Annotated in this window: 108 protein-coding genes and 1 pseudogene (1 of these 109 running past the window's edge); 57 read left to right on the plus strand and 52 right to left on the minus strand. The window is 60.6% G+C overall.

Translation table 11 applies throughout. From position 1 onward, the window contains the following. The 3 genes from JH25_RS09410 to JH25_RS09405 all read right to left on the minus strand — a co-directional run. Positions 1-2,400: DUF6531 domain-containing protein (locus JH25_RS09410; protein ID WP_032879264.1), on the minus strand; the 2,400-nt coding region annotated here is incomplete at its 3' end. Positions 2,401-2,535: 135 nt separating this feature from the next. After that, positions 2,536-2,916 carry a MerR family transcriptional regulator gene (locus tag JH25_RS0127265; protein ID WP_081883320.1) on the minus strand — a complete coding sequence of 127 codons (381 nt, stop codon included), beginning with the start codon at positions 2,914-2,916 and terminating at the stop codon, positions 2,536-2,538. After that, positions 2,855-3,499, minus strand: a complete 645-nt coding sequence (locus JH25_RS09405; RefSeq protein ID WP_032879267.1) for an NAD(P)H-dependent oxidoreductase — start codon at positions 3,497-3,499, stop codon at positions 2,855-2,857. The genes JH25_RS0127265 and JH25_RS09405 overlap by 62 nt, the downstream gene beginning before the upstream one ends. A 183-nt stretch (positions 3,500-3,682) precedes the next feature. On the opposite strand from JH25_RS09405, the gene JH25_RS09400 reads away from it, so the two are divergent. Then, a complete protein-coding gene (locus JH25_RS09400) occupies positions 3,683-4,714 on the plus strand; it encodes a PDDEXK nuclease domain-containing protein (RefSeq protein ID WP_032879268.1) in 1,032 nt (343 codons plus the stop codon). 60 nt (positions 4,715-4,774) lie between these two features. Here the strand turns inward: JH25_RS09400 and ycaC are convergent, their stop codons facing one another. Continuing rightward, positions 4,775-5,407, minus strand: a complete 633-nt coding sequence (gene ycaC / locus JH25_RS09395; RefSeq protein WP_032879270.1) for an isochorismate family cysteine hydrolase YcaC — start codon at positions 5,405-5,407, stop codon at positions 4,775-4,777. A 506-nt stretch (positions 5,408-5,913) separates the two neighbouring features. Here ycaC and JH25_RS09390 point away from each other — a divergent pair. Then, entirely contained in the window at positions 5,914-6,150 is a 237-nt protein-coding gene (locus tag JH25_RS09390; protein ID WP_032879272.1) for a hypothetical protein, read from the plus strand. Positions 6,151-6,449: 299 nt separating this feature from the next. Here JH25_RS09390 and JH25_RS09385 read toward each other — a convergent pair whose 3' ends face one another. From JH25_RS09385 to exaC, 9 genes are all read right to left on the minus strand, one after another. Beyond that, positions 6,450-7,223, minus strand: a complete 774-nt coding sequence (locus JH25_RS09385) for a LexA family transcriptional regulator (protein WP_032879273.1) — start codon at positions 7,221-7,223, stop codon at positions 6,450-6,452. Between the two features lie 213 nt (positions 7,224-7,436). Then, complete coding sequence (ppa, locus tag JH25_RS09380) at positions 7,437-7,964, minus strand: inorganic diphosphatase (RefSeq protein ID WP_005791810.1); 528 nt, start codon at positions 7,962-7,964, stop codon at positions 7,437-7,439. A 109-nt stretch (positions 7,965-8,073) separates the two neighbouring features. After that, positions 8,074-8,889 carry a zinc-dependent peptidase gene (locus JH25_RS09375; RefSeq protein WP_005791808.1) on the minus strand — a complete coding sequence of 272 codons (816 nt, stop codon included), beginning with the start codon at positions 8,887-8,889 and terminating at the stop codon, positions 8,074-8,076. 6 nt (positions 8,890-8,895) lie between these two features. Continuing rightward, positions 8,896-9,552: a DedA family protein gene (locus tag JH25_RS09370; RefSeq protein ID WP_003194521.1), complete on the minus strand. Its 657-nt coding sequence runs from the start codon at positions 9,550-9,552 to the stop codon at positions 8,896-8,898. Between the two features lie 307 nt (positions 9,553-9,859). Then, the gene (locus tag JH25_RS09365; protein WP_005791806.1) at positions 9,860-10,318 is read right to left on the minus strand and encodes a GNAT family N-acetyltransferase; all 459 of its coding nucleotides are present in this window, start codon (positions 10,316-10,318) and stop codon (positions 9,860-9,862) included. 89 nt (positions 10,319-10,407) lie between these two features. Continuing rightward, positions 10,408-11,244 (minus strand): ethanolamine ammonia-lyase subunit EutC, encoded by an 837-nt coding sequence (eutC, locus tag JH25_RS09360; RefSeq protein WP_032879275.1) that lies wholly within the window; start codon positions 11,242-11,244, stop codon positions 10,408-10,410. Continuing rightward, positions 11,241-12,635: an ethanolamine ammonia-lyase subunit EutB gene (locus JH25_RS09355; protein ID WP_032879276.1), complete on the minus strand. Its 1,395-nt coding sequence runs from the start codon at positions 12,633-12,635 to the stop codon at positions 11,241-11,243. Before JH25_RS09355 ends, eutC begins: the two co-directional genes overlap by 4 nt. A gap of 52 nt (positions 12,636-12,687) precedes the next feature. Next, positions 12,688-14,121, minus strand: a complete 1,434-nt coding sequence (gene eat / locus JH25_RS09350; protein ID WP_032879278.1) for an ethanolamine permease — start codon at positions 14,119-14,121, stop codon at positions 12,688-12,690. A gap of 207 nt (positions 14,122-14,328) precedes the next feature. Further along, positions 14,329-15,849: an acetaldehyde dehydrogenase ExaC gene (gene exaC, locus JH25_RS09345; RefSeq protein ID WP_005791797.1), complete on the minus strand. Its 1,521-nt coding sequence runs from the start codon at positions 15,847-15,849 to the stop codon at positions 14,329-14,331. 271 nt (positions 15,850-16,120) lie between these two features. On the opposite strand from exaC, the gene JH25_RS09340 reads away from it, so the two are divergent. The 5 genes from JH25_RS09340 to JH25_RS09325 all read left to right on the plus strand — a co-directional run bounded on the left by JH25_RS09340 (position 16,121) and on the right by JH25_RS09325 (position 21,743). Continuing rightward, entirely contained in the window at positions 16,121-18,031 is a 1,911-nt protein-coding gene (locus JH25_RS09340) for a sigma-54-dependent Fis family transcriptional regulator (RefSeq protein WP_032879280.1), read from the plus strand. 651 nt (positions 18,032-18,682) lie between these two features. Then, complete coding sequence (locus tag JH25_RS29090; RefSeq protein ID WP_228309020.1) at positions 18,683-19,381, plus strand: hypothetical protein; 699 nt, start codon at positions 18,683-18,685, stop codon at positions 19,379-19,381. Positions 19,382-19,490: 109 nt separating this feature from the next. Beyond that, positions 19,491-20,840: a UDP-N-acetylmuramate:L-alanyl-gamma-D-glutamyl-meso-diaminopimelate ligase gene (gene mpl / locus JH25_RS09335; protein WP_032879281.1), complete on the plus strand. Its 1,350-nt coding sequence runs from the start codon at positions 19,491-19,493 to the stop codon at positions 20,838-20,840. Beyond that, on the plus strand, positions 20,837-21,466 hold the full coding sequence (gene ubiX / locus JH25_RS09330; RefSeq protein ID WP_005791790.1) for a flavin prenyltransferase UbiX: 630 nt from the start codon (positions 20,837-20,839) through the stop codon (positions 21,464-21,466). The genes mpl and ubiX overlap by 4 nt, the downstream gene beginning before the upstream one ends. Next, the gene (locus JH25_RS09325; RefSeq protein WP_032879282.1) at positions 21,459-21,743 is read left to right on the plus strand and encodes a YceK/YidQ family lipoprotein; all 285 of its coding nucleotides are present in this window, start codon (positions 21,459-21,461) and stop codon (positions 21,741-21,743) included. Before ubiX ends, JH25_RS09325 begins: the two co-directional genes overlap by 8 nt. Positions 21,744-21,803: 60 nt before the next feature. On the opposite strand, the gene JH25_RS09320 is transcribed toward JH25_RS09325, so the two are convergent. The 3 genes from JH25_RS09320 to JH25_RS09310 all read right to left on the minus strand — a co-directional run bounded on the left by JH25_RS09320 (position 21,804) and on the right by JH25_RS09310 (position 24,754). After that, entirely contained in the window at positions 21,804-22,445 is a 642-nt protein-coding gene (locus JH25_RS09320) for an oxidoreductase (protein WP_032879283.1), read from the minus strand. Between the two features lie 29 nt (positions 22,446-22,474). Beyond that, positions 22,475-24,193, minus strand: a complete 1,719-nt coding sequence (locus JH25_RS09315) for a C13 family peptidase (protein ID WP_032879284.1) — start codon at positions 24,191-24,193, stop codon at positions 22,475-22,477. Positions 24,194-24,298: 105 nt separating this feature from the next. Further along, positions 24,299-24,754 (minus strand): MaoC family dehydratase, encoded by a 456-nt coding sequence (locus tag JH25_RS09310; protein WP_005791783.1) that lies wholly within the window; start codon positions 24,752-24,754, stop codon positions 24,299-24,301. Between the two features lie 185 nt (positions 24,755-24,939). On the opposite strand from JH25_RS09310, the gene JH25_RS09305 reads away from it, so the two are divergent. From JH25_RS09305 to JH25_RS09290, 4 genes are all read left to right on the plus strand, one after another. Next, positions 24,940-25,293, plus strand: a complete 354-nt coding sequence (locus tag JH25_RS09305; RefSeq protein WP_005791782.1) for a CidA/LrgA family protein — start codon at positions 24,940-24,942, stop codon at positions 25,291-25,293. Further along, positions 25,290-26,006: an LrgB family protein gene (locus JH25_RS09300; RefSeq protein ID WP_005791780.1), complete on the plus strand. Its 717-nt coding sequence runs from the start codon at positions 25,290-25,292 to the stop codon at positions 26,004-26,006. The genes JH25_RS09305 and JH25_RS09300 overlap by 4 nt, the downstream gene beginning before the upstream one ends. Before the next feature lie 22 nt (positions 26,007-26,028). Beyond that, a complete protein-coding gene (locus tag JH25_RS09295) occupies positions 26,029-26,619 on the plus strand; it encodes an LON peptidase substrate-binding domain-containing protein (RefSeq protein WP_032879285.1) in 591 nt (196 codons plus the stop codon). A gap of 100 nt (positions 26,620-26,719) precedes the next feature. Continuing rightward, positions 26,720-26,935, plus strand: a complete 216-nt coding sequence (locus JH25_RS09290; protein WP_032881203.1) for a hypothetical protein — start codon at positions 26,720-26,722, stop codon at positions 26,933-26,935. On the opposite strand, the gene JH25_RS09285 is transcribed toward JH25_RS09290, so the two are convergent. Further along, positions 26,929-28,245 carry a bifunctional DedA family/phosphatase PAP2 family protein gene (locus JH25_RS09285; protein WP_032879286.1) on the minus strand — a complete coding sequence of 439 codons (1,317 nt, stop codon included), beginning with the start codon at positions 28,243-28,245 and terminating at the stop codon, positions 26,929-26,931. The two genes, JH25_RS09290 and JH25_RS09285, sit on opposite strands and share 7 nt — an antisense overlap. Positions 28,246-28,386: 141 nt before the next feature. Next, positions 28,387-29,070, minus strand: coding sequence for a DNA-3-methyladenine glycosylase (locus tag JH25_RS09280; protein WP_032879288.1), 684 nt, complete (start codon positions 29,068-29,070; stop codon positions 28,387-28,389). Between the two features lie 174 nt (positions 29,071-29,244). Here JH25_RS09280 and JH25_RS09275 point away from each other — a divergent pair, with 174 nt between their 5' ends. The 13 genes from JH25_RS09275 to JH25_RS09215 all read left to right on the plus strand — a co-directional run bounded on the left by JH25_RS09275 (position 29,245) and on the right by JH25_RS09215 (position 41,726). After that, the gene (locus JH25_RS09275; RefSeq protein ID WP_005791769.1) at positions 29,245-30,510 is read left to right on the plus strand and encodes a glutamate-5-semialdehyde dehydrogenase; all 1,266 of its coding nucleotides are present in this window, start codon (positions 29,245-29,247) and stop codon (positions 30,508-30,510) included. Further along, positions 30,510-31,154 carry a nicotinate-nucleotide adenylyltransferase gene (gene nadD / locus JH25_RS09270; RefSeq protein ID WP_032879289.1) on the plus strand — a complete coding sequence of 215 codons (645 nt, stop codon included), beginning with the start codon at positions 30,510-30,512 and terminating at the stop codon, positions 31,152-31,154. Before JH25_RS09275 ends, nadD begins: the two co-directional genes overlap by 1 nt. Positions 31,155-31,220: 66 nt before the next feature. Further along, positions 31,221-31,715 carry a ribosome silencing factor gene (rsfS, locus tag JH25_RS09265; RefSeq protein WP_003176298.1) on the plus strand — a complete coding sequence of 165 codons (495 nt, stop codon included), beginning with the start codon at positions 31,221-31,223 and terminating at the stop codon, positions 31,713-31,715. 9 nt (positions 31,716-31,724) lie between these two features. Continuing rightward, positions 31,725-32,192 carry a 23S rRNA (pseudouridine(1915)-N(3))-methyltransferase RlmH gene (rlmH, locus tag JH25_RS09260; protein ID WP_003176297.1) on the plus strand — a complete coding sequence of 156 codons (468 nt, stop codon included), beginning with the start codon at positions 31,725-31,727 and terminating at the stop codon, positions 32,190-32,192. 15 nt (positions 32,193-32,207) lie between these two features. Then, positions 32,208-34,106 (plus strand): penicillin-binding protein 2, encoded by a 1,899-nt coding sequence (mrdA, locus tag JH25_RS09255; protein ID WP_032879291.1) that lies wholly within the window; start codon positions 32,208-32,210, stop codon positions 34,104-34,106. A gap of 31 nt (positions 34,107-34,137) precedes the next feature. After that, complete coding sequence (gene rodA, locus JH25_RS09250) at positions 34,138-35,241, plus strand: rod shape-determining protein RodA (RefSeq protein WP_050549432.1); 1,104 nt, start codon at positions 34,138-34,140, stop codon at positions 35,239-35,241. Positions 35,242-35,258: 17 nt separating this feature from the next. Further along, complete coding sequence (gene mltB, locus JH25_RS09245; RefSeq protein ID WP_005791758.1) at positions 35,259-36,269, plus strand: lytic murein transglycosylase B; 1,011 nt, start codon at positions 35,259-35,261, stop codon at positions 36,267-36,269. Continuing rightward, positions 36,269-37,273: a septal ring lytic transglycosylase RlpA family protein gene (locus JH25_RS09240; RefSeq protein WP_014720084.1), complete on the plus strand. Its 1,005-nt coding sequence runs from the start codon at positions 36,269-36,271 to the stop codon at positions 37,271-37,273. The genes mltB and JH25_RS09240 overlap by 1 nt, the downstream gene beginning before the upstream one ends. Before the next feature lie 180 nt (positions 37,274-37,453). After that, positions 37,454-38,611 carry a D-alanyl-D-alanine carboxypeptidase family protein gene (locus tag JH25_RS09235; RefSeq protein ID WP_005791754.1) on the plus strand — a complete coding sequence of 386 codons (1,158 nt, stop codon included), beginning with the start codon at positions 37,454-37,456 and terminating at the stop codon, positions 38,609-38,611. A gap of 85 nt (positions 38,612-38,696) precedes the next feature. After that, positions 38,697-38,978, plus strand: a complete 282-nt coding sequence (locus JH25_RS09230) for a DUF493 domain-containing protein (RefSeq protein ID WP_005791752.1) — start codon at positions 38,697-38,699, stop codon at positions 38,976-38,978. After that, complete coding sequence (lipB, locus tag JH25_RS09225; protein ID WP_032879294.1) at positions 38,978-39,625, plus strand: lipoyl(octanoyl) transferase LipB; 648 nt, start codon at positions 38,978-38,980, stop codon at positions 39,623-39,625. Before JH25_RS09230 ends, lipB begins: the two co-directional genes overlap by 1 nt. 25 nt (positions 39,626-39,650) lie before the next feature. Beyond that, the gene (gene lipA, locus JH25_RS09220; RefSeq protein WP_164699560.1) at positions 39,651-40,652 is read left to right on the plus strand and encodes a lipoyl synthase; all 1,002 of its coding nucleotides are present in this window, start codon (positions 39,651-39,653) and stop codon (positions 40,650-40,652) included. A 153-nt stretch (positions 40,653-40,805) separates the two neighbouring features. After that, a complete protein-coding gene (locus tag JH25_RS09215) occupies positions 40,806-41,726 on the plus strand; it encodes a S66 peptidase family protein (RefSeq protein WP_032879299.1) in 921 nt (306 codons plus the stop codon). A 115-nt stretch (positions 41,727-41,841) separates the two neighbouring features. On the opposite strand, the gene JH25_RS09210 is transcribed toward JH25_RS09215, so the two are convergent. The 5 genes from JH25_RS09210 to leuS form a co-directional block, all read right to left on the minus strand. Next, positions 41,842-43,167: a lytic murein transglycosylase gene (locus tag JH25_RS09210; protein ID WP_032879301.1), complete on the minus strand. Its 1,326-nt coding sequence runs from the start codon at positions 43,165-43,167 to the stop codon at positions 41,842-41,844. Between the two features lie 62 nt (positions 43,168-43,229). Next, on the minus strand, positions 43,230-43,394 hold the full coding sequence (arfA, locus tag JH25_RS09205; RefSeq protein WP_003176285.1) for an alternative ribosome rescue factor ArfA: 165 nt from the start codon (positions 43,392-43,394) through the stop codon (positions 43,230-43,232). A gap of 213 nt (positions 43,395-43,607) precedes the next feature. Next, positions 43,608-44,645 carry a DNA polymerase III subunit delta gene (gene holA, locus JH25_RS09200; protein ID WP_005791737.1) on the minus strand — a complete coding sequence of 346 codons (1,038 nt, stop codon included), beginning with the start codon at positions 44,643-44,645 and terminating at the stop codon, positions 43,608-43,610. Between the two features lie 39 nt (positions 44,646-44,684). Then, positions 44,685-45,290, minus strand: coding sequence for an LPS-assembly lipoprotein LptE (locus JH25_RS09195; RefSeq protein WP_032879303.1), 606 nt, complete (start codon positions 45,288-45,290; stop codon positions 44,685-44,687). Between the two features lie 89 nt (positions 45,291-45,379). Further along, the gene (gene leuS, locus JH25_RS09190) at positions 45,380-47,986 is read right to left on the minus strand and encodes a leucine--tRNA ligase (protein WP_005791732.1); all 2,607 of its coding nucleotides are present in this window, start codon (positions 47,984-47,986) and stop codon (positions 45,380-45,382) included. A gap of 261 nt (positions 47,987-48,247) precedes the next feature. On the opposite strand from leuS, the gene JH25_RS29095 reads away from it, so the two are divergent. Together JH25_RS29095 and JH25_RS09180 are read left to right on the plus strand one after the other, a co-directional pair. Further along, positions 48,248-48,565, plus strand: coding sequence for a hypothetical protein (locus JH25_RS29095; RefSeq protein WP_005791730.1), 318 nt, complete (start codon positions 48,248-48,250; stop codon positions 48,563-48,565). A gap of 97 nt (positions 48,566-48,662) precedes the next feature. Further along, positions 48,663-49,424, plus strand: coding sequence for a YdcF family protein (locus JH25_RS09180; protein WP_005791728.1), 762 nt, complete (start codon positions 48,663-48,665; stop codon positions 49,422-49,424). A 111-nt stretch (positions 49,425-49,535) separates the two neighbouring features. Here the strand turns inward: JH25_RS09180 and lnt are convergent, their stop codons facing one another. The 5 genes from lnt to miaB all read right to left on the minus strand — a co-directional run bounded on the left by lnt (position 49,536) and on the right by miaB (position 55,229). Further along, positions 49,536-51,059, minus strand: a complete 1,524-nt coding sequence (gene lnt, locus JH25_RS09175; RefSeq protein ID WP_032881204.1) for an apolipoprotein N-acyltransferase — start codon at positions 51,057-51,059, stop codon at positions 49,536-49,538. 273 nt (positions 51,060-51,332) lie between these two features. Further along, positions 51,333-52,172, minus strand: a complete 840-nt coding sequence (locus JH25_RS09170; protein ID WP_005791724.1) for an HlyC/CorC family transporter — start codon at positions 52,170-52,172, stop codon at positions 51,333-51,335. Positions 52,173-52,214: 42 nt separating this feature from the next. Beyond that, positions 52,215-52,673 carry an rRNA maturation RNase YbeY gene (gene ybeY / locus JH25_RS09165; protein ID WP_005791722.1) on the minus strand — a complete coding sequence of 153 codons (459 nt, stop codon included), beginning with the start codon at positions 52,671-52,673 and terminating at the stop codon, positions 52,215-52,217. Further along, a complete protein-coding gene (locus JH25_RS09160) occupies positions 52,666-53,670 on the minus strand; it encodes a PhoH family protein (protein WP_005791720.1) in 1,005 nt (334 codons plus the stop codon). Before JH25_RS09160 ends, ybeY begins: the two co-directional genes overlap by 8 nt. A gap of 230 nt (positions 53,671-53,900) precedes the next feature. Continuing rightward, positions 53,901-55,229, minus strand: coding sequence for a tRNA (N6-isopentenyl adenosine(37)-C2)-methylthiotransferase MiaB (gene miaB / locus JH25_RS09155; protein WP_032879305.1), 1,329 nt, complete (start codon positions 55,227-55,229; stop codon positions 53,901-53,903). Positions 55,230-55,359: 130 nt separating this feature from the next. Between miaB and JH25_RS09150 the strand changes: the two genes are divergently transcribed. The 6 genes from JH25_RS09150 (at position 55,360) to JH25_RS09125 (ending at position 61,337) form a co-directional block, all read left to right on the plus strand. Continuing rightward, positions 55,360-55,686, plus strand: a complete 327-nt coding sequence (locus JH25_RS09150) for a DUF1820 family protein (RefSeq protein WP_003194436.1) — start codon at positions 55,360-55,362, stop codon at positions 55,684-55,686. 223 nt (positions 55,687-55,909) lie between these two features. Beyond that, positions 55,910-57,964: an oxidoreductase gene (locus JH25_RS09145; protein WP_032879307.1), complete on the plus strand. Its 2,055-nt coding sequence runs from the start codon at positions 55,910-55,912 to the stop codon at positions 57,962-57,964. Positions 57,965-58,002: 38 nt separating this feature from the next. After that, entirely contained in the window at positions 58,003-58,761 is a 759-nt protein-coding gene (locus tag JH25_RS09140; protein ID WP_032879309.1) for a transporter substrate-binding domain-containing protein, read from the plus strand. Positions 58,762-58,791: 30 nt separating this feature from the next. Continuing rightward, positions 58,792-59,508 (plus strand): ABC transporter permease, encoded by a 717-nt coding sequence (locus tag JH25_RS09135; protein WP_032879311.1) that lies wholly within the window; start codon positions 58,792-58,794, stop codon positions 59,506-59,508. Then, positions 59,505-60,215 carry an ABC transporter permease gene (locus JH25_RS09130; RefSeq protein ID WP_032879313.1) on the plus strand — a complete coding sequence of 237 codons (711 nt, stop codon included), beginning with the start codon at positions 59,505-59,507 and terminating at the stop codon, positions 60,213-60,215. Before JH25_RS09135 ends, JH25_RS09130 begins: the two co-directional genes overlap by 4 nt. 9 nt (positions 60,216-60,224) lie before the next feature. After that, on the plus strand, positions 60,225-61,337 hold the full coding sequence (locus tag JH25_RS09125) for a succinylglutamate desuccinylase/aspartoacylase family protein (RefSeq protein ID WP_032879315.1): 1,113 nt from the start codon (positions 60,225-60,227) through the stop codon (positions 61,335-61,337). On the opposite strand, the gene JH25_RS09120 is transcribed toward JH25_RS09125, so the two are convergent. The 4 genes from JH25_RS09120 to JH25_RS09105 form a co-directional block, all read right to left on the minus strand. Further along, the gene (locus tag JH25_RS09120; protein ID WP_005791705.1) at positions 61,338-61,892 is read right to left on the minus strand and encodes a tetratricopeptide repeat protein; all 555 of its coding nucleotides are present in this window, start codon (positions 61,890-61,892) and stop codon (positions 61,338-61,340) included. A gap of 226 nt (positions 61,893-62,118) precedes the next feature. After that, on the minus strand, positions 62,119-63,402 hold the full coding sequence (hemL, locus tag JH25_RS09115) for a glutamate-1-semialdehyde 2,1-aminomutase (protein WP_005791703.1): 1,284 nt from the start codon (positions 63,400-63,402) through the stop codon (positions 62,119-62,121). A gap of 19 nt (positions 63,403-63,421) precedes the next feature. Next, entirely contained in the window at positions 63,422-64,045 is a 624-nt protein-coding gene (thiE, locus tag JH25_RS09110; RefSeq protein ID WP_032879317.1) for a thiamine phosphate synthase, read from the minus strand. Positions 64,046-64,077: 32 nt separating this feature from the next. Then, entirely contained in the window at positions 64,078-64,875 is a 798-nt protein-coding gene (locus JH25_RS09105; RefSeq protein WP_032881205.1) for a hydroxymethylpyrimidine/phosphomethylpyrimidine kinase, read from the minus strand. A gap of 275 nt (positions 64,876-65,150) precedes the next feature. Here JH25_RS09105 and JH25_RS09100 point away from each other — a divergent pair, with 275 nt between their 5' ends. The 4 genes from JH25_RS09100 (at position 65,151) to JH25_RS09085 (ending at position 71,529) form a co-directional block, all read left to right on the plus strand. After that, the gene (locus JH25_RS09100) at positions 65,151-67,550 is read left to right on the plus strand and encodes a hybrid sensor histidine kinase/response regulator (protein ID WP_032879320.1); all 2,400 of its coding nucleotides are present in this window, start codon (positions 65,151-65,153) and stop codon (positions 67,548-67,550) included. A gap of 68 nt (positions 67,551-67,618) precedes the next feature. Then, positions 67,619-69,277, plus strand: a complete 1,659-nt coding sequence (locus tag JH25_RS09095; RefSeq protein WP_032879322.1) for an acyl-CoA dehydrogenase family protein — start codon at positions 67,619-67,621, stop codon at positions 69,275-69,277. 75 nt (positions 69,278-69,352) lie between these two features. Beyond that, entirely contained in the window at positions 69,353-70,825 is a 1,473-nt protein-coding gene (amn, locus tag JH25_RS09090; protein WP_164699529.1) for an AMP nucleosidase, read from the plus strand. A gap of 71 nt (positions 70,826-70,896) precedes the next feature. Continuing rightward, a complete protein-coding gene (locus JH25_RS09085) occupies positions 70,897-71,529 on the plus strand; it encodes a pseudouridine synthase (RefSeq protein WP_005791693.1) in 633 nt (210 codons plus the stop codon). Here JH25_RS09085 and JH25_RS09080 read toward each other — a convergent pair. Both JH25_RS09080 and JH25_RS09075 read right to left on the minus strand, forming a co-directional pair. Continuing rightward, complete coding sequence (locus JH25_RS09080) at positions 71,524-71,733, minus strand: DUF2788 domain-containing protein (protein ID WP_025999909.1); 210 nt, start codon at positions 71,731-71,733, stop codon at positions 71,524-71,526. The two genes, JH25_RS09085 and JH25_RS09080, sit on opposite strands and share 6 nt — an antisense overlap. 193 nt (positions 71,734-71,926) lie before the next feature. Continuing rightward, positions 71,927-72,406, minus strand: coding sequence for an Lrp/AsnC family transcriptional regulator (locus tag JH25_RS09075; RefSeq protein WP_003194418.1), 480 nt, complete (start codon positions 72,404-72,406; stop codon positions 71,927-71,929). 416 nt (positions 72,407-72,822) lie between these two features. Between JH25_RS09075 and JH25_RS09070 the strand changes: the two genes are divergently transcribed. After that, on the plus strand, positions 72,823-73,779 hold the full coding sequence (locus tag JH25_RS09070; protein WP_032879324.1) for a DUF6515 family protein: 957 nt from the start codon (positions 72,823-72,825) through the stop codon (positions 73,777-73,779). On the opposite strand, the gene JH25_RS09065 is transcribed toward JH25_RS09070, so the two are convergent. Further along, the gene (locus JH25_RS09065; RefSeq protein WP_032879326.1) at positions 73,776-74,669 is read right to left on the minus strand and encodes a cation diffusion facilitator family transporter; all 894 of its coding nucleotides are present in this window, start codon (positions 74,667-74,669) and stop codon (positions 73,776-73,778) included. The two genes, JH25_RS09070 and JH25_RS09065, sit on opposite strands and share 4 nt — an antisense overlap. Before the next feature lie 9 nt (positions 74,670-74,678). Continuing rightward, positions 74,679-75,098 (minus strand): hypothetical protein, encoded by a 420-nt coding sequence (locus JH25_RS09060; protein ID WP_005791686.1) that lies wholly within the window; start codon positions 75,096-75,098, stop codon positions 74,679-74,681. 590 nt (positions 75,099-75,688) lie between these two features. Here JH25_RS09060 and hrpB point away from each other — a divergent pair. From hrpB to JH25_RS29405, 4 genes and pseudogenes are all read left to right on the plus strand, one after another. Then, positions 75,689-78,199 (plus strand): ATP-dependent helicase HrpB, encoded by a 2,511-nt coding sequence (gene hrpB / locus JH25_RS09055; protein ID WP_032879328.1) that lies wholly within the window; start codon positions 75,689-75,691, stop codon positions 78,197-78,199. A gap of 128 nt (positions 78,200-78,327) precedes the next feature. Next, positions 78,328-78,900, plus strand: coding sequence for a hypothetical protein (locus tag JH25_RS09050; protein ID WP_005791681.1), 573 nt, complete (start codon positions 78,328-78,330; stop codon positions 78,898-78,900). 13 nt (positions 78,901-78,913) lie between these two features. Continuing rightward, positions 78,914-79,339 (plus strand): hypothetical protein, encoded by a 426-nt coding sequence (locus JH25_RS09045; RefSeq protein ID WP_032879330.1) that lies wholly within the window; start codon positions 78,914-78,916, stop codon positions 79,337-79,339. A 262-nt stretch (positions 79,340-79,601) separates the two neighbouring features. Then, positions 79,602-79,670, plus strand: a pseudogene (locus tag JH25_RS29405) (hypothetical protein); the annotation flags it as partial. 84 nt (positions 79,671-79,754) lie between these two features. Here JH25_RS29405 and JH25_RS09040 read toward each other — a convergent pair. The 4 genes from JH25_RS09040 to JH25_RS09025 all read right to left on the minus strand — a co-directional run bounded on the left by JH25_RS09040 (position 79,755) and on the right by JH25_RS09025 (position 85,388). Continuing rightward, positions 79,755-80,711, minus strand: coding sequence for a TauD/TfdA family dioxygenase (locus JH25_RS09040; RefSeq protein WP_032879332.1), 957 nt, complete (start codon positions 80,709-80,711; stop codon positions 79,755-79,757). A gap of 31 nt (positions 80,712-80,742) precedes the next feature. Beyond that, positions 80,743-81,480, minus strand: coding sequence for a TSUP family transporter (locus tag JH25_RS09035; protein ID WP_032879334.1), 738 nt, complete (start codon positions 81,478-81,480; stop codon positions 80,743-80,745). A 329-nt stretch (positions 81,481-81,809) separates the two neighbouring features. Further along, entirely contained in the window at positions 81,810-84,266 is a 2,457-nt protein-coding gene (locus JH25_RS09030; protein ID WP_032881206.1) for a membrane-bound PQQ-dependent dehydrogenase, glucose/quinate/shikimate family, read from the minus strand. A gap of 219 nt (positions 84,267-84,485) precedes the next feature. Beyond that, a complete protein-coding gene (locus JH25_RS09025; RefSeq protein ID WP_005791674.1) occupies positions 84,486-85,388 on the minus strand; it encodes a GntR family transcriptional regulator in 903 nt (300 codons plus the stop codon). A gap of 189 nt (positions 85,389-85,577) precedes the next feature. Between JH25_RS09025 and JH25_RS09020 the strand changes: the two genes are divergently transcribed. Further along, positions 85,578-86,345, plus strand: coding sequence for a hydroxypyruvate isomerase family protein (locus JH25_RS09020; RefSeq protein ID WP_032879335.1), 768 nt, complete (start codon positions 85,578-85,580; stop codon positions 86,343-86,345). 3 nt (positions 86,346-86,348) lie between these two features. Here JH25_RS09020 and JH25_RS09015 read toward each other — a convergent pair whose 3' ends face one another. Both JH25_RS09015 and JH25_RS09010 read right to left on the minus strand, forming a co-directional pair. Then, the gene (locus JH25_RS09015; protein WP_032879337.1) at positions 86,349-87,437 is read right to left on the minus strand and encodes an endonuclease/exonuclease/phosphatase family protein; all 1,089 of its coding nucleotides are present in this window, start codon (positions 87,435-87,437) and stop codon (positions 86,349-86,351) included. Between the two features lie 41 nt (positions 87,438-87,478). Beyond that, a complete protein-coding gene (locus JH25_RS09010) occupies positions 87,479-88,138 on the minus strand; it encodes a YciC family protein (protein WP_005791669.1) in 660 nt (219 codons plus the stop codon). 183 nt (positions 88,139-88,321) lie between these two features. Here JH25_RS09010 and JH25_RS09005 point away from each other — a divergent pair, with 183 nt between their 5' ends. The 3 genes from JH25_RS09005 to JH25_RS08995 all read left to right on the plus strand — a co-directional run bounded on the left by JH25_RS09005 (position 88,322) and on the right by JH25_RS08995 (position 90,284). Continuing rightward, positions 88,322-89,044 (plus strand): DUF2076 domain-containing protein, encoded by a 723-nt coding sequence (locus tag JH25_RS09005; RefSeq protein WP_032879339.1) that lies wholly within the window; start codon positions 88,322-88,324, stop codon positions 89,042-89,044. A gap of 120 nt (positions 89,045-89,164) precedes the next feature. Next, positions 89,165-89,641 carry a LabA-like NYN domain-containing protein gene (locus tag JH25_RS09000; RefSeq protein WP_005791666.1) on the plus strand — a complete coding sequence of 159 codons (477 nt, stop codon included), beginning with the start codon at positions 89,165-89,167 and terminating at the stop codon, positions 89,639-89,641. 31 nt (positions 89,642-89,672) lie between these two features. Then, positions 89,673-90,284: a 3'-5' exonuclease gene (locus JH25_RS08995; RefSeq protein ID WP_032879341.1), complete on the plus strand. Its 612-nt coding sequence runs from the start codon at positions 89,673-89,675 to the stop codon at positions 90,282-90,284. A 140-nt stretch (positions 90,285-90,424) separates the two neighbouring features. On the opposite strand, the gene JH25_RS08990 is transcribed toward JH25_RS08995, so the two are convergent. Together JH25_RS08990 and JH25_RS08985 are read right to left on the minus strand one after the other, a co-directional pair. Further along, entirely contained in the window at positions 90,425-90,736 is a 312-nt protein-coding gene (locus JH25_RS08990; RefSeq protein ID WP_032879343.1) for a DUF3077 domain-containing protein, read from the minus strand. A gap of 417 nt (positions 90,737-91,153) precedes the next feature. After that, positions 91,154-91,615 (minus strand): Lrp/AsnC family transcriptional regulator, encoded by a 462-nt coding sequence (locus JH25_RS08985; RefSeq protein ID WP_005791661.1) that lies wholly within the window; start codon positions 91,613-91,615, stop codon positions 91,154-91,156. 160 nt (positions 91,616-91,775) lie between these two features. Between JH25_RS08985 and yedA the strand changes: the two genes are divergently transcribed. Next, a complete protein-coding gene (gene yedA, locus JH25_RS08980) occupies positions 91,776-92,672 on the plus strand; it encodes a drug/metabolite exporter YedA (protein WP_032879345.1) in 897 nt (298 codons plus the stop codon). A 48-nt stretch (positions 92,673-92,720) separates the two neighbouring features. Further along, positions 92,721-94,055: a DEAD/DEAH box helicase gene (locus JH25_RS08975; RefSeq protein WP_032879347.1), complete on the plus strand. Its 1,335-nt coding sequence runs from the start codon at positions 92,721-92,723 to the stop codon at positions 94,053-94,055. 120 nt (positions 94,056-94,175) lie between these two features. Here the strand turns inward: JH25_RS08975 and JH25_RS08970 are convergent, their stop codons facing one another. Together JH25_RS08970 and JH25_RS08965 are read right to left on the minus strand one after the other, a co-directional pair. Continuing rightward, positions 94,176-95,402, minus strand: coding sequence for a TIGR03862 family flavoprotein (locus tag JH25_RS08970; RefSeq protein ID WP_032879349.1), 1,227 nt, complete (start codon positions 95,400-95,402; stop codon positions 94,176-94,178). Positions 95,403-95,573: 171 nt separating this feature from the next. After that, positions 95,574-96,494: a histone deacetylase family protein gene (locus JH25_RS08965; protein ID WP_005791657.1), complete on the minus strand. Its 921-nt coding sequence runs from the start codon at positions 96,492-96,494 to the stop codon at positions 95,574-95,576. Positions 96,495-96,570: 76 nt separating this feature from the next. Between JH25_RS08965 and JH25_RS08960 the strand changes: the two genes are divergently transcribed. Genes JH25_RS08960 through JH25_RS08950 form a run of 3 tightly spaced genes read left to right on the plus strand, consistent with a single transcriptional unit; the run spans position 96,571 to position 98,632 of the window. Further along, entirely contained in the window at positions 96,571-97,140 is a 570-nt protein-coding gene (locus JH25_RS08960; RefSeq protein ID WP_032879351.1) for a GNAT family N-acetyltransferase, read from the plus strand. Positions 97,141-97,178: 38 nt separating this feature from the next. Beyond that, positions 97,179-98,048 (plus strand): acyl-CoA thioesterase II, encoded by an 870-nt coding sequence (gene tesB, locus JH25_RS08955; protein WP_005791655.1) that lies wholly within the window; start codon positions 97,179-97,181, stop codon positions 98,046-98,048. Further along, positions 98,045-98,632, plus strand: a complete 588-nt coding sequence (locus JH25_RS08950; RefSeq protein ID WP_032879354.1) for an HAD family hydrolase — start codon at positions 98,045-98,047, stop codon at positions 98,630-98,632. The genes tesB and JH25_RS08950 overlap by 4 nt, the downstream gene beginning before the upstream one ends. Before the next feature lie 38 nt (positions 98,633-98,670). Here the strand turns inward: JH25_RS08950 and JH25_RS08945 are convergent, their stop codons facing one another. Genes JH25_RS08945 through JH25_RS08935 form a run of 3 tightly spaced genes read right to left on the minus strand, consistent with a single transcriptional unit; the run spans position 98,671 to position 100,989 of the window. Beyond that, positions 98,671-99,645, minus strand: a complete 975-nt coding sequence (locus tag JH25_RS08945) for a hypothetical protein (protein WP_032879355.1) — start codon at positions 99,643-99,645, stop codon at positions 98,671-98,673. Then, the gene (gene ypfJ, locus JH25_RS08940) at positions 99,646-100,533 is read right to left on the minus strand and encodes a KPN_02809 family neutral zinc metallopeptidase (RefSeq protein ID WP_032879358.1); all 888 of its coding nucleotides are present in this window, start codon (positions 100,531-100,533) and stop codon (positions 99,646-99,648) included. A 45-nt stretch (positions 100,534-100,578) separates the two neighbouring features. After that, positions 100,579-100,989: a membrane lipoprotein lipid attachment site-containing protein gene (locus JH25_RS08935; protein ID WP_032879360.1), complete on the minus strand. Its 411-nt coding sequence runs from the start codon at positions 100,987-100,989 to the stop codon at positions 100,579-100,581. 184 nt (positions 100,990-101,173) lie between these two features. On the opposite strand from JH25_RS08935, the gene JH25_RS08930 reads away from it, so the two are divergent. After that, the gene (locus JH25_RS08930) at positions 101,174-102,052 is read left to right on the plus strand and encodes a DMT family transporter (protein WP_005791650.1); all 879 of its coding nucleotides are present in this window, start codon (positions 101,174-101,176) and stop codon (positions 102,050-102,052) included. A 1-nt stretch (position 102,053) separates the two neighbouring features. On the opposite strand, the gene JH25_RS08925 is transcribed toward JH25_RS08930, so the two are convergent. Continuing rightward, entirely contained in the window at positions 102,054-103,388 is a 1,335-nt protein-coding gene (locus JH25_RS08925) for an MFS transporter (protein WP_032879362.1), read from the minus strand. Between the two features lie 226 nt (positions 103,389-103,614). Between JH25_RS08925 and quiC the strand changes: the two genes are divergently transcribed. Then, a complete protein-coding gene (gene quiC, locus JH25_RS08920) occupies positions 103,615-105,516 on the plus strand; it encodes a 3-dehydroshikimate dehydratase QuiC (protein ID WP_032879364.1) in 1,902 nt (633 codons plus the stop codon). A gap of 75 nt (positions 105,517-105,591) precedes the next feature. After that, on the plus strand, positions 105,592-106,257 hold the full coding sequence (locus tag JH25_RS08915) for a TetR/AcrR family transcriptional regulator (protein WP_032879366.1): 666 nt from the start codon (positions 105,592-105,594) through the stop codon (positions 106,255-106,257). An 80-nt stretch (positions 106,258-106,337) separates the two neighbouring features. Here the strand turns inward: JH25_RS08915 and JH25_RS08910 are convergent, their stop codons facing one another. Both JH25_RS08910 and aroQ read right to left on the minus strand, forming a co-directional pair. Next, on the minus strand, positions 106,338-107,186 hold the full coding sequence (locus JH25_RS08910) for a shikimate dehydrogenase (RefSeq protein WP_032879368.1): 849 nt from the start codon (positions 107,184-107,186) through the stop codon (positions 106,338-106,340). Continuing rightward, the gene (gene aroQ / locus JH25_RS08905) at positions 107,186-107,632 is read right to left on the minus strand and encodes a type II 3-dehydroquinate dehydratase (protein WP_005791645.1); all 447 of its coding nucleotides are present in this window, start codon (positions 107,630-107,632) and stop codon (positions 107,186-107,188) included. Before aroQ ends, JH25_RS08910 begins: the two co-directional genes overlap by 1 nt. 205 nt (positions 107,633-107,837) lie before the next feature. Here aroQ and JH25_RS08900 point away from each other — a divergent pair, with 205 nt between their 5' ends. The 4 genes from JH25_RS08900 to JH25_RS08885 all read left to right on the plus strand — a co-directional run. After that, positions 107,838-108,359, plus strand: a complete 522-nt coding sequence (locus JH25_RS08900) for an RNA polymerase sigma factor (protein WP_032879370.1) — start codon at positions 107,838-107,840, stop codon at positions 108,357-108,359. Positions 108,360-108,422: 63 nt separating this feature from the next. After that, on the plus strand, positions 108,423-109,421 hold the full coding sequence (locus JH25_RS08895; protein WP_032879372.1) for a FecR family protein: 999 nt from the start codon (positions 108,423-108,425) through the stop codon (positions 109,419-109,421). 222 nt (positions 109,422-109,643) lie between these two features. Next, positions 109,644-112,301 (plus strand): TonB-dependent receptor, encoded by a 2,658-nt coding sequence (locus JH25_RS08890; protein WP_032879374.1) that lies wholly within the window; start codon positions 109,644-109,646, stop codon positions 112,299-112,301. 81 nt (positions 112,302-112,382) lie between these two features. Further along, a protein-coding gene (locus JH25_RS08885) for a heme acquisition protein HasA (RefSeq protein ID WP_032879376.1) crosses the window boundary here: on the plus strand, positions 112,383-112,896 show its 5' portion. 107 nt of this gene lie beyond the right edge of the window; the window shows 514 of its 621 coding nt (coding positions 1-514); the start codon lies at positions 112,383-112,385; its stop codon lies beyond the right edge, outside the window.

A 112,896-nucleotide genomic window follows, 5' to 3' on the forward strand; every position in this document is an offset into this window, starting at 1 on the left:
CCCACGCTCATTCCACACCAGCCGATGGCAACTGTGATCCGGGTACCAAACTCCGGTCAGTTGCCCGTGTTTGTTGTAGCTGTAATCGGTAACCTCGCCGTCAGGATCGATACTACGCGTAACATCGCCTTGCTCATTACGCTCGTATTTCCAGACAGCCTCGCCGCGCCTTACAACCCGTACGAAGCCGTTGTCATGTTCGTAGGAGGTCGGCTCATCATCCCCGGGAAACAACGCCACCAAGCGTCCGGCTTCGTCGTACTGATACGCCGTCACCGCGCCCAGCGGATCCTGCTCGACGGTCAGCCGCCCCTTGGCATCGTAGGATTTGAAATGCTGCGCGCCGTCCGGATCGATGCGCTGCACCAACCGCGCCCGGTCGTCGTGGACATAGACTTCCTGGCTGCCATCGGCGTTATGCGCGGTGACACGGCCGTCATCGCCCCAGGCATAGCGCGTGTCCATCTGCGAAAAGCTCGCCCAGTGCCGTACGCAACGCGCCGCCTTGCCGGAGCCTTCCCACTCCCAAAAGAAACTCGCCCCACCGGCCAGTTGCCGCTCAAGAATGACGTGCTGATCGTCGTACCGATAACGCTCGCTTTCCCCGACAGCATTGGTCGCGCAAACCAGTCGTCCGTCTTCGTCATAGGCGTAGGAAACAACGTTCTGCTCGGTTTCCCAGACGTAAGGTGCACGCCCTGTGGCGCGATGAACCTGGTAGTCCACCGCGACGATTCGATCCAGCTCATAACGCAGCAGCAGCGAGCGACCAGCACCGTTATCCAACCGCTCAATTCGCCCGGAACGATCACGGCAAATGCGTAGACGGTTGTCATACGCATCGCTGATCGCAGTCAGTACACCGTCGCGAAAGTGATAGAACCGCGACGCCTGGGCCAGCACCAGCTCATCAGGAACCGAACCCAAGTAGATCGCCGCTTCTGCCAGGCTGTTGGTAATCGCGGGTCGAGCAGAAGTCGGCAAGGGCAGGGTGGTCGAGCGGTTCTCATGGTCGGTCCACACCACCGAATCGCCCGACACACAAAGCCTGTGCGCCAGCGCATGACTCCAGCCAAACCCCAACCCGCAATCCACATCCACCGCACTGGTGCGATACAGCCGCGTCCACTCAAACGGCAAGATCCCGTCCAGCGCACCATCGGTAAGAGTGAGCAATTCTTCCCCGGTGACCATCGACACTGGGCAGCCGTTGGTGACCGTCTTGTCCGCTGGCGTCGCCGCGTCTCCCTTCGGATTCGACGCCATGACCGGCACATCATCCACACGCTCTTTTTGCGTCAGCACCGCGTTCTGCCGCGCCCGCCAGCGCATCTGCATCGTGCCTTGTTTCACCCAGCCGACCACACCGCGAACCGCCACCGCTTTATAACGGTCGACCGCCTGCATGAACTTGGTGAGAATCGCCAGCACCCCCTTCACGAAGCCCACGGCAGCCTTGAGAATTTGTGCGCCATGCTTGACCAGGCGAACGCTCAAATACGCCACGCCCGCCGCCGGCAACGCGATGGTCAACACCGCGCCAATCACCAGGTCAATCAGCAACGACACCATAAAACCTGCGGCCGCTTGCGCGACTTCACGGGGCGGTAACGCGTCCAGCCAGATCATGGCGGTGCGCAGTAACAGGTACAGCGCCGCCTCGTCACTGGCGAGCAACATCGCCTGTTCCATGACCTTGGGCGCATCGGTGGCGATATGCGCCAACTTGGCCGCCTCGCTACCCAGTTGCTCGACGTACTTCAGCGGGTCTTCAAGCATCGCCTGCACCAGCTTGATGCTGTCCCACACATCCGTGATCGCCGCCCAACTGCCCGCCAGCACGCCGCTGCCAGTCGCGCTGGCAGTAGAGCGTTCCCAGTGGGGTTTGAAGTCTTTCCACTGTGACCGAAGCCACTGTTCCAAGTCCGCCGTCAGCCCTGCATAGGAGGTAAACAAGGCCTCCACTTGCTGCGCTGAAACACCGCCCTGAACCCGCACCTCATAGCGCCCGCCAGCGGCGCAGTAGTGCGAACCCTTGCCGTGTTCATCGAGCATCACCCGCGTGGAGATGCCGTCATCCAGGCCGATCACCTCAACCGGGATGTCGCCAATCGGCACGTCATACGCTGATTCGAATTTGCTCTCGATCTCCAGCACGCCACCCACCGGGCAACGGGCCACGGTGGAGAAATCTGCATCGGTAATGCTCACCGAACGCTGCGAATCCCCAACCCGCAACACTCGGTCCATGCCCAGCAACGACGGCATATCCGCTGCATGGCTGACCGAATCCAGCGCGCGCGAATACCAGGCGCCCATTTGCTGGCGGTACTCCACCAGGCTCTGATGGAAGCCATCCAGCTCATGTTCGATAGCGGCAATGTGGGCAGCGTGGGTCATCCATGACGTCTCGACAGAAGGCAAGGCGTCGGAGTCTGCCGCAGCGAAAAGCGGCTGGATGAACGGTTTGGAAAATCAGATTGCCCTTACACGGGGCTCGCAAAAGTCAGCGGCAACTCATGCGTAAGGGCTACTTCAAATGGCGACACTACTGATTGACGAGCAGTGCCCTTGGGCGTCTTTCAGTTGGGTTTCAAACTCAATCAAGCCCGCCTGCATCCGTTGCAACACGGCGATTTGCGCGGCCAGCGCTTGCTTCTTGTTGGCGATGGCTTGGTCCGCCCTGTCCCAGGGAAAGGCGTCACCGTCGTACCCCAGCAAAATCTCCTGCAACTCCTTGAGTTTGAACCCGAGCTGCTGGGCGCATTTGATAAAGGTCAGTCGCTCTACGCTCTGCGCCGTATAAACGCGATAGCCGCCAAGGCGTTGCGGCTCGGGCATCAATCCAATCGCCTCATAGTGACGAATCGCCTTGATGGTCGTGCCGGACAACTGCGCGGTTTTGCCGATGTACATGAAAATTCCCTTTCTCAAATAATGCGCCGGCCTGTTTCAGCCACCGGGCCCGCTGCGTCAACGTAGAGCCCAGCACGGGGCCAAACAGCAGCGTCTTGCTCGGTGTGATGCCGCACAGCGCCAGCGTGGTGCGACGCATCTGGTGGATGGCCGGCATGCGGTAGACCCAGCGGTAATACCACGCCGGCGTGTCCAGGGTCACTAACAAGTGCGCGCTTCGGCCCTTGAGCAGCTTGTCAGGGAATGCCTTGCCTGCGCGGTATTTGAAGGCGAAGCCGGGTAGGAAAACTCGGTCGATAAAGCCTTTCATCAGTGCCGGGGTACCACCCCACCAAACAGGGAAAACCCATGTGAGGTGCTCGGCCCAAAGGATGTCGGCTTGGGCGCTGAGCAAGTCGGGTTCCAGTGTTTGGGCCTGGGTATAACCGTGGTGAAGAATCGGGTCGAATGTGAGGTTGCCCAGGTGCAGGATGCGTACTTCGTGACCTGCCGTTTTCGCAGCGTGGATATAGGTCTGCGCCATGGCTGAACAAAAACTATCGGTGGACGGATGGCCGAGAATGACCAGGATGCGCTGACTCATGCTGAAGGCTCCTGAAATGGGCGTTCAGGGTAGGGGGTGCCGTATAGGGGAGAGTCAAGGGCCACAGCCAGTGCCAGCAGGACCTTTCTGCAAGGTACGCAGGACGCGTCCGAGAGTACTCATGAGCGCTTGTGACGGCACAGCGGGCTAACTAGCCTGCTGAAAACACAAGAGTAAAAAGGCATGAGCGAGACCTCCATCGGGTTGACGGCACCTCCAGAGGGCTACAGTGATTGGCTGACAGACCTCAAGGGCCGTATCCATAACGCACAGCAGCGTGCGTCAATCGCGGTCAATCGTGAACTGGTGCTGCTCTACTGGCAGATCGGTCGCGATATTTTGACCCGTCAGAACGATCAAGGCTGGGGTAGCAAAGTGATCGACCGCCTTGCGCAGGATCTGCGGGCGGCCTTTCCAGACATCAAGGGTTTTTCGCCGCGCAATCTGAAGTACATGCGTGCTTTTGCCGAGGCGTGGCCGGATTCGGAGTTTGTGCAAGGGGTGCTTGCACAATTACCTTGGTACCATCAAATCGCGCTATTGGACAAACTTCCCGGTCCCGAAACGCGACGTTGGTACGTCTCCCAAACGATCAAGCACAACTGGTCACGCAACACGCTGGTGATGCACATTGAAAACCGTTTGCTGGAACGCAGTGGCAAGGCCGTCAGTAACTTTGAAAGCCATCTGCCCAAAGCCCAATCCGATCTGGCGCGTGAAACCCTCAAGGACCCATATCGCTTTGATTTCCTCAGCCTGGGCCTGAACGCGCAAGAGCGTGATATTGAAAACGCCCTGATCAAGCATGTCACCGACTTCTTATTGGAATTGGGCGCAGGCTTTGCCTTCGTAGGCCGGCAAGTGCTGCTGAATGTGGGCGGTGATGAATTCTTCGTCGACCTGCTGTTCTATCACTTGAAGCTGCGTTGCTACGTGGTGATCGAACTCAAGGCTGGCAAGTTCAAGCCCGAACATCTGGGCAAACTGAGCTTCTACCTCGCAGCTGTGGATGCCGAGATAAAGCACCCACAGGATGGCCCGACGATTGGTCTGTTGTTGTGCAAAGGTAAAAATGAGGTGGTGGCTGAATATGCACTGCGCGATAACAACCGACCTATCGGCGTGGCGGAATATCAATTGGTGGAATCTTTGCCCGCAGAATTGCAAACCAGTTTGCCGAGTATTGAGCAGATCGAACGGGAGTTGGCGGGCTAGGGGCGGGCAAGCAATGGAAAAAGCCTGCTTTTCAGGGCAGGCTTATCACGCTGGGTTTGCTTATTTCTGATGAGCTGTCAGCGCCGCGTAACCGTTCATCAAGTTGCGATAGTTGGGAATCCGCTGGGACAACAGGTTACCCAGGCCTTCGATATCGTTGCGCCAGTCGCGGTGCAGCTCACACGCCACCGAGAACCAGTTCATCAACTGCGCACCGGCCTGCGTCATCCGGCTCCACGCCGCCTGCTGCACCGTGGTGTTGAACGTGCCGGACGCATCCGTCACCACAAACACCTCAAAGCCTTCCGCCAGCGCCGACAAGGTCGGGAACGCCACGCACACATCCGTCACCACACCGGCAATGATGATCTGCTTGCGCCCGGTGGCCTTGATCGCCTTGACGAAGTCTTCGTTGTCCCAGGCATTGATCTGACCAGGGCGAGCGATATACGGCGCTTCCGGGAACATTTCCTTCAACTCTGGCACCAGCGGGCCATTGGGGCCTTGCTCGAAGCTGGTGGTGAGGATGGTCGGCAGGTTGAAGAACTTGGCCAGGTCAGCTAAGGCCAACACGTTGTTCTTGAACTCGTTGGGCGAGAAGTCCTGCACCAGGGAAATCAAGCCGGTTTGGTGATCGACCAGCAGAACGATAGCGTCGTCTTTGTTCAAGCGGTTGTAGGTGGGAGCGCTCATGGTTGAATCCTTTTTTGTTTAGGTTGGTTGGGCGTTGCGTTCAACATGGGCACAGATTAATGGGTGGGTGGCGGGGGATAAATCGGGTGTGACGAGTCTTACTGTCAACTTAAAGGAGACAAAGAGCGAGCGATTGGGGGCGCCGTACTAATGCGCATAACGCGAATGAATTGCCTGATTTTGAGTCGCCAGCAGGTACGATCCCTTTCATTTGCAGGACGTTTCCGAGAGAATCCCAACCGCTTGCGCCAGTGGAATTGGGTGACTAGGCTGCTGACCGTCACTGCTAATTCAGTGATCGGGTTTAGTCGCCCGGACCTCGCTAGGCGCACGCGCCATCCCAAAGACAGGTGTCTTCTCGCCTGCACTTTATGGTGGCTGTGCGCAGGGCACCCTCGGGTGCGCCGGTGCCTAGCGGCCGGTCGACTAACCTGCGTACAGCCGCCACCTCTGCTCGTTTAGTCGCGAAAGGACGGTGGTAGTCACTTACTGCTAGGAGTTTTGCTATGGATAACGTTCGTTCAGATACGCTGTCGTCACACCCGACCAACTCATTCACGGTCAATGAAGATCTGAGCTTTGAGGATGCCTGGGTGCAGGTGGCTGAGCTGCTGCATTGTGCGCTGGCTACGTCACGGGTGATCGGCGAGTCAGTGGCTGCGCCGCAGAGGGCGGTGATGCATCTGGTGGAGATGGCGAAGATGGTGGCGGATAGGGCTGTGGAGTGTTTGCAGCCTAAATAACGCCTATTGAAGGATGGGTAGGATACCTGCCCGCCTTTGTTGACGATTCAATTGTCCAGCAGCTGCTGGACAATTGAACTGTATTCTTACAGGCATTAAAAAGCCGGCTTGTGGCCGGCTTCTCGGGGACTGCCTCAGCTTGTTTTTGACAAACCTCACCAGCCTTCAAATCGCTCAGCCCACATGGCGTCGGGCTGAATAGTAGGGGCATCCGCGGGAACTCCTCCGCATCGCCTGACAGGGCAGATAGCTAAGCCATCCCCCTGCCAAATGTGCGGCGCATGATACCCACATTCACTTCAGTTGCCCACCTCCGGTTCCGATTTAGAGCCTTCCCAGCCCAATAGATGTTCATCCAGCGGCACGGGCGGCCGGCGGTTGTTGAGGGTGGACCACCAGAATACCCAGCCGACGATCTTGAAGCTTTGTTCGAAGCGTTCTTCGTGGTTGAGGTATTCGTCCGGGTGTTCGGCGGCGTTGTGGCTGCGCAGGCGCAACCCACCACCAGGTCGGTTGTAGAGGTATTTGATGCGCAGCATCCCGTCGTGCTCTACCGCATAAATTTCGCCGTCGATGATTTGGGTGCGGCCTCGGTCGATGGCAAGGGTGGCGCCTTGTTGGATGATGTCGGTCATGCTGTTGTCGACCATGTAGGCGCCTACCGCGCGGTCGGGATGGACGTTGAGGGTTTGCAGGCTGTGCCGGGAGACGCGGATGCGTTCGCTTGAGGTGAATGTGGGGTGGAGGGGGATCTCCACGTCGGTTGTTTCCGGACGGCAGGCGGGGCCTGTGAGGTATTTGCCGGTGTCTTCGCGGGTGGGCAGTAGTTTCCTTGTGTCGGGGCCTTCCAGCAGGTAGTTGGCGGGCGGGTGTTTGGGGCCTCGGCCGTCGCTTAACCAGCGACTTGAGACGCACAGCAGTTCTGCTATCTCGTTGAGTCGGCCCATGGGAACGCCGCGTTTGAACCAGTTGTTCACGTGTTGAGGCGTGACACCGCGGTTCTTGGCGAAGTCGGAGGCGGAAAGATTAACTTCCCGGAGTAGCGCTTTTAAACGATCACCTGATGTATTCATAAACGCAGAGTTTACTGGCGGGAAAAACCAATCAAATAAACCATGCGTTGAATTGCATATGTAGGATTTAGCTTAGTTGTGGCTCGATCTTTCAGGCGTACAACTTATATAAACAGCATAAAATAAACATTGAACTTGATGTTTAATTTTGCCCATAAAAAAGCCCCGAACTAACGGGGCTTTCTTATTTGCCGAAGCAATGAGGTGCGGGTATCAGCCTTTGTAGGCGGCAACCGACTTCATGATCTCGGCGCGGGCGGCTTCTGCGTTGCCCCAACCGTCGATCTTCACCCATTTGCCTTTTTCGAGGTCTTTGTAGTTCTCGAAGAAGTGCTTGATCTGTTCCAGCAGCAGTGGCGGCAGGTCGGTGTATTCCTTCACGTCCACGTACAGCTGCGACAGCTTGTCGTGTGGCACTGCGATGACTTTGGCATCGCCGCCGCCGTCGTCGGTCATGTTCAGGATGCCGACTGGACGGGCGCGGATAACCGAGCCTGGGGTAACCGGGTAAGGGGTCACGACCAGCACGTCGAGGGGGTCGCCGTCGTCAGCCAGGGTGTTGGGGATGAAACCGTAGTTGGCCGGGTAGAACATCGGGGTGGCCATGAAACGGTCAACGAACAGGCAGTCGCTGTCTTTGTCGATTTCGTATTTGATCGGCGCGTGGTTGGCCGGAATTTCGATGGCGACGTAGATGTCGTTCGGCAGGTCTTTGCCAGCCGGAATCTTGCTGTAGCTCATTGGGCGTTGCCCCCGTTAGTTGGCCATATGACATGGCCGGATTGGCCTAAAAGTGGCGGCGATTATAGGCATATTCTGACGCCGATGCCATGCACCAAGCGTCGTACGGTCATTCGCCTTGCGGCTGATAACGTGGGTCGCCGGCTTGCAGTTGGGTCAGGCGCGCCAGTGGGTCCTGGCGGTAGAAGCGGCTGAGTTGGGCGTACACCTGTGGATAACGGTTGACCAGTAAATCCGGTGCGCTGAAAAAGTACTCGCTGGTGACGGCAAAGAATTCAGCTGGGTTTTCCGCCGCGTAAGGGTCGATCTCGGTGTCGGCCTCCGGGTTGGCGTCCAGTTGGCGATTGAGGTCGTCGAAGGCGCTTTGCATCACGCTGGCCCATTCCTGCACGCGCATGTCGTGGTGCAGCGGTGGCAGGCCGTTGGCGTCGCCGTTGAGCATGTCGAGCTTGTGCGCCAGTTCATGGATGACCAGGTTGTAGCCTTCCCATTGGCCACTGGCGAGCACCCCAGGCCAGGCGAGGATTACCGGGCCTTGTTGCCAGGCTTCGCCGCTGTGTTCGCCGTCCCACTCGTGCTCCACGCCGCTGGCATCGCGATGGCGCTGCGGGCTGAGGAAGTCGTCGGGGTACAGCACGATTTCATGAAAGCCCTGATACCAGTCGAGGTCGCCCAGGTTCATCAGCGGCAATTGTGCCTGGGCGGCGAGCAGCAGGCGTTGTTCCTGGTGCAGGTCGACGCCGGGCAGGGCGGTGAGGTGTTTTTCGGCGAGGAAGATCACGCAGGCTTCGCGCAGCCACTGGTCTTGCTCGGCGCTGATGCCGTCGAGGAAGGTCAGGTGGTGGCGCACCCGTTGCCAGGTGTCATCGGCAATCGGGTGCTTGGCCAGCAGGCGCCGGCGACGCCAGGCGCTTAGGGACCACATGGGCAATCAGTGTGGGTTGGCTTCGGAGGACGTGCGGCCAAAGCGGCTGCGCACCACGCCAATGATCATTGGCACCAGGGACAACAGAATGATGAACACCACCAGCAGCGACAGGTTTTTCTTGATGAAGGGCACGTTGCCGAAGAAGTAGCCCAGGGTCACCAGGCCACCGACCCAGAGGATGGTGCCGAGTACGCTGAACCCGAAGAAGCGCGGGTAGGGCATTTTGGCCACGCCGGCGACGAACGGCGCGAAAGTGCGCAGGATCGGCAGAAAGCGCGCCAGGGTCACGGTCTTGCCACCGTGCTTGTCGTAGAAGTCGTGGGTCTTTTGCAGGTAGTCGCGGCGGAAGATCTTCGAGTTGGGGTTGCTGAACAAGCGTTCGCCAGCCGTTCGTCCTATGACGTAGTTGGTGCTGTCGCCGAGGATCGCCGCCAGCATCAGCAGGCCGGCCAGCAGCACTGGGTCCATACCGCCGCCAGCTGCTACGGCGCCAGCGATAAACAGTAACGAATCACCCGGCAGGAATGGCATGACCACCAGGCCGGTCTCGCAAAAAATCACCAGGAACAGAATGGCGTAGATCCACGGACCGTAGTTGGTTACCAGCATGTCGAGGTAAACGTCGAGATGCAGGATAAGGTCAAGCGGGTTGAAATCCATGGATGGCACCTGTGTGAATGGCCCGGCTCAGCGGGCCAGTGCGGGGACGACGGGTAATAAGGCTACAAGTGTATGTCGTGGTTCTTACAACCTTGAGAGGTCCGCATTATACGGATTGAATGGTGAAAAGCGTGTGGCTTTTGTAGCGGGGAGTGTCGTGAAAGTGTGAAGCGGTTGGCTTGGTTTTTTGTGGGAGGGGGCTTGCTCCCGATTGCGGTGGGTCAGGGACAAATTCGTTAACTGACACCCCGCCATCGGGAGCAAGCCCCCTCCCACAAGAGATCTACAGTGTTTGGGGGATTAGGGGTCAGTCTTCGTTGATCGGCAGCACGTAGTTCTTGAACTCGGTGTCTTCACGAAAGCCTATGGACTCATAGGTCTTCTGCGCCACTTCATTGTCGCTGCTGGTGGATACCCGCAATCGTACGGCCTGGGTTTCCTTGGCCATCTTCTTGGCCGTGCGCATCAGGTTGTCCGCCACCAGTTGCCGGCGGGCATCCTCGGCTACATAGATATCATTGAGGATCCACACCCGTTTCAGCGACAACGAGGAAAAGCTCGGATACAGCTGGCAAAAGCCCAGCAGCCGCTTGTCATCATCGTCGGCCAGGGCCAGGTAGATCACCGATTCCTTGCGTCGCAGGCGCTTTTCCAGGAAGGCCCGGGATGAGTCAGGGAATGGCAGGGCCCCGTAGAACTCGCGGTATTTGACGAACAACGGGGTCAACAGGTCCAGGTGTTCCAGGGTCGCTTGAGTAATCCGCATGCCAGGCCTCAACTTCCAAATGGGGTATGACCACGCGAGCGGCCGTGACTTGATGCTGCCTAATGCGGCAAAAAAGCGCAATCGTGCCGCTATCGGTCACTCGGTGGGCTGAGCAGGAAATTGCCCTTCATCAAGTCCGGGTCGTCGGATTCAAGCGTCTGAACCTGTGCCTCATCCTTGAGGTTGACCCCCGACAGTTGCCGGCGACACGCCTCGCGCATCAAGTACAACAGGCGATGGGCCGCCATGCCATAGCTCAAGCCTTCCAGCCGCACATTGGAGATGCAATTGCGATACGCATCGGTGAGGCCCACCTTGGGGTTGTAGGTGAAATACAGGCCCAGGCTGTCCGGCGAGCTGAGCCCCGGCCGTTCGCCGATCAGGATCACCACCATTTTGGCGCCGAGTAATTGCCCGATTTCATCGGCCACTGCCACGCGGCCTTGTTCCACCAGTATCACCGGTGACAAGGACCAGCCTTCGGCGTGGGTCTGTTCCTCCAGGCGCGTCAGAAACGGAGCCGTATGCTTATGCACCGCCAATGCCGACAGGCCATCGGCCACCACGATGGCCAAATCCACGCCACCCGGATGCGCCGAAGCGTAGTCGCGCAAGGTTTGGGCCGACTCATCGCTCAAGCGTCGCCCAAGGTCCGGGCGTTGCAGGTACATATGCCGGTCCGTGGCGGCGCTGCGCAGCAACAGGCTGTCGCGGCCACGTTCGGCCAATTGGCCGCTGAGCCCGGCATGGTCGAAGGGCAGGTGCACCGCATCCCGCGCCTGGGCGTGGGCAAACTGGAAGTCCAGCTGGGCACTGGTAGGAATGCTGGTGCCGGTGCGGCCCAGGGCGATGCGCGCCGGGGTCAGGCGGCGTAATTCCAGCCACGGGTTGTCAGGCAATTCTGGTTGCACGGTCGGCTCCTTCATCCCAGTTGCGCCAGAGCGTGGCGAAACGCCGGTGGCAGGCTGTTGCCGAAGTGCACTTTGCCGCCTTCTTGCGTGAAGATGCCCATTTTCGCCAGCCACTGTTCAAACTCCGGCGCCGGTTTTAAACCCAATGTTTGCCGGGCGTACAAGGCGTCGTGGAACGAGGTGGTCTGGTAGTTGAGCATGATGTCGTCGGAGCCGGGGATGCCCATGATGAAGTTGATGCCGGCAACGCCGAGCAGGGTCAACAGTGTGTCCATGTCGTCCTGGTCGGCTTCGGCGTGGTTGGTGTAGCAGATATCACAGCCCATGGGTACGCCGAGCAGCTTGCCGCAGAAGTGGTCTTCCAGACCGGCGCGGATGATCTGCTTGCCGTTGTACAGGTACTCCGGGCCGATAAAACCGACCACGGTATTGACCAGGAACGGCTTGAAGTGCCGGGCCACGGCGTAGGCACGGGTTTCACAGGTTTGCTGGTCGACCCCAAAGTGCGCATTGGCCGACAGCGCACTGCCCTGGCCGGTTTCGAAATACATCAGGTTTTGCCCCAGGGTGCCGCGCTTGAGGCTCAGGCCGGCTTCGTAACCTTCCTGCAGCACGCTCAGGCTGATGCCGAAACTGGCGTTGGCGGCCTCGGTGCCGGCGATCGACTGGAACACCAGGTCCAGCGGCACGCCACGGTTGATCGCCTCGATGGAGGTGGTGACGTGGGTGAGTACGCAGGCCTGGGTGGGGATTTCGTAGCGCTGGATGATCGCGTCGAGCATCTCCAGCATGGCGCAGATCGAGGCGATGCTGTCGGTGGCCGGGTTGATGCCGATCATGGCGTCGCCGTTGCCGTAGAGCAGGCCGTCGAGAATACTCGCGGCAATGCCTGCTGGTTCGTCGGTGGGGTGGTTAGGCTGCAAGCGCGTGGACAAGCGCCCGCGCAGGCCCATGGTGCCGCGAAACTGGGTGACCACGCGGATCTTCTGTGCCACCAGCACCAGGTCCTGTACGCGCATGATTTTGGACACGGCTGCCGCCATTTCCGGTGTCAGCCCCGGCGCCAGTGCGCGTAGGGATTGTTCATCAGCCGCGTCACTGAGCAGCCAGTCGCGCAGGCCACCGACGGTGAGATGGCTCACCGTGGCAAAGGCCTGTTTGTCGTGGGTGTCGATGATCAGCCGGGTGACTTCGTCGCTTTCATAGGGAATCAGCACTTCTTCCAGGAAGTGCTTCAGGGGTGTATTTGCCAGCGCCATCTGGGCGGCGACCCGTTCGCCATCATTTTGCGCAGCGACACCGGCCAGGAAGTCGCCGGAGCGCGCCGGGCTGGCTTTGGCCATCAGATCCTTGAGGCTGTCGAAGCGATAGGTGTGTGCACCCACCGCGTGGGAAAAACTTGCCATACAGTGTCTCCTTGACGACGCGAGCAGGCGCCCGCGCCGAGGTTTACGGCACTTAGTGCAGGGCGGCCTCTGCGGCCTGGATCGCCGCGAATTCTTCTTCGGGCGTGCCTGCTACCAAGTGATGCCGGCTGTAGAAAGCAAAGTAAGCAATTAATACTCCATAGATGACCGCCGCGCCAATCACCACGCGTGGGTCAACCAAAAAGCCTGCTACCACGGCCACGCAGGCCAGTACCAGCGCCACGCCCGAGGTGAAGATGCCGCCCGGCGTGCGGTACGGGCGCTCCATTTTAGGGCGGCGGATGCGCAGGGTGATGTGCGCAGCCATCATCAGCACGTAGGAAATCGTTGCGCCAAACACCGCCACCAATATCAGCAAATCGCCCTGGCCGGTCAGCGACAGGCCGAAACCGATAATCCCGGGAATCACCAATGCCAGTACTGGCGCCTTGCTCTTGTTGGTCTCGGACAATTTGCGCGGCAGGTAGCCAGCGCGCGACAAGGCAAAAATCTGCCGCGAGTAGGCGTAGATAATCGAGAAAAAGCTCGCGATCAAACCAGCCAGGCCGACCAGATTGACGAAGCTGCCCATCCAGGTCGAACCGCCATAGGACAGCGCCAGGGCTTCCACCAACGGGTTACCGGATTTGATCAGCGCATATGTGCCTGCACCGCCCGGCGCGATCACCAGGATCAACAGGGCAAAACTGGTCAGCACCACAATCGCGCCGATCAGCCCACGGGGCAGGTCGCGCTTGGGGTTCTTGGTTTCTTCAGCGGCCAGGGGTACGCCCTCTACCGCGAGGAAAAACCAGATCGCATAGGGGATCGCCGCCCACACACCCACATAGCCGAACGGCAGGAAGCTGCTGGCGCCTTTGGCCTCGGTCACCGGAATATCCAGCAGGTTGGCGACGTTGAAGTGCGGCACCATCGACACCAGGAATACGCCCAAAGCGATCGCGGCGACGGCGGTGATGACAAACATCAGCTTCAAGGCTTCGCCGACACCAAAAATATGGATGCCGATAAAGATGATGTAGAACGCCAGGTAGATCATCCAGCCGCCAATGCCGAACAGCGACTCGCAGTAAGCGCCGATAAACACCGCAATTGCGGCGGGGGCGATGGCGTACTCGATCAGGATCGCGGTGCCGGTGAGGAACCCGCCCCAAGGGCCAAAGGCGCTGCGGGCAAAACCGTAGCCACCGCCGGCGGTGGGGATCATCGAAGACAGTTCGGCCAGGGAGAAGCACATGCACAGGTACATGGTAGCCATGAGCAATGTGGCGAGGAACATGCCGCCCCAGCCACCCTGGGCCAGGCCGAAGTTCCAGCCTGCGTAGTCGCCGGAGATGACGTAGGCGACGCCAAGGCCGACTAACAGCACCCAGCCGGCAGCGCCTTTTTTCAATTCTCGTTGTTGAAAGTAATCGGTGCCGACTTTTTCGAAGTCGACCGAAGAACTCGTGGGTTCGCTGGGCATGGGAAGTACCTTCCATTCTTATTGTTTTCAACTCGGCCGGTGTGTGCCGAATGCGCATCGCAAGTACTTATGAAGATCCAAATGTGGGAGGGGGCTTGCTCCCGATAGCAGTGGGTCAGTGACTCATACTTGCACTGACACTCCCCGATCGGGAGCAAGCCCCCTCCCACCCTTGATTGCATTTCAAAGGTGGGAGGGGGTGTGGGGTTAGAAAAAGCCCAACGGATTAATGTCGTAGCTCACCAGCAGGTTCTTGGTCTGCTGGTAGTGATCCAACATCATCTTGTGGGTTTCGCGCCCTACGCCAGACTTCTTGTAACCGCCAAACGCGGCGTGCGCCGGGTACAGGTGGTAGCAGTTGGTCCACACGCGACCTGCCTTGATCGCGCGGCCCATGCGGTAGGCGCGGTTGATGTCGCGGGTCCACAGGCCGGCGCCCAGGCCGAACTCGGTATCGTTGGCAATCGCCAGGGCTTCGGCTTCGTCCTTGAAAGTGGTGATGCTCACCACCGGGCCGAAGATTTCCTCCTGGAACACACGCATGTCGTTGGTGCCCTTGAGCAGGGTCGGCTGGATGTAATAGCCGGTGGCCAGATCGCCAGTGAGCTTTTCAACCTTGCCGCCGGTCAGCAGTTGCGCGCCTTCGCCCTTGGCGATTTCCAGATAGGACAGGATCTTGTCAAATTGCTGCTCGGACGCTTGGGCGCCGACCATGGTGTCGGTGTCCAGCGGATCCCCACGCTTGATCGACTCGACCTTCTTCATCACCACTTTCATGAAGTCGTCGTAGATCGACTCCTCCACCAGGGCGCGGGATGGGCAGGTGCACACTTCGCCTTGGTTGAAGAACGCCAGCACCAGGCCTTCGGCAGCTTTTTCGATGAATGCAGGTTCCGCTTTCATGATGTCGGCGAAGAAGATATTCGGCGACTTGCCTCCCAGCTCAACGGTAGACGGAATGATGTTCTCGGCCGCCGCATGCATGATGTGCGAGCCCACCGGGGTAGAGCCGGTGAAGGCTATCTTGGCGATACGTTTGCTGGTCGCCAGGGCTTCGCCGGCTTCCTTGCCGAAACCATGCACCACGTTCAGTACGCCTGGCGGCAACAGGTCGCCGATCAGTTCCATCAGTACGCTGATGCCCAGCGGGGTTTGCTCGGCGGGCTTGAGCACCACGCAGTTGCCGGCGGCCAGGGCCGGGGCGAGTTTCCAGGCGGCCATCAGCAGCGGGAAGTTCCACGGGATGATCTGGCCGACCACGCCCAGTGGTTCGTGGAAGTGATAGGCGGCAGTGAGTTCGTTGATTTCGGCGCTGCTGCCTTCCTGGGCGCGAATGCAGCCTGCGAAGTAGCGGAAGTGGTCGGCGGCCAGGGGAATGTCGGCATTGAGGGTTTCACGCACGGCCTTGCCGTTGTCCCAGGTTTCGGTGATAGCCAGCAGTTCGAGGTTCTGCTCGATACGGTCGGCGATTTTCAGCAGTACCAGCGAGCGGTCCTGGGCGCTGGTTTTGCCCCAGGCGTCAGCGGCAGCGTGGGCGGCGTCCAGAGCCTTGTCGATGTCTTTGGCGGTGGAGCGCGGGAAGTCTGCGATAGGTTTGCCGTTGACCGGCGAGGTGTTGGAGAAGTAGTTGCCATCGACCGGCGCAACGAACTCGCCGCCGATGTAGTTGCCGTACTTGGCCTTGAACGAAACGATGGCGCCTTCGGTACCGGGGTGTGCATAACGCATGGTGGGCATCTCCTGCTTTTATGTTTATCGGAGTACAGCGCTGCAAGCGCGTTATAAAGCGTAGAGCAAAGGTTGGGCCAGTGCGTGCAGGCCAGGTAAATCAAGGGTTTGGTTTTGTTTACAAGGCATGAATGTGGCCGGGGCGATACAGGTGGGGTGACAGTTTGTACCGCAAACGGTACAGCCTGTGACCGATGGGTCGGCCCGGGATTGCAATGGCCGGATGGCTGGTGGATGCTGGGCGCTCTCACGCAGGGAGAATAATAAGAACATGCACAACGATCATTTCAGTCGCCATGCCCAGCAGGTTCTCACCGTCACCCGGGGGCAAGAGCCGCTTCAAGGGCCGGGCAGCGATCCCTCCATCGCCCGTTCCTGGCTGCGTTGCGTTGAGGACTACCACCTCGACCCCGCGCTGACCGTTGCGCCGACCGTGCTTGAGCATGGCCGCCTGCTGGAAAGCCGCGAACGCCTGCGGCAGGTGCTGCATATCGCCGGCAACGAAATGAACAGCCTGCACCAGCAACTCTCGGGGGCCGGTCATGCGGTGCTGCTCACCGATGCCCGGGGGGTGATCCTCAACTGTGTCACCGCGCCGTCCGAGCGCAAGATTTTCGAACGCGCCGGGCTGTGGCTGGGCGCCGACTGGAGTGAAGCCTGCGAAGGCACCAATGGCATCGGCACCTGCCTGGTGGAGCGTCAATCCCTGACCATCCACCGTGACGAGCATTTTCGCGGCCGCCATACCGGGCTGACGTGTTCGGCGAGCCCGGTGTTCGACCCTCACGGTGAATTGCTGGCGGTGCTGGATGTGTCCTCGGCCCGCGAAGCCGTGTCGCGCCAGAGCCAGTTCCACACCATGGCGCTGGTGAACCTGTCGGCCAAGATGATCGAAAGTTGCTACTTCCTGCGCCACTTCGAACACCATTGGCTGCTGCGTTTTCACCTGCAGGCCGAGTCGGTCGGGTTGTTCAGCGAAGGCTTGCTGGCGTTCGATGGCGAAGGGCGCATTTGTGCGGTGAACCAGAGCGCCCTGAACCTGTTGGGGCAGCTACGCGGCGGCTTGGTGGGTCAGCCGGTGGACGCGTTTTTCGACTGTTCCCTGGATCAGTTGCTAGGGCGGGCCAGCGCGAGTGCCACGGCCAGTTGGCCGCTGCGTACCCGCGATGGTCGGCCTCTATTTGCAGCGCTGCGAGGCCAGCCCCGCAGTACGCCGGCCCCGGTCGTCAAGCCGCAGGCGCCACGCCCACTGGGTATTTGCCTGGGCGATCCGGCGTTGCAAAATGAGCTGCGCAAGGCCTCGCGAGTATTCGAACGCGACGTGCCCTTGCTGATCAACGGCGAAACCGGCTGCGGTAAAGAGGCTTTCGCCAAGGCCGTGCACCAGGCCAGCCAGCGAGGCGACAAGGCCTTTGTCGCGCTGAACTGTGCGGCCATTCCGGAAAACCTGATCGAGTGCGAGTTGTTTGGCTATCGCGCCGGCAGTTTCACCGGCGCCCTTAAAGAAGGCATGCGCGGCAAGCTGCAACAGGCCGACGGCGGTACGCTGTTTCTCGACGAAATCGGCGATATGCCACTGGCGCTGCAAACCCGCTTGTTAAGGGTGCTGGAGGATCGCCTGGTGGTGCCTATCGGCGGCGAACCTCAAGCCGTGAACCTGCGCATCATCAGCGCGACGCACCGTAATTTGTTGGAGCGTGTGGCCGATGGCAGCTTTCGCGAAGACCTGTATTACCGCTTGAGCGGCTTGGAAGTCGCCCTGCCGCCGTTGCGCGAACGCACTGACAAGGCGCAATTGTTGGACTTCCTCTTGGCCCAAGAGGCCGGCACCGAACAGGTGATGCTAGACGAGTCGGCGCGCCAGGCTTTGTTGGCATTCCCCTGGCCCGGCAACCTGCGACAGTTGCGTACGGTGTTGCGCACGGTGGTGGCGCTCTGTGAGGACGGCCGAGTCGGGCTTGACGACTTGCCGGCATTGATTCGTCAGGCGCAGCCGCTGGGGGCGAGGGTGGATGCGCCGTACGCCTTGCCACTGGAAAGCGCCGAGCGTCAGGCATTACTCGGTGCGTTGGCGCAGCAGCGCTGGCATATGAGCCATGTGGCTGAACAGTTGGGGGTCAGTCGCAATACGCTGTACCGCAAGTTACGCAAACATGGAATCTCAAGGGACTCCACCCATTAAGGGAGTGCGACACCTGTCGGAATAACTCAGTTATTGCCGATGGCTCAAGTTTTGTCGCACAGGCTTTAAGGTTTTTTATCGCGCCATGTACTCACGTCGCCCCGGAACGCTGCACGTTGTTTTAAGCACTGATGGAGTAAGGGCAGAGCATCACGTGCCCTTAATCACAGTTGTTTGAAACTTCTAGGGTGACAACACATGAACATTACAAGTCCAATAACGACTCCTGTGCCACAACTCCCTGTTCAACTTGACGTTACGCTCACGTCCCAACCGCAACCCTTAACCGCGGGCTGGGGCGAACCGATGGACCCCACTCAGCCTGAGCCTGGCACGCAGTTGTCTGCGCAGGGGACTGATCAAACGCCGAAGGTGCGCATCAAGCGTGGAACTTTTGGACGGCGGTTCGGGGGAGGATCCCGCCCCACGCCTCACGTGCCGCCCACGCCATCGCCCAGAGTGCCGCCTGCTCCGGTCAGTCCCTCGCCCACCCGGCCCCAAACCACGGCGGGTGGGAAAAAGCCGACGACAAGCCACGATACCCCTGGTGCCAGTGCGACCGCGGGCAGTTCAAGCCAGTCAACCGCAGGTAGACTCAAGGACGTGCTGACCAAGGGGCCTCAGACGCCCCCCCGCGGTGGGACCGCCCCTGTGAAACAGGACGATTCACCCAAGGTCAGCATGGCCGATGTCACCCAGCGACTGTTGGATGCCGACAGGCTGGTCAAAGCGGGCGTTATTTCTACATCACCCTCTACCAGCAAGACGGTCAAGGACGCGTTCATCAATGCAGGTGTCAATGGTATGGTCAGCGCGCCGATCAATGTGGGGGCGTATGCCGGGTCCGTGGCCGCGGGGGAAGCGATCAAGGGCCAATACGTGCCGTCGCCAGTGGCGCCACCGCCACCGCATTTGCCCGGCGTTGCACAGCCCGATCAGAAGCCCATGCCGCAAACCGTTGCGCCACCCGCACCCGATGAGCCTGCGCCGGGAGCCACGCGCCATCTGGATCGGGTAGAGAAAGTGGTGCTGGAGTTTGCCAATGTCGTCATGACGCTGGCGTCGGGCAGCACCGCAGACCGGCTTGCCATCGGCGACGCCTGGCCCAAGGAGCGTGGGGCACGCTTGACTAACCTGGAGCAGTTACTGAGCGTTTCAGAAACCCATATGAGGCAAGTGGCTGAGGACAACGGGGTTATTTTCAAACCTCACATCGAGTCGTCAACATCTCCCAGTACCGGGGGACGCTTAGGCGTAATAGAGCGTCGGTATGACGCGATGGAAAAAGCGGCCGAACGAATCATGACCTTGAAAGACGCTGAGCTTAAAAAAGCTGGCACCACGGTTTAAGACATCCCTTTTGCCCGTCGGATCCTACCGGCGGGCGTTTCGCCCTCAGCTAAAGCGTGCGAACTTTCCCACCCTACGCTAACCTGCCTCGATGTTTACGAGGTCGACTATGCACATTCATATTCTGGGTATCTGCGGTACGTTCATGGGTTCGATGGCGGTTCTGGCCAAAGAGCTGGGCCATCACGTTACGGGCTCCGATGCCAATGTTTATCCGCCCATGAGCACGCAGCTGCAGGCGCAAGGTATCGAGCTGACCCAAGGTTACGACCCCTCGCAATTCGACCCGGCGCCGGATCTGGTAGTGATTGGCAACGCCATGTCCCGCGGCAACCCAGCGGTCGAGTACGTGCTCAATAAAGGTTTGCCTTACGTCTCAGGCCCTCAATGGCTGGCTGATCATGTGTTGCAAGGTCGTTGGGTATTGGCGGTGGCCGGCACTCACGGCAAGACCACCACCAGCAGTATGCTCGCCTGGGTGCTGGAACATGCGGGCATGAGCCCGGGCTTCCTGATCGGCGGCGTGCCGCAGAATTTCTCGGTGTCGGCGCGCCTGGGCGATACGCCGTTTTTCGTGATCGAAGCCGATGAATACGACAGCGCGTTTTTCGACAAGCGCTCCAAGTTCGTCCACTACCGTCCGCGCACAGCGATCCTGAATAATCTGGAGTTTGATCACGCGGACATCTTTCCCGATCTGGCGGCTATTGAGCGGCAGTTTCATCACTTGGTGCGTACCATCCCGAGTGAAGGCCTGGTCATCCACCCGACCACTGAACCGGCGTTGCAGCGCGTGATCGACATGGGCTGCTGGACGCCGGTGCAGACCACCGGTGTGGACGGGCAATGGCAGGTCAAGTTGCTCAGCGAAGACGGCTCCCGGTTTGAAGTGCTGTTCGAAGGTCAAGCCCAAGGCGTCGTGGAGTGGGATATGACCGGCCAGCACAATGTTGCCAACGCGCTGGTAACCCTGGCGGCTGCACGGCATGTCGGTGTGGTGCCGGCCATGGGCATCGCGGCCTTGAGCGCATTCAAAAGCGTCAAGCGGCGCATGGAAAAAGTCGCCGACGTGAATGGGATTACCATCTACGACGACTTTGCCCACCATCCAACAGCTATCGCCACTACGCTCGACGGCCTGCGCAAGCGCGTTGGCGATGCCCAAATCATTGCGATCGTTGAACCGCGCTCCAACTCCATGAAGCTGGGTGCGCACCGCGATGGCCTGCCGGAAAGCGTCAACGACGCCGACCAGGTGGTCTGGTACGCGCCTGCCAACCTTGGTTGGGACCTGCCGGGGATCGCTGCGCTGTGCACCGTGCCTTCGACCGTGTGTGATTCGCTGGAAGGCATCATTGAGCATGTGAAGCACTTGGCCAAGCCCGGCACCCATGTGGTAGTCATGAGCAACGGCGGCTTTGGCGGCTTGCACGGCAAGCTGGCCGAGGCGTTGAAATGAGCGGCCCCGAACGTATCACCCTGGCAATGACCGGCGCATCCGGCGCGCCTTACGGCCTGCGCCTGCTGGATTGCCTGGTACGTGAAGACCGTGAAGTGCACTTCCTGATTTCCAAGGCCGCCCAATTGGTGCTGGCGACCGAGACGGATGTGCAATTGCCGGCCAAGGTGCAGATGATGCAAGCGTTCCTCACCGAATACACCGGTGCGGCAGCGGGGCAGATCAAGGTCTATGGCAAGGAAGACTGGATGTCGCCCGTAGCTTCGGGCTCCGGCGCGCCGGCGGCGATGGTGGTGGTGCCATGCTCCACCGGCACCCTGTCGGCGATTGCCACGGGCGCCTGCAATAACCTGATCGAAAGGGCGGCGGACGTGACCTTGAAGGAGCGTCGCCAATTAATCCTGGTACCGCGCGAAGCACCGTATTCGAGTATTCACCTGGAACACATGCTCAAGTTGTCGAACATGGGCGTGACCATCTTGCCCGCGTCGCCGGGTTTCTATCACCAGCCGCAGACCATCGATGACTTGGTGGACTTCGTGGTGGCGCGCATTCTCAACCTGCTGAACATTCCCCAGGACATGCTGCCGCGCTGGGGCGAGCACCATTTGGGCGGTGATGAATAAAACGCTGCTGCTACTACTGGCGCTGCAACTGACGGGCTGCGCCACGGCGCGCACCCTGGACGCCGCGCAAGCGGGCGCGCCTGTGGTGTATGCCGGTACGCGCCTGGATTTGTATGCGATCAATGGCGGCTGCTGTGCCAAGGACCGCTTTGGTGCCGAGGCGCCCACCTATCCTCATATCGACCTGCCCGCCAGCGCGCTGCTCGATACGCTGCTGTTGCCACTGTCGTTGTTGACCGTGCTGGGTGTGGGCTTCAACGCCACTGGCGGACTCTGAGAACTACACGAACCCAATGTGGGAGGGGGCTTGCTCCCTCCCACATTGGGATTGGCGTTCTTACTTGCCGAGCTTGCGCAGCTCATCCGACTCCACCACCCGTACGCCATCCTGTTCTTCCAGCGCCAGGCGCCACATGGCGCGAGCCAGTTCGCAGACTTCGATGCCGTGGTACTTGCCCGGAATCAAACGCGACAACGGCCCGGCCAGCTGTTCGGCCAGACGCGGTTCCAGCCGCTCCCCCAGCAGCAAGGAAGGTCGCACGATGGTCAGTTGCGGCCAGTCCTGGGCTTTGAGTGCCTGCTCCATTTCGCCCTTGACTCGGTTGTAGAACACTGAGGATTTCGGGTCGGCGCCGATCGCACTGATCACGATCAGATGCCGCGCACCCAGTTCCCGAGCGCGCTTGGCGAAGGCCACCACCATGTCCAGATCGACCGCACGGAACGCCGTTTCCGAGCCGGCTTTCTTGATCGTGGTGCCCAGGCAGCAAAAGGCAATGTCCACCCGGCCGCTCAGTTGCGGCAGGAACACTGCAGGGTCGCCCACCGGGTTTTCCAGGCGTGGGTGTTCAGCCAGCGGCTTGCGGCTCGGCGCCAGTACACGGGTCACGGTGGGTTCGTTGAGCAGGCGATCAAGCAGGTGTTCGCCGGTGAGGCCAGAGGCCCCGGCCAGCAAGATATGCTGAGGTGTCAGGTACATGATGTTTCCCCCTTGTTACACATTACAGCTTAGTTGCCTTTGGCTTCCTTGCTATTCATTGAGACGCTTTCGAGCGCCTTTCGTGCCTGCTGTTTGCGTAATAGTTGCCAATGGGCGATCACGCCTTTGGGTGCCCATATCTGCGGTTCTGAGGCTTCGAAGTTGTCCGCCTGTTCGCGTTCGGCCACATGCAGTTGTGCCAGTTTGAACGCGTGTTGCAAATCGTCCGTTTGGTTGAAGGCTTGTGCGAAAAGGGCATCGCCAAAGTAGGTAAAGTCCGCCTCTTCTGAACAGCCAAAGGACACGCGATCCGCACGGGATGCCGTCATGATCAGCGTGCGCTCATCTTTCAGGGCCGGAATGAAACCGCCGGAGTAGCAGGCGGAAATCACGATGATCTTGTCGCGGTTTTTCAACGGCGCCAGCACGGCGGCCAGTTCATCGGCGGGCAGGTCGGCCAGTTCCATGCGCGGCTGGTCGAGCACCAACTCATGTTCATGGGTGCCGTGGCTGGTCAAGTAGATGAACACCAGGTCTTCGGGCCCGGTACGTTCGGCCAGGGTTTGCACGGAACGCCGCAGGCTTTCGCGGGTGGCCAGCGGACGGTCGGCGATGTGGTCACGGTGGTTGACCAGGCGGACCTGCCCGCGCGCGCCGAAGCGGGTGGTGAGCAGGTTGCTGACGTAATCGGCTTCGCGCAGGAACACGCTTTGCTTGCCGTCACCTGCCAACGCCAACGTATAAAGCTCGACGGCAGGTGTCGAGGCCGGAACGGCGGCCAGGGCCTCGTCGAGCAAGCGGCCTTGGGCCAATAGGCCGGTTTCCAGTGGGTCGGGCAGCAACTTGCCATCGGCATCGCGCACGCGCAGGCCATTGACCCAGGTGCCGGCCTGCACGGTGCCGTCGGTGAGCACGAGGGTGCCACGCCCCTGATAGTTGTCGCTGTCGAAGCCACCGATATAGAAGCTGCCATCGGTGAGGTTCAGGCGCCCCTCACCGGTAAAGCGCCAATCACTGAACTGACCGACGTAGTGGCTGCCATCGGCGCCAATCAATTCGCCTTTGCCACTGAGGGCGCCTTCCTTGAACTGGCCGATCCATACGTCGCCGTCGGCGTTTTCATAGCGGCCTTTGCCGTTGAGTTGGTTCTGCTTGAATTGGCCGATATAGATATCGCCCTCAGCGCTATTGAAGGTGCCATTGCCTTCCAGTTGGCCATCGACAAAGTGGCCGCTGAACTGATTGCCGCTGTCGTCATTGCGCTGGCCTTCGCCATTGGGCTTGCCGTGGGCAAATTGGCCCTGGTACTGGCTGCCATCGGCCAATTCCAGGCGACCGAGGCCTGCGTACTGGTCGTCCTTGAACTCGCCGCGATAGGTCATCTGCCCTTCTTTGAGGGTGCCTTCGCCATTGCGTCGACCGTTCTTGAAGCTGCCGACATAGCTGCTGCCCGTGGTAGTCAAGCTGCCCTGGCCATCAAACAGGCCCTGCTGGAACTGGCCTTTATAGACTTCGCCATTGCTGCCATGCCATTCGCCCTGGCCGTGCCACTGGCCTTTATCGAACTGGCCGGCGTACCAACTGCCGTTGGGGTAGTCCACGCGGCCCTGGCCTTGCAGCAGGCCGTTGACCACATCGCCACGGTAGCGGCCGCCATCGGGCAGGCGCGCATCGGGCGGCAACAGCGATTCGCCGTCTCCGCAAGCGGTCAGCAACAGGGCAAGGGCAAGGGGAGCGAGTGGGCGCATAGCGGGATCCGGATAATTGAGCGCCGAGTATGCCGCAGCCGCGAGATTCATACATAAATTTACATACACTGTGGCAAGGTTTATTGCCTCGCCACAGGGTCGGCCTTACACGAAGCAGAGTGACAGCGACTCGGCAATATAGGCAGGTTTCTCCTGGCCTTCGATTTCCAGGGTGGCGGTGGCCTTGAACAGCCATTGGCCGGGTTTTTTCTCGGTGACGTCGGTGAGCGTGACGTTCAGGCGCACCTTGGAGTCGACCTTCACCGGCTGGATGAAGCGCACACTGTCCAGGCCGTAGTTGACGGCCATTTTCAAGCCCTCGGGCATGATCAGGATGTCTTCCATCAGCTTGGGCATCAGTGACAGTGACAGGAAACCGTGGGCGATGGTGCTGCCGAACGGGGTTTGTGCGGCCTTGACCGGGTCGACGTGGATGAACTGATGATCGCCGGTGGCCTCTGCGAACAGGTTGATGCGCGCCTGGTCGATGGTGAGCCATTCGGAACGTCCCAGTTCCTTGCCGACATAATCTTTGAGCTGCGCTACGGGTACATAGGGCATTGCGTCTCTCCTGGGTTCATCATTTTTATCCCCCGTTGATAAGGGGTTTTATATGGGATACAGAGAACCAATGTAGATCATCATGGGCAAATGGCCCGGTCAACCCAACATGCTTTTGGCGAATGCCTGGGCATAGGGCGGGCGTGCTTATAATGCGCATGGGCTTTGAGGGGGGAGAGAGCGGGATGCTGTTACGTGGCCTGACTTGGCTGGTGCTGTTTCAATTGATCGGTACGGCGATCAATCATTTGCTGTTGCCGGTACTGCCGGGGCCGATCATCGGGCTGCTGCTGATGCTGGGCTTTCTGGTCTGGCGCGGTGAAGTCGGCGAGCCGCTGAGCCTGGCGGCCGGCAGCCTGTTGCGTTATCTGCCGTTGCTGTTGGTGCCGCCCGCCGTGGGAGTGATGGTCTACGCCAAGGACATTGTCGCGGACTTCTGGGCTATCGTCGGGGCGCTGGTGTTGTCGCTGGTGATCGCCATGGGCTTTGTCGGTGTGCTGATGCAGCAGATGGTCAGGCGCAAGGAGAAGGACCAATGATGCTTGACTGGCAGGGCGCCTGGACGGCGGTCATTCATCATCCGTTGTTCGGCATCGGTATCACCCTGGGCGCCTATCAGTTGGTGCTGGCGGGGTACGAGAAAACCCGCTGGATCTTCCTGCAACCGGTGCTGGTGTCGATGTTGCTGGTGATCGGTGTGTTGCTCGCCTGTGGCCTGAGTTACGCCGAGTACCGCGAAAGCACCGAGATCATGGGGATCCTGCTGGGGCCTGCAACGGTGGCATTGGCGGTACCGCTTTATCTCAACCTGCGGCGGATTCGCCAATTGTTCTGGCCGATTTTTACTACGCTGGTGGTAGGCGGGGTGCTGGCTACCGGCTTGTGTGTGCTGTTGGGGTGGTGGTTCGGTGCCGAACACAGGGTGCTGATGACCATGGCACCCAAGTCGGTGACGTCGCCGATTGCCATGCTGGTCGCCGAACAGATTGGTGGCGTGGCGGCATTGGCGGCAGTGTTTGTACTGATCACCGGGGTGGTCGGCGCGATGATCGGCCCGGCGTATCTGTCGCGCCTGGGCGTGCACAGCCCTGAAGCGCGGGGCATGGCGCTGGGCATGACCGCCCATGCGGTCGGCACCTCGGTGGCCCTGCAGGAAAGCGAAGAGTGCGGCGCCTTTGCGGCGCTGGCCATGAGCCTGATGGGCGTGGCGACGGCGGTGTTTCTGCCGTTGGCCGTGTCGGTAATTGTTTAACCCGGGTTTTAAGGAAACCGTTATGAGTCTGGCGCTGTTCCCACTCAACACTGTGCTGTTCCCAGGCTGCACCCTCGACCTGCAGATATTTGAGGCGCGCTACCTGGACATGATCAGCCGCTGCATGAAAAAGGGCGAAAGCTTTGGTGTGGTGTGCATCTTCAATGACCAGGAAGTGGGCATAGCCCCGGACGGCTACGCGCTGATCGGCTGCGAAGCGTTTATTCGCGACTTCAAACAGCAGGACAATGGCCTGCTGGGGATTCGTGTCGAGGGTGGCCGGCGTTTCCGCGTACTAGACGTCACGGTGCAGAAAGATCAATTGCTGGTGGCCGAGGTTAAATGGTTGGAGGAGATGCCGGATCGGCCTCTGGAAGAAGAGGACGCCGACTTGCTGGCGCTGCTGGAGGCCCTGGCGGAGCACCCGATGGTGGCTTCGCTGGAGATGAACGCCCATGCCGAAAGCCAGCAGGCCCTCGGCAACCAACTGGCGTACCTGCTGCCGTTTACCGACGCCGATAAGGTCGACTTGCTGCGAATTGACGATCCGCAGCAGCGGCTGGATGCCATTCAGATGTTGCTGGATGAATTGCAGGGTGAGTTGTTCACCTGAGATACAGAATTTTCTGCGGTTGCTTTCGGATTTTGCTACGTCATTTCAGGCGCGGCGCCTGCAATATTTTCCGATCACACCATAATGATCGGGGATGACCATGATTCGTCTGACACCATCGGAACAAGTCGCCTGGGACACGTATTTTGTCAGCGTGACCACGCAATTGCTCCAGCAGGACGCCACCCGGGGCGCAGAGTACATCGCAGAGCGCGCCGCCGACATTGCCGACGAGATGCTGCTGGAGCGACGCGAGCGTTGCGTGGAGCGTCGCTCTGCTTCAGTGGACTGGATTGGCCCGGCCAAGGGTCAGTAGGCGTACCTGAGCAATGCATGGGAGGTGCCGGTGAATGCAATGAAGCCGAGCACCGCCACCACCGCCGGCAATACCAGCCACCAGGCTTTTTGCGTCATTGCCGGCAGCGGGCTGCGGTACTGGATCACGGTCAGGCTGAACGCACACACCGTCATGGCCAGTAGCGTGCCTGCGAGGATGTCGCTGGGCCAGTGAGCGCCCAGGTACACCCGCGACAGAGCAATGAATGCGGCGGGTATGCAGCCCAGCAGCATCCAGGTCAGGCGCAACCGCGTGGGTTGGCCGCGACCGGCCAATACCGCGAGCGCCAGGAAGAACGCAAAAGCGCCGGAGGCATGGCCGCTGGGCATACTGAAACTGGTCAACGGGTCGGTCAGAATCTCCGGGCGGCCGCGGGCAAAGAACAGCTTGGTGCCGGTGTTGATCACCGCCGCGCCTGCCAGGGTCGCTCCCACAAACAGCGCGTGGCGCCATTGCCGGGCCACAAACAACAGGGCGGTGAACACGGCGCTGGCGACGAACATTTTCTTGAACTCGCCCAATTGCGTGATCCGCACCATCACCTCATCCAGCCACGGGCTGCGATGCTCCTGCACCAGGGCGCTCAGGCCCTGATCGAAGTCATTGAGATGCGGGTAGCCGATAAACAGCGCGATCAGCAGGGTCAGGCTGGCACAACCGATCCACAACGTTGCGCGACGATGGGCGCGCAGGCTGCTGTTCAAACTCAATCCCAATAGCGCCGCCAGGCACGCCGCGACAATCGCCGCTTCCGGCCAGAAACCTTCCGGCAAGGGCAGGCGGAACGCGGCACCGGCTGCCCAGCCCGGCAGCAGATACGCCACTGACCAACCGGCGGCGGCGATCAGGCTGACGATCGCAAAGCGCGGGAACGGCATGTCGCACATACCGGCGACCATCGGCAGCATGGGGCGCAATGGCCCGATGAAGCGCCCGACCAGCAAGCTGGCGATTCCGTACTTGTGGAAGTAGGTTTCTGCGCCATTCATCCATTCCGGATGATGTCGCAGGCCCGGCAAGCGCCGGATGTTCTGATGGAAATGTCGGCCCAGGTAGTAGGAAACCCCGTCGCCCAATAGACCGCCGAGGAAGCCCAGCAGCAGGGTTTCACTCAGTGACAACGCACCGCTGCCGGCCAGTGCGGCAATCGCAAACAGCAATACCGTGCCCGGCACGATCAGCCCGGCAATGGCCAGGCACTCCACGCACGCGACAATAAACACCGCGGCTGCCAGCCATTGCGGGTTCAGGGTCAGCCAGCCGGTGATGCTATCGAGCCATTGGCCCATACAATCCACTCCATAATGAGACGGTGAATTTCCACTGTGGGAGCTGGCTTGCCTGCGATGGCTGCGGCATGGTCAGCATGGAAGTTGCCTGGCCCACCGCTATCGCAGGCAAGCCAGCTCCCACATGGGATGTGTCGCCCGTTAGATCAAAAAATAATCGCGGCCTTCGACCTGCCCGCGGCGCAGCGGGTTCCGCGTGCAGTACGGCGCATAGCCGGCATCGACGAAGCGGTACATCAAGTGTTCATCGCGCCCGCTGGGAATGCCCAGCCGGGTGGTCTGGATAATCTGTGTGGGCACCTGGCCCACATCTTCGACATACAGCAGTTCCTGATCGAAGCGCTTGGCGTCCCACATCGGCACTTTCAGGCCCAGTGCCTTGCACAACAGGGTCTGCCCGGCGCACAGCTTCTGCGCCGGGCGCGGGCTGCCGTCGGGGTTGGGGTTGTTCAACAGCATTTGCGCCAGGCTCGCCGGCCCGCAGAGTTCATCGACCCACGGGTAAGCCGACTTGATCAGCACGGCATTCCCCGGGCCGTGGGCGCTGAAGTTCAGGGAATCACCGCCCCTGGCGTAGTACATATAGATATGACCGCCATCCAGAAACAAAGCCTTACGCTTTTCTGTGTAGCCCAGCGACGCATGGCTGCCTTTTTCGGCCACGTAATAGGCTTCGGTTTCAATAATTCGCGCCGAAAGCCAGAGATCACCGACACGGTGGCGAATGATTTTCCCCAACAGTTCTTGCGCGAGCAGTTGTGCATCGCGGTCGAAGAAGCCGTCGGGCAGGGCGCTTGCGGGGAGTGGGGCGGTAAGTCCGGGCATGGCGTTCAGGGTTATTACGGCTAAATGTGACGGAATAATAACAACTCTCACCTTAATTACCGCTGAACCCCGGGTTTTTACAGTTCATTTCGACCATCCGCCCCTCACCGCTGTCAGTCGAGCGGCGTCACAGCTATAATCTGCCGCTTTCCTCTTTGCCAAGACTCCCTGACCATGACTGAGTCCGTTCTTGACTACATGACCCGCCTGGGTCGCGCTGCCCGTCAGGCCTCGCGGTTGATCGCCCGTGCGAGCACTGCGCAGAAGAACCGTGCGCTGCTGGCGGCTGCCGATGCTCTGGATGCTTCGCGCTCCGAGTTGACCGCTGCCAATGAACTGGACTTGGCCAACGGTCGCGCCAATGGCCTGGAACCTGCCTTGCTGGATCGCCTGGCACTGACCCCGGCACGTATCGACGACATGATCGAAGGCCTGCGTCAGGTGGCCAAGCTGCCTGACCCCATCGGTGAAATCCGCGACATGCGCTACCTGCCGTCCGGTATCCAGGTCGGCAAGATGCGCGTGCCGCTGGGTGTGATCGGCATCATCTACGAGTCGCGTCCGAACGTGACCATCGACGCCGCGAGCCTGTGCCTGAAGTCGGGCAACGCCACCATCCTGCGAGGCGGCTCCGAGGCGATCAATTCCAACCGTGCTATCGCCGCCTGCATCCAGCAAGGCCTGGCCGTGGCCGAGTTGCCAGCTGAAGTGGTGCAAGTGGTGGAAACCACCGACCGCGCGGCTGTGGGCGCGTTGATCACCATGCCGGAATTCGTCGACGTGATTGTGCCCCGTGGCGGCAAGAGCCTGATCGAGCGCGTCAGCCGCGATGCCAAGGTGCCAGTCATCAAGCACCTGGACGGCGTGTGCCACGTCTTCATCGACATCGCCGCCGACCTCGACAAGGCGATTCGCATTGCCGACAACGCCAAGACCCACCGCTACGCGCCGTGCAACACCATGGAAACCCTGCTGGTGCACGCCGGCATTGCCGAGCGCGTGCTGCCGCCGCTGGCTGCCATCTACCGTGACAAGGGCGTGGAACTGCGTGGCTGCGAGCGTACCCGTGCACTGCTCGGCAGCGATGTGATCGAAGCGACTGAACAAGACTGGTACACCGAATACACGGCGCCGATCCTGTCGATTCGCATCGTCGACGACCTGGATCAGGCCATCGAACACATCAATAAATACGGCTCCAAGCACACCGACGCCATTGTTTCCGAGCATTTCAGCGATGCCCGGCGTTTCCTCAATGAAGTGGACTCCGCTTCGGTGATGATCAACGCCTCGACACGTTTTGCCGACGGCTTCGAGTATGGCCTGGGGGCGGAGATCGGTATCTCCACCGACAAGCTCCATGCACGCGGCCCGGTTGGCCTTGAAGGGCTGACCAGCGAGAAGTACGTAGTGTTCGGCGACGGTCATGTGCGCACTTGATGGCTAAACGCATCGGGCTGCTCGGCGGTACTTTCGACCCCGTGCACATCGGCCATTTGCGCAGTGCCCTGGAAGTCGCCGATGCCCTGGCGCTGGACGAGGTGCGGCTGCTGCCCAATTTTCGGCCGCCGCATCGCGATACGCCGCAGGTGTCCGCGCAACAGCGTCTGGAAATGGTGCAGGTGGCCGTAGAGGGCATACAGCCGTTGATGGTGGACGACCGCGAGCTCAAGCGCGATAAACCGTCCTACACTGTCGACACCCTGGAGCTGATGCGCGCCGAGATGGCCGCAGATGACCAGTTGTTTCTGCTTTTGGGCTGGGACGCATTTTGCGGCCTGCCCTCTTGGCACCGCTGGGAGGAGCTCCTCCAGCATTGCCACATCCTGGTTTTGCAACGCCCGGATGCCGACAGCGAACCGCCGGATGCCTTGCGCAACCTGCTGGCCGCGCGGTCGGTAAGTGACCCCTTGGCCCTGACCGGGCCGAACGGGAATATTGCATTCGTCTGGCAGACCCCGCTTGCGGTGTCCGCCACCCAGATCCGTCAACTGCTGGCCAGCGGTAAGTCGGTACGTTTCCTGGTGCCTGACGCGGTCCTGGCCTACATCGATGCGCACGGGCTTTACCGTGCGTCGAACTGAAAAGGCGCGCTTGAACGCACGAGCCGTGCAGCAAGCGCCCGAACATACGAGCAAAACGAGTTTTATATGACGAACAAAGACGTAAGCAAAGTTAAGCGCAAAGGCACCTTCAAAAGCGCACCGCTGCCGGTTGAAGCCCACGTGGGCCCGGAATTGGCTGGCGAAGAGCTGGTGAAAGTGGCCGTGGCCGCCCTGGAAGACGTTAAGGCCCAGGACATCCAGGTGCTGGACGTACGCGACAAGCAAAGCATCACCGACTTCATGATCATCGCCACCGGTACCTCCAACCGCCAGATCGGCGCGATGCTCGACAAGGTTCGCGAAGCCGTCAAAGCCCAGGGCGTGAAGCCTCTGGGTGAGGAAGGCAAGGGCGACAGCGACTGGGTACTGCTGGACATGGACGATGTGATCGTTCACATGATGACCTCCAACGCCCGCCAGTTCTACGACCTGGAACGTCTGTGGAAAGGCGCCGAGCAGAGCCGTGCCGCCGATGGCAAGCACCACAGCCCGGAAGTGGGCCACGCGCACTTCGACAAGCTCAACAAAGACCAGGAATAAGGAACGGCTGTGCGCCTGCGTCTGATCGCTGTCGGTTCACGCATGCCCAAGTGGGTGGAAGAAGGCTGGCACGAGTATGCCAAGCGTCTGCCCGCTGAGCTGTCGCTTGAACTGGTGGAAATACCGCTCAATACCCGGGGCAAGAACGCCGATGTGGCGCGCTTTATTCGCCAGGAAGGCGAAGCCATGCTGGCCAAGGTCGGCCCCAACGAGCGTATCGTCACTCTCGAAGTGCACGGCAAGCCCTGGAGCACCGAGCAGTTGGCGGTGGAACTGGATCGCTGGCGCCTGGATTCGCGTACGGTCAACTTCATGGTCGGTGGCCCCGAGGGGCTTGCGCCGGAAGTCTGCGCGCGAGCCGATCAGCGCTGGTCGTTGTCGGCGCTGACATTGCCGCACCCGTTGGTAAGGATTCTGATCGGTGAACAGCTGTATCGCGCCTGGACAGTTCTGTCCGGGCACCCTTACCACAAATAGTCTGCGCTGCCCCCGATGACCCAGCCGATCCGCATCAAGGACCACGAGAAAGACGCACGTCTGGTACGCGCGCGGGTGGTGTTCGGTGCGATTTTGGTGGTGGCGTTGATGTGCGTGCTGATTGCGCGTCTGTATTTCCTGCAGGTGATCCAGTACGACTATCACTCCACGCTGTCGGAAAACAACCGGGTGCATGTGCAGCCGATTCCGCCGACCCGTGGGCTGATCTTCGACCGCAATGGCGTGGTGGTCGCGGATAACCGCCCCAGCTTCAGCCTGAGCATGACCCGTGAGCGTTCCGGCGACTGGCAGCAGGTGCTCGATGTGATTGTCGAGGTGCTGCAACTGACGCCGGAAGACCGGGTGATCTTCGAGAAACGCATGAAGCAGGGGCGCCGGCCGTTCGAGCCGGTGCCGATCCTGTTCGAGCTGACCGAAGAGCAGATCGCCCGAATCGCCGTGAACCAGTTCCGTCTGCCGGGTGTGGAAGTGGTGGCGCAGTTGGTGCGCCACTATCCGCAGGGGGCGCACTTTGCCCACTCGGTCGGCTATATGGGGCGGATCAACGAGAAAGAGCTTAAAACCCTCGACCCGGTCAATTACAGCGGCACCCATCATATCGGCAAGACCGGCATCGAGCGTTTCTACGAGCCCGAGCTGCACGGCCAGGTGGGTTACGAAGAAGTCGAGACCAACGCCCGCGGCCGCGTCTTGCGCGTGCTCAAGCGCACCGACCCGATACCGGGCAAGGACATTGTGCTGAGCCTGGACATCAAGTTGCAGGAAGCGGCCGAGATGGCCCTGGGTGGCCGGCGTGGCGCCGTGGTGGCGCTGGACCCGAAAACCGGCGAAGTGCTGGCGATGGTCAGTCAGCCGAGTTTCGACCCTAACCTGTTCGTCACCGGCATCAGCTTCAAGGCCTACGCCGAGCTGCGCGACTCCATCGATCGACCGCTGTTCAACCGCGTATTGCGCGGCCTGTATCCACCGGGTTCGACCATCAAGCCGGCGGTGGCGATCGCCGGCCTGGATTCCGGCGTGGTCACGGCCTCCAGTCGGGTCTATGACCCCGGCTACTACATGCTGCCCAACTATGATCACAAATACCGTAACTGGAACCGCTCCGGTGACGGCTATGTCGACCTGGACACCGCGATCATGCGCTCCAACGACACCTATTTTTACGACCTGGCCCACAAGCTGGGGATCGATCGCCTGTCTGCCTACATGGGCAAGTTCGGCCTCGGTCAGAAAGTCTCTCTGGACATGTTCGAAGAGTCTCCCGGCCTGATGCCGTCGCGGGAATGGAAGCGTGCGACGCGCCGTCAGGCATGGTTCCCGGGTGAAACCCTGATCCTGGGGATCGGCCAGGGCTATATGCAGGCCACGCCGCTGCAACTGGCCCAGGCCACGGCGCTGGTGGCCAATAAAGGCATCTGGAATCGGCCGCACCTGGCCAAGACCATCGAAGGCGAAAAGCCGGTAGACGACAACCCGATTCCCGATATTGTGCTGCGCGACCCGTCGGACTGGGCCAAGGTCAACCACGGCATGCAGCAAGTCATGCACGGCGCACGGGGTACCGCACGCAAGGCGGCAGCCGGCGCGCAATACCGCATCGCCGGCAAGAGTGGTACGGCCCAGGTGGTCGCGATCAAGCAGGGCGAAAAATATGACCGTTCCAAGGTTCAGGAGCGTCACCGCGACCACGCCTTGTTTGTCGGCTTCGCCCCGGCTGACGACCCGAAAATCGTGGTCTCGGTGATGGTCGAGAACGGTGAGTCCGGCTCTGGCGTCGCGGCGCCCGTGGTGCGGCAGATCATGGATGCCTGGCTGTTGGCCGAGGATGGCAAGCTCAAGCCCGAATATGGCGGCCCCCCATCAAGCCCCGAGGTTACGGCCCGTGAAGAGTAATTTTGACCGCATCCTCTCCAGCGAGGATGTGATGCGTCGCCGTGCGACGTTGCTGCAACGCATGCACATTGATGGCCCCCTGCTGATCCTGCTGCTGACCTTGGCGGCCGGGAGCCTGTTCGTGCTGTATTCGGCCAGCGGCAAGAACTGGGACCTGCTGATCAAACAGGCGTCCTCGTTTGGCCTGGGCCTGTTGTCGATGGTGGTGATCGCCCAGCTTGAACCACGCTTCATGGCGCGTTGGGTGCCGCTGGGGTATGTCGCCGGCGTGTTGCTGCTGGTGGTGGTGGATGTCATGGGCCATAACGCCATGGGAGCCACGCGCTGGATCAACATTCCCGGGGTGATTCGCTTCCAACCGTCGGAATTCATGAAGATCCTGATGCCGGCCACCATCGCCTGGTACTTGTCCAAGCGCACCTTGCCGCCACAGCTCAAGCACGTGGTGATCAGCCTGCTTCTAATCGGCGTGCCGTTTATTCTGATCGTGCGCCAGCCTGACCTTGGCACCTCATTGCTGATTCTGGCCGGTGGCGCGTTCGTGCTGTTTATGGGGGGCTTGCGCTGGCGCTGGATCCTCAGCGTGCTGGCCGCTGCCGTCCCCGTGGCCGTGGCCATGTGGTTCTTCTTCATGCACGACTATCAGAAGCAACGGATCCTGACGTTCCTCGACCCGGAGAGCGACCCGTTGGGCACCGGCTGGAACATCATCCAGTCCAAGGCGGCCATCGGTTCCGGCGGCGTATTCGGCAAAGGCTGGTTGCTGGGCACCCAGTCCCATCTGGACTTCTTGCCCGAAAGTCATACCGACTTCATCATCGCGGTGATGGGCGAAGAGTTCGGCCTGGTGGGCATTTGCGCCTTATTGTTGATCTATCTGCTGTTGATTGGTCGCGGCCTGGTGATTACCGCCCAGGCGCAGACGCTGTTCGGTAAATTGCTTGCCGGCAGCCTGACCATGACTTTTTTTGTTTACGTTTTCGTCAACATCGGTATGGTCAGTGGCCTGCTGCCGGTGGTTGGGGTGCCGTTGCCATTCATTAGCTACGGCGGAACTTCGCTGGTGACATTGCTGTCAGCGTTTGGGGTTTTGATGTCGATTCATACGCATCGCAAGTGGATCGCACAGGTTTGAATAAGGTGAAGATGTCAATGCAAGTAATGCGCGGCTGGGCGACTCGGCATGCGACCTGGATGGGCCTGATTGGGCTGCTGGGGGCAACGCAAGAGGCGCAGGCCGGTGACTACGATGGTTCACCCCAGGTCGCCGAATTTGTCGGTGAGATGACCCGCGACTACGGTTTTGCTGGCGAGCAACTGATGGGCGTGTTCCGCGAAGCCCAGAAAAAGCAGGCGATCCTCGACGCCATTTCCCGCCCCGCCGAACGCGTGAAGCAGTGGAAGGAATATCGCCCGATGTTCCTTACTGACGCACGTATTGCCCGCGGCGTGGACTTCTGGCGCCAGCATGAAGCCGTCCTGGCCCGCGCCGAGCAGGAATACGGCGTGCCGGCCCAGGTCATCGTCTCGATCATCGGCATTGAAACGTTCTACGGCCGCAATACCGGCAGCTACCGGGTGATCGACGCCTTGTCGACCCTGGGCTTCGATTACCCGCCGCGTGCCGAATTCTTCCGCAAGGAGCTGCGCGAATTCCTGCTGCTGGCCCGCGAAGAACAGGTCGACCCGATGACACTCAAGGGCTCGTACGCCGGCGCGATGGGCTTGCCGCAGTTCATGCCGAGCAGCTTTCGCGCCTATGCGGTGGACTTTGACGGCGACGGCCATATCAATATCTGGAGCAACCCCGACGACGCTATCGGCAGCGTGGCCAGCTACTTCAAGCGTCACGGCTGGGTGGGCGGCGAACCGGTGGTTATCCGCGCCGATGTCACAGGTGAGCGCGCCGATGAAGGCTTGACCCAGGGTATCGAGCCGGTCAAGACCGTCGGGGAGTTGCGAGCGCTGGGCTGGTCGAGTCAGAATGCGCCACGCGACGACATGCCGGTGACGGCATTCCGCCTGGAAGGTGCAAACGGCCCGGAATACTGGATGGGCCTGAAGAATTTCTACGCAATCACGCGTTATAACCGCAGTGTGATGTACGCCATGGCCGTGCATCAGCTGTCAGATGAGCTGGTTCAAGCACGGGGCAACAAGTAATGCGGGTATCGCCGTTCAAAAAACCGCTCAAGCTGGTGGCGTTCGCCGCGTTGTCCTTGCTGGTTGCCAGTTGCTCCACCACCCCTAACCGTGCGCCTGCCAAGAAGGCCGGTGGCGCGGTGGTGCGCGCCCAGCCGGGCCTGGACATCAACCGTGCGCACAAAGACGGCGCGCCGTGGTGGGATGTGGATGTCTCGAAAATCCCGGACGCCACGCCGACTCTGCACACCGGCCCCTACAAGGCCAACCCCTACACCGTGCTGGGCAAGAATTACTTCCCGCTGCAGGAATCCAAGACTTACGTGCAGTCCGGCACCGCGTCCTGGTACGGCACCAAGTTTCATGGCCAGAACACCGCCAATGGCGAGGTGTATGACCTGTACGGCATGAGCGCGGCCCACAAGACCCTGCCGTTGCCCAGCTATGTTCGCGTTACCAACCTGGACAACAACCGTACGGTGATCCTGCGGGTCAACGACCGCGGGCCGTTCTATTCGGACCGGATCATCGATTTGTCCTACGCCGCGGCCAAGAAGCTTGGATACGCCGAAACCGGCACTGCACGGGTGAAAGTCGAGGGCATCGACCCGGCGCAGTATTGGGCCCAGCGTGGCAAGCCGGCGCCGTTGATGCTTAACGAACCGGCAACCCCCCAACCGCAAGTGACGGCCTCGACCGGCAAGATCGAGCAGTGGACGCCGCCGCCGGCGCAACATGCTCCGGATACCGTCGTCGTCCCTCACGCAGCACCGGGCGCCTCGATGGCGGGCGGGCAATACCTTCAGGTCGGCGCTTTCGCCAACCCGGATGCGGCAGAACTGTTAAGGTCCAAGCTCAGCGGTATGGTCAGCGCGCCGGTCTTCATCAGTTCCATCGTGCGTAACCAGCAAACGTTGCACCGTGTACGCATGGGCCCGATCGGTTCGCCAAGTGAAGTGGCGCAAGTGCAGAACAGCGTCCGCCTGGCCAACCTGGGGCAACCCAGCGTGGTCACCGCAGAATAAGTAACGGATTGATGGCTCAGGTGCGCCTGCGCGCTTGAGTCCAGGTTGTTGGCTCGTTGGACAATAAAAACCCAGGGGCAAGGGGTGAGCGGGCAACCGAACACGTGACAGTCTGGAAGCGGGCTGTCTGAATAGTTTTGCCCGCGAGGGCAAGTTTCCATAAGCAATTTCGAGAGACGGATGAACATCACCACCTTAGCCAAACGCACGTGCCTGCTTATCTCGCTGATCATCACCCCGGCCGCCTGGGCGGTTGAAATGGTGCCGGCCTCCCCGCAACTGGCCGCCAAGTCGTGGGTCCTCATGGACGCCGCCAGTGGCAACGTGCTGGTCGAAAACGGCGGTGATGTACGCCTGCCGCCAGCCAGCCTGACCAAGCTGATGACTGCCTATATCGCGACCCTGGAAATCCGTCGCGGCCAGATCGGCGAGAACGATCCGGTCACCGTCAGCGAAAACGCCTGGCGTACCGGTGGTTCGCGGATGTTCATCAAGGTCGGCTCGCAAGTCACCGTCAGTGACCTATTGCACGGCATCATCATCCAGTCCGGCAACGACGCCAGCGTCGCCCTGGCCGAGCACATCGCCGGCAGCGAAGATGCGTTCGCCGACGTGATGAACAAGACTGCCGCCGACCTGGGCATGACCAACAGCCACTTCATGAACCCGACCGGCCTGCCGAACCCAGAGCACTATTCGTCGGCTCACGACATGGCGATCCTGGCGCGCGCGATCATCCGCGTTGACCCGGTGCACTACGCGATCTACTCCCAGAAGGAGTTCTTCTGGAACAACATCAAGCAGCCTAACCGCAACCTGCTGCTGTGGCGCGACAAGACCGTCGACGGCCTGAAAACCGGCCACACCGACGAAGCCGGTTACTGCATGGTGTCGTCCGCTGTGCGTGATGGCCAGCGCCTGATCGCCGTGGTATTCGGCACCAACAGCGAACAGGCCCGTGCGGCCGAGACGCAAAAACTGCTGACCTACGGCTTCCGCTTCTTCGAAACCCAGACCTTCTACCAGAAGGGTGCCGAGCTTGCGACCGCGCCGGTATGGAAAGGCGCCACCTCCCAAGTCAAGGCCGGCCTGGCTGACGACCTGACCCTGACCATGCCTAAAGGCCAGCTGAAAAAGCTCGCCGCCAGCATGACCCTGAACCCGCAATTGGTCGCCCCAATCGCCAAGGGCGACGTGATCGGTAAAGTCGAAGTCAAGCTGGACGACAAGGTGGTGCATAGCGCCGACCTGATCGCGCTGGACGCTGTCGAGGAAGGTGGTATCTTCCGCCGCGTATGGGATAGCATCCGTCTATTCTTCTACGGCTTGTTCAACTGATTGTGTGCACCTGCAAAGCCCCGCGTTGATCCAGCGCGGGGCTTTGCCCGTCGCCACGGCTTAGCGCTTACGAGGCTGTTCTGCCATGACCGATAAAGACGTAGAAGTAAAGGCGCCAAAGATCGAATTCCCTGTGACGGATTATCCCGTCAAGGTGATCAGCGATACCGGTGTCGGCCGCAAGGACAAGATTCTCGAAATCGTCAGGAAACACGCGACGATCAACGACAACCGCGTGGACGAGCGTCAAAGCTCCACCGGCAAGTACACCACGATTCAGTTGCACATCGTTGCGACCGATCAGGACCAGCTCTACAACATCAACAGCGAACTGCGGGCCACCGGCTTCGTGCACATGGTGCTGTGATGTCGCACGTTCTGGGCTTTCGCGAGCTCGGCCAGATGGCCTACGAGCCGGTCTGGCATGCCATGCAGCGCTTTACCAACGAGCGCGGCACCTCTGCCCCGGATGAAATCTGGCTGGTGGAACACCCGCCGGTATTCACCCAGGGGCAGGCCGGCAAGGCCGAGCATCTGTTACTTCCGGGTGATATTCCGGTGGTGCAGGTCGACCGGGGTGGCCAAGTGACTTACCATGGCCCAGGGCAATTGGTGGCTTACCTGTTGCTGGATGTGCGCAAGCTGGGTTTTGGCGTGCGCGACCTGGTCAGCCGCATGGAGGCTTGCCTGATCGAGCTGCTGGCCAGTTATGGCGTGACCGCCGCGGCCAAGCCCGATGCACCCGGTGTGTATGTAGACGGCGCGAAAATCGCCTCTCTGGGGCTGCGTATTCGCCACGGTTGTTCCTTTCATGGCCTGGCCTTGAACGTGGACATGGACCTGGCGCCGTTCCGGCGGATCAACCCGTGCGGTTATGCCGGGCTGGCGATGACCCAACTGAGCGATCATGCCACACCGATTAAATTTGCCGAGGTTAGTGCCCGGCTGCGCGCGCAGCTCGTCAAACACCTCGACTATGCAGAGCAGACGACCCTGACGGGCGGAATCGATTGATATGACTACTGATGTTGTGCAAACCATGATCCCGACGCTGGACATCACTGAGCGTCCAGCCCCGGCCCCGCGTGCCAAGGTGGAAGCCGGCGTCAAGCTGCGCGGCGCCGAGAAGGTTGCACGCATCCCGGTCAAGATCATCCCGACCACCGAACTGCCGAAGAAACCCGACTGGATTCGCGTGCGCATCCCGGTTTCGCCGGAAGTCGACCGTATCAAGTCCCTGCTGCGCAAACACAAACTGCACAGCGTATGCGAAGAAGCGTCCTGCCCGAACCTGGGTGAATGCTTCTCTGGCGGCACCGCCACGTTCATGATCATGGGCGACATCTGCACCCGTCGTTGCCCATTCTGCGACGTAGGCCACGGCCGTCCGAAACCTCTGGACGTCAACGAGCCGCAAAGCCTGGCCATCGCCATCGCCGACCTGAAACTCAAGTACGTGGTGATCACGTCGGTCGACCGTGACGACCTGCGCGACGGCGGTGCCCAGCACTTCGCCGACTGCATCCGTGAGATCCGCAAGCTGTCACCCAACGTGATGCTCGAAACCCTGGTGCCGGACTACCGTGGCCGTATGGACGTGGCTCTGGAAATCACCGCCGCCGAGCCGCCAGATGTGTTCAACCACAACCTGGAAACCGTACCGCGCCTGTACAAGGCTGCGCGTCCGGGTTCGGACTACCAGTGGTCGCTGACCCTGCTGCAGAAATTCAAGCAGATGATGCCGCACATCCCGACCAAATCCGGCTTGATGCTGGGCCTGGGCGAGACCGACGAAGAAGTCATCGAAGTCATGAAACGCATGCGCGAACACGACATCGACATGCTGACCCTGGGCCAGTACCTGCAACCATCGCGCAGCCACTTGCCGGTGCAGCGTTTCGTGCACCCGGACACCTTCGCCTGGTTCGCCGAGGAAGGTTACAAGATGGGCTTCAAGAACGTGGCGTCGGGCCCGTTGGTGCGTTCTTCGTACCACGCCGACGAGCAGGCCAAGCTGGTCAAGGCAAGCCTGGTTTCGTAAGCCGCCCCCAGAATCAATGTGAAATGCTGGCTTGTGTGGGAGCTGGCTTGCCTGCGATAGCATCACCTCGGTGTCACTGATACACCGAGGCGCTTGCATCGCAGGCAAGCCAGCTCCCACATTTCGTTCTGCGTCATATAGGGAGAACCATAGATGACCGCCGCCGTACCTGCACTGCGTTCTGAAGGCACCATCGGCCTGATCGCCCCCGCTGGCCCTGCCGCGCTGGACGTTGAAAAAGCCGGGCAATGGATGCGTGCCCGCGGTTACGACCTGCGCATTTACCCCGGTGTATACGAGCGCGACGGCTACCTGGCCGGCAGCGATGAAGTGCGCCTGCGCGACCTGCACGCCGCCTTCGCCAACCCTGACGTCGATGCCATCTTCTGCCTGCGCGGCGGCTACGGTACGCCACGCTTGCTCGACGCGCTGGACTTCGACCTGCTGCGCGCCCACCCCAAACCATTCGTGGGTTACAGCGATATCACCGCCTTGCACCTGGCGATCAACCGTTACGCCGGCTTTGTCACATTCCACGGGCCGATGCTCAATGCCGACCTGCTGGGCGACAAGCAACAGCCAACCGAATCCTCCCTGTTCAGCCTGCTGCGTGGCCAACTGGGCGCCGGCAGTGTGCTTGCGCACCCGGTGGCCTACCCATTGACCACGATCGAGCCAGGCATTGCCTGTGGGCGCTTGCTGGGCGGTAATCTGTCGATGATTGCTGCAACAATGGGCACGCCGTATGAAATAGACGCCGAAGGCATCATCCTGTTTATCGAGGACGTCAACGAGCCGCTTTATCGTATCGACCGCCTGCTGACTCACCTGCGCCTGGCCGGCAAGCTGGCCCAGGTCGCCGGTGTGCTGGTAGGGGATGTGGCGGGTGTGGATAACGGTGCGCTGGAGCGGTTGCTGAAGCAGACCTTCGAACCCCTGTGCGTTCCGGTGCTGGCTGGCTGGCGCAGTGGGCATTGCGACCCCAACCTGACGTTGCCGATGGGTGCTTTGGTGCGCTTGGATGCGGGGGAGCGGCGGGTGGTGTTGGAGCAGGATGTAGTGTTCAACCACTGAGTTTTTTACAGTCTGCTAAACCGCAATCGGGGGCAAGCCCCTCCCACATTTTTGGAATGCATTCCAAGTGTGGGAGGGGGCTTGCCCCCGATTGCGGTAGTCGCCATAAGTCAATCTACCGGCCTTGCAGTGATTCCAGCAACTTCACCGTCGGATACCCATCCGCCGGCCAGCCCAACGCCTGCTGCGCCGCGCGAATCGCCTTGCGCGTATTGGCGCCGATAATCCCATCCGGGTTACCGGCGTCATAGCCTTTGGCGCTGAGTGCCGTTTGCAGGTCGATACGCTGGGAGCGGCTCAGCGGCAGCTCATCTTTGGGCCAACTGCCACGAATCACACCGCCGCCGCCAAATCGCTCCGACAATAGGCCAACCGCCAGCGCATAGGACGACGAATTGTTGTACTTGAGGATTGCGCGGAAGTTATCCAATACCAGGAATGCCGGGCCACGGTAGCCAGCCGGTAACAGCAGGGCGGCGGACAACTGGTCGACATTGGCCGGCAGGCTCACGCCAGGGGGGAGTTGGATGCCCAGTTGCAGCCATTGCGCCACGGTCTTGCGCACGCCGCCATCGGCCAGGCTGTAGTCGAAGCCCGACGGCAGCGGCTGCACTTCAACGCCCCATGGCTGGCCTTTCTGCCACCCGGAGCTTTGCAGGTAATGCGCCGTGGAGGCGAGGGCGTCGGACGGGCTGTTCCAGATATCGCGACGACCATCACCGTCAAAGTCCACCGCATGGGTGTTATAGGTGGTCGGGATAAACTGCGTCTGGCCCATCGCACCGGCCCAGGAACCTTTCATCTGGTCGGCTTGAATATCACCATGCTGGATGATCTGCAGCGCTGCCAGCAGCTGCGCCTGGGCAAAGGCCGGGCGACGGCCTTCATAGGCCAGGGTGGCCAGGGAGCGGATCACCGAATTATTGCCCTGGAACGCGCCGAAGTTGCTCTCCATGCCCCACACCGAGACCAGTGCCTGGCGGTCGACGCCATAGCGCTGTTCGATGCTTTGCAGAATATCAGCGTATTTGACCAGCAGCGCCTGACCATTGCGCACGCGCACCGGTGACAGGGCGCCGTCGAGGTATTCCCACACCGGGCGGGAAAATTCCGGTTGGCTTCGGTCGGCGCGAATCACCGCCATATCAGGGGTGACGCCGGCAAAAGCGTTATCGAACACAGCCGCAGTGATCCCGGCTTGCAGCGCTTGCGCACGGAAGCCAGCCTGCCATTCGGCAAAGGTCTGGGTCGGTTGGATATCAAGATTATCCACTGCCAAGGGGGCTACCACAGCCGGTGCGATAGCCGGTGCCGTCTGGAGCTTGGGCAGGGGCTGAGCGTCCGCGGCGGTAGGTTTTTCCGCGCAGGCGACAAGCAGAATGAGGCTGGAGGCAGCGATCAATTGGCGTAGGTGCCAACGACGAGAAAGACTAGAGGGCATGCACAGGTCCAGGGGGTTACAAATCAGGTACAGACCTTATCATGCCAGAGGGGCGCTTGCCTTCAGGCAGCCAGAAAGTAAGAAGCCTCCCAGCTATTAGACTGGAAGGCTTCGCGGCGGTAGCTGCCTTTGCCCTTGCCGGCGCGTTCCTGACGGCTGCGGAACAGTGGCTGGGCGATGATGGATTTGGCCTTGTTGGGGCCATGCTTGGATGGCTTTTTGCTCATGGTGGCTAGTCTCTGTGGGTGGTGGAGCGGGCAAATAATCTGCCTAAGTTGAGCGGCTGTAAAGCCCCGCGAAGTGTAGGAAAGGTACGCAGGTCAAATGTGGGAGGGGCTTGCTCCCGATAGCGGTACATCAGTGAAACATAAATTCCTGACACACTGCCATCGGGAGCAAGCCCCCTCCCACATTGGATCTATGGTGTTTTCAAGAGAGGGTTATTCGGCTGGCAGGGTGAGGCGCTGGCCGGCCATCAATAGCGACAAACGGCTCAGGCTCATCCACGGCGAGCCGGCTGCCTGGCCCTTGATCTGCGCATCGATGCGCTGCGCTTCCAGCAACAGTTGCGCCCAGCGTTGCGCCGAGTGCCGTTGCAGGGCTTTGCTCATCAGTGGTTTGCGCTTGTCCCACACCGGTGGCCTGGCCTGGCTGAAGCATTTGTCCAGCGGTGTGCCCTGGCTGTATTGCAAGGCGATATTCGCCAGTACTCGCAGCTCCCGGGCCAGGGCCCAGAGGATCACCGGCGGTTCCACCCCTTCGCCACGCAAGCCTTCAAGCATACGCAGCGCGTGGGCGGGCTCACCGTTGAGGATCGCATCGACCAGGCCGAACACATCAAAGCGAGCGCTATCGGCCACTGCGCCTTGTACGGTTTCGACGGTGATCTGCCCATCCTCGGCCATCAGCTTGAGCTTTTCGATCTCCTGTGCGGCGGCAAGCAGGTTGCCCTCGACCCGGGCGGCGATCAGCTCCACGGCATCTTGTGTCGCCGCCAGCCCCGATTGTGACAGGCGCTGACGAATCCACTGCGGCAACTGGTTGCTGTCCACTGGCCAGATCTGGATGAACTGGGTTTGCGCACCTTCTACCAGTGCCTTGCCCCACTTGGTTTTCTGCGCGCTGCCATCGAGCTTGGGCAGGCTGATCAGCAGCACGGTGTCTTCGGCAGGGCGCGAGCAGTACTCCATCAGCGCCGCCGCACCTTTGTCGCCCGGCTTGCCCGAGGGCAGGCGCAGCTCCAGCAGGCGCTTTTCGGCAAACAGCGACATGCTCGCGCCGGCTTGCAGCAGGGTACCCCAGTCGAAACTGGCGTCAGCACTGAATACCTGACGTTCATCGAAGCCTTGCTGGCGCGCGGCAGTGCGGATGGCGTCGGCGGCTTCCTGGCACAGCAGCGGGTCATCACCGCTGACGATATAAACAGGCGCGAGGCCACCTTGCAGGTGTTTGGCGAGTTGGGCGGGGGCGAGTTTCATAGGCAGGGCGAACGGGGCGCCAGGGGCGCCCCGTCTGGCTTACTCGACAGGAACTTCAACAGGCGATTGTTTCGGCGTGTTGTCTTCATACTCTTGCGCGGCTTTCAGGGCATCGGCGTCAGCCTTGGCCTTGTTGTCGGCGGTTTGCTGCAGGGCGGCGAGCTTTTCCGGGGTCAGCATTTGCAGGCGAGTCATCATGCGCTGGATCAGCTCACGACGCATTTCCTTGCGCACCTGGAGGGTCTCGGAGTCCGAACCCACCAGGTTATTGCCATCGTGGCTCACGACTTTCTGCACCTGGATCTTGTCACCCATCAGCGGCAACTGATCGCGACCCTGTACTTCGAAGTAGAGCGCAGTGTTCAACTCCACATCGGACGCACGGCCGGCACTGGCGTAGCTGATATTGCGCTGGGTTTCTTTCTCGTCCGTCAGGATCAGTTTGTAGGTCGCGCCGTTGTACACGTGCACGCCGCTGTTCTCCAGGGTCTGGCGCAGCTGGGTGACGGTTTCGCCGTAGGCGTTGCGGGCGCTGACGTCGAGTTCCTTGAGCGACAGCTCGTTGGTGCCGGTGCCGCGCAGCTGGAAGCCGCAAGCGCTCAGCAGCACGGCAAGGCCCATAACCAGCAGATTGCGTTTGATCATTTTGTTGCTCCCCTTGAAACCAGGTGGGCCTTATCCAGGCCCTAAAGGTTTAGTTCGGCGCAGGGCCCAAGCCCCGCGCCCGATCCGATTTAGCTGGCGACGATGTTGACCAGTTTGCCGGGCACCACGATCACTTTGCGGATCGTCAAGCCTTCGGTAAAGCGCAGCACGTTTTCGTTGATGCGCGCAGCCGCTTCGACCTCTTCACGGCTGGCACTGGCCGGCATGTCGATCTGGCCGCGCAGTTTACCGTTAACCTGGATGACCAGTTGCAGCGTGTCCTGAACCAGGGCGCTGTCATCCTGTACCGGCCAGGCGGCATCGATGACGGCGCCGCTGTGGCCCAGGCGGTTCCACAGGTCGTGGCTGATATGCGGCGTGATCGGTGCGAGCAGCAGGGTAACCGTTTCCAGGCCCTCGTGAATCAGCGCGCGATCAAGTTCGGTGGCCTGCGGGGCTTTTTCCAGCACGTTCATCAGCGTCATCACCTGGGCGATGGCGGTGTTGAACTTGTGGTTCTGCCCTACGTCCAGGCTCGCCTGGCGGATGGCCAGGTGAGTGCTGCGGCGAATGGCTTTCTGCTCGTCGTTCAAGGCCGCGACGTCCAGCTTGCCCGGCAAGCCCTGGCTGACATGGGCATGGGCCAGGCGCCAGACGCGCTTGAGGAAGCGGTGCGAGCCTTCGACGCCGGAGTCGGACCATTCGGCGCTCATGTCGGGCGGCGAGGCGAACATCATGAACAGACGGCAGGTATCGGCGCCGAACTGGTCGATCATCGACTGTGGGTCGACGCCGTTGTTCTTGGACTTGGCCATCTTCTCGGTGCCACCGATTTCCACCGGCAGGCCGTCGGCTTTCAGTTTGGCGCTGATCACCTTGGCTTTGCTGTCACGCTCAAGTTCGACGTCCGCCGGGTTGAACCAGGTGTAGGCGCCATTGGCTTCGCGACGATAGTAGGTATCGGCGATCACCATGCCCTGGGTCAGCAGGTTCTTGAACGGCTCATCGGAGCTCACCAGGCCTTCGTCACGCATCAGCTTGTGGAAGAAGCGCGCGTACAGCAGGTGGAGAATGGCGTGTTCGATACCGCCGATGTACTGATCCACCGGCAGCCAATGGTCGGCTGCGGATTTCTCCACCAGGCCACCTTCATAGTGCGGCGAGGCGTAACGGGCGTAGTACCAGGAGGACTCCACGAAGGTGTCCATGGTGTCGGTTTCACGCTTGGCCGGTGCGCCGCATTTCGGGCAGTTGCACTCGTAGAACTCGGGCATGCGCGCCAATGGCGAGCCAGCACCATCTGGCACTACATCTTCAGGCAGCACGACGGGCAGTTGGTCTTCCGGTACCGGTACATCGCCGCAGGTTTGGCAGTGAATGATCGGGATCGGGCAGCCCCAGTAGCGCTGGCGGCTGATCCCCCAGTCGCGCAGGCGGAACTGGGTGCGCGAAGCACCGAGGTTCTTCTTGATCAGCGCGACTTCGATGGCGTCGAAGGCGCCCTGGAAGTCCAGGCCGTCAAATTCGCCGGAGTTGATCAGGGTGCCGTGCTCGCCGTAGGCGTCTTGCCACGGGGCCGGGTTGGTGTCGCCCGAGCTGGTACGTACTACCGACTTGATCGGCAGGCTGTATTTGGTGGCGAATTCGAAATCGCGCTCGTCGTGGGCCGGCACGGCCATGACGGCGCCGTCGCCATAGTGCATCAGCACATAGTTGGCGACCCATACCGGCAGTTTCTCGCCGGTCAGCGGGTGCTCGACGAACAGGCCGGTCGGCAGGCCTTTTTTCTCCTGGGTGGCGACGTCGGCTTCCGCCACGCTGCCGCCCTTGCATTCGGCGATGAACGCCTGCAGCTCGGGGTTGTTCTGTGCCGCCTGGGTGGCCAGCGGGTGTTCGGCGGCGACCGCGACGTAAGTCGCGCCCATCAGCGTATCCGGACGGGTGGTGAAGACTTTCAGGGCGCCCGCTTCGCCGATGGAATCGACGTTATACGGGAACTGCACTTCCATGCCCTTGGATTTGCCGATCCAGTTGCGCTGCATGGTCTTGACCTGTTCAGGCCAGCCCGGCAGATCGTCGAGGCTCGACAACAGTTCATCCGCGTAGGCGGTGATCTTGAAGTAGTACATCGGGATTTCGCGCTTTTCGATCAGCGCGCCGGAGCGCCAGCCGCGACCGTCGATGACCTGCTCGTTGGCCAGTACGGTCTGGTCGATCGGGTCCCAGTTCACGGTACCGCTCTTTTTGTAGATCACACCTTTTTCGAACAGGCGCGTGAACAGCCATTGTTCCCAACGGTAGTAATCGGGCTTGCAGGTGGTGACCTCGCGGGACCAGTCCACCGCCAGGCCCAGGCTGCGCAGCTGGGTCTTCATGTAGGCGATGTTTTCGTAGGTCCACTTGGCGGGCGCCACGTTGTTTTTCATCGCGGCGTTTTCTGCCGGCATACCGAAGGCGTCCCAACCCATGGGTTGCAGGACGTTTTTGCCGAGCATGCGCTGGTAGCGGGAAATCACGTCGCCGATGGTGTAGTTACGCACGTGCCCCATGTGTAGCTTGCCGCTGGGGTAAGGGAACATCGATAGGCAGTAGTAAGTCTCCTTGCCTGGCTGTTCGCTGACTTCAAAGGACTTTTGCTCGTCCCAGAAGGTTTGTGCGGCATTTTCTATTTCACGGGGCTGATATTGTTCGTGCATGGCTACTTTTGAACTGAATAGGGGTGGCCTAATCCTCTTCGGTGCATAGTCCGGGTTGTTCGACACCAGAAAGTGGCGCGTCCGTGCCCAAACCCTGCGGGAAGTGGAGTTACAGGAAGCGCCGTAGCATACATGACCCCACTCTATCGAGGGAAACCCTGATTGCGCGGCAAGGGCCGTCTGTCGCGGCACCGGGCAGGTGCAGCAACGGGGGCTACGCTGTTTATTGGGGAGCAAGTATTTCTTCAATGAGGTGAGGGGATGGTTGAATCGCAGCGAACTCTAACGAAACCGCAATTGTATGAAGGACTGATCGACCGTTTGGGTCGGGCATTGGATGCTGCAAGAACCGCAGGCCGATTGCGTGATGAGCGGCCTCTGGAGCTGGAGTTGCGAGGCTTGAGCCAGGCAGAGCTTGAATTGATCAGGACTTACCTGGAGTTGAATCAACACCGCGCCTCTCATGGGCAGGCCTCCCCGCCAGCCCAGGAGCCTCCTCGTTCGGCCAAGGTCATTTGGCTCAAAGACTTGGCGGCCGGTCGCGGCCCGGAAAGGTCCCGGTCCGTACGGTGCAAGTGAAGCACAGTACTATCCATTAACGTTGTCGAAACAGGCTGGTAAAGATTGTCGCTTGATCGCGTTGCATTTAGGCTTCGGGCATCTTTGGAGATGCCCGATGCCTTTTCGTTATTTCATCAAACAATTGCTGTTGCCGCCCGGCATTTTTTTGTTGTTGTTGGCGTGTGCCTGGTGGTTTCGCCGTAGCCGCCCGCGCCTGGCCGGGGTGTGCTTTGCCCTGGGGCTGGGCGGGATGTGGTTGATCAGCCTGCCGGTGATGGTGCAATGGGGCGCCCGTGCGCTTGAGACAGCGCCGCCATTGGCTCGCGAAGACTGGGCCACGCTCGCCCAGCGCGCCGATGCGATTGTGGTGTTGGGCTCCGGGCGCGAGCGTGGGGACATCGCCTGGGGCAGCGACCAGCCCACCGGCGTTGGTCTTGAGCGTGAGCGTTATGCGGCGCGACTGGCCAAGGCGTCAGGCTTGCCGGTGCTGACCAGTGGCGGCTTGCATTACGGCACGCCGCCCAGCGAAGCCGAATTGATGGCGGTGTCGATGCAGGATGATTTCGGCGTCAGCGTGCGCTGGAAGGAAGAGCGCAGCCGTACCACCTGGGAAAACGCCCAGATGAGCGCCGAGATTCTGCTGCCCCAAGGCATCAAGCGTGTGGTGGTGGTGACGCAGGCCTGGCATATGCCGCGTTCGGTGTGGAGTTTTGAGAAAGCCGGTTTCACCGTGGTGCCCGGGCCGGTGGGCTTTCTGGGCGTGGACCACGGCCGGCCGCTGGGCGGCTGGATGCCGGAGGTCAAGGCGGTGTGGCAGAGCGGGCAGTTGATCAACGAAGCGGTGGGGCAGGTGGGGTATCGGTTGTTCTACCGATAGGTGCAACACAGGAAATCAATTGTGGGAGCTGGCTTGCCTGCGATGGCGGTGGGTCAGTGAGCACTCAGCGCATTGATACACCGCCATCGCAGGCAAGCCAGCTCCCACAGGTCAGAGCGTTTTGGACATCCGGCCAGCCAGCAGCGCCCAGCCAAACAACCCCAGGCACACAATGATCAACGGCCACGAACGCCATTGCAGGTATGGCGTGAGGTTATGCATCGGCACCACCTCCCCATAGAGAATGCCGCGCTCGAACTGCGGGATCTGTGCGGTGATCTGCCCAAACGGGTTGATCAGCCCGGTCACGCCGTTGTTGGTGGCGCGGATCATCCAGCGCCCGGCTTCCAGTGCACGCATCTGCGCCATTTGCAGGTGCTGCAATGGGCCGATGGAGCGGCCGAACCAGGTGTCGTTGCTGATGGTCAGCAGCAGGTCGCTCTGGGCCGACAGGCCGGCAGCGAATTCCGGGTACACCACTTCATAGCAAATGAACGGCGCAATCTGATAGCCCTTGGCCTGAAGCATGGCCTGGTCTGAAGGGCCACGGGCGAAGTCCGACATCGGCAGGTCGAAGAACGCAATCAGCCCGCGCAGCATGTCCTGCAACGGCACGTATTCGCCAAACGGCACCAGCTTTTGCTTGAGATAGGTGCCGTCACCTTCGCCGACTACGGTAATGCCATTGAAGTAGCGCTTCTCATGGTGCACTTCCTGGCGAATCGGTACCCCGGTAATCAGCGCGGTGTTCCGGTCGGCGGCAAACTTGCCCATCATGCCCAGGTAGCCCTCGACCGACTCCTTGAGCACCGGCACGGCGGTTTCCGGCCATACCAGCAGGTCGACACGCTTGGAGCTCAGGCTCATGTCGCGATATAGCGCCAACTGTGCATTAAGCTGCTCGGGGTCCCACTTCATGCTTTGCTCGACGTTGCCCTGGATGGCGGCGACGCTCAGGGGGGCGCCGGAGGGCGAGGTCCAGGCGTGGTGCTTGAGCGCCAGGCCGATGGCCCAGGGGGCGACCAGCAACACCAGGCCCGCACCAATGAAGGCGTTGCGCTTGCTTGCCAGCAGGCGCGGCAGGTTGCACAGCAGGGCTGCCGTGAGTGCAAGCGCGAAGGAAATCAGCCACATTCCGCCCAGCGGCGCGAGGCCGGTCAGCGGGCCGTCGAGTTGGCTGTAACCGGAGTACAACCAGGGGAAACCGGTGAGGAACCAGCCACGAAACGCTTCCTGGCCAACCCATAACGCGGCGAAGGTCAGGGCATCCGCCAACGGTGCTTCATTGCGGCGCAGCCAGCGCGCCCACAACCAGGCGGGCAGGGCAAAGAACCAGGCAATGGCGGCGGTGAACAGCAGCATCAGGAACCCCGCCAGCAGCACCGAAGCGCCGCCGAAGTGGTGGATGCTGTAGTAGATCCAGCTGGTGCCGGCGCCAAACAGGCCGAAACCGAAACACCAGCCGCGGCCCAGGGCCTGGCGGGGTGTCAGCTCCCGCAGGCCGATATAGAACAGGCCGACCGCTACCAGAGCCAACGGCCAGATATCGAACGGCGCCAGCGCCAGAGTAGTGATGGCGCCGGCCACCACGGCCAGCAAGTTACCGGGCCAGCCGGGGCGGTTCAGGCGCTGCATGTAGGGGTGGGTCATCAGCTATTTCCTGTATCGCGCCGGGCCTGCTGCGGCACAGGGCAAGGCGCGAGGAGCGTGGTTTGGTTTTTCCAAATGAACGACGAGTAACGCAGCCCTGTGTCGCAGCAGGCCCGGCCCTTCGGGTTGTCCCTGAGAGCGGGCCATACTGCGTTGCAGGCCTTGAAAAGGGAATGCCATTCCCTGCGGCCTGCGCCTTGCCTGGCCCGCTCTCAGGGGCAACGCGACACAGGAAATAGCTGATGCCCCACCCCTTCCTTAGCGGGCAATAGGTGTCAAACGGATCAGATGGATACGACGACTATCGGCATTCAAAATGCGGAAGCGATAGGCGCCAATCTCGGTGGTTTCGTTACGCTTGGGCAGATGCCCGAACGCACTCATCACCAGGCCGCCGACCGTGTCGAACTCATCGTCGGAGAATTCGCTGTCGAAGAACTCGTTGAAGTTCTCGATCGGCGTCAGCGCCTTGACCAGGAAGTCACCGCTGGGCAGCGGCTTGATGTAGCTGTCCTCTTCGACGTCGTGCTCGTCTTCGATATCGCCGACGATCTGTTCCAGCACGTCTTCGATGGTCACCAGGCCAGCCACGCCGCCGTATTCGTCGATCACAATGGCCATGTGATTGTGGTTGGCGCGAAATTCGCGCAGCAGCACATTCAGGCGCTTGGATTCAGGTACGAAGGTGGCCGGACGCAGCAGGTCCTTGATGTTGAAGCTGTCGCCATTCTCCTTGAGGATCAGCGGCAACAGGTCCTTGGCCAGCAGGACACCCATGACGTCGTCATGGCTTTCACCGATCACCGGGTAGCGCGAGTGCGCCGAGTCGATCACGGCCGGGAGGAATTCCCGTGGGGTCTGGGTCGCCTTGATGCTGATCATCTGCGAGCGCGGGACCATGATGTCCCGTACTTGCAGGTCAGCCACCTGGATGGCGCCTTCGACGATGGCCAGCGCTTCGCTGTCCAGCAACTTGTTCTGGTGGGCCTCGCGCAGCAGCTCCAGCAGCTCCTGGCGGTTTTTCGGCTCGTGGGCAAAAGCCTGGGTCAGTTTACCCAGCCATGACTTCTGCCCGTTGCTCGATCGGTCTTCGCTCATAGCGATTACTCTAAATCCTTTGATATGACAGTTGAGTGTTGATCAGCTTTCGTCGTCTGCGTAAGGGTCGCGGTGACCCAGTTCAGCAAGCAACGTTCGTTCCAGTGCTTCCATTTCCTCGGCTTCATCATCGTCTATATGGTCGTAGCCCAAGAGATGCAAGCAGCCGTGGATGACTAGATGGGCCCAATGGGCTTCAAGTTCCTTGCCTTGTTCCTTTGCCTCGCGCTCGACCACCTCGACGCAGATCACCAGATCGCCCAGCAGCGGGATATCCAGCAACTCGTCGGGTACGTCGGCGGGGAAGGACAGCACGTTGGTCGCGTAGTCTTTTTGACGCCAGGTGTGGTTCAGCTCGCGGCCTTCGGGCTCATCCACCAGACGAATGGTCAGCTCCGAGTCTGCGGTGCGCTGGCGCAGGGCCAGGGTGCACCAGTGCCGGAACTGTGCTTCGCTGGGGGCGGGCGCTTCGGTGGCAAGCTGCAGGTCTAGCTCAAGCATCGCCGCGAACGTCCCTGGCCGGTGCGTCATCCTTGTGATCGAAACGCTCATAGGCTTCTACGATGCGCTGCACCAGCGGGTGACGCACCACGTCCTTGGGCATGAAATGCGTGAAGCTGATGCCCGGTACATCCTTGAGTACCTCGATCACCTGCGCCAGCCCCGACTTGGTGCCCTTGGGCAGGTCGACCTGGGTGACGTCACCGGTGATCACGGCGGTAGAGCCGAAACCGATGCGGGTGAGGAACATCTTCATCTGCTCGACGGTGGTGTTCTGGCTTTCGTCGAGGATGATGAAGCTGTTGTTCAAGGTGCGGCCACGCATGTAGGCCAGCGGGGCGATTTCGATCACCTGGCGCTCGATCAGCTTGGCCACGTATTCAAAGCCGAGCATCTCGTACAGCGCGTCGTAGAGCGGGCGCAGGTACGGGTCGATCTTCTGGGCCAGGTCGCCGGGCAGGAAGCCGAGCTTTTCGCCCGCTTCGACCGCCGGGCGCACCAGCAGGATGCGCCGCACTTGCTCGCGCTCCAGGGCATCCACCGCACAGGCAACGGCCAGGTAAGTCTTGCCGGTACCGGCTGGGCCGATGCCGAAGTTGATGTCGTTGCCGAGGATTTCCTTGACGTACTTCTGCTGATTCAAGCCGCGTGGGCGAATCATGCCTTTTTTGGTACGCAGGGCCACGCTGGCTTCGGCCACCGGGTTGTTGGCCAGGTCCTCCACGGCTGATTCCTGCAGGTACAGGTGTACCGTCTCTGGCGACAGCTCACTACCCTTGGTTTCGCGGTAGAGGCGACGCAGCAGGTTTTCGGCAGACGTGGTGTGTTGGGGTTCACCAATGAGCTCGAACTGATTGCCGCGGTTGCGGATCTCGATGCTCAGGCGTTGTTCGATCAGGCGCAGGTGCTCGTCGAACTGTCCGCACAGGTTGGCGAAACGGCGAGCCTCAAACGGCTCGAGGAGAAAACGATGGGGTTCTGCTATGGGTGCGTTCAAGGTTGCTTTTAGCCGCCCTTTGGCTGATGAGGTGAGAGAGAGAATAACGCCAGGCGCCAGTGTGCGAAAGCACTTAAATAGCCTGGCCCCACTCTCGATAACCATGAAGAACTCCTGTGGGAGCTGGCTTGCCTGCGATAGCGGTGGGTCAGTTGGCACATAGGGCACTGATACATCGTTATCGCAGGCAAGCCAGCTCCCACATTTTGATCTTCATCCGGTCCGCGAGATCAGTTGATCAGCGAGCCGCGCAACGAGTGTGGCTGCGCCGCATCGATGTGCACATCGGCAAATTGGCCGATCAGCGTCGGGTTGTCGCAGCGGAAGTTGACGATGCGGTTGTTCTCGGTGCGCCCCTGCAACTCACCCGGGTCTTTCTTCGAATAATCGGTGACCAGGATGCGCTGGGTCGAGCCGACCATTTGTCGGCTGATTTCGAAACCCTGTTGGTTGAGGCGATGTTGCAGTGCGTTCAACCGCTCCTTTTTCAACGCCTCCGGGGTTTCGTCCAGCAGGTCCGCCGCCGGGGTGCCCGGGCGCTGGCTGTACACAAACGAGTAGGAAAAGTCGAAACCGACGTCTTCAATCAGCTTCATGGTCTGCTGGAAATCTTTCTCGGTTTCGCCCGGGAAGCCGACGATAAAGTCCGAACTGATGCAGATGCCCGGTACGGCGGCGCGCAATTTGCGCAGCTTGGATTTGTATTCCAGCGCCGTGTGGTTGCGCTTCATCGCCGACAGGATGCGGTCCGAGCCCGATTGCACCGGCAAGTGCAGGTGCTTGACCAGCTCCGGCACTTCGGCGTGGGCCTGGATCAGGCTGTCGGAGAATTCCAGCGGGTGCGAAGTGGTATAGCGGATACGTTCGATGCCATCGACGGCGGCGACCACGCGGATCAGCTCCGCCAGGTCGGCCAGGCGCCCCTCGTGGGTCAGGCCGCGGTAGCCGTTGACGTTCTGGCCAAGTAGGGTCACTTCGCGCACGCCGTTTTCAGCCAGGTGGATGATTTCTGCCAGTACATCGTCAAATGGCCGGCTGACTTCTTCACCGCGTGTGTAGGGCACCACGCAGAAAGTGCAGTACTTGCTGCAACCTTCCATCACCGACACATAGGCGCTCGGGCCGTCGATGCGCGGCTCGGGCAAATGGTCGAATTTCTCGATTTCCGGGAACGATACGTCCACCTGCGGCAGCTTGGTGACGCGTGCGGCGTCGATCATTTCCGGCAGGCGGTGCAAGGTCTGCGGGCCGAACACCACGTCGACATACGGGGCGCGGTCGCGGATCGCAGCACCTTCCTGGCTGGCCACGCAACCGCCGACGGCGATCACCATGTCCGGGTTGGCCAGTTTCAATTCACGCCAGCGGCCCAGCTGGGAGTACACACGGTCCTGGGCCCGTTCGCGGATCGAGCAGGTATTGAGCAGGATCACGTCGGCATCTTCGGCGCGGGCGGTGACTTCCAGGGCCTGGTGTTCGCCCAGCAGGTCGACCATGCGCGAGCTGTCGTACTCGTTCATCTGGCAACCGTGGGTTTCGATATAAAGCTTCTTGGCCATGGGAATCGTCAACTGGTGGTAAAGAACCGCGCATTATAGGGGTCATGCCCATCGGTTCCTAGCGCTGTGCATCGGGTGCCATGCTATAGTTCGCGCCCTCTTTTATATCCCCATGTGTTCCCCGCCCACCATGACCAAACGTGAAGCTCCAATCTACAAGGTGATTTTCCTCAACCAGGGCCAGGTGTTCGAAATGTACGCCAAGCAGATCTATCAAAGTGATCTGTGGGGCTTCCTGGAAGTGGAAGAGTTCGTCTTTGGCGAGCGCACCCAGTTGGTCGTCGATCCGGGCGAAGAAAAGCTCAAGGCCCAGTTCGAAGGCGTGGTGCGCAGCTTTGTGCCGATGCATTCGATTGTGCGCATCGATGAGGTCGAACGCCTGGGTACGCCGAAGATCAGCGAAGCACGGGGCACGAGCAATGTGATGCCGTTTCCGATGCCGATGCCCGAGAAATGATCTGCAATTAATTTGTAGGGCGTTTCCGAAACTGCCTCTCAATGGATGGACATTTTGTTTGAAAGATAGCAAATTTTGTTTATTCGGAGAGGGCATCATGAATATACCAATAATAAGAAAACCTCGAAGTTTCCCCCGTTCAACTGCGTTTAATCACGCCACTCATTAGCGCCAAGTTCCATCACGCCGTCATTAACGAACTGACTTGTTCGGGAGTAGCCCTGTGCGCGATCCTCGCTATGACATTCTGTTTGAGCCGGTACAAATTGGCCCGGTCCGTACTCGCAATCGCTTTTATCAAGTTCCCCACTGTAATGGCATGGGCCATGTACATCCCTCGGCCATGGCCCGGATGCGCGCAGTGAAAGCCGAGGGCGGCTGGGGTGTGGTGTGCACTGAAGAGTGCGAAATCAGCCCGCTGAGCGAGTTCTCCCCTTATATCGAGGCGCGTTTGTGGGATGAGCGCGACATTCCTGCATTGGCCCGCATGTGTGAGGCGGTACACCAGCACGGGTCGTTGGCAGGGGTAGAGCTGGCATTCAACGGTTACTCGGCGCCCAACCGCTACAGTCGCGAAATTCCCTGGGCGCCTTCCAATACCCCGGTGCGCAGTTACGACCCGGTGCAGGCCCGGGCCATGAGCCATGCCGATATCCGGCAATTGCGCGCCCTGCATCGAGCCGCCGCATTGCGCGCCCGGGAGGCGGGTTTCGACATCATCTATGTGTACGCCGGCCACGACCTGAGCGTGCCGTTCCATTTCCTCACGCCACGCAATAACCGGCGTACCGACGAATACGGCGGTGTGTTGGAAAACCGTGTGCGTTTGCTCCGCGAATTGATTGAAGACACTCGCGACGCAGTCGGTGATCGGTGTGCCGTAGCGGTCCGCCTGGCGGTGGATGAACAAATGGCCGACGGCTTGAGTCGCGAGGGCGAAGGTGCCGAAATCTTCTCGATGCTGGCAGACCTGCCGGACCTGTGGGACGTCAATGTCGCCGATTGGTCCAATGACAGCGTGACGGCGCGCTTTGCCGGGGAGGGTTACCAGGAGACCTTCCTGCTGGGGCTCAAGGCGCTGACCAGCAAGCCCGTGGTGGGCGTCGGCCGCTTCACTTCGCCAGACACCATGGTGTCTTTGGTTCGTCGTGGCGTGCTGGACCTGATCGGGGCGGCCCGCCCTTCGATTGCCGATCCCTTCTTGCCCAAGAAGATTGAAGAGGGGCGCGCCGAGGAAATTCGCGAGTGTATCGGCTGCAATGTATGCGTCAGTGGTGATCACACCAGCACGCCCCTGCGCTGTACACAGAACCCGACCATGGGTGAGGAATGGCGACGTGGCTGGCATCCCGAGTCGGTCAACCATACGCAGCAACCCGGCCGGGCGCTGGTGGTAGGCGCCGGACCATCCGGGCTTGAGTGTTCACGGATCCTGGGTGCGCGAGGGATGGAAGTGGCCCTGGTCGACAGCCTGCGCACCCTGGGCGGACGTGTAGCGCTGGAAGCCCGGCTGCCGGGGCTGGCGAGTTGGGCGCGGGTGATTGACTATCGACTGGATGCGTTGAGCCGTATGCCGTCGGTGGAGATCTATCGGGAAAGCCACTTGCAGGCCCAGGACGTGCTGGATTTAGCCGCTGAGCATGTGTTCATTGCTACGGGTTCCCACTGGCGACGTGATGGATTGGGGCGCGCCTTGCGCCGATCCTTATCGGGCCTGGACAGCCTGCCCGTGCTGACGCCTGATGACCTGATGGCAGGGGCGTTGCCCGCTTCGCCGGTGCTGCTGTTCGATGACGATCACTATTACATGGGCAGCGTGCTGGCCGAACATCTGGTGGCGCGTGGCGTGGAGGTGATATTCGTCACCCCCGCGGCGGACGTGGCGGCCTGGACCCATAACACCCTTGAGCAGCATCGCATTCAGCGTCGTCTGATGCAGCTGAATGTCACGATCGTGCCGTCCCATACGCTGGTCAGCGTTAAGCCAGAGGGCGTGGTAGCGGGCTGCATCTACACCGAACGTACGCGGTTGATCCCAGCTGCAGCCTTGCTGCTGGTCACTTCCCGGGAGCCTGAGCAGGCGCTGTATCAGGCCTTGAACAACTCACCCGAACAGTTACAGGCGGCAGGCATCCGAACGCTCACGCTGATCGGCGACTGTGTGGCGCCCGGCACCATTGCGGCGGCGGTGTATTCAGGGCATCGCATCGCGCGTGAGTTCGATGCGCCGGAGGGCTCGCTGGTAGTGCGCAGAGAAATTCCATTTATAGAGGTGTAGTCAGTCCAACTGTTCAATCAATAACGAGGAATACAATAATGAAAAAAATACTCCTGATGTTATTCACCGCGCTCCTGATTAATACATCGTTGTTTGCCAACGATTACAACGTGATCCGTTTCGCTGCCGATCCCAACTATGCGCCCTTTGCTTATAAAGACAGCACGGGGACTTTGACCGGTTTTGAAATAGATATCGGCAATGCAATTTGTGCACGTTTGAATGTTCGCTGCCAATGGGTCGAGAGTGACTTTGACGGCATGATTCCCAGCCTCAACGCCGGCAAGATCGACGCCATCTTCGCTTCAATGACCATCACTGCCGCTCGGCAAAAGGTCATCGACTTCTCCTCGGAGGTGTTTTCCAGCCCCACTGCCATGGTGATGCGCCCTGGCACTGAGCTTTCCACAGGCATGGCCGTCGGCTATTTGCAGGGCAGTACTCAGGAAGTTTATGCCCGGCAAGTGCTCGCTGGGCAGGGTATGAAGGTGGTGGCTTATGCCGATCAGGAGCAAGTGTACGCGGACCTGCTGACAGGGCGTTTGCAGGCATCGCTGCAGGATGCTCAGCAAGCACAGAGCGGATTTTTGCGTTCACCCCAAGGCGTCGGGTTTGTACTGGGGCCGCTGATTGACAGCGAGTTGATGCCGTCCAAAAGCGGCATCGGCCTCGCCAAGGGCAACCACACGTTGAAAGCGCTGTTGGATAAGGGGCTGGCTGCCCTGCACGCCGATGGCACCTACGCTCGCCTGCAAGAGCAGTACTTCCCCGGTGTGAACATGTTCAGCGGCCAATAACCGCCTTCAACGGCCAGCGAGGACACGATCATGCTACCTGCCTTCACTCAATTCGCCGCGTCCCTGGGCAGTTTTTTGCCGATGTTACTGCACGGGGTCTGGGTCACCTTGCAACTGGCACTGTTGTCATTGCTGCTGGGGCTGATCCTGGGCCTGCTGGGGGCAGGTGCCAAGCTGTCCAGGGTGAGGGCATGGCGCCTGTGCGCACAGGTGTACACCACCTTGATTCGCGGGGTACCGGACCTGCTGTTAATGCTGTTGATTTTCTACGGATTGCAGACAGGCCTGAGTCGTCTGACCAGCGAATTGGGCTGGGCCTACATCGATATCGACCCTTTCAGCGCCGGCGTGATCACTCTGGGGTTTATCTACGGCGCTTATTTCACCGAAACCTTTCGCGGCGCGTTGCTGGCTGTACCCCGTGGGCAGTTCCAGGCAGCCAAGGCCCTTGGCCTGAGCTTCAGGCAGAGCTTTTTGCATGTGATATTCCCGCAGATGATGCGATTCGCCCTGCCGGGTCTGGGCAATAACTGGATGGTCTTGCTCAAGGCTACAGCGCTGGTGTCGATCATCGGCCTGGCAGACCTGGTGAAAGTGGCGCAGATGGCGGGCAAGAGCAGTCAGCAATTACTGGCTTTTCTGCTGCTGGCGGCGCTGGTCTACCTGTTGCTCAGCAGTGTTTCAAACGCAGCGTTGCGCTGGCTGGAGCGTCGGTATGGTGAAGGTGTGCAGGGATCATCATCATGATCGAGCTTATCCAGGAGTATTGGCGGCCGTTTATTTATTCCGACGGTCAACAAATCACCGGTCTGGCCATGACCTTGTGGCTGACCAGCGCCTCTTTGTGCCTGGGCCTGCTGTTGGCGTTGCCACTGTCCATCGCCAGGACGTCCAGCCGACGCTGGCTGCGCTGGCCGGTGCAAAGCTTTACCTACGTGTTTCGCGGCACACCGCTGTATATCCAGTTACTGATCTTCTACACCGGCATCTACAGCATTGGCGCTGTTCGCGAGCAACCGTTGCTGGATGCCTTTTTTCGCGAAGCGCTCAATTGCACGCTTCTGGCGTTTGCCCTCAATACCGCGGCCTACACCACGGAAATACTGGCGGGCGCAATTCGGGCAATGCCACGCGGTGAAATCGAGGCTGCTCGTTCCCTGGGCTTCGACGGCTGGAAGTTGTACGTGCACTTGATCATGCCCTCGGCCCTGCGCCGGTCGTTGCCCTACTACAGCAATGAAGTGATCTTCATGTTGCATTCCACCACCCTGGCGTTCACGGCAACGGTGCCGGATATCCTGAAAGTCGCACGGGATGCCAACGCTGCAACCTTCCTCACCTTCCAATCCTTTGGCCTGGCCGCGGCGCTTTACTTGTGTATTACGTTCGCGTTGGTCGGCTTGTTCCATCTGGCTGAACGACGTTGGCTGAGCTTTCTTGATTCGAGTCGATAGGGGGGCAATATGCAGACTCACAGGCATGAACTGTTAACGGCTGTGCCAGGTACCACGCGGCATATTCATAGTTTTCATTACGGTCCGGCCAATGCGCCGAGCAAGGTTTACATCCAGGCGTCCCTGCACGCCGATGAATTACCGGGGATGCTGGTGTTGTGGCATCTCAAACAGCGTCTGGCGCACCTGGAGGCGACAGGTGCGTTGCGTTGGCAAGTGGTGCTGGTGCCGGTGGCCAATCCGCTGGGGTTGGAGCAGGTACTGATGGACGTACCGCAGGGGCGTTTTGATAACGACAGTCGAGAGAACTTCAACCGCTTCTTCGTTGACGTCAGCGAGCAGGTCGGCGACCAGGTACAGGATGTTCTGACCGATGATCCTGCGCATAACCTGCATCTGATCCGTGCGGCCCTGCGGCGAACCCTTGTCAGCCAGGTACCGGCGACCCAGCTGCACTCTCTGCGTTTGGTCCTGCAAACGCTGGCCTGTGACGCCGACAGGGTGCTGGACCTGCATTGTGATTTCGAGGCAGTGCAGCACCTGTACCTGGCGCCCGATGCCTGGCCCCAGGTGGAGCCGCTGGCACGGTACCTGGGCGCTCGGGCCTGCTTTATGAGCCCGGACGCGGGCGGGCATTCGTTCGACGATTGCTACACCTTGTTCTGGGCACGGATGCAGGCGCGTTTTCCTGGGGCCTTTTCGGCGCCGGGTTTTGCCGTGACCGTGGAGTTGCGCGGCGTTGCCGATGTGGACCACGGGCTGGCGCGGCAGGATTGTCAGGCGTTGATCAACTATCTGATGTTACAGGGAGGCATTGAGGGGCAAGCGCCGCCACTGCCGGCGTTATTGAGCCCGCCAACACCCTTGGCGGGGGTCGAGCCGGTGGTGAGCCCGGTGGGAGGCTTGATGGTCTTTTGCGCGCAGGTGGGGGATTACCTCGAAGCAGGACAGATCGTGGCGCAAGTCATCGACCCGATCACGGACCGAGTGATTGAGGTCGCGTGTGAGCATGAAGGGCTGTTGTATGTGCGATCAGTACGCCGCATGGCAAGCGCCGGTATGACGATTGCCCATGTAGCGGGGTCCACGGCATATCGACAGGGCTACCTGTTATCGCCGTGATCAGGGCAGGGGAGAGAAGGGCGAGCGCCCATCGGCGCTCTGCAATTCCTGCAGGTAATTACGGAAAATCTGCCCCAGTACCTGGGTCGCCACTTCCAGTTCATCGCGCTGCATGTGCTCGGCGACCTCATCGGCGGTGTCCAGCGCGTCTTCAGCACCGTTGACCGCGGCCATTTTCAGCACGATGTAGGCCTGCACGTTATTGGCCGGCACGCCTTCACCCTTGAAGAACATATTGCCGAGCTGGAATTGCGCCTGGGCGTGGCCTTGTAGCGAAGCCTTTTCGAAGTAGCTCAACGCTTTGTTGAGGTCGACGGCCGGGTTCTTGCTGTCGTGGTAGAACTCGCCCAACTCGTATTGCGCTTGCGCATCCCCTTCATCAGCTTGTTTCTGGCACGCGCTCAGGGCTTCGGCCTGGCTGTCTGGCTGGGTATTGAGGGTGCAACGACCCATCGCTGGGATTAACAACGAGTTGCCGCCTGCCTGGGCATGTGCCAGCAGCGGCTGAAGGAGCAACAGGCAGCCCAGAACCAGGGTGCGGCCGGTGCGTTTCATGGGAATCGACTTACCTCTGACGGGGCGCGCGGACCCTCGGGGAGTCCAATAAGCGCGCATTATGAAATAAGCAGGCCTCTGCTTACAAAGTCTTTACTCGTTTTTCTGCTGCTTGGGCAAGTTATCTGCCGGATTGCAGGGCAATTCTCGAAAAAACCAGGAAACTTCTGTAAGCAAAGTAGCAAATCTGACGCTGCCTGGGGGGCAACGTCAGAACGTGGGTCACTTATTTCAGGGCCGCGAAGGCGCGTTCGGCAGCATCCAGGGTCAGTTTCAGCTCGGCTTCGCCATGGGCGATCGAGGTGAAGCCGGCTTCGAAGGCGCTCGGCGCCAGGTACACGCCGCCTTCAAGCATCAGGTGGAAGAAGCGCTTGAACAGGTCGGCATCGCTGCCCATCACGTCATCAAAGGTGACGATGTCGTCGGCGCCGCTGAAGTACAGGCCGAACATGCCACCGGCCTGGGTGGTGACAAACGGGATACCCGCGGCGTCGGCGCGCTGCTGCAGGCCATCAAGCAGGCGGGTGGTGTAGTCGGTCAGCTCGGCGTGGAAGCCCGGGCGGCTGATCAGGCGCAGGGTGGTCAGGCCAGCGGCCATTGCCAGCGGGTTACCCGACAAGGTGCCAGCCTGGTAAACCGGGCCCAGCGGGGCGATGTGCTGCATGATTTCGCGCTTGCCGCCGAAGCAGCCTACTGGCATACCGCCACCGATGATCTTGCCGAAGGTGCTCAGGTCCGGCGTGACGCCGTAGTGTGCCTGGGCGCCGCCGAGGGCGACGCGGAAACCGGTCATCACTTCGTCAAAGATCAGCACCACGCCGTGCTTGTCGCACTGCTCGCGCAGGCCTTCGAGGAAACCCGGTGCCGGCGGTACGCAGTTCATGTTGCCGGCCACCGGTTCGACGATGATGCAGGCCACGTCCTGGCCGACTTCGCTGAGCATTTGCTCGACGGCGGCGATGTCGTTGAACGGCAGGGTCAGGGTGTGTTTGGCGAATGCCGCCGGTACACCGGCAGAGTTGGGTACGCCTTGAGTCAGCGCGCCGGAGCCGGCCTTGACCAACAGGCTGTCGGAGTGGCCGTGGTAGCAACCCTCGAACTTGATGATGTTGTCGCGGCCGGTGAAACCACGGGCCAGGCGGATCGCGCTCATGGTGGCTTCGGTACCGGAGCTGACCATGCGCACCATTTCCATCGACGGCACGATAGAGCAGACCAGGTCGGCCATCTCGGTTTCCATGGCGGTCGGCGCGCCATAGGACAAGCCGTGTTGCAGCTGCTGGCGCACCGCGTCGAGTACGTCCGGGTGGCTGTGGCCGAGAATCATCGGGCCCCAGGAGCCGACGTAGTCGACGTAGCGCTTGTCATCTTCGTCGGTGACGTAGGCGCCTTCGGCGTGTTTAAAGAACAACGGCGTGCCGCCCACGCTCTTGAACGCACGCACGGGGGAATTCACACCGCCGGGGATGTGTTTCTGGGCATTGGCAAACAGGGTTTCGGAACGGGACATGATGGACGTCTCTCTGAAATCAGATTTTAAGAAGGGCATTGAAAGCACGGGCGCGTCGCGTGACTTCCTGAGTACTGTCGGCGCCGAATAAACCGTGCACCACGGCCAGCAGGTCGGCACCGTGGGCCACCAGCGGTTCGGCGTTGTCCAGGGTCACGCCGCCGATCACGCAGATCGGCAGCTGCAAGCGCGTGCGGGCCTCGGCCAGCATTTCAACGGTGGCGGCAGGTGCGCCGGGCTTGGTGGTGGAATTGAAGAAGCGCCCGAAGGCGACATAACTGGCGCCTTCCTTGGCGGCCTGTTCGGCCAGTTCGATCTGGCTGTGGCAGGTAGCACCGATGATCGCCTTGGAACCGAGCAGCGCACGGGCCGGGGTCAGCGGACCATCGGTCTGCCCCAGATGCACGCCCACGCCCAGGCGCGCGGCGAGTTCGGCATCATCGTTGATGATCAATTGAGTCTTGTAGCGCGAGCACAGTTCATACAGCTTTTCGGCTTCACGCAGGCGCCGTGCCTCGTCGCTGCTTTTGTCGCGGTACTGCAACAGTGTCACGCCGCCGTCCAGCGCCGCTTGGACGTAGGCGAGGAACTTGCCGGCCAGGAGCTGGCTGTCGGTAATGGCGTAAAGGCCACGTAGTTTCATCGGGCAAGCCCCTTGCTGTGACGAGCGATAAGTTACGAGCAGAAATCCAGCGGCAGCCGGCGCGGCACGAACTGGCCCTGGCCCAGTTGCTCGGCGTCACGCAGGGTGCGCCAGGTGTAGTTGAGGGCCGATTGCACCGCGCTGGTCAAACCTTCGCCCTGGGCGATGCGCCCGGCGAGGGCGCTGGCCAAGGTGCAGCCCGAACCGTGATAACTGCCAGGCAAGCGCTGGCAGGTAAAGGTATGGCGCGTGCCGTCGCGGCTGTACAGGCGGTTGTGCACTTCATGTTCGTCGCCATGGCCGCCGGTGATCAGCAGGTGCTTGATGTACGGCAACAGTTTCTCGGCGCACTCGTCGGCAGTGCCGTCTGGCAGTTCGGCCAGGATGCGCGCTTCCGGCAGGTTGGGCGTGGCGATCAGCGACAAGGGCAACAGCCGCTCGCGCATCGCATAGCCGACCTCGTCCTTGCCCAGGCTACCGCCGCCGCCGGCGCGCAGCACTGGGTCGCAGACCACCGGCAGATGCGGGTGCGCCTGCAGCAGTTCAACCACCGTATCGACCATGGCGGTGGAACCGAGCATGCCCAGTTTGACGGCCGCGACTTCGGAGTCGCCGAGCACGGCATTGGCCTGGGCCATCACCCACTCACGGTCGAGCACGCGGAAGTCGCTGACATTGACGGTGTTCTGCACGGTCAACGCTGTGACGGCCGGGGCCGCGTGACAGCCCTGGGCGAGCAGGGCTTCGATATCTGCCTGCAAGCCGGCGCCACCACTGGGATCGTGGCCGGAGAGACAGAGGATAACAGGGCGAGAGCTGTAGATATTCATGGTGCGCGAGCTTACCACCAAACGCTTTTTGCGTGGCCGTCTGACGATGGTTGAAGTGTGAGCGCTGGAACAGCGCTTTTCTGGCGATTGAAACAGCATGAAAGTCCTCTGAAGACCTTGATGTAGAGCCTTTCAAAAAAATAGTTCAATGGTGTCCAATGGCCTTTAATGGCTATGCTAAAGTGCATTCAAACAACTTACTGTATCGCCGGTGTACGTCTTCTCAAAAGGATGGGGGGCTTTTGACATAACCGGACAGGCCACGCTGGGGCTCTATGCGCTATTTGCTGATCTTTATATTGTGCGGGCTACCCTTGCTCGCCGGCGCCGTCGAGTTCAACCAGGACACGCGAAGCCTGCCGCTGGGCCAGGTCATGCAAGTGCTCGAAGATCCAACCGATGCCCTCACCATTGCCGATGTCAGTTCCCCCACCTACGCCGCCCAGTTCAAGACCCATGACAAAGCCACCCTCAACGCCGGCTATTCGCGCTCGGTGTTCTGGCTCAAGGTCAACCTGCATTACAGCGCAACAGATCCTCGTGCACCGCGCACCTGGTTTCTGGAGTTGGCTTATCCGCCGCTCAATCGCCTGGACCTGTATCAGAGCGACGGCACCGGTCACTACCGCCTGACCGCCCGCACCGGCAGTGCATTACCGTTTTCCAGCCGTGAGGTGAGCCAGAGCAATTACCTGTTCAAGCTCAATTTTGCGCCCGATCAGCAGCAGACCCTGTACCTGCGCTTGCAAAGCCAGGGCTCGATCCAGGCGCCGCTGACCCTGTGGGCGGGCACGGCGTACCTGGAAGAACAACCGCTGCGCTTGTATGTACTCGGGGCTATTTATGGTGTGCTGCTGGGCATGCTGATCTACAACCTGTTCATTTACCTCAGCGTGCGCGACACCAGCTACCTCTATTACATCCTCTATATTGCATCGTTCGGCTTGTACCAGCTGTCGGTCAATGGCGTCGCGGTGCAGTACTTCTGGCCGAACAACCCGTGGTGGGCGAATGCGGCGGTGCCGTTCCTGATCGGATCGGCGGCATTGTTCGGCAGCCTGTTCGCTCGCAGCTTCCTGCACACCGTGCAGCACAGCCGCTGGATCGACCGGATCCTGCTGGCGCTGGCAGCCTGCGGCGGCGTGGTGATGGCGCTGGCGCTGTTGACCAGCTACGCCGTGGCCCTGCGCCTGGCCACCGGCCTGGCGCTGGTGTTCACCGTGACCATCTTTGTCGCCGCGATCAAGGCCTGGTACTGCGGGCAGCGCATGGCGCGCTACTTCATCATCGCCTGGTCGGCGTTCCTGCTGGGCGGAGTGGTCAATACGCTGATGGTGCTGGGCTACCTGCCCAACGTGTTCCTGACCATGTACGCCAGCCAGCTCGGCTCGGCCATTGAAGTGGCGCTGCTGTCCCTGGCCCTGGCCGACCGCATCAACGGTATGCGCGAACAGCAGGCGCAAATCCTCCTCGACGCCAGCCAGAAGCTCGAAGCGCTCAACCAGCAACTGGCCCGCAGTAATCGCCTCAAAGACGAGTTCCTCGCCACCCTGACCCACGAACTGCGCACGCCGATGAATGGGGTGATTGGTTCCCTGGAATTGATGCAGACCGTGCCGTTGGGCGAGGACCTGGCGCAGTACCAGCAAACCGCCGCGGGCTCGGCGCGGGACATGATGCGCATGGTCAACGGTATCCTCACGCTGACCGAGTTGCAGGCCGGTCGGATGGTGGCCCAGCCGCAAGCGTTCAGCCTGCGCGGTGTGCTCGACACCTTGCGCCAGCAGTTCACCCCCAGCGCGCAGAGCAAGGGCCTGGCGTTTTCCATTGATGTTGCCGATGAGTTGCCGGACCGGGTGATCGGCGATGCCGACAAACTGCTCCAATGCCTGGATTGCCTGCTGGACAATGCATTCAAATTTACCCAACTCGGCGCTGTGCGCTTGCGCGTGGTCGGGGTGCCCGAAGGGGAGGGTGCATTGCACCTGAGCTTTATTGTCACCGACACCGGTATCGGCTTCGCCTTTCTCGATGAGGCCACGCTGTACCAGCGCTTCTTCCAGCTTGATGGCTCGATGACTCGCGAATACGGCGGCCTGGGCATTGGTTTGGCGATTTGCCGGCAGTTGATCGAGCTGTTGGGTGGGCGCCTGACCCATCATTCGGAGCCGCGCAAGGGCAGCCGTTTTCAGTTGGAGGTGGACGTCAGCGTGGTGCCTGCGCAACCCAAGCCGAGCGGGCAAGCGCAGCCCAGGCAGCGTGCGCCCCAGGATTGCACCGTGTTGCTGGTGGACGACAACAGCGTCGGCCAGTTGGCGGTGCGTGGCATGTTGCTCAAACTCGGCTACCGGGTGAAAACCATAGATAACGGCCCGGCGGCACTCGCGGCATTACAAGGCAATCGCTTCGATGCGGTGCTGCTCGACGTGCCGGAGGGCGGCTTCTCATTGTGCTGTCAGATTCGTGCACTGCCCGACTGTGGTGAGTTGCCGGTGATCGCCTTGAGTAGCTCAAGTGATGGACCAGTGCGTGAACGCTGCCATGGCATCGGCATGACTGATCGCCTGGCTAAACCGGTGCGGTTCGAAGCCTTGCAAGGGGTGCTGGAGCGCCGCGTGTTGCGCTTGGGTGAGGGCGAAAGCGCCGGGCATTCGGCGGGTATGCCACTGTTTTAAGCGTGAGGTCGGTGCTTAACTGAATTCAAGGCCCCTCTTTCACGTGGCCTTTTTCCAGGAGGCCCGTCATGAACCTGCATCAGTTTGCCGAAACCCACGACGTCACCAATCAGCCACCGTCCCTGGACGGCACCAACCTGTATCGCATCGACTTGCCCCTGCAGCAATGGTCGCGTCGCTTTGGCGCCGGCTGGGCCGAATCGCGTATCGATGCCTACGGCGCGCTGGCCGGAGGGCCGTTGATGGCAGCCGGGTTCCTGGCCAACCAGAACAAACCGGTGTTCAGCAGCCATGACCGTTATGGTCATCGCATTGACCTGGTGGAGTTTCATCCGGCTTATCACGAACTGATGCGCACTGCTGTTGAGCATGGCCTGCCGTCGCTGCCCTGGGCTCACCCGCAGCCCGGCGCCCATGTGGCCCGTGCGGCAATGACCTACCTGCACAGCCAGGCCGAGGCCGGCACCGGTTGCCCGCTGACCATGACCTTCGCCTGCGTTCCGGCCTTGCGCCTGCAACCGGACCTGGCAGATCGCTGGTTGCCGAAAATCCTTTCGACCCAATATGACCCACGCAACGTCGGCATTGCCCACAAAGCCGGCGCCACCATCGGCATGGCCATGACCGAGAAGCAGGGCGGCACCGACGTGCGGGCCAACACCACACGCGCTTATCCGGTGGGCGCGGGTGGGTCCGGCCAGGCCTATGAGCTGGTGGGCCACAAGTGGTTCTGCTCGGCACCGATGTGCGACGGCTTCCTGACCCTGGCCCAGACCGACAAGGGCCTGACCTGTTTCCTGCTGCCCCGGCACCGCCCGGATGACACGCGCAACGAGTTCTATATCCAGCGCTTGAAGAACAAACTCGGCAACTGCTCCAACGCGTCCAGCGAAGTAGAGTTTCGCGGCGCCCTGGCCTGGATGGTCGGTGAAGAGGGCCGGGGTGTGCCGACCATCATCGAAATGGTCGCCATGACCCGCTTCGATTGCATGGTCGGCTCCAGCGCCTTGATGCGCCAGGCGTTGACCCAGGCCAGCCATCACTGCGCCCACCGCCTGGTCGGTGGCCGCGTGCTCAACCAGCAGCCGCTGATGCAGAACGTCCTGTCCGACCTGGCATTGGAGAGCGAAGCGGCCCTGGCCTTGAGCCTGCGCATGGGGCGCGCCCTGGATCATCTTGAAGATGAACAGGAAGCCAAGTTCGCTCGGCTGGTCACGGCGGTGGGCAAGTATTGGATCTGCAAGCGAGCGCCCGCGATGATCAACGAAGCCGCCGAATGCATGGGCGGCGCCGGGTATGTGGAAGACAGCATCCTGCCGCGTCTTTACCGTGAGGCGCCGGTGAACTCGACATGGGAAGGTTCCGGCAATGTGCAATGCCTGGACGTACTCCGCGCGTTGTCCAAAGAGCCGGGCGTGCTGGAGGTGCTGTTTGTGGAGTTGGGAGACGGTCATGGTGACAAGCAACTGGCGCGGCATATCGAGCAGTTGAAGTTGGCGTTTATGGACACCCAGGACATTCAGTACCGTGCGCGGCAGTTGACTGAGGATATTGCCGTGGCGTTGCAGGCCAAGTTATTGCTGGAGGCAGGAAATGCGGCGGTCAGCGACGGGTTTATCGCCAGCCGGTTGGGCGAATCGTCGGGGCGGGTATATGGCACCTTGCCGCGTGGGGTGGATGTAGAAGCCATAGTCGCGCGCTCAACCCCGCCATCTCCCATATTTTAAGGTGCATTCCAATCCGGCTGTTTCGGTGAGGCCGGGATACAGGCAAGATAAAGGCCTGCAAGTCCAGAACACAGGATGCTTACCGTGACCGAAGCTTTTGTTGTCGTTAAAACCGCCGAAGAAGCCGTGGACCGGCTGGCGGCTCTGCATGAGCAAGCCACCGGCGCGCTCAATCAAGCCCTCAAGCAATACCTCAAGGACCGCGTCGAGCCCGACGCCGCACAACGTGCACTGTTTCGCTACCCGGAACTGCGCCTGACCTACCACTGCCATGGCGAAGTCCCACAGACCACCCGTGCATATGCCAAGGTGCAACTGCCGGGTACCTACAGCGTCACCGTGACCCACCCCGCCGCGTTTCGTAAGTATCTGCTGGAGCAACTGGTGCCGCTGATGCACGACTTCACCGTCACGGTGGAAGTGGGCGTCAGCCAGCAGAACATTCCGTACCCGTATGTGGTGGAGCAGGGCGACGAACTGGCCGGCTCCGGCGTGACCGCCGCGACCCTGGCCCGCGTATTCCCCAGTACCGACCTGTCCGCCGCCACCGACGGCATTGCCGATGGCCTTTACGACTGGGAAAACACCGACCCGCTGCCCCTGGCATTGTTCGACGCGGCGCGCGTGGACTTTTCCCTGCGCCGCCTGGTGCATTACACCGGCAGCGATTGGCGCCATGTACAGCCGTGGATCCTGCTGACCAACTACCACCGCTACGTTGACCAGTTCATCCTGCACGGCCTGGAACAACTGCGCAGCGACCCGCGTTTTATCCGCATGGTGCTGCCGGGCAACGTGGTCATCGACAAGAGCATGGACCACGGCGAAGCCTCGGCGATTGCCGCCGGCGTGGTCTGGCATCGCTACCAGATGCCGGCGTATCACCTGCAAGCCAGTGACGGCCACGGCGTGACCCTGGTGAACATCGGCGTGGGCCCGTCCAACGCCAAGAACATCACCGACCACCTGGCCGTGTTGCGCCCGCATTGCTGGCTGATGATCGGCCACTGCGGCGGCCTGCGCCAATCCCAGACCATCGGCGACTACGTACTGGCCCACGCCTATATGCGCCGTGACGGGATTCTTGACCGCGTGGTACCGCCGAACATCCCGATCCCGGCGCTGGCCGAGGTGCAGTTGGCGCTCCAGCAAGCGGCGGCCCACGTCACTGGCGAAAAAGGCGAAGAGCTGAAAAAACGCCTGCGCACCGGTACCGTGCTGACCTATGACGACCGTAACTGGGAATTGCGCTGGGCCCAGGAACGGCCGCTGATCAACCTGTCCCGCGCCGTGGCCGTGGACATGGAAAGCGGCACCATCGCCGCCCAGGGTTACCGTTTGCGCGTGCCTTACGGCACCTTGTTATGCGTATCCGACAAACCCTTGCACAGCGAGATCAAGCTGCCGGGTTCGGCCAACGCGTTCTACGAGCGTGCGGTCAGCCAGCACTTGAAGATCGGCATCGAGGCGGTCGACCTGTTGCGCACCGAACTCAACTCGTTGCACTCGCGCAAACTGCGCAGCTTCGACGAGCCGCCGTTCCGCTAAGCGGTTGGGATGGTCATTTGGCGGTCAGGCCACTAGCATTGTCGGTCCTGACCGTTAGATGTTCCTTTGCCATGTCCCGTCCTACCCGTCCCGATTCGCGCCGCCCAGGCGTGAAACCTTCGCAGCCTGTTCGGCGTGTCGCCAAGGCGCCACCGGCCGAGCCGAAGCTGATCCTGTTCAATAAGCCGTTCGACGTGTTGACCCAGTTCAGCGACGAAGGCGGTCGCGCGACCCTCAAGGATTTCATCGACATTCCCGGTATTTACCCGGCCGGGCGCCTGGACCGTGACAGCGAAGGCTTGCTGCTGTTGACCAACGATGGCCAGCTTCAGGCGCGCATCGCCGACCCCAAGCACAAGCTGGCGAAAACCTACTGGGTGCAGGTGGAAGGCGAGCCGACCGAAGAACAACTGCAACGCCTGCGCGATGGCGTCGAGCTGAACGACGGCATGACCTTGCCTGCCGAGGCCCGTCAGTTGGATGAGCCGGCATTATGGCCGCGCAACCCGCCGGTACGTTTTCGTAAAAGCGTGCCCACCCATTGGCTGGAATTGGTGATTCGGGAAGGACGCAACCGTCAGGTTCGGCGCATGACTGCCGCCGTGGGCCTGCCGACGCTGCGCCTGGTGCGCGTGCGCATTGGTGACTGGTCTATCGACGGCCTGGATCAAGGCCAATGGAAAGCAGTACCGGCGCGCCTATAAAGCGCCGGACTCGATCAAGCCGATCACCACGCTCTTGATGATGAACGCGGCCACGCCCAGGCCCAGCACGAAAAACAGAATGAATGAGCCAAAGCGCCCGGCCTTGGATTTCTTCGCCAGGTCCCAGACGATAAAGCCCATGAAAATGATGAGGATAGTGACCAGGCCGGTCATCATCCATTCTTCAAACAGGGCGGGGTCGATGTTGTTCATGGGGCTCTTCCAGCAAGACAAGCGAGCAGTATACGGCAGCGTTACAGACGCAACATTGACCTGAGTCGAAGCACAATCCAAATGTGGGAGGGGGCTTGCTCCCGATGACTGAGTGTCAGTTATTTATCAACTGACCTACCGCTATCGGGAGCAAGCCCCCTCCCACATTTGAATCTCTGTGTTCTCAGGTGCGCAGGTGGGTCAGCGGCAGTTCGGTGCTGTTGAGTACCTGGTTGAGCACAAAGCTGGAACGCACGCTGGTCACCCCTTCGATGCGGGTCAGATGGCCCAGCAGCAGTTTCTGGTAATGGTCCATATCCGGCACCACCACCTTCAACTGGTAGTCCGCATCCATCCCGGTCACCAAACTGCATTCCAGCACTTGCGGCAAGGTGCGAATGGCGGCTTCAAAATTCTCGAAACGCTCCGGCGTGTGCCGGTCCATGCCGATCAATACGTAGGCTGTAAGGCTAAGGCCGAGCATCTTGCGATCCAGCAGGGCGACCTGGCGGGCGATATAGCCGTCGTCTTCCAATTGCTTGACCCGGCGCGAGCAGGGCGAAGGCGACAGGCCGATGCGTTCGGCCAGCTCCTGGTTGGAGATCCTCGCGTCGCGCTGCAATTCCGCCAAAATACTCAGGTCGTATCGGTCAAGCTTGCTCATTGGGTTGGCCTTTGTCGTAACTATTGCGGTGAATTATCCATGAAGGGTTAAAAATTGCGCAAGCACTGTTTATTGACGCAATCTTCGCAATCATCTGTCCGCCCGGCACGCCTATGATTACCAACAGAATCACCGCCTGGATAACAGTCCACAGCAGCGCGCCCAATCAGGCCCGCTGCGGCCGCCGCCCCAGCAGGGTTGAGCCGGCCTCCAGGCTGCACACTGTCCACAAGACGGCGTGAGGTGAGCCAACGTCAAAAGCGTTGAGCACGGACGAAATTCTCAAGGGGTGGCCGACGGGTCACCCCTTTTCTTTTGCCTTGAGAAAATAGTGCCCACGACTGATAACCTGCGTGAGAACCGGGTGAGGCTTTTCCAGTCTCATGTGTAGGCCCTAATCCGCAGTGAGGAAAAGCATGAAGCGCATCTGGCGTATGGCAGGTGTTGGTTTGCTGGTGGCAAGCGTCGGCACGCAGGTAATGGCCGACGAGCGCGATAACTCACCGGGCCCGGGTCAACGGCCTGAGCACAATCAGCCACGTCCACAAAACCCGCAGGATGATCGCGGCGGCCAGCACGAGGGTGGCCAATGGCAAGGTCGCCCGCAAGGTCATGAGCCAGGGCGACCTGCACCGCAACCTTCCAATAACCTGCCGATCCAGGGCCGGCCCGATACGGTGCGCCAGACTCAGGAACCGCGCCAGGGTTATTACCGTGATATCCCCAGGCGCCCCGATGACAATCGGCATTGGGAGGCTGGCGGCCCCGGTTCGCGTCCGGGTAACGATCGCCCCGGTGATAACCGCTGGCCAGGCCGCCCCGACGGGCATGGCAACGGCTGGGGCCCGGGCCCGCAACATCGCCCTGGTTATGTCATCGACCGTTTCCCCGACCGCAATTACCGCGTGCCTTACCGTGGCCAGGACTACTTTTTCTCCGGCGGCTACTGGTATCGCCCCCAAGGCCCACGCTACGTGGTGGTGACGCCACCCTATGGCATCCGTGTGCATTACCTGCCGGACTATGCGCGTGAAGTATGGGTAGGGGGCTCGCTGTTGTTCCTTGCCGCTGGCGCGTACTACGCCTATGAGCAAAGCACCCAGCAATACGTGGTGGTGCAGCCTCCTGCGCAAGTGCCATCACCCCAGCCGGCGCCGCAAGGCAACGGCTATGACGTAGTGGCCTACCCTGCCAACGGCCAATCGCCGGCGCAGGTGCAGCAGGACGGCTACGACTGTTATCGCTGGGCGGTGCAGCAAAGCGGCTTCGACCCGCGCACCGTCACCTACGCCCCGGACCCGGCGGTGGTGCAAACCTACCGCCAGGCCCAGGGCAACTGCCTGGGCAGTCGTGGGTATCAGGTGCAGTACTAGGTTTTGTTGCCGGTGACCACTTCCAGCGGGTCGGCGTGCACCAATACTTCGGCTTTCGGGTATTCCCGGTGAATGGCGTCGGCGGCCTGGTCGCTGATGCCGTGAGCCACCGACAGCGTCAATTCCCCCGGCAACTCCAGGTGCAGCTGCACAAACCAGTGGTTGCCGGAAACCCGCGTACGCAAGTCGTGGGCCCCCAGCACGCCGGGTACGCCACGAGCCAGTTCCAGCATGTGCTGGCTGACATCTGGCGGTAACTCTTCGTCCATCAACACCGCAAAGCTTTCGCGGGCGATCTGGATCGCGCTCCACAGAATGTAGGCGGCGATACCCAGGCCAAACCAGGCATCGACCTGATGAAAGCCAAAACCGGCCAACACCAGCGCAATCAGGATGCTGCCATTGAGCAGCAAGTCCGAGCGGTAGTGCAGCGAGTCGGCGCGCACCGCGTTGGAGCCGGTCTCGCGCACCACGCGGTGTTGCAGCATCAGCAGGGCCACGGTCAGCGCCAGCGACAGGATAATCACGCCAATGCTCAGCCACGGTGCGCCGACCGGCTCCGGATGCTTGAGCCGTTCAAAGGCCTGGAGCGCAATCAGCACCGCACTGCCGGCAATAAACAAGGCTTGCGCCATGCCCGCCAGCGACTCCGCCTTGCCGTGCCCGTAACGGTGATCGTCATCGGCCGGGCGCAGGGCGTAATGCACGGCCAGCAGATTCAACAGCGAGGTCACGCCGTCGAGCAGCGAGTCGGTCAGCCCGGCGAGCATACTCACCGAGCCGCTGAGCCACCAGGCGATGGCCTTGGTGATAATCAGCACACTGGCCACGCCCACCGAGGCGCGGGTGGCCAGGCGCAAGAGCCTTGCGTGTTCGGGGCTGCTGGTCATGGGCTGTCCTTACGCGGCGGGCTGCAGGCCCAGGGACGCGAGTTGTTGCACGCTGCCCTTGAACTGGATCAGACGCGGGTCGTCCAGCGGCAAGCTGCGGCCGGTTTCCTTCTCAATGATGCTTTGCAGCTTGGCATTGTCGACCTTGCCGTCGGCGCCGATGGCTTCGTGCAATTTCTCGGGCGCGACCTGGGCGGTCTTGCCGGGTTCGTAGTAGATCGCGCCCGTGGCGAAGTCGACCCCAAACGCGATCAGGCCCGGGATCACGTAGAACAGCAGGCCGACGGCATCGAGCACGGCAATGGCCGGGTCGATCTTGCCGTCGATCTGGCCACGGCGGTCGGGGTAGAAAATCGAGCCGCAGGCGGTGAGTTGGCTCAGCAGGGTGACGGCGAGGACACCGCCGATGACACGGGAAGCGATACGCATGAAAAAGTCTCCTGAACACTATTTAAGGGTGACTATAAGCCAGATCTGCCAAACGCCGATGATCCAATGTGGGAGCCATAAATACATCTCCTGTGGTGTGGCGCTGTAACTGTGGGAGGGGGCTTGCTCCCGATGGCGGCCTCAGGGCCGGCCAGGATGCTGGATCAGACCGAGTACATATCCATTCCTGCGGTAACGGCTGATATTGGTTCCGCTTTTACAGCGGCTCACTTTTGAAAAGAGCGCAAAAGCAAGCAAAACGCTCTTGCCCCACCACTCGGCACCTCGCTCAGGCTCGGTGTGCCCGTAATCCGCCATGGATTTGGGGGGCCGCCGCCACGCGCCATCCATGGCGCGGGGCGGCTAAACCGGCATCCCTGCCGGTTTACCCCCCCAAATCCATGTCGGATTCCGGCCAGCGTGGTTTGACGGGGCGCCTAAGATCAAGAACAAGAGCGGCTCGCTTCGCATCGTGGTTACTGTTGGCTGAGCTCCACGCTGCATTACAGTCCCAAGAGTGGGTGTATTTAAGACCCGCATCGGCACTCGGCAGTTCGCCGTTATACTCGCCGCTCTGCTTTGGAGCCAGTATGAATTCGTTGCCGATCGATGATGTTTTACCCGCCCTGCGTGACGCCTTGGCGCATCGCCATGAAGCCGTGCTGGAAGCGCCGCCTGGCGCCGGTAAAACCACCCGCGTGCCGTTGGCCTTGTTGCATGAGCCGTGGCTCGCCGGGCAAACCATCCTGATGCTCGAACCCCGGCGCCTGGCCGCACGGGCTGCCGCCGAAAGACTGGCCAGCGAGCTGGGCGAAAAGGTCGGTGAGACCGTGGGCTACCGCATTCGCCTGGACAGCAAAGTCGGCCCCAACACGCGTATCGAGGTGGTGACCGAAGGCATCCTCACTCGCCGCCTGCAGGACGACCCGGCATTGGATGGCGTGGGCCTGTTGATCTTCGACGAATTCCACGAGCGCAGCCTCGACGCCGACCTGGCGCTGGCCCTGAGCCTTAACGGGCGCGAGCTGTTTCGCGACGACCAGCCGCTGAAGATCCTGCTGATGTCCGCCACTCTCGAAGGCGAGCGCCTGGCGGGCTTGCTGGATGACGCGCCGATTCTGCGCAGTGAAGGGCGCATGTTCCCGGTGCAGATGCGCTGGGGCCGGCCGTACCAGGCCGGGGAGTTTATCGAGCCGCGCGTGGTGCAAACCGTCCTCGAAGCCCTGCATGACGAGACCGGCAGCGTGCTCGTGTTTTTGCCGGGGCAAGCAGAGATTCGCCGGGTCAACCAGCAACTGGCCGAGGCCTTGGGTGATCGCCCTGATGTGCTGTTATGCCCCCTGCACGGTGAGCTGGACCTCAACGCCCAGCGCGCCGCCATCGACCCGGCGCCGGCCGGCAAGCGCAAAGTAGTGCTGGCCACCAACATCGCCGAGACCAGCCTGACCATCAACGGCGTGCGCGTGGTGATCGACGCCGGGCTTGCGCGGGTGCCACGTTTTGACCCGGGCAGCGGCATGACGCGCCTCGACACCCAGCGCATCTCCCGTGCCAGCGCGACCCAGCGCGCCGGTCGGGCAGGGCGGTTGGAACCGGGGGTGTGTTATCGGTTGTGGTCCGAAGACCAGCATGACGGTTTGGCCGCCTATGGCAGTGCGGAAATTCTCGCCGCCGACCTGGCCGGGCTGGCCTTGCAACTGGCGCGTTGGGGCGTGACGCCCAGCCAGTTGGTTTGGCTGGACATCCCACCGACTGCCGCCTATGCCCAGGCTCAGGAGCTGTTGCAACGCCTGGGTGCATTGAACGAAGCAACCCTCACCGCCCATGGCCAGAAGATGGCCGAGCTGCCGGCCCACCCGCGTATTGCCCATCTGTTATTGCGTGGCCAGGACCTGGGGCTGGCTGCCATGGCCTGTGACGTGGCAGCCCTGTTGGGCGAGCGCGATATCCTGCGCGGCGGCGGTGCCGACTTGCACAGCCGCCTGGCGCTGATGGCCGGTGAAGAACGCGCACGCGGCACTCAGGGTGGCGTGCAGCGCGCCAAGCAGTTGGCACGGCAATACCGTGGCTACCTGCGCGGCAAGGCGACCCAGCCGGTGGACAATCCCGACCACCCGCGCTGGCTCGGCGCCTTGCTGGCACTGGCCTACCCGGACCGCGTCGCCCAGCAACGTCGCCCCGGTGGCGCTGAATATCGCCTGGCCAATGGTCGCGCGGCGCTGTTTGCCGAAGCCGACAGCCTGATGAAACAACCCTGGCTGGTGATCGCCGACCTGGGCAGTCGCCAGGGCCAGCGCGAAGAACGCATCTACCTGGCGGCGGATTTTGATCCGGCGTTGTTCGACACGGTGCTGGCCGAGCAAGTGCGCAATGTCGACCAACTCGACTGGGACGAACGCGAAGGCGTCTTGCGTGCCGAGCGCCAACGCAAAGTCGGTGAACTGGTACTCAGCCGCGAACCGCTGACCGGCCTCGACGAGTCCGCCCGCAGCCAGGCGCTGGTCAACCTCGTGCGCCGCAAAGGCCTGGAACTGCTGCCCTGGACCCCGGAACTGCGTCAGTGGCAAGCCCGTGTGATGCTGTTGCGCCAACTCGACGCCGGCAACACCAGCGAGTGGCCCGACATCAGCGACAAGGCGCTACTGGCCAGCCTCGAACACTGGTTGATGCCTTACCTGGGCAAGGTCTCGCGCCTCAGCCATTTCGCCAACCTGGATATTTCCAGCTACCTGCATAACCTGCTGCCCTGGCCATTGCCCCAACGCCTGGAAGAGTTGGCGCCGCAGCATGTGAAAGTGCCGTCGGGATCATCGGTACGCCTGGACTACAGCGAGCAGCCGCCGATTCTGGCGGTGCGCTTGCAGGAATTGTTCGGGCTGGCAGACACCCCGCGTATCGCCGGCGGGCGCCTGGCCGTGAAGTTGCACCTGCTGTCCCCGGCGCGGCGGCCGGTGCAGGTCACGCAGGATCTGGCGAACTTCTGGCGCAGTACCTACGCCGAGGTGAAGAAGGATTTGAAGGGGCGGTATCCGAAGCATTACTGGCCGGATGATCCGTTGGTGGCCGAAGCCACAGCACGGGCAAAACCTCGAGGCACCTGAGCAGTAATGGCAGCGCGCCATTAGCCCATCCGCCCTAATTGTGCCTGTCCGAGCCGCCTCCTAAAGTGGCGGCCCGAACAATAACAAGTTGCTGCCTGGCAACGTGTACCCAAGGAACGGAACTGCCCATGTCATTTCTCTTCAAGTTCAAGAAGTTGATCTTCTTGTCGGCTGCGCTGCTGTTTGCCTCCAATTCGGCAAATGCCGAAGAGCCCAATCCGATTGGTGACTGGTGGATTATCTACGGCAACGGCGTGGCCCAAAAAAACATCATGTACGTCGCCGATGCCACGTCGGTAGTGCCTTCTGAAAAAACTAAAGGCGCGACCATGGTCGCGGTGACCCTGGTTTATGAAGAGCCCGGCAAACCAATGATCGACGTGTACAACCTCGAAGCCCAGTGCTCTACGGGCAAAGTGCGCTTTATCAATGGCCAATCCGTCGAGCGTCTGGCTTACACCCTGCGCCATCTGAAAGTTGCCAATCAATGGCAAACCCCGAAAGAGTTCTGGGTACAGCAAGCGCTGAAGTTTGCCTGTGCGCCGGGCAGTCGAGCTAAAAACGACATGGCCGCCGTGGGCAAGATGGAATACCTGCAGATGATCGAGATGCTGCAGCAGATGTTCTTCAAACTCGCACCGATTCAGGAAAAGAGCCAGATGATGGACAACATCGACAGCCTGCTCGAACTGAATAAATAAGCCGGGACAGCCAATGACTTACATACGCTTATTGTTAACTACTCTGTTGCCCGTCTTGCTCTTGACTGGCTGTTCCACTATTGCGCAAAGCCGCTGGGAAGGGCGTGATATGCAGGAAGCGCTGGACTTGTTCGGCAAACCCGATTCGATGAAAAAGGAACTCGGTTCGAACGGCGAACCCTTGGCGGTGCTGACCTGGTACAAGTCCGCGAGCTGGACCACCACCGAAGCGGCCGGGACATCAATGACCCATACCGGTAATGGCATGGTGTACACCGAACACTATCAACAAGTCGGGCACAGTTCCGATTGCAAATTGCAGGCGAAGATCAATCAACAAAAGAAGATTGCGCAGTTCCTGATCGAAGATGGACGAATTCTTCATGGCAAGTGCACCAATGTCAGGTATGTCCCCGGTTATATTCCCCCAGGAATGTGAGCGGTCTTCGCGGTCAGGGGCCTTGTGCCGTCATGGTGTATTGGGGCCAGAGGGGCGTGGTTGGCTTTTGAATGTCAATGTTTTCCCGTCTGAGCTCCCTTCGCTATGCGCCGTGGTGTGTCAACCCTCTATAAAATCCCCTTTCCAAATGTCAATCCGTCATAGCGTGATTGACAGTCAACGGTGTTTCTCACGCAAACCTCATAAGCCCGGTAAGTCAGGGGCTACAACGCTGTCAATGTCGAAGGTGCTAGGTGGTACGAAGCATTACTGGCCGGATGACCCGTTGGTGGCCGAAGCTACGGCCCGGATCAAACCCAGAAAGCCTTGAATGTAAGTAACTCCCCAGTCGTTTTGATGACTGGGGGGTTACCTGAAAGCGTTGAATCACAGCAAGGAGGTTGTCTTGAAGGGCTTAAAGCGCTTCAAGCGCACTGTCAAATTGCTTATGCGCGTCTGGCAGCGATTTGCTCGCTTGGGCGTGGATGCCGCAGGTGTACTCGATGAACGAATGCCCGGCGGTTTCAGACTGGGCAATATTGTAGTTCTGAAAGGGCAGCATGGCCCTGCGTACCGGGGATTGATCCAGGATGTTCTTGAATGTGGTGCTCGCGTCATCAGCGATCCACAGCCTTCTTACTTTTCTCTGCTGGTTGCCATCGATGAATTTATGCCGGGCATGCAGGACCCGCAGGTTATCCATCACCAGAATGTCCCCTGGCTCAAGGCTGATGGGGGTAATGTAACGCTCGTTGGTGGAGTAGTGGGTCTGGATGTATTTAAACGCCGCGCTGGCCCATTCGGGAATAAACGCAGTGCTGTCATACCGGTAGCGAATTCTTAACGTTTCGTCATCGATTTTTTCAAAGACGGCGCAATCGATGGACAGCAAATCGTCGCGGCAGTAAGTGACACTGCCGCTGGTCATCAATATTTTTAATGTGTCAGCGTGATGGGCAAGCAGGTCATTGTAGATTTTCTGCCCATCCACCAGGAAGTTGTCGCCGCCAAATTCAGGCTTTGAAACGCACTGGAGAATGACGAATTTGGGTGGCGTGATTTTTTTCGCAGTGCCCTCTACGTAGGCGATGCCATTCAAGAACGACCCATCGGTATGCGGGAAAAAATCGCTCGACAGTTCGCCATGATAATCATCCTTGAAACGTTGCCAGTCCTTGTTGATTGGCTCGCCACCGCCCACCACGCCATGTTCATCGGACTTGGTATGAAACTGAATCAGCCCGAACTTGCCGGCGGTCTCTCTAAAGGCTTCCAGAGAGTGGTCTTGAGGCTTGATAACGCAATATCCATGCTCTTTCAGAAACGTTGAGATTTCTTTGGTTTCAAAAAAATCAAACTTACGTATGCTCATTTCACGCTCCTTGTTTTATTGGAAGAACTTTTTACAGGCCGTTGAAAAAATGATCGAGGATCATCTTCAAACCAAAAAACGTCACCCCTGCCTTTAACAGCATTGCGCCGACACGCTGCGATATACGGTCTCTGAGAAAGCCGCCCAGGTACGAACCCAATGTAGAGGCGGTAATCATGATGATGATCAGGTTGGCGTAATCCATGAACGCAAAACCTGCAATAACAAAGGCGGCGACCTTGAGCCCGTGCAGTACGCTCATTTGCATGGCGTGGGTGACAATTACTTCGTTTTTATTAATATTCATCTTCATCAGGATGGGCTGCGATATCAAACCGGTTACGGCCACGAACAGTGAAAGGAAGGTTTGAAAAAAGCCCACCAGGGCAAAGTTTTTAAATATAAAACCCAGGCGTGCGACGATCTTGGTCCAGGTGATGGCCAGGATGAAGAAGCCGAGAATCAGTGATAAATATTGCTCGGGAAATTTGCCGATGAAGAAGTAACCGATGAACGCGCCGACCAGGCAGCCGATAACGTATTTAGGCAGGATTTCCACTTTCGCACTTTTAAAGTCAAACGCGAATCGACTGGCGTTGCTGACCATTTGAATCAAGCCGTGAACCGGTACAACCGCAGAAATGGGGATGAATTGAGGCATAACCGCAAGCAGTCCAATCCCGCCGCCCACGCCAATGGCAGCCGTCATGAATGACGTAATAAAACTGACGCCCACCAATAGATACAAACCATCAGAAAGTTCGAGCATTGTTAATTCCTATCCAATTTTATAAAACGTAAAGCATATATATCGATGCGCAGGCTTCTCATCAGGTGAGTAAACCGGGCGCAATCGCCTGCGAGCGCGCTGAGAGAGTCAGGCGCTTTGAATCTGGCGTAGAAGTGGGTATTGCTACGTGAATAAAGGGCAGCAGTGATGGCCGCTACTTATAAACTTCCTGCGATAAGTCATTAGCCTGTCATCACTCTGAAGTGATGCGACACGTGCCAGAAACTACGCCATGACTGAGGGGGTAGAACTTGTATATGTTTTACCCACCGATACGCTCATGGCGAGCCTCTCTTGCAGCACTCGATTTACTGCTCAGGCAGGGCCCAGGCGATGATGCTGTCACCTAACTTGGTTGGGATTCGGTCGTGACCGCCAACCACCGCCACCACGTACTGTCGACCCTGGCTCATGTAGGTCAAGGGCGAAGCCTGATTGCCTGCCGGGAGGCGTTCTTCCCAGAGCAACTCACCGCTTTCGCTGTTGTAAGCCCGCATGAACCGGTCAATAGCGGCGCCGATGAACGTCACGCCGCCAGCGGTTGTCACGCCCGTTGCATCACTCGGCGTACCGATTTCGAAGCGCATCTTGGAGGCGATCCCCCAAGGTCCACTGTCATAGCCTGTGCCGAACGGGCGGCTCCACACGACATCGCGAGTGCGCAGGTCGATACCGGAGATAAAGCCCCAGGGTGGCGCAATGCAAGGCTGGTCCAGGGATGACATCCACGGATCTTTAATCGCGCCGTAAGGCAGGCCGGCCTGGACTCGGAAGCCCTGGGCATTGCCCGGCGACTCCTGGAACGACTTGGCATTGATGGCGTCGAGTTGTTCGCGAGGCACCAGCCCCTGCATATAAGGAAGGCGCTGGTTGTTGATGATCAGCAGCCCTCGCTTGAGGTCGACCATCACACCGCCCCAGTTCAAGCCGCCATGATGGCCGGGGAAGATCAGGCTTTGCTGGCCCACGACCGGCGGGGTGAAGATCCCTTCGTAGCGTGCCTGGCGAAATTCGAGGCGACATTGCATCTGATCGAAAGGCGTCAGGCCCCAGGCATTGGCTTCGGTCAGTACTTCCGGTGTTTTCGATGGACGCCCCATGGTGCTCGGCATATCAGGGGACAGTGGCTGGGTGGCTGCGGTGTAGTCTCCCGGGGCGGTGCCCTGTGGGACAGGAGCTTGCACGATATCCACCAGTGGTTCGCCGGTGGCGCGGTCAAGCACGAACAACTGGCCGGATTTGGTCGCCTGGATCACGGCCGGGCGTGGCCCGGCAGCCGTCGGAAAATCAATCAGGCTGGGTTGCGGGCTCAGGTCGTAGTCCCATAGATCATGGTGGACTGTCTGGAAGTGCCAGCGGACTTTACCGGTGGTGGCGTCCAGTGCGACCAGGGACGAGCTGAACTTGTCTTCTTGTGCTGTGCGGGTGCCGCCATAGAAGTCGCCCGCTGCGTTGCCGGTGGTGACATACACCAGGCCCAGTTCATCGTCGGCCGACAGCGGTGCCCACGAGTTGGGGGTGCTGAGGGTGTAGGTCTCGTTGTTACCCGCGGGGGCGTTGGTGTCTGGCCGGCCCAAATCCCAGGCCCACTTCTGTTTGCCGGTCACTGCATCGTAGGCGCGCACCACGCCCGAGGGGGCAGGACGCACATCCGAGTCGAGTACTCGGCCACCGGTGATCACCACCCCGCGAATGACCAGAGGGGCAGACGTGATACCCGTCGAGCCTTTTCTGAAAGTGCCCAGCCCGTCTTTCAAATCCGCAAAGCCTGCGTTGCCGAAGTCGGGGCACGCCTGGCCGGTCAGGGCGTCTACCGCGCCGAGGCGAATATCATTGGTGCCCCAAATGATGCGCGAGGCGCACAAGCCACTGGCATTGGGGACTTCGAAATAAGAGACACCACGGCAATAGGCGCCGCCATTGGCGAAGTAGTCCGGGTCGACTTTGGAGTCGAATCGCCAGTTCTCCTTTCCAGTGGTGGCATCCAGGGAAATGATGATTTGCTTGGGGGTGCAGGTGTAGAGCGAGTTACCCACCTTGATCGGCGTGGCTTCGTTCAAGTACTTGGTTTTCTCACCGGGTTGCTTCACGTCGCCGTGGTGGTATTCCCAGGCTTTGACCAGGCCCGACACATTCGAAGGCGTGATTTGCGACGCGGCTGAATAGTGGTTGCCCAGGTTGGAGCCTGCATAGGCGGTCCAGTTGGTCTCGGTGTGTGACGCGGCAATATTGCCGTCTGGAGAGGCGACAGAACTGCGACTGAAGGCGGCGGCGGGGCGTGTGGTGGCAAGCGTCGAGTCGGCAAGGTGAACGCTTGTGGGGAAGAACAGCGGCACCAGGATGGTAGCCCCCATCACCAGCGGCAGCACACCCATAATGGTGAAGTAATGACTTTTTCTGACGTTGGCAAAATCACGCCGTACCACGGGCCAGAACGCCAGGAACGGCACGCTGAGAACCGCCAGCCAGGCCAGGCGTGGAATATAGGCCCAGCCATCGTAACCAGACTCCCACACCGCCCAGGCATAGGTGGCCACAGAGGCTGCGCCATAAAGATAGAGGCCCAAGGACTTTTTCAGGCCCAAGAGGATGGCCGATAACAACAGCGCGGTGCCCATCATCGCGTAATAGGGTGACCCGCCCGCGGCCATCAGCACGCCGCCTTTATAGGCCAGCATCACGCCAAGCAGGGCAACCACTGTGTTGTACACCCCGAACAGGAGGTTTGAGACTCCCGCTGCACTACCCAACGTCCTTTCGTTCATGGCCACCATCCCTGTGCGATTCGTTACGGATCCGAGTCCGAGCGGCGCGCATGATTGCCTATTGTTGTAACGAAATACAATATGTAGTGAAAAAATTAACTGTTTGGTGATTTTTTTGTATTCTGTTTTGATCAGAAACAATTGTGCTAGGCTGCTTGGCCCGTTATTGGGCGCGGTGATGGCGAAGCTGCGGCACTGACGGGTAGTCAGTGACGTGCTCTAGATTTGGCTTTCTTCTGGCACTGCGCGTTGATCAGTCTTGAGTCGGCCGACTTGATCCAGGTGGCGCCAGAGAAACTGTGCGGCTTCTTCACGCCGATCAGACTCGATGAGGTCGAGCAAATGGATGTGTTCCTGGCATTGCGCCTTAAGACGCGTGCGATCAATGTTGGCCTTGTAGCCCATAAAGCGCCTGAGCTGATTCTGGTGGCGTATGGCGTCGATGAAAAAAACATTGCCGGAGCACTGCACGATCATTTCGTGAAACTGGGCCCCCAGCTGGAACAGTTGCGCGCGGGACAAGGTCTGGATCTCGCCGTCGATCAAGGCCTGTTGCTGTTGCCTGGCCTGGGCAAACGCGGCGTGATTGACCTGATAACCGGGCTCAAGCAGCGCCGCCGGTTCGATGGCCATCCGGAAACGGTAGCTATGAATATGCGCCTGCGTGTTATGCACGAAGTCCTTGAGGCCCCACCCTTGGCCTGGCTTACGCTCCACCATGGCTTCGCCGGCCAACCGGTTCAGCACCTTGAGCAACTGCCCCCGGGGCACCTCATAGCGTCGCAACAACTGCGCTTCGAAAAAGTGCGCCGGTATTTCTCCGCTCAGAATGTCGTCGACCACACGCAGGTAAAAGTCTTCGAATGGATCGCTGGCGCAAGGGACTGCGGCTTCCTGAATCTGCCCGGCACCTTGTTTGAGGAAATAGCCACGATTGGGCTCTTGAATGGCAAGGTCCCACTCGGCGAGCAAGGCAAAAACCCGCCGGATCGGCGAGCGCGACACCCCGAGCGCTTGCGCAAATGTCTGCTCGCGCAAGGGCTCACCGGCTTTCATCGAACGGGCGCGAACCATGTCGATGACGCGTGGGGCCAACTGCAGGGCGAGGTCTTTCTTGATCACAGGTTTTATTCCGAATGGTTAGCTTCAGTCCGTTCCCGTCGGGGCAGATGCCCCCACCGCACTGGAGTGGGAAAATACCATACGAAGAGCATGAGTATTTGCACTGACCACTTTCAATAGCGCGGCGCTGGAGCCGCGAATGAGGCTCCAGGCTGATGATTTGTTTATTCCCAGGATGGATAGTTACCCATGCTCAAATTCAATGCTCACCTCGGTTTCCAGTTCAACGAATTGCCTTTTCTGCAACGCATCGAAGCCGCCGCCGCTGCCGGTTTCAGGGCGGTGGAGTTCCCATCGCCCTATGAATTTGACGCCAGCCTGCTCGCCGATCACCTGGCTCAATACAACCTGCCGTTGATTCAGTTCGCAGCGCCGGCAGGTGTTACCAAAGGCATCGCTGCCTTGCAGGGCAAGGAGCAGGAATTTCGCGATGGGCTGCGCGAGGCGGCCCGCTATGCGAAGGCGCTGAACTGCTCGGATGTGCACATCATGTCTGGCGTGACCACGCCCCAGGATGAGAGCGCGCCTGCCTACGCAAGTAACCTGGAATACGCGGTCAAGTACCTCGAAGATCAGGGTTTGCGCGCGCTTATTGAAGTGATCTGCCCGCAGGCGATGCCCGGCTATTACATGTCTGACTTCAACAAGGCGCAACAGGTGCTGGAAACCTTTACGAGTGTCGGGCTGATTCTGGATCTTTACCATGCCCAGCTTTTGACCGGCGACGCAGCCGGGGTACTGGCGCAGTTTTACGACAGGACCGTCCATGTACAAATCGCCGACAACCCGGGGCGTCACGAGCCGGGCACCGGGACCATGGACTTTGCCGCCTTGTTCGCGGCGCTGGAGCAGCGTGGCTACCGAGGATGGATCGGCTGTGAGTACCGCCCATCCGGCACCACGGTTGAAAGCCTTGAGTGGCTTAAGCCGCTGCGGGCCCAGGTGTTGAAACCCTAGGGGTTATTGCGCGGCAGGCAGCAGGAAGCGGGCGATTACCGGCAGGTGGTTGGAAATACGCAACGTATCGTCTTGGCGCACCTTCGCCTCCACGCGTTTGATCCGCGAGCTGTAGAACAGGTAATCCAGGGTGCGATCCGGGCCATCAAGGCTTGGATCGTTGGGGAAGTGCGTCAGCCATTTCTCACGGTCGATGCCACTGGATTGGCTGTTGCTGGGGATCATCGGGTATTTGTCCCACAGCAGATGCAACTCACTGTCCGGCGAGTACTGGCCGCGCTTGCCAGCGTCCAGGCGCAGGAACTGGCCCAGTGGAAGCAGGTTGAAATCCCCGCCAATTAACCAGGGTGTGCCGCGACCTTCGAGTTTATCCAGCAGTTTTACCGTGCTTGCCACTTGCTCCTGCACCGCGCTGCGCCCAGGTGCGCCGCCGTCCAGGCGGGTGTTGAGCACCGCCAGTTGGCCGCCATCGCTCAAGGGCAGATATGTCAGCAGCAGAGCTGGCTTGGGTTGGAACTGGCGGCTGATGACGTTGGCATCGGCGGTCGGCAGTTGCAAGCGTTCGGCGTGCTCGATCTGGTAGCGGCTGAGTGTCGCCAGCTTGCGCCCGACGCTGCCGAAGATATGCAGGCTGGGCACAAAGTCGGCTTTCCAGTCGAAGGCCTGGGCGCTGCACGGGTAGAGGTCGACCAGACGCTCCTGCAACAGCGCAAGCTGGTCCTGATAGTGGGACGGTTTGGCGCCTTCGTCGAGCTCCTGCAACAGCAGGATGTCGGGTTGTTCGTCGCGGATCACCCGGGCCACTTCGTCGAGGCTGAAGGCCATGTCTTCGACGGTAGGGCGATCGTCCGGGCCGCTGCCGTCCGGGGTGTCGTACCAGAACACGTAGTTCTTGCCGGCCAGGTATTGCACATTCCAGGTCATGACCTTGAGCGCCTGCCCCGGCAGCAGCGTCGGCGCACGGGGTGCCACGCAGCTGACGGGCAGGGTTTCTTTGTCGGCAGGGCGCCAGGTCAGGCTGTAGATCAGCGCGGCCAGCAGGCCGGCGATGATCAACAGGCTCAACAGGGTGATGCGCAATAAACGGGTCATCGGCTCGGCTTATATGCGTGTCAGAAGAGGCACGGAGCATATCACCGCGCGTCGGCGTCGCCACCGATCAACATGAATAAACGGAACAGCACCACGCTGGTAAACAACTGCAGGAAGCTGTGCGCACTGTCCATCAACAGCCCCAGCAGCGGCGCGGGCTCGGGATACGCCGCCACGCTGGCACCCTTGAGCAGCCACAACGGCGTCATCACGCACAGTAGGCACACCAGGATTCGCCAGAAATGCCCGCGGGTCAGGCGAAAACTCTCCTTCATCGCCTCCAGGGCCGGCATACCGCGCAGCACCAGCAGGTATTCGGCAAACGCCAACACCACCATCAGCCACAAGCCCGGCAGGAAATACAGCGACAGGCCCAGCAATATCAACAACGTGCTCATGGCCGTCAGCAGGGCGAAGCGCGGCCACAGGCTCAATGCCATGGCCCATACATCCTTGGTGCGTGGCGACTCGCCACGGGTGCGGGCGTCGAGAAACAGAATCAAGGCGCCGGTGTACAGCGGGTACACCAATAAACCCACGACCACGCTGTAGCCGGGAAACGCATCCGGGCCCAGCGTGTGGTCCAGTATTTGTTGCAGCAGGGCTTCGAGGATCACCAACGGCAGGCACAACTGCACGATGGCGCCCAGGTTGCGCTGGGTAAAACGCAAGGAGTCGCGCAAAACGTCTAACGGATTCATCAGGGTCATCACAGGCCTGGAAGCAGAGGGCCACACTTTAACCGATCAGGGTCCAAAGGGGCGCAAACGTAAACCTTGAGTAAAGACCATTGAAACAACTCGTAACATCCCCATAACTGGAAGGCACCCGGCCTGATCACAGGCGGGACCGGATTTTTTTATCGGCAATCTAACGAGGTCGCCATGAACAGCGAAGAGCAAACCCTGATCGATGGACTGTTTTCACGGTTGCAGCAAGCCGAAACGGACTCAGCCCCCCGCGACGCCCAGGCCGAAGCGCGGATCAAGGAGCACATGACTCGCCAGCCGGCCGCCGGCTACTACATGACCCAGTCATTGCTGGTGCAGGAACATGCGCTCCAGGCTCTGGATGCGCAAAACAAGCAACAGGCGCAACAGATCCAGCAATTGCAGGACGAACTGCAGCGGGCCAAGTCGGCGCAACCGGCGCCGGCCAGTGGTGGTGGGTTTTTGTCGAGCATCTTTGGCGGTAGCTCCCGCGAGCCACAGCCTGCGCCGAACAACTCCGGTGGCGGCTGGCGTGAGCCGGCGCGGCCGTCGTTCAACCAGTCAGCACCGCAGCAAAACTATCAACCGCCGCAAGCACCGGCTGGCGCACCCGTGGGCAGCGGCTTCCTCGGCGGTGCCATGAAGACCGCCGCCGGTGTGGCCGGTGGTGTGTTGCTCGCCGAAGGTATCAGCAGCCTGTTCCATCACAACTCGCAGCCACAGGTGGTGGAAGAAATCATCGAACAACCGGCACCGGCCAGCGACCAGGGTGACTGGGGCAACGATGACCAAAAGTTTGCTGGCAATGACAGTTGGGGCAGCAACTCTGACAACTTGGCTGACAGCGATTATTCCGACGATTCCTCTTCCTTTGGCGACGACGATTCTTTCGTCTGACACCTCTTGGCCCGGGGCGCCACGGCGCTCCGGTCTGATTTTTTCCCGGAAACGCTCCCTTGGCTGGCATACTGGCGCCCTTTCCGGGCGCTGGCGCCTGGCTGTCCATGAGGAAGTGCGGTGAAGAAAATTGCAGTGTTCGCCGATGTACAAAACCTCTACTACACCGTGCGCCAAGCCTATGGCTGCCACTTCAACTACGCTGCCCTGTGGGCTGACATCAGCGCTCGCGGGCAGATTGTCGAGGCGTACGCGTATGCCATCGACCGTGGCGACAGCAAGCAGCAGCAATTCCAGCAGATCCTGCGCAACCTGGGCTTTACGGTAAAACTCAAGCCGTATATCCAGCGCAGCGATGGCTCGGCCAAGGGCGACTGGGACGTGGGCATCACCCTCGACATCATGGACGCCGCCGACCATGTCGACGAAATCGTACTGGCCTCCGGTGACGGCGATTTCGACATGCTGCTCGAACGCATCATCCAAAAGCATGGCGTGCGGGCCGTGGCCTACGGCGTGCCGGGGCTGACGGCCAACTCATTGATACGCGCCGCCAGCCACTACGTGCCGATCGAAGGCGCGTTGTTGCTCAAATAGAAATAGATTGTTGAATGGAGTTGGAGCAGGTTTGGAACGTATAGCGGTCATCGACTTTGAAACCACCGGCATCACCCCCAGCAGCCAATGCCGGGCCACGGAGATTGGCGTGGTCATCCTCGAGCGCGGTCAAATCGTGGACCGCTACCAGAGCCTGATGAACGCCGGTGTGCGCGTACCGGCCTTTATCGAACAGCTCACCGGCATCAGCAACGCCATGCTGCGCGGTGCGCCACCGGCTGAACGGGTGATGAACGAAGTCAATGAGTTCGTCGGCACCACGCCCTTGATGGCGCACAACGCCGCCTTCGACCAGAAGTTCTGGGACTATGAGCTCGGCCTGATCCGCCGCACCCGCCTGCAGAAATTCGCCTGCTCCCTGCTGCTGGCCCGCCGCCTGATGCCGGCTGCGCCCAACCACAAGCTCGGCACCCTCAACGCCTACGCCAAACTGCCCCACACCGGCCAGGCTCACCGGGCGCTGGCGGATGCGGAAATGGCCGCCAACCTCACGGCCCACCTGGCCCAGCAACTGCGCCAGACCCACGGCCTGCGCGAACTGTCCCATGACCTGTTATGCACCTTGCAGAAAGTACCTGCCGCCAAAATCAATGAGCACCTGAAAAAGCATCGCGGGTTCTAAACCAGCCACCCTCTCAAGCACACCAAAGATCCAAATGTGGGAGGGGGCTTGCTCCCGATAGCAGTGTGTCAGCTAAAAATAAGCTGGCTGATACACCGCCATCGGGAGCAAGCCCCCTCCCACATTTAGTGATGCGGCGCCTATCGAGGCTGTGTGCACGCCAACGCCTGGTCCACCACTCCCTTCGCCATCTCCACCAAATGCATCACCGCCCGCTGCGGCGCCTTCATCACCTCGCCCGACCCATGTGCCGTCTCCACCGCGCAATGCAACAAATCCGCCGCATGGGCCAGGGCGTCTTCGAAGCTCAGGTTGTCATTCAGGATAAAAATGGGCGCATCCGGGGCGGATGCCTTGAGGTAGTAGTCGATGGCGCGACGGTGGAGCAGGGCGTCTTCGCTGAGGAAGTCGGTTTTGGACTTGGGTGGATCGGGGGTGACTTTTTTGACCATGGTGAAACTTCTCCGTCAGGTAAGAAGCTGCAACCGTTCGCTTGCACACGAATTAGGGTGGCAGCAGTACGCAGGTGTGCAAGACCGAGACGGAGTCCGGTAGATCCGAAGATCTCCCGCGTACAGCTGCCATGACACTTAACGCCAGAGATACACCCAGGCGTAGAGAGTTAAGGCTATGCGTATTACCGTCGTCGGACTTGCACGTCCGGTCACCGAACATTCGATGACAGGGCGAGACTAGCTACCGAATCCGACGGAAACAAGGCCGTGGGATTCTCTCGGAAACGTCCCGCAAATGAAAGAGATTGGTCTTGCGATGAAGCTAATGACGCCATCGGGAGCAAGCCCCCTCCCACATTTTGAAGGTGTTCACAGATCAAGTGTGGGAGGGGGCTTGCTCCCGATGGCGGTAGGTCAGCCACCATTTTTCCCATTGGCTTCCAACTGCCCCAACGGCACCCGCCGTTCTATGGCGCTGGACAAAATAATCGAGGTCTTGCTGAACCCGAACTTCGCCACTCGATTAATCAGGTCTTCCAGCTGCGGCATGGTGCCTACCGCCGCTTGCATGATCACGCACGGGTCGCCCGTGACCCGGTGGCATTCGGTCAGTTCGGGAATTTGCGCCAGGGCGTCGTACACCTTCTGGCTGCCGTGATTGGTCAGCCGCAGTTCAATTACGCACTGAATCGGCAAACCGACTTTGGATAGATCCACTTTGGCCTGGTACCCGGTGATCACTCCGCTGGCCTCAAGCTTGGCCACGCGTTCGGCCACGGCGGGGGCGGAGAGGTTCACGGTGCGCGCCAGTTGCGCGTAGGAAGCACGGCCATCTTCAAGCAGGGCGCTGAGCAGCATGCGGTCGTATTTGTCCATGGTAAGGCTCCGGTGGCGCGTGGCTTTCGAAAGCACGGGTTATAGCCATCATAACCATGGTTTGAAAAGTGTATGGGCGGTTTAAACAGGTTTTGTAACTTAAGTTTATCCACCTTCGTTTCTAGAATAAGTCTCCCTTTTCCTGCCATAGAGCCGCCCAATGCCTGGCCCACGTCGCTTTCCCTTACCGTTGATCGCCGCCTTTTTTGCGTTGTATGTGATCTGGGGTTCCACTTACCTGGTGATCCGCATCGGTGTGGAGTTCTGGCCGCCGCTGTTGCTGGCGGGGATTCGGTTTTGCACGGCGGGTGTGTTGATGTATGGCTTCCTCAGGTGGCGCGGGGTGCCGGCGCCAACCTGGCCGCAGTGGAAGGCCGCCGGGATGATCGGCATTTTGTTGCTCACCGTGGGCAATGGTGGTGTCAGCGTGGCCGAACACATGGGTGTGTCGTCCGGTGTGGCGGCATTGGCCGTGGCGACCGTGCCGTTGTTTACCCTGTTGTGCGGTTTTTTCTGGGGCGCGCGTAATACGCGGCTGGAGTGGGCCGGGGTGATTCTGGGCATCATCGGCATCGCCATGCTCAATATGGGCAGTACCTTGCAATCAAGCCCATCGGGTGCAGTTTTGCTGTTGGTCGCGGCGGCCTCCTGGGCTTTCGGCTCGGTGTGGAGCCGCCACCTGCCACTGCCCCAGGGCGCCATGGCCAGTGCCGCAGAAATGCTAGTGGCCGGCGTGGCGCTGCTGATTGTCAGCGCGCTGTCGGGCGAGCACCTGCAGGCCATGCCGCCGCTGGAAGGCTGGCTGGCCCTGGCCTACTTGACGGTATTCGGTTCGATCATCGCCTTTAACGCCTACATGTATCTGCTCAAGCATGTGCGTCCGGCAGCGGCGACCAGCTATGCCTACGTGAACCCGGCTGTGGCGGTGTTGCTGGGGATTGTATTCGTCGGTGAGACCATCGGCCTGGAAGAAGCCTTGGCGATGCTGGTGATCATCAGCGCCGTGTTGCTGATCAGCCTGCCCCAGTGGCGCAAGCCCAAGCCGGAAATAAGGTAAACTGCCGCGCATTACGCCCTTGCGCTGAATTTTTCCTACGGTAACTACATGACTTTCGCCACCCTTGGCCTGATCGAACCCTTGCTGCGCGCCCTTGAGACGCTTGGCTACCAGACCCCGACGCCGGTGCAGGCGCAAGCCATTCCGGCGGTGCTGGCCGGTCGCGACCTGATGGCCGCGGCCCAGACCGGCACCGGCAAGACCGCAGGTTTCGCCTTGCCGCTGCTGCAACTGCTGACCATGGAAGGGCCGAAAGTCGCCGCCAACTCGGCGCGTGCGCTGATCCTGTGCCCGACTCGCGAACTGGCCGAGCAGGTTCACGCCAGCGTCGCTGAATATGCCCAGCACCTGCCGCTGACCACCTACGCGGTATACGGCGGGGTAAGCATCAACCCGCAGATGATGAAGCTGCGCAAAGGCGTCGACATTCTGGTCGCCACCCCTGGCCGCCTGATCGACCTGTTCCGCCAGAACGCGCTGAAGCTCAACCAGCTGCAAACCCTGGTGCTGGATGAAGCCGACCGTATGCTCGACCTGGGATTCTCCGAAGAGCTTGCCAACATTTATCGCATGTTGCCGAAAAAGCGCCAGACCCTGTTGTTCTCTGCGACCTTCTCCGATGACATCCGCCTGTTGGCTGGGCAGATGCTCAACGACCCGCTGAGCATCGAAGTCAGCCCGCGCAACGTCGCTGCCAACACCGTCAAGCAGTGGGTGGTGCCGGTGGACAAGAAGCGCAAGCCTGAACTGTTTGTGCACCTGATGCGCAAGGGCCGTTGGAAGCAGGTATTGGTTTTCGCCAAGACCCGCAACGGCGTGGACGCCCTGGTGGACAAGTTGCAGGGCCTGGGCATCAACGCCGACGGCATCCATGGCGACAAGCCCCAAGCTACCCGCCAACGCGCACTGGACCGCTTCAAGACCAGCGAGGTGCAAATCCTGGTGGCCACTGATGTGGCGGCCCGTGGCCTGGATATCGAAGACCTGCCGCTGGTGGTCAACTTTGACCTGCCGATCGTGGCCGAGGACTACATCCACCGTATTGGCCGTACCGGGCGCGCGGGCAACACTGGGGAGGCGATTTCCCTGGTGTGCGCTGATGAGGTGAACATGCTCTCGGCGATCGAGATGCTGACCCGCCAGACCCTTACCCGCAAAATGGAAGCGGATTTCGAGCCGGAGCATCGTGTACCGGATACCGATGCCAGCGGGCAGGTGGTGAAGAAGCCGAAAAAACCGAAGAAACCCAAAGCGTCCGGTGGTGGCGGTAAGCGCAACCTGGGCAAGTGGGTGGACAGTGGCGAAGTGGCGCCGGCTGAGCCGTCGATTAAGCCAGTGCGCAAGGTGCCGGTGTTTAATACTGGGCCGCGTAAGAAGAAGTGATTTTGCGCTGTGGCTGATGGCCTCATCGCAGGCAAGCCAGCTCCCACCTTTAAATTGTGAATACAGTCAAAGGTGGGAGCTGGCTTGCCTGCGATGGCGGCTTTGAACCCACCCCAGATCTCAGCGATTAAGCCACTCCAACATCCCCAGCCCAGCCGCTCTGCCACTGGCAAAACACCCCGTCAGCAAATACCCACCAGTGGGCGCCTCCCAGTCCAGCATTTCCCCCGCACAAAACACCCCAGGCAATGGCTTGAGCATCAACCGCTCATCCAGCGCTTCAAACGGCACACCCCCCGCCGTACTGATCGCCTCATCCATCGGCCGCGTCCTCACCAATGTCAGCGGCAACGCCTTGATATCCACTGCCAACTGCGCCGGATCGGTGAAGTGTTCAGCGGGCGTCAGCTCGCGCAGCAGGGCTGCTTTCACGCCATCCAACCCCAACTGACTGTGCAAGTGCTTGCTCATCGACCGCGAACCCCGGGGCTTGGCCAATGCGGCCTGCACTTTGTCCAGCGGCTTGCTCGGCAGCAAATCGATATGCACCGTGGCTGCACCGCTGCGGTTGATCGTTTCGCGAATTGGCGCCGACAAGGCGTAAATCAAACTGCCTTCAATACCGGTGGCGGTTATCACGCATTCACCCAGCCGAGGCTTGTCATCCCCCAGGCCAATGGCGACGTTTTTCAACGGTGCGCCAGCGAATTTGCTGACCATCAACTCGCTCCACGCCGACACTTCGAACCCGCAGTTGCTCGGTTGCAGGCGCACATAGGGCAGGCCTTTGCCTTCAAACAGGTTCAGCCACACACCGTCGGAGCCCAGGCGCGACCAACTGCCGCCGCCCAGGGCCAGCAACACCGCGTCGCTGTGGACAACTTTCTCGCCGTCCGGGCTGTGGATAAGTAAACCGCCTTCGGCATTCCAACCTGTCCAGCGATGTCGGGTGTGGATAACCACACCTTGATCCCGCAGGCGCTTGAGCCAGGCGCGCAACAGCGGTGCGGCTTTCATGTCGGTAGGAAATACGCGGCCGGAGGTGCCGACAAAGGTCTGGATACCCAGGCCATGGATCCATTCGCACAACGCCTCGGCGCCAAAGCTGCGCAACAGCGGCGCCATGTGCGGGGCGCGTTCGGCATAGCGCGACAGGAACGCGGGGTAGGCTTCGGAGTGGGTGATGTTCATGCCGCCGACACCGGCCAGCAGGAACTTGCGCCCCACCGAAGGCATGCCGTCGTACAGGTCGACCCGCACGCCCGCTTGGCTCAAGACTTCGGCAGCCATCAGCCCGGCAGGGCCACCGCCGATAATGGAGACGTGGTGGGCAGAAGTCTGAGGCATGGGCAGGGCTACGGTGATGTGAATAGGCCGAGCATTCTACCCGACCACGACGCCGCTGCCTGATCAAAAAACGTACACTTTCCTACAGGCCATGCGGCCACTCGCGTGCAGCCGCTTACGCTCAAGTTATCCACAGGCCGTTCCACAGGCATTGTGGGTAACGCCCATAGTTCAATGACAGCCTGATGACGTCCACACCCGTTGCGCGCTGTGATGCAGGATGCCGTGACGACGGGCGAGGGCGGGGCGGTCTTTGCTGTAACCGCCGCCGATCACGCCCATCACCGGTATGTCGCGGCCCAGGCAGTGGCGCATCACGCTTTCATCGCGGGCGGCGACGCCTGCGTCTGTCAGCTTGAGGTAACCGAGGGCGTCGTCCTTGTGTACATCCACGCCAGCGTCGTACAGCACCAGGTCGGGCTGGTAGAGCGGCAGCAAATAGTTGAGCGCGTCATCCACTACCTTGAGGTAGTCGGCATCGCCCATGCCCATGGGCAGCGGGATGTCCCAGTCGCTTTGGGCCTTGCGTGCCGGGAAGTTCTTTTCGCAGTGCAGCGACACGGTGATGGCCTCCGGTGTGTCGTGGAGGATGCGTGCAGTGCCATCGCCCTGGTGCACGTCGCAATCGAAGATCAGCACGCGATTGACCCGGCCGCTGGCCAGCAGATAGCGGCTGATCACTGCCAGGTCGTTGAAAATGCAGAATCCCGCCGGATAATCGTAATGGGCATGGTGGGTACCACCGGCCAAATGGCAGGCCAGGCCATGTTCGAGGGCCTGTTCAGCCGCCAGTATCGAGCCACCCACCGCACGCACGGTGCGCCTCGCCAGGGCTTCGCTCCAGGGCAGGCCGAGGCGGCGCTGGTCTTCGCGAGACAGTTCGCCGCCCATGTAGCGTTCGATATACCCAGGTTCATGGGCCAGGGCCAGGATGTCTGCCGGGCACAGCTGCGGGCGCAGCAATTGGCTGTCCTGGGTCAGGCCACTGTCCACCAGGTGGTCACGCAACAGGCGAAACTTGTCCATGGGGAAGCGGTGGTCCGCCGGGAACTCAGGGCTGTAGTCTTCGTGGTAGATCAATGGCAAGGGCATGGGATTTTCTGACGGGAACCTGCGAAGGATCTTAACAGCGCTGTACACTCACGCACATGGCAAGGCAGGGGGACCCATGGAGCCGATACTGGAATTGGAAAGTGCACGCTTGGTGCTGCGCCAATGGCGCGACAGCGACCTGCCGGAATTTGCGCGCATGTGCGCTGACCCGCAGGTGATGCGCTACTTTCCGGCTCAATTGAGCCACTTGGAGAGCGCCGCGCTGATCGGCCGGATTCGCGGGCATTTCGCTGAATATGGCTTTGGTTTCTGGGCGTTGCAGCGCAAAGACACCGGTGAATTTATCGGCGTGACGGGCCTTGCGAATGTCAGCTTCGAAGCGGGCTTCACCCCGGCGGTGGAGATTGGTTGGCGCCTGGCCCGTGAGCATTGGGGCCTGGGCTATGCCAGTGAGGCGGCCTGGACGGCATTGCGCTGCGGCTTTGATCGCTTGCAGCTGGACGAAGTCGTCGCCTTTACCACCGAGGCCAATCTGCCGTCACAAAAAGTCATGCAGGCCATCGGTATGCATTACGATCCGCAGGCAGATTTCGAACACCCCAAAGTCGCAGCCGGTGACCCGCTGCGCCCGCATGTTTTGTACCGCATCACCCGCGCCCAATGGTTGGACACGCTGCACGGATAAGCAGCCCGGAATGCCCTATTGATTGTAGGAGTTGCTCTATGAGCCAAGTATTGGAAGATCTGGTGGACTTGCTGACCCTGGAGCCGATCGAGGAGAACCTCTTTCGCGGCCGTAGCCAGGACCTGGGCTTTCGCCAGTTGTTCGGCGGCCAGGTGCTGGGTCAGTCGTTGTCGGCGGCCAGCCAGACCGTAGAAGAAGCGCGGCATGTGCATTCCCTGCACGGTTATTTCCTGCGCCCTGGCGATGCCGCGTTGCCGGTGGTGTATTCGGTGGACCGTGTGCGCGATGGCGGCAGCTTCAGCACGCGCCGTGTCACCGCGATTCAAAAGGGCCATCCGATCTTTACCTGTACCACCTCGTTCCAGTACGACGAAGCAGGCTTCGAGCACCAGACCACCATGCCGGTGGTGGTGGGCCCGGAGAATCTGCCGTCGGAGCTGGAGCTGACCCAACAGCGTGCGCACCTGATCCCCGAGCACATGCGCGACAAGCTGCTGTGCCCCAAGCCCATCGAAGTGCGCCCGGTCACCGAAAAAGACCCGTTCAACCCGCAGCCGTCCGACCCGGTCAAGTACGTGTGGTTTCGTGCCGACGGCGCCCTGGCGGATTCGCCGGCGCTGCATAAGTACTTGCTGGCCTACGCCTCGGACTTCGGCCTGTTGACCACCTCGTTGCTGCCCCACGGCAAGACCGTGTGGCAGAAAGACATGCAGGTGGCCAGCCTCGACCATGCGCTGTGGTTCCACGCTGACCTGCGTGCCGATGACTGGTTGCTGTACGCCATGGATAGCCCATGGGCCGGCAACTCCCGGGGTTTCTCCCGCGGCAGCGTGTACAACCGCGCCGGGCAACTGGTGGCATCGGTGACCCAGGAAGGCTTGATCCGCCATCGCAAGGACTGGGCATGAGCCTGTCAGACGTTAAACATTGGGTGTTCGACATGGACGGCACGCTGACGGTGGCAGTGCATGACTTTGCCGCCATTCGCGTGGCGTTGGAGATTGCGCCTGAGGACGACATCCTCACGCACCTGGCTGCATTGCCGGCGGATGTTGCGGCAGCCAAACATGCCTGGTTGCTGGAGCATGAGCGCGAGTTGGCGCTGGGTTCGGTCGCGGCCGAAGGTGCCGTTGAGTTGGTAAGGGAATTAGCCGGGCGTGGTTATCGCCTGGGGATCCTGACGCGTAATGCGCGGGAGCTGGCCCATATCACCCTGGATGCGATTGGCTTGGCGGACTGCTTTGCCATTGAGGATGTGCTGGGGCGTGATGACGCGCCGCACAAGCCTGATCCGGGTGGCCTGTTGAAACTGGCGGCGGCCTGGGGGGTAGCGCCGAGCGAGATGGTGATGGTGGGGGATTATCGCTTTGACCTGGATTGTGGCCGGGCGGCGGGGGCCAGGACGGTGTTGGTCAATTTGCCGGATAACCCGTGGCCGGAATTGGCGGATTGGCATGCCGAGGATTGTGCGGCGCTGCGCCGAATGATCTAACCCAGGCGACGGAGATCAAATGTGGGTTCCTTCAGGTGCTACTGGGCAAACAGCACCTTTTCTCCCTCTGGCGAGGTAAACATCTTATCCCCGTCATGCCCCACCCCCGGCACTTCCACCAGTTTGTGACTCAACTGCGGATGGCGCAGCTTGAGGTAGTCAAAGTAGTGATGCCCACGGATCAGCCTGTACGCACCCTGGGCTTCGGCCTCGCAGCTTTTATCCAGTGCCGGGTGGTTGGGGTCGGTGTCCTGCTGGCCCAACAGGTAAGTGATGTCGCGTGAGACGTAGGCTTTTTCCAGTTGCTGGGCGCCTCGGTCACCCACGTAATCGGGCAGTTTTTGCATGCCGTATTTCCAGTCGTTGAAGCTTGGGCAACTGGCCGTATCGAACGGCACCGGCCGCTGCGGGCTGAAGTAGGCGTAGGACGATGGGTTGGCCACCACGTACCGCAGGCTGATGCCTTCGCTCTGCAGCAATGGGTGGTCATGGCCGGTGAGGGCGAAGCGTTGGACGACCTGGCCGCCACCGGAATGCCCGGCGATCACGATTTCCTTTAGCGCCGGGAACAGCTTGCGGTTGCCCAGGTGCTTGATGATCTGGTCCAGAGCGCCATAAGAACTGACCTGCCCAGGCGCGGTGGAAGCTTCGCCAGCCATCCAGTCGTTGCCCTTCCAACGCAATACCTGATTGCCCAGGTGGTTACGCTTCACGTCCGATTGATTCAGAAACTGCGGCGCGATCACCAGCGTAGTGCCGCCAACCCCGGCATGGGTGGCGGCGTCGATACCGCTTTGCAGATAGGTCTGCGCATTGCGCAGGCGGCCATGCACGATGATCAGCGCACGCGTGACCTTGGGCAGCGGCTGGCGCCAGTCCTGGCTTACGCCAAGGCTGAGGTCGCCGGCCTCCAGATGAAAGCGATCGGGGCTGACCACCTTGACGCCGTGTTCAGCCGCCAGGGTGCAGCAGGACACGAACACACCCAGCAGCAACCCCAATCGTTTGATCATTTAGAGACTCTTGGCCGCGAAGGTATCGCATTGAGTGATCTGGCCCTGTGCGAAGCCGGTCTTGAACCAGCGTACCCGTTGCGCCGAGGTGCCGTGGGTAAACGAGTCCGGCACCACGCGCCCTTGCCCCTGTTGCTGCAAGCGGTCATCGCCAATGGCGTTGGCTGCATTCAGGGCTTCTTCGATATCGCCGGGCTCCAGCCAGTTCAGGCGTTTTTGCGCCCGATTGGCCCACACCCCGGCAAAGCAGTCGGCTTGCAGCTCCTGGCGTACCAGCAGGCCGCCATCGCCTTCCATCTGCCGACCCTGTTGGCGCGCCGCCTGGATCTTGGACGAGATGCCGAGCAGGGTTTGCACGTGATGCCCGACTTCGTGGGCGATCACGTAGGCCTGGGCGAAATCGCCGGCGGCCTGGAAGCGTTGCGACATTTCGCGGAAGAAATCCAGGTCCAGGTAGACCTGCTGGTCAGCCGGGCAATAGAACGGGCCGCTGGCCGAGGTGGCGCCACCGCAGGCGGAGTTCACCCGGCCACGGAACAGCACCAGCTTGGGGTTCTTGTAGGCCAGGCCGTTTTCCTGGAACACCTGGCCCCAGGTGTCTTCGGTGTCGCCCAGCACTGCGCGCACAAAATCGGCGTGCTCATCGTTGGCCGGTGGCGCCTGGCGCGATTGCGAACTCACCGACGGCGCCTGTTCCATCTGGCCGGTCAACTGGCCAAGGATCTGCATCGGGTCCTGGCCGGTCAGCCAACCAATGCCGACGATCAGCACAATGGCCGTCAGGCTCAGGCCCTTGCCGCCGCCAAAGCGCATACCGCCACCGCCGCCGCCACTGTCATCGCGGGCATCCACCACGTTGTCGCTGCGTCGGCCTTTTTTCCATAGCATGGGAGCATTCCTCTGTGTGCTAACCGTGATTGATTATGGTCGGTATTAACGGCAATAGCCTTCGCCGGTGGTCACGATCAGGCAGTCTTTTTTATCCGCCAGCCATTTCAGGCCGGTGGCGGCGCCGTCTCCGGCGCGCAACAGCTGCGGGCCGTCGGGGCGGGTGAAGGCGATGCCATCTTCGTTCGCTTCACCTTTGAAGGTGCCGGAACTGTCGGCGTCGAGGCCGTATTGCATGGTCAGAAGGTAGTGGCCGCGGCCGATGCTGTCGTCCTTGGCGATGGTCAGGTGCAAGCCTTCGACGCCGATCCATTTGCCGACCCATTGATCGGTGGGGGGCGTTTGCGGCACCAGGGTCGCCTGTACAGACGGCGGCGCGGGCTTGGGGGCTTCCTTGGCTTTATCGCAGGCGGTAAGCAGGGCGAGGGCAGACAGAACAAAGAGGATTTTTTTCATAGCGGCAAGGCCTTGATTAAAAAGTGTGCAACGCCTGGGCGAGCGTGCAGGGTTGGACTCGATTCCAGTGATTTAGTGCGCTGTTCGCCCGCTGTTTGGTTATGCTCTTGGAGCAGGCGCTGGCCCGGCTGCTAGATTACCGGGTTGAGTACCATCGCGTTCAGCCCGCCAGCAAGAGAATTCCATGACTGTCAGTACCCCCCTCTCAGGCGTCAACCATCCCTTCAAAGGCATCCTGCTGATTGTGGTGGCGACGTTCCTGTTCTCCAGCCACGACGCCTTGTCCAAATACCTGGCCGGGTTCTACCCCATTGTGATGGTGGTGTGGGCGCGCTACCTGGTGCACACCCTGCTGATGGCCGGGATCTTCCTGCCGCAATCAGGCTTGCGCGTACTGCGCAGCAAGCGCCCGGGTATGCAGGTGGTGCGGGCATTGTGCCTGTTGGGCACCAGCCTGTTTTTCACCGCCGCATTGCACTACATCCCATTGGCCGAGGCCACGGCGGTGAACTTCCTCGCGCCGATCCTGGTGACAGCGCTGTCGGTGCCGCTGTTGGGCGAACACGTGACACGCGGCCAATGGCTGGCGGTGATCTGCGGCTTTATCGGGGTGCTGGTCATCATCCATCCCGGCGGCGAACTGTTCACGCCGGCGGTGCTGTTGCCGTTGTGTTCGGCGACGTTCTTCTGTTTTTACCAACTGTTGACGCGCATCCTCAGTAAGTTCGATACGCCGACCACCAGCAACTTCTTCGCCGGGCTGTGCAATACCCTGGTCATGAGCGCCATGGTGCCGTTCTTCTGGCAGGTGCCGAGCCTGTGGCATGGCGTGCTGATGCTGGCACTGGGGACCTGCGGGATGACGGCACACCTGATGCTCACCCAGGCGTTCCGCTTTGCGGCGCCGGCCTTGCTGGCGCCGTTTGGCTATTGCCAGATTGTGTTTGCGGGGTTGTTGGGCTGGCTGGTGTTCAGCCATACCCCCGATACAACCACGGTGGTCGGTATCGGGGTGATCTGCATGAGCGGGTTGGCCGCTGCCTGGCAGCAGCGGCGCAGGTAGGTCAAAGGTCGACGGTAGGAATCTTGCGCGGAGCCATGAAGTACATCCAGGTCAGCGCAATGAAGTACATCGCCGGGATCAGGGTGAATAACACTGTGTAGTTGTTGTTGGTCACCGTGAGGATATGGCCGACGATCTGGGTCATGAACATGCCGCCGATGGCCGCGCACATGCCGCCGAAGCCGAACACCGTGCTCATCATGTGCTTGGGCGTGTAGTCCATCACCAGGCTCCAGATGTTGGCGGTCCAGGCCTGGTGGGCGCCGATGGCCAGGGAGATGGCGAACACCGCGACCCACAGCTGGCTGGAGCCGGCCGCCATGATCACACCGACTATGCAGCAGGCGAACAGCAGCATCGACAAGAGCCGCGCCTTGATCGAGTTCATCCCGCGGCCGATCAGGAATGACGACAGAATCCCGCCTCCCACGCTGCCGAAGTCGGCGGTCAGGTAAATGATGATCAGCGGAATGCCCATCTGCGTCACGTTGATGCCCAGGTTGTATTGCTGGTTCAAAAACGGCGGCAGCCAGTACAGGTAGAACCAGAACACCGGCGCAGTCAGCGCGTAGGCGATGGCGAAGGCCCAGGTGCCACGCATACGCAGGATGCGGCTGAACGGCACGCGGGGCTGTTCGGGCTCGACTTCCTGTTGCACGTAGTCCAGTTCCGATTGTTTAACGCTTGGGTGGTCTTCCGGGTTGTAGTACTTCAACCCCCAGAACACCAGCCAGATCGCGCCGAGTGCCGACATGCACAGGAACGCCGCCTGCCAGCCCCACACGTGCAGGATCAACGGCAGCAGCATCGGTGTCATCATCGCGCCGACGTTGGTGCCGGCGTTGAAGATGCCGGTGGCCACCGCACGTTCACCCGCCGGGAACCACAAACGTGTGGTCTTGACGCAGGCGGGGTAGTTGGCGGCTTCGGTCAGGCCGAGGATAAATCGGCAGACCATAAAGCCCACCGCCGAAGTGGCCAGACCGTGGGCGCCGGTGGCCAGGCTCCACAGCAGCACGGCGCAGAAGAACACGCGCTTGACGCCTACGCGGTCGATCAGGCGGCCTTGCAGCACAAAGCCGATGGCGTAGCCGACCTGGAACCAGAAGTTGATGTTGGCGTAGTCCATCGCCGTCCAGCTCATTTCTTTGGCCAGGATCGGTTGCATCACGCCCAGGGCGGCGCGGTCGATGTAATTCAGGGTGGTGGCAAAAAACACCAGGGCCAGCATGCCCCAGCGCGTTTTACCCACGGCCAGGGCACCGCGGATCTTGTCGCCGATGCCGGCGTGCGGGTTGCCCGGGCGCGTGGCCAGGGCTGGATTTTGCAGAGGCATGAGGTCGTACCCGTTTTTTTGAAATTCTTATGGTGTGTTCTGGGTCTTTGTTACATGAGCGAATTGCCCGGTCGATGGTGCGCAGTGGTTAAAAAGTCGTCAATTCGCCAAAGGGGCATAGTGTTCGATAATCGCACCAAAAACTAACCGGTTCGTACATTTTAATTGCTGCCTGTAGGCTGGGGGCGAATAATTTGCCACAAACAACAATTGCCGGGAGTCTTCCATGCAACGTTCTATTGCCACTGTGTCCTTGAGCGGCACCCTGCCGGAAAAGCTTGAGGCTATTGCCGCCGCCGGGTTTGATGGGGTGGAAATCTTCGAGAACGATTTGTTGTATTACGACGGCAGCCCCCGGGAAGTCAGGCAGATGTGCGCCGACCTGGGCATTGCCATCACCTTGTTCCAACCGTTTCGCGACTTCGAAGGATGCCGCCGCGACCGCCTGGCGCGCAACCTGGAGCGCGCCGAGCGCAAGTTTGACTTGATGCAAGAGCTGGGCACCGACCTGGTGTTGGTGTGCAGCAATGCCTCGGCCGACAGCGTGGGCGACGAACGTATTCTGCTCGATGACTTGAGCCTGCTGGCCGAACACGCGGGCAAGCGTGGCCTGCGCATCGGCTATGAAGCATTGGCCTGGGGCAAGCATGTGAACACCTGGCAGCAGGTGTGGAACCTGGTGCGCCAGATCGATCACCCAAGCCTGGGCGTGTTGCTCGACAGCTTCCACACCTTGTCGCTCAAGGGCGACCCCAGCGCCATTGCGCAGATCCCCGGCGACAAGATTTTCTTTGTGCAAATGGCCGACGCGCCGATCCTGGCCATGGATGTGCTGGAGTGGAGCCGGCATTTCCGCTGCTTCCCGGGGCAGGGCGAGTTCGACCTGGCGGGCTTTCTTGCTCCAATCATCCAGAGTGGCTACACCGGGCCGTTGTCCCTGGAAATTTTCAACGACGGTTTCCGCGCCGCGCCGACTCGGGCGAATGCGGCGGATGGCTTGCGGTCACTGTTATACCTGGAAGAAAAAACCCGCCAACGCCTGGCTGAACAAGCCCCCGCTGCGCCCGTGGACATCCTGTTTGAAACCCCGGCGGCCAGCGAATATGACGGTATCGAGTTTCTTGAATTTGCCGTGGATGAAAGCCTCGGCGCCAAACTGACCCACTGGCTGGAGCGCCTGGGTTTCGCCAAGGCCGGTCAGCATCGCTCGAAGAATGTGAGCCTGTTGCGCCAGGGTGACATCAACCTGATCCTCAACTGCGAACCCTATTCTTTCGCCCACAACTTTTTCGAGGCCCATGGCCCATCGCTGTGCGCCACCGCGATTCGGGTCAAAGACAGCGCCAAGGCCCTGGAGCGGGCGGTGGCCTACAAGGGCCAGCCTTATCGCGGCCTGGTCGGCCCCAACGAGCTGGAATTGGCCGCGGTGCGTGCGCCGGACGGCAGCCTGATCTACCTGGTGGACCCCAGCGAAGGCGGGCTGTACGACACCGATTTCAACCTGCAAGTGGCCACACCTGCCAGCGGTGGCTTGTTGCGCATCGATCATATGGCCATGGCGCTGCCGGCGGACAGCCTCGACAGTTGGGTGCTGTTCTACAAAAGCCTGCTGGATTTCGAAGCCGATGACGAAGTGGTGCTGCCCGACCCCTACGGCTTGGTGAAGAGCCGTGCGTTGCGCAGCCGTTGCAGTTCGATTCGCCTGCCGCTGAACATCTCCGAAAACCGCAATACGGCGATTTCCCACGCGCTTTCCAGCTATCGCGGTTCGGGCGTGCACCATATTGCCTTCGATTGTGCGGATATTTTCGCCGAGGTGCGCCGGGCCAAAGAGGCCGGCGTGCCGTTGTTGGATATTCCACTCAACTATTACGACGACCTGGCGGCGCGCTTCGATTTCGACGATGAGTTCCTCAGTGAGCTGGCGTATTACAACGTGCTGTACGACCGCGACGCCCAGGGCGGTGAGTTGTTTCATGTGTACACCGAGGCGTTCGAAGGGCGGTTTTTCTTCGAGATCATCCAGCGCAAGAACGGCTATGCCGGCTACGGCGCGGCCAACGTAGCGGTGCGTCTGGCGGCGATGGCCAAGTCGCGCAGTGGGGCGGTACGCCAGGCCCGGCTATAACCGCAGGCAGGTGCTTCCTTCGGGAAGCGCCGCGGCCCATAATCAGCGCTTGCAAACAATGGCCGTGAGCGCACCATGACCCCGAGTCCCGATCTCCCCGCGGTAGCTGACGCACCGCGCAAGAGTCGCAAGAACAATCCGGAAAAGACCCGCGAGAATATTCTCCAGGAAGCCATTGTCGAGTTTGTTCAACAGGGCCTGGCCGGCGCTCGCGTGGACGCCATCGCCGAGCGCATCCACACCTCCAAGCGCATGATCTATTACTACTTCGGCAGTAAAGAGCAGTTATACGTCGAGGTATTGGAGAAGCTCTACGGCGATATCCGCAACACTGAAACCCGCATGAACCTCACGGCCCTGGAGCCGCGTGAGGCGATTCGCCGGCTGGTGGAATTCACTTTCGATCACCATGACCAGAACGTGGATTTCGTGCGCATCGTCAGCATCGAAAATATCCACAACGCCGAGTACGTCAAACGTACCGAGACCATCAAGGCGATGAACAGCAAGATCCTCGAAGGGCTGGGCGAGACCTTGCGCCGTGGCGCCGAACTGGGGTTGTTTCGCGAAGGGCTGGAGCCGTTGGACGTGCACCTGTTGATCAACTCGTTCAGTTTTTACCGGGTCTCCAACCGGCATACCTTCAGCGAGATATTCCAGATCGAACTGTCGGATGAGGCGATCAAGCACCGGCACCGGGAGATGATCTGCGAGTCGGTGTTGCGCTACCTGCAAGCCTGAGTTCAGCGCTGGGCCAATGTGGGAGGGGGCAAGTCGAATCGTCGCACCGCCCCTCCCACATTTGAACTCTGTTTCGGCAGTCAGCCATTCATGCTCTGGAAGTGCGCCAGCATCCTGTCTGCATCCGCCACTTCACCGCTGAACAACTCAAACGCCTTCACCGCCTGAAACACCGCCATGTTGCCGCCATCCAGGGTGCGGCAACCCAATGCGCGGGCGTCGCGCAGCAGTTGGGTTTCCAGCGGGAAATACACGATTTCCGCGACCCACAACCCTGCCCGCAACAACGCCGCGGGGACCGGTGTGCCGGGCAGCTTGGTCATGCCCATCGGCGTGGTATTGACTAAACCATCGGCCTCGGCCATCGCATTTTCCAGATCAGTGCCGACCTGGGCACGACCAAGGCCGAAGCGCTGCGCGAGGTTATCCACAAGGTCGCGGGCGCGGGAGGCGTCCACGTCGAAAATGCTCAAGTGCTCGACCCCCTCTGCCAGCAGCGCATGGGCCACCGCTGCGCCCGCGCCTCCGGCGCCCATCTGCACCACGTGTCGGCGGGCAACGTCATGCAAGTTGCGGCGAAACCCTTCGGCGAAGCCCAGGCAATCGGTGTTGTGGCCGATGCGTTTACCGTCCCTGAACACCACGGTGTTGACTGCACCAATGCCCCGGGCCTCGTCGGACAAGTCATCAAGCAGGGGCAGGATCGCCTGCTTGCACGGGTAGGTAATGTTCAACCCGTTGAAGTGCATCAGCTCGGCGGCCCGCAGTAATTCCGGCAGGGCGTCGAGGTCCAGGTGCAGCGGCTCAAGGTCGATCAGGCGATACAGGTAGCGCAGGCCCTGGGCGTCACCCTCGAGTTCATGCAGGGCAGGGGTGCGGGAAGCCTGGATACCGGCGCCGATCAGGCCGGCGAGAATGCGCGGTTTCATCAGGCGCGTCCCTTGAGTGTCTGGCTGAAGTGCTCAAGCGCCAGGTGGTAGCCGTGGCTGCCAAACCCGGCCAGCACGGCCTTGGCGATGGGCGATACAAATGAATGCTGACGAAACGCTTCGCGCGCGTGCACGTTGGATAAATGCACTTCGATCACCGGCACTTCACTGGCCACCAGCGCATCGCGGATCGCGACCGAGGTGTGGGTCCAGGCTGCCGGGTTGATCACGATACCCGCACAACGGTTACGGGCGCCGTGGATCCAGTCGAGCAGTTCGCCTTCGTGGTTGGTCTGGCGAAACTCGATTTTCAGCCCGAGTTCAGTGGCGCTGCGACCACACAGGGCGGCGATGTCAGCCAGGGTTTCATGGCCATAAGTGGCCGGCTCGCGGGTGCCGAGCAGGTTGAGGTTGGGGCCGTTGAGCACCAGCACGATGGGCGGCATAGCGGGATCTCCACAGTTCTTATTGGTTATGTGGGTAAAATGTACTGGTTGGTTAGTTTGGTCAATTGATCGCAGCGGATCTGTGCGGTTATCGAACTGTTATCAACAACCTCTTACGGCCCGATCAGATTAGATATCAATTGAAAATCATTCTCGACAACGCTTAAGATGCCCGCCTGTTTCCTATACATTCCAGGGAGTCGGTTTGTCGGACGTGGATCTCAAGGGCCTGTTTCTCAAGCACGCCGATACCCTGCGCGGGTATCTGGCGCGCAAGGTACGGGACCCGCAATTGGCCGCAGACCTGGTGCAGGAGAGCTTCCTGCGGCTGGCGGAAAAACCGGCCGGTGAGCGCATCGACAACTCCCAGGGCTATCTCTATCGAACGGCAAGCAATCTGCTGATCGACCATATTCGTCAGGAAGCGCGGCGCAAGACCGACACCGTGCCCCATGAGGCGCTGGCCGAGATCGAAGATGACGTGGCCGGGTTGGAGGCTCAGGCAATGGCGCAGCAACAGCGACAGGCATTGAAGCAGGCACTGGCGGAACTGCCGGAGCGCACCCAGCAGATTTTTCGCTTGAACCGTATCGAAGGCATGACCCACGCCCAGGTCGCCCGGCACCTGGCTATCTCCGACAGCTCAGTGCAAAAGCATCTGGCCAAGGCGTTGGCCTATGTGATGCAGCGCTTGCAGGAAGGCGAGGTGGCGCCATCCGACGAATGAATTACCGAAAAATGCCAGGCCAGACGTCAGAGCGTCTACATAACGAAAATTCGAGATTCACACGTGAATAGCCAGGGTCCGCAACAGCACAGCATTACCGAGGCGGCTGCCGAATGGGCGGTGCGCCTGCACGCCGGTGCCCTGAGCGAACAGGAGCAGGCCGAGTTGCGCCAGTGGATCGCCCGCGACAGCCGTCACGAAGGGGCGCTGCGGTTTGCCGAGCAGACCTGGGCGGCATTGGGTGAAGTACATAAGGACGAGCCCTTACACCGACAACGGCCAGCCGCGCCGACCCCGCCCGTGCGCCGCACCAAACGCAGAAGGCCGTGGCAACGTGCAGCCGCTGTGGCGCTGGTCGTGGTGGTGGCCGGCGTCGGCTGGCTACGCGGGCCCGACGTGTTGCTGCACATGCAGGCCGACTACGTCACGCAAAAGGGAGAGGTGCGCACGGTGCACCTGGCGGACGGCAGTAGGGTGGAGCTGGATTCCGCCAGCGCCATTCGCCTGGATTACGATGGCGTGCAGCGGGGTATCAGCCTGCTCCAGGGCTCGGCGGTTTTTGATGTGGCGCCGATGAAAGGCGAAGAAACCCGGCCGTTCGTGGTGCACAGCGCCGGGGGCCAGACCCGGGCGCTGGGCACGCGGTTTGTGGTCGAGCGTGAGGGCCAGAGCCAGGCCTGGGTCGGTGTGCTGCAGCACAGCGTCGAGGTGTCTATGCAGGCCTCACCGACCACAGGCCCGGTCGAGCGCGTTGTGCAGCAAGGCCAGGCTGCGCGTTACAGCCTAAGTGACGGCGTGGTCAGCCTTGATCAGTTTGATGTGGATCGCGCCACCAGTTGGCGGCGCGGTGTGTTGATCTTCGACCGCCAGCCGTTGGCCAAGGTTATCGAGCAACTCAACCGTTACCGCCCCGGGCGGGTAGTGTTGACCGACGCGGCCTTGGGTGAGCGCGAAGTCAGCGGTGTCTTCCGCCTGGACATGCTCGACAGCGCACTCGCCACCCTGACCCAGGAACTTCAAGTGCAACGCTTGGACCTGGCCGGCCTCAGCCTGATCTATTGACCTTTCGCGTTATCGGCAGCAGCTCTGTCCTGTGGCGAGCAAGCTTGCTTGCGACTGCTGCGCAGTCGAACGGGAGCAAGCTCCCCCGCCACACGCGGGCTGGTTTTCAAACCCTCATTAAAAATTTCTAAAAAGCCTTACTGACTTCTCGCGTCTCGCGCGTCTTGCTAGGTGAGAAGCATTCGCATAAACAAAAAACGCTTAGCGCAGGGATAACCACACATGTCAGCACTCACCAAGGGGCGTATCACCGGCAGCCGGTTGGCCCTGGCCATTCACTTGGGATTGTTTGCCGTCGCCGCGCCGGTGCATGCCGTGCAGCCTGCGGCTGGCGCAGCCCAATCTGCTGTGTTGAGGTTCGACATTCCTGCGCAATCCCTGGGCAGTGCAGTACTGGCGTTCGCCGATCAGGCGGGCCTGCAAGTGCTGTTCGACAGCCAGCGCCTGCAAGGGTTGAGCAGCTCCGCGCTCAAGGGCAGCTTCGACGTGCAGGAAGGTCTTGGCCGCCTGCTGGGTGCCGCACCGGTTGAATATCGTTTCACCGGCGAGCGCCAGGTCACCTTGACCCGCGTCGAGCAACAGGCCGGAGCGCTGGCCTTGGGCACCACCACCATCACCGGCCTGCACAAGCAGGACTGGGTGTATTCAACACCACGTTCGGTCAGCGTGGTCGATCGCGAGCAACTGGACCGCAACCCGCCACGCCATGCTGCCGAGATGCTCGAAGAGGCGCCTGGCGTCTATTCCGCCGTCAGCCAGCAAGACCCTGGCCTGTCCGTGAATATCCGCGGTATCCAGGACTATGGCCGGGTCAATATGTCGGTCGATGGCATGCGCCAGAATTACCAGCAGAGCGGCCACCAGCAACGCAATGGCACGCTGTATGTCGACCCCGAGTTGTTGTCCGAAGTGGTGATCGAAAAGGGCGCGACCTCAACCCAAGGCGGGGCGGGCGTGATTGGCGGGGTGGCCAATTTCCGTACCGTGGAGGCCGCCGACCTGCTCAAGGACGGCAAGCAAATCGGCGGGCGCATTCGCCTCACCACCGGGTTGGGCGGGCGCAGCAACGGCACGCACTTTATCGGCAGTTCGGCGTTTGCCGTGGGGACCGACGTGTGGGACATGTTGGTGGCCGCCAGTGAGCGTCACCTGGGCGATTACAACCCCGGCACCAAGGGCAGCATCGGCGAGCTGCGTACCGGTGCGGCGTACATGCCGGCCAGTGAAGAGCGCATCAAGCACAGCACGGTCGCCTATTCAGGCTCGGTGATGCGCTCGCGCCTGCTCAAGCTGGGGCTCAACCTGCCAGTTGATCAGCGTCTGCAACTGAGCTACCTGGTCACCGAGGTCGACTACGACGACGTCAACATGATGACCGCCGAAAAGTCCCAGTTGTGGGAAAAGCTCGGCAGCAGCAACGTCAAGGCGCAGAACTTCGCGCTGGATTACAGCTATGCACCGGACAACCCGCTGATCGACTTCAAGGCCAAGCTTTACCATGTGGATACCCGCAATGACCAATCCACGCTGGCCAGGGGGATCAGCAAGGGTTACGACGTTACCTATCAAACCAATACCTATGGCGTGCAGGCGCAGAACACCTCGACCTTTGCCCTGACCGAGCTGGCCGCACTCAAGGCCAACTACGGGCTGGAGTTTTTCTACGATAAGGTTCGGCCCGATTCCAACCAGGCCGTAGAAGCCGGCTCGGCGCTGACGGCGTCGGCGGCGGAAAGCATCACGCCCAAAGGCGACCGCGCGATGGGCAGCGTGTTCGGGCGCCTGGATCTGGACTACGACGGTTGGCTGAACCTCAACGCCGGCTTGCGTTATGACCGCTATCGGCTGCGCGGCGAAACCGGCTTGAACACCCGCACGTTCATCCTCGGCACCACCCGCCAGATTGGGGTGCCGGTCAACTACGACGTGGATCGCGAGGAGGGCCGCTTCTCCCCGACCTTCGGGCTGTCGATCAAGCCCGGCGTCGATTGGTTGCAGCTCTTCGCCACCTACGGCAAGGGCTGGCGTCCGCCGGCGGTGACCGAAGCCCTGGTCAGCGGTCGGCCCCATGGCGGTGGTTCGGAGTCGATTCTCCCCAACCCCTACCTCAAGCCGGAGCGATCCACTGCGTGGGAAGTCGGGTTCAATGTGCTCAAGCAAGACCTGCTGTTCGCCGATGATCGCGCGGGCATGAAAGTGTCGTACTTCAACACCCGGGTCGATGACTTTTCCTATATGGCCCTGGGCGTGCAGCCACCCGGCTATGGCAACGTCAATATCGGCAGTGCGGCCTACGTCAACAACCTGGAAACCACGCGTTTTCGTGGCCTTGAGTACCAGCTCGATTACGACGCCGGCTTTGCCTACGGCCAGTTCAACTACACGCGGATGCTCGGCAGCAACAAGTTCTGCAGCAAAACCGCCTGGCTCGGCGGCGTGACCAAAACCCAGAAGCGGCCCGGCAACCGGGCGCCGGTGGATGCGATGGTACCGGACGATGCGGCCAATGCTGGCGTGGGTTGCAGCGCGATCCTGGGCTCTTCCGAACACATGCCCATGGACCGTGGCACCGCCACCCTGGGCGCACGGTTCCTTGAACGCAAGCTGGATGTGGGCGTGCGCGCTCGCTACAGCGCCGGCTACTACGTCAAAGGCGCCGCCGGGGTAACCACCGCGCAAACCGGCGTCTACCCCGCCGACTGGAAGCCCTACACCGTCTATGACCTTTACGGCAGTTACCGCGCCACCGATCAACTGACCCTGCGCCTGGCCATGGAAAACGTCACCGATCGCGCCTACCTGGTGCCGTTGGGCGACGTGCTGGCCTTCACCCTGGGCCGTGGGCGCACGTTGCAGGGCACCGTTGAATATCAGTTCTGACCGCTTTTGCCCAGTAACGGGCAAAACCACAGCAGGCAATTGCTTGCTGCGGAGTGACCACCCAATGACTTGGAGTTTTGCATGAGCATTTCTATTTCATACAGCACGACCTACGCCGCTAGCACCGTCGCCCAGTACCTGAGCGATTGGTCGGCCTACTTCGGTGATCTCAACCACCGTGAAGGTTCGGTCAAAGAGGGTGTGAACACCGGTGGTTTCAATCCTGGGCCGTTCGACGGCACCCAATATGGCGTATCGAGCAGCGTCAGTGATGCAGCAGTGGTTGCCGAAGGCAGCCTGCATTACACCTTGTTCAATCCGCCGACCCACACCCTGTGGGGCTCGCTCGATGGCCTGACCCTGGGCGATACCCTCGCCGGCGGCGCAACCAGCGGTGGCTACAGCATCGCCAACCAGGAAGTCAGCTTCACCAACCTGGGCCTGTCGAGTCTGCAGTCCGAGGGCCGTGACGGCCAGGTGCACAAAATCGTGTACGGCCTGATGAGCGGTGACAGTTCGGCGCTGGCCTCGGCAATCGACACCTTGCTCAAGGGCATCGACCCAAGCCTGTCGGTCAACTCCACCTTCGACCAAC

The organism is Pseudomonas sp. BRG-100, from assembly GCF_000737955.1.
GTDB lineage: Bacteria > Pseudomonadota > Gammaproteobacteria > Pseudomonadales > Pseudomonadaceae > Aquipseudomonas > Aquipseudomonas synxantha_A.

Excerpts from the sequence above, each read along its gene's own strand:
- JH25_RS0127265 (WP_081883320.1), bottom strand. The coding sequence starts at position 2,916 with ATGTACATCGGCAAAACCGCGCAGTTGTCCGGCACGACCATCAAGGCG.
- JH25_RS09405 (WP_032879267.1), bottom strand. The coding sequence starts at position 3,499 with ATGAGTCAGCGCATCCTGGTCATTCTCGGCCATCCGTCCACCGATAGT.
- JH25_RS09400 (WP_032879268.1), top strand. The coding sequence starts at position 3,683 with ATGAGCGAGACCTCCATCGGGTTGACGGCACCTCCAGAGGGCTACAGT.
- ycaC (WP_032879270.1), bottom strand. The coding sequence starts at position 5,407 with ATGAGCGCTCCCACCTACAACCGCTTGAACAAAGACGACGCTATCGTT.
- JH25_RS09390 (WP_032879272.1), top strand. The coding sequence starts at position 5,914 with ATGGATAACGTTCGTTCAGATACGCTGTCGTCACACCCGACCAACTCA.
- JH25_RS09385 (WP_032879273.1), bottom strand. The coding sequence starts at position 7,223 with ATGAATACATCAGGTGATCGTTTAAAAGCGCTACTCCGGGAAGTTAAT.
- ppa (WP_005791810.1), bottom strand. The coding sequence starts at position 7,964 with ATGAGCTACAGCAAGATTCCGGCTGGCAAAGACCTGCCGAACGACATC.
- JH25_RS09375 (WP_005791808.1), bottom strand. The coding sequence starts at position 8,889 with ATGTGGTCCCTAAGCGCCTGGCGTCGCCGGCGCCTGCTGGCCAAGCAC.
- JH25_RS09370 (WP_003194521.1), bottom strand. The coding sequence starts at position 9,552 with ATGGATTTCAACCCGCTTGACCTTATCCTGCATCTCGACGTTTACCTC.
- JH25_RS09365 (WP_005791806.1), bottom strand. The coding sequence starts at position 10,318 with ATGCGGATTACTCAAGCGACCCTGGAACACCTGGACCTGTTGACCCCG.
- eutC (WP_032879275.1), bottom strand. The coding sequence starts at position 11,244 with ATGAAGGAGCCGACCGTGCAACCAGAATTGCCTGACAACCCGTGGCTG.
- JH25_RS09355 (WP_032879276.1), bottom strand. The coding sequence starts at position 12,635 with ATGGCAAGTTTTTCCCACGCGGTGGGTGCACACACCTATCGCTTCGAC.
- eat (WP_032879278.1), bottom strand. The coding sequence starts at position 14,121 with ATGCCCAGCGAACCCACGAGTTCTTCGGTCGACTTCGAAAAAGTCGGC.
- exaC (WP_005791797.1), bottom strand. The coding sequence starts at position 15,849 with ATGCGTTATGCACACCCCGGTACCGAAGGCGCCATCGTTTCGTTCAAG.
- JH25_RS09340 (WP_032879280.1), top strand. The coding sequence starts at position 16,121 with ATGCACAACGATCATTTCAGTCGCCATGCCCAGCAGGTTCTCACCGTC.
- mpl (WP_032879281.1), top strand. The coding sequence starts at position 19,491 with ATGCACATTCATATTCTGGGTATCTGCGGTACGTTCATGGGTTCGATG.
- ubiX (WP_005791790.1), top strand. The coding sequence starts at position 20,837 with ATGAGCGGCCCCGAACGTATCACCCTGGCAATGACCGGCGCATCCGGC.
- JH25_RS09325 (WP_032879282.1), top strand. The coding sequence starts at position 21,459 with ATGAATAAAACGCTGCTGCTACTACTGGCGCTGCAACTGACGGGCTGC.
- JH25_RS09320 (WP_032879283.1), bottom strand. The coding sequence starts at position 22,445 with ATGTACCTGACACCTCAGCATATCTTGCTGGCCGGGGCCTCTGGCCTC.
- JH25_RS09315 (WP_032879284.1), bottom strand. The coding sequence starts at position 24,193 with ATGCGCCCACTCGCTCCCCTTGCCCTTGCCCTGTTGCTGACCGCTTGC.
- JH25_RS09310 (WP_005791783.1), bottom strand. The coding sequence starts at position 24,754 with ATGCCCTATGTACCCGTAGCGCAGCTCAAAGATTATGTCGGCAAGGAA.
- JH25_RS09305 (WP_005791782.1), top strand. The coding sequence starts at position 24,940 with ATGCTGTTACGTGGCCTGACTTGGCTGGTGCTGTTTCAATTGATCGGT.
- JH25_RS09300 (WP_005791780.1), top strand. The coding sequence starts at position 25,290 with ATGATGCTTGACTGGCAGGGCGCCTGGACGGCGGTCATTCATCATCCG.
- JH25_RS09295 (WP_032879285.1), top strand. The coding sequence starts at position 26,029 with ATGAGTCTGGCGCTGTTCCCACTCAACACTGTGCTGTTCCCAGGCTGC.
- JH25_RS09290 (WP_032881203.1), top strand. The coding sequence starts at position 26,720 with ATGATTCGTCTGACACCATCGGAACAAGTCGCCTGGGACACGTATTTT.
- JH25_RS09285 (WP_032879286.1), bottom strand. The coding sequence starts at position 28,245 with ATGGGCCAATGGCTCGATAGCATCACCGGCTGGCTGACCCTGAACCCG.
- JH25_RS09280 (WP_032879288.1), bottom strand. The coding sequence starts at position 29,070 with ATGCCCGGACTTACCGCCCCACTCCCCGCAAGCGCCCTGCCCGACGGC.
- JH25_RS09275 (WP_005791769.1), top strand. The coding sequence starts at position 29,245 with ATGACTGAGTCCGTTCTTGACTACATGACCCGCCTGGGTCGCGCTGCC.
- nadD (WP_032879289.1), top strand. The coding sequence starts at position 30,510 with ATGGCTAAACGCATCGGGCTGCTCGGCGGTACTTTCGACCCCGTGCAC.
- rsfS (WP_003176298.1), top strand. The coding sequence starts at position 31,221 with ATGACGAACAAAGACGTAAGCAAAGTTAAGCGCAAAGGCACCTTCAAA.
- mrdA (WP_032879291.1), top strand. The coding sequence starts at position 32,208 with ATGACCCAGCCGATCCGCATCAAGGACCACGAGAAAGACGCACGTCTG.
- rodA (WP_050549432.1), top strand. The coding sequence starts at position 34,138 with ATGCGTCGCCGTGCGACGTTGCTGCAACGCATGCACATTGATGGCCCC.
- mltB (WP_005791758.1), top strand. The coding sequence starts at position 35,259 with ATGCAAGTAATGCGCGGCTGGGCGACTCGGCATGCGACCTGGATGGGC.
- JH25_RS09240 (WP_014720084.1), top strand. The coding sequence starts at position 36,269 with ATGCGGGTATCGCCGTTCAAAAAACCGCTCAAGCTGGTGGCGTTCGCC.
- JH25_RS09235 (WP_005791754.1), top strand. The coding sequence starts at position 37,454 with ATGAACATCACCACCTTAGCCAAACGCACGTGCCTGCTTATCTCGCTG.
- JH25_RS09230 (WP_005791752.1), top strand. The coding sequence starts at position 38,697 with ATGACCGATAAAGACGTAGAAGTAAAGGCGCCAAAGATCGAATTCCCT.
- lipB (WP_032879294.1), top strand. The coding sequence starts at position 38,978 with ATGTCGCACGTTCTGGGCTTTCGCGAGCTCGGCCAGATGGCCTACGAG.
- lipA (WP_164699560.1), top strand. The coding sequence starts at position 39,651 with ATGATCCCGACGCTGGACATCACTGAGCGTCCAGCCCCGGCCCCGCGT.
- JH25_RS09215 (WP_032879299.1), top strand. The coding sequence starts at position 40,806 with ATGACCGCCGCCGTACCTGCACTGCGTTCTGAAGGCACCATCGGCCTG.
- JH25_RS09210 (WP_032879301.1), bottom strand. The coding sequence starts at position 43,167 with ATGCCCTCTAGTCTTTCTCGTCGTTGGCACCTACGCCAATTGATCGCT.
- arfA (WP_003176285.1), bottom strand. The coding sequence starts at position 43,394 with ATGAGCAAAAAGCCATCCAAGCATGGCCCCAACAAGGCCAAATCCATC.
- holA (WP_005791737.1), bottom strand. The coding sequence starts at position 44,645 with ATGAAACTCGCCCCCGCCCAACTCGCCAAACACCTGCAAGGTGGCCTC.
- JH25_RS09195 (WP_032879303.1), bottom strand. The coding sequence starts at position 45,290 with ATGATCAAACGCAATCTGCTGGTTATGGGCCTTGCCGTGCTGCTGAGC.
- leuS (WP_005791732.1), bottom strand. The coding sequence starts at position 47,986 with ATGCACGAACAATATCAGCCCCGTGAAATAGAAAATGCCGCACAAACC.
- JH25_RS29095 (WP_005791730.1), top strand. The coding sequence starts at position 48,248 with ATGGTTGAATCGCAGCGAACTCTAACGAAACCGCAATTGTATGAAGGA.
- JH25_RS09180 (WP_005791728.1), top strand. The coding sequence starts at position 48,663 with ATGCCTTTTCGTTATTTCATCAAACAATTGCTGTTGCCGCCCGGCATT.
- lnt (WP_032881204.1), bottom strand. The coding sequence starts at position 51,059 with ATGCAGCGCCTGAACCGCCCCGGCTGGCCCGGTAACTTGCTGGCCGTG.
- JH25_RS09170 (WP_005791724.1), bottom strand. The coding sequence starts at position 52,172 with ATGAGCGAAGACCGATCGAGCAACGGGCAGAAGTCATGGCTGGGTAAA.
- ybeY (WP_005791722.1), bottom strand. The coding sequence starts at position 52,673 with ATGCTTGAGCTAGACCTGCAGCTTGCCACCGAAGCGCCCGCCCCCAGC.
- miaB (WP_032879305.1), bottom strand. The coding sequence starts at position 55,229 with ATGGCCAAGAAGCTTTATATCGAAACCCACGGTTGCCAGATGAACGAG.
- JH25_RS09150 (WP_003194436.1), top strand. The coding sequence starts at position 55,360 with ATGACCAAACGTGAAGCTCCAATCTACAAGGTGATTTTCCTCAACCAG.
- JH25_RS09140 (WP_032879309.1), top strand. The coding sequence starts at position 58,003 with ATGAAAAAAATACTCCTGATGTTATTCACCGCGCTCCTGATTAATACA.
- JH25_RS09135 (WP_032879311.1), top strand. The coding sequence starts at position 58,792 with ATGCTACCTGCCTTCACTCAATTCGCCGCGTCCCTGGGCAGTTTTTTG.
- JH25_RS09130 (WP_032879313.1), top strand. The coding sequence starts at position 59,505 with ATGATCGAGCTTATCCAGGAGTATTGGCGGCCGTTTATTTATTCCGAC.
- JH25_RS09125 (WP_032879315.1), top strand. The coding sequence starts at position 60,225 with ATGCAGACTCACAGGCATGAACTGTTAACGGCTGTGCCAGGTACCACG.
- JH25_RS09120 (WP_005791705.1), bottom strand. The coding sequence starts at position 61,892 with ATGAAACGCACCGGCCGCACCCTGGTTCTGGGCTGCCTGTTGCTCCTT.
- hemL (WP_005791703.1), bottom strand. The coding sequence starts at position 63,402 with ATGTCCCGTTCCGAAACCCTGTTTGCCAATGCCCAGAAACACATCCCC.
- thiE (WP_032879317.1), bottom strand. The coding sequence starts at position 64,045 with ATGAAACTACGTGGCCTTTACGCCATTACCGACAGCCAGCTCCTGGCC.
- JH25_RS09105 (WP_032881205.1), bottom strand. The coding sequence starts at position 64,875 with ATGAATATCTACAGCTCTCGCCCTGTTATCCTCTGTCTCTCCGGCCAC.
- JH25_RS09100 (WP_032879320.1), top strand. The coding sequence starts at position 65,151 with ATGCGCTATTTGCTGATCTTTATATTGTGCGGGCTACCCTTGCTCGCC.
- JH25_RS09095 (WP_032879322.1), top strand. The coding sequence starts at position 67,619 with ATGAACCTGCATCAGTTTGCCGAAACCCACGACGTCACCAATCAGCCA.
- amn (WP_164699529.1), top strand. The coding sequence starts at position 69,353 with ATGCTTACCGTGACCGAAGCTTTTGTTGTCGTTAAAACCGCCGAAGAA.
- JH25_RS09085 (WP_005791693.1), top strand. The coding sequence starts at position 70,897 with ATGTCCCGTCCTACCCGTCCCGATTCGCGCCGCCCAGGCGTGAAACCT.
- JH25_RS09075 (WP_003194418.1), bottom strand. The coding sequence starts at position 72,406 with ATGAGCAAGCTTGACCGATACGACCTGAGTATTTTGGCGGAATTGCAG.
- JH25_RS09070 (WP_032879324.1), top strand. The coding sequence starts at position 72,823 with ATGAAGCGCATCTGGCGTATGGCAGGTGTTGGTTTGCTGGTGGCAAGC.
- JH25_RS09065 (WP_032879326.1), bottom strand. The coding sequence starts at position 74,669 with ATGACCAGCAGCCCCGAACACGCAAGGCTCTTGCGCCTGGCCACCCGC.
- JH25_RS09060 (WP_005791686.1), bottom strand. The coding sequence starts at position 75,098 with ATGCGTATCGCTTCCCGTGTCATCGGCGGTGTCCTCGCCGTCACCCTG.
- hrpB (WP_032879328.1), top strand. The coding sequence starts at position 75,689 with ATGAATTCGTTGCCGATCGATGATGTTTTACCCGCCCTGCGTGACGCC.
- JH25_RS09050 (WP_005791681.1), top strand. The coding sequence starts at position 78,328 with ATGTCATTTCTCTTCAAGTTCAAGAAGTTGATCTTCTTGTCGGCTGCG.
- JH25_RS09045 (WP_032879330.1), top strand. The coding sequence starts at position 78,914 with ATGACTTACATACGCTTATTGTTAACTACTCTGTTGCCCGTCTTGCTC.
- JH25_RS09040 (WP_032879332.1), bottom strand. The coding sequence starts at position 80,711 with ATGAGCATACGTAAGTTTGATTTTTTTGAAACCAAAGAAATCTCAACG.
- JH25_RS09035 (WP_032879334.1), bottom strand. The coding sequence starts at position 81,480 with ATGCTCGAACTTTCTGATGGTTTGTATCTATTGGTGGGCGTCAGTTTT.
- JH25_RS09030 (WP_032881206.1), bottom strand. The coding sequence starts at position 84,266 with ATGAACGAAAGGACGTTGGGTAGTGCAGCGGGAGTCTCAAACCTCCTG.
- JH25_RS09020 (WP_032879335.1), top strand. The coding sequence starts at position 85,578 with ATGCTCAAATTCAATGCTCACCTCGGTTTCCAGTTCAACGAATTGCCT.
- JH25_RS09015 (WP_032879337.1), bottom strand. The coding sequence starts at position 87,437 with ATGACCCGTTTATTGCGCATCACCCTGTTGAGCCTGTTGATCATCGCC.
- JH25_RS09010 (WP_005791669.1), bottom strand. The coding sequence starts at position 88,138 with ATGAATCCGTTAGACGTTTTGCGCGACTCCTTGCGTTTTACCCAGCGC.
- JH25_RS09005 (WP_032879339.1), top strand. The coding sequence starts at position 88,322 with ATGAACAGCGAAGAGCAAACCCTGATCGATGGACTGTTTTCACGGTTG.
- JH25_RS08990 (WP_032879343.1), bottom strand. The coding sequence starts at position 90,736 with ATGGTCAAAAAAGTCACCCCCGATCCACCCAAGTCCAAAACCGACTTC.
- JH25_RS08985 (WP_005791661.1), bottom strand. The coding sequence starts at position 91,615 with ATGGACAAATACGACCGCATGCTGCTCAGCGCCCTGCTTGAAGATGGC.
- yedA (WP_032879345.1), top strand. The coding sequence starts at position 91,776 with ATGCCTGGCCCACGTCGCTTTCCCTTACCGTTGATCGCCGCCTTTTTT.
- JH25_RS08975 (WP_032879347.1), top strand. The coding sequence starts at position 92,721 with ATGACTTTCGCCACCCTTGGCCTGATCGAACCCTTGCTGCGCGCCCTT.
- JH25_RS08970 (WP_032879349.1), bottom strand. The coding sequence starts at position 95,402 with ATGCCTCAGACTTCTGCCCACCACGTCTCCATTATCGGCGGTGGCCCT.
- JH25_RS08965 (WP_005791657.1), bottom strand. The coding sequence starts at position 96,494 with ATGCCCTTGCCATTGATCTACCACGAAGACTACAGCCCTGAGTTCCCG.
- JH25_RS08960 (WP_032879351.1), top strand. The coding sequence starts at position 96,571 with ATGGAGCCGATACTGGAATTGGAAAGTGCACGCTTGGTGCTGCGCCAA.
- tesB (WP_005791655.1), top strand. The coding sequence starts at position 97,179 with ATGAGCCAAGTATTGGAAGATCTGGTGGACTTGCTGACCCTGGAGCCG.
- JH25_RS08950 (WP_032879354.1), top strand. The coding sequence starts at position 98,045 with ATGAGCCTGTCAGACGTTAAACATTGGGTGTTCGACATGGACGGCACG.
- JH25_RS08945 (WP_032879355.1), bottom strand. The coding sequence starts at position 99,645 with ATGATCAAACGATTGGGGTTGCTGCTGGGTGTGTTCGTGTCCTGCTGC.
- ypfJ (WP_032879358.1), bottom strand. The coding sequence starts at position 100,533 with ATGCTATGGAAAAAAGGCCGACGCAGCGACAACGTGGTGGATGCCCGC.
- JH25_RS08935 (WP_032879360.1), bottom strand. The coding sequence starts at position 100,989 with ATGAAAAAAATCCTCTTTGTTCTGTCTGCCCTCGCCCTGCTTACCGCC.
- JH25_RS08930 (WP_005791650.1), top strand. The coding sequence starts at position 101,174 with ATGACTGTCAGTACCCCCCTCTCAGGCGTCAACCATCCCTTCAAAGGC.
- JH25_RS08925 (WP_032879362.1), bottom strand. The coding sequence starts at position 103,388 with ATGCCTCTGCAAAATCCAGCCCTGGCCACGCGCCCGGGCAACCCGCAC.
- quiC (WP_032879364.1), top strand. The coding sequence starts at position 103,615 with ATGCAACGTTCTATTGCCACTGTGTCCTTGAGCGGCACCCTGCCGGAA.
- JH25_RS08915 (WP_032879366.1), top strand. The coding sequence starts at position 105,592 with ATGACCCCGAGTCCCGATCTCCCCGCGGTAGCTGACGCACCGCGCAAG.
- JH25_RS08910 (WP_032879368.1), bottom strand. The coding sequence starts at position 107,186 with ATGAAACCGCGCATTCTCGCCGGCCTGATCGGCGCCGGTATCCAGGCT.
- aroQ (WP_005791645.1), bottom strand. The coding sequence starts at position 107,632 with ATGCCGCCCATCGTGCTGGTGCTCAACGGCCCCAACCTCAACCTGCTC.
- JH25_RS08890 (WP_032879374.1), top strand. The coding sequence starts at position 109,644 with ATGTCAGCACTCACCAAGGGGCGTATCACCGGCAGCCGGTTGGCCCTG.